Below are 110,934 nucleotides of genomic sequence, written 5' to 3'. Positions count from 1 at the left end.
CGAAGGAGCGGATGCCGGCGCGCGGAACGAGCCCCAGCGACGCGGCGCGCTCCGCGCTCATGAGCAACGCGGCGGAGGCGCCGTCGGTCAGCGGCGAGGAGTTTCCCGGCGTGATGCGCCAGTCCAGGTCGGGGAAGCGGTCGGCGAGGGCGTCCGTCCGGAACACCGGAGACAGCGCCGCCAGGCCCTCGGCGGAGGTGCCCGGTCGCACCGTCTCGTCGGTCACGGCATCCGGAGCCTCCTCGACCCCGATCACGGTGCGATCGAAGAAGCCCGACGCCCAGGCGTCCGCCGCCCGACGATGCGATTCCGCGGCGTAGGCGTCGAGCACCTCCCGTCCGAGGTTCCAGCGGTGCGCGATCAGCTCGGCGGAGACCCCCTGGTTCACGAGCCCCTCGGGGTAGCGGGCGCGCAGCCGAGGCGACATCGGCGATCCGCCGGCGGCCGACGAGCCGAGTGGCACCCGGCTCATCGACTCGACGCCGCCGGCGATGACGATGTCGTAGGCGCCCGCCATGATGCCCTGCGCCCCCAGGTGCACGGCCTGCTGGCTGGACCCGCACTGCCGGTCGATCGTGGCGCCGGGGACGCTCTCGTCGAACCCGGCCGCGAGCACCGCCTGCCGCGCGATGTTCGAGGACTGGTCGCCCACCTGGCTCACGCATCCGAGGAGCACGTCGTCGAGCTGCTGCGACTCGAGTCCGGAGCGGTCGAGCAGCGCCGTCAGCACGCCGGCGGCGAGGTCGACCGGGTGCACGCCCGACAGCGCACCGCCCGGCTTGCCGCGTCCGACCGGCGTGCGGACGAGGTCGATCAGAACCGCTTCGCTGCGTGCGCTCATGTCCCCATTCTGCGCCCGCCGCCGTAACCTGCCCGACATCCGCCGCGAATAGAATCGACGACGCGCCCGAACCCCGGCGCGTCCGTCTCGCCCGGCGGGCCCGCGACCCGGGCCGCCCGCTCTCCGAGGACCGACCATGTCCAGCGATCCCATCACCGTGTCCATCCGCCGCGAGGTCGACCCCGCGCGCATCGCCGAGGCGACCGCCTGGGTGCAGACCGGGGTGAACCTCGCGAACAAGTACCCCGGCTTCCTCGGATCGGGCTGGGTCCGCTCCGGCGATGAGACGAACGTGTGGCACATGCTGTACCGCTTCACGGACGAGTCGACCCTGACCGCATGGGAGCAGTCGGGCGAACGCGGCTGGTGGCTGTCGATGGGCGAGGGCTTCGTGCGCAGCGAGCGTTCCCGCCGCCGCACCGGCATCGAGGGCTGGTTCGACGAACCCACCACCGGCACCGTCACGCTCCCCACCTCCACGGGCACGGCCGAGGTCACGGTGGTGAAGTCCCCTCCGCGCTGGAAGCAGGCGGTGTCGATCTGGCTCGGCTTCTTCCCGGTGAACCTGGTCTTCAGCTACGCGGTCTCGCCCGTTCCCGGATGGGATGCCGTGCCGATCTGGCTGCGCGTGCTCGTGACCACCCTGGTGCTGACCCCGATCATGACGTACACGGTGCTCCCGTGGGTGACGCGGATGCTGCGCCCCTGGCTCTCGCGCTGACCGACCGAGCCGGCGCCCCGACCGTCTCGCTCCGGGTCGAGGTCCCACGGCCGGATCGCGCCTTCACGCCGGAGGGCCCGGCGTCCGAGACGGACACCGGGCCCTTCGGTCGCAAGCCGCTCATTCCCAGACGACCGTGGGCTCCTCGGCAGCGAAGTCGACCTTCGGCGTGAGGAGACCCGCCCCGAACAGCACCGTGAAGTTCGCCTGATCACCGGCGGCGTTCTGCGCGACCAGGACGATCTCGGTGTGGATGGCGTCGAAGCTGCTGACGACCGCCCGCTCGCTGATGTCGCCCTTCAGCGCCGCCAGAGTGGACTCGCCCTCCGCCGTCAGCGCCCGCGTGATGCTGCCGTCGACCGGGGTGAACCCGTCCTGCTCATGCTGCGACACGTCCATGCCGCAGGGCGTGCTGAGCGTCTTCATGGCCAGGCACTCCCGCAACGACGCCGAGACGAGCTCGCGGTAGGTCGCCGCCCCCTCCTCGCTCAACACCGGTCGCGCGTCGTACAGGGCGTCGGCGTCGTCGTCGGTGGCGATGACGAAGGTCGGCCCCTTGTCGATCGTGAACCCCTCGACGTCGAGAGCCAGCTCATACGTTCCGGGGAAGACGGCGAGGCTCTCGTCACTGACCTCGACGCCGTTCATCGTCAGCCCCAGTCCTTCGAAGCCATACGTGCCGATGGTGACGAGCCCGTCGTACATGCTCATCTCCCCGTCGTAGCTGCTCTGATAGACCTTGAACTCCGTGGACACCTCCTCGCCGCCCACCGTGAAGGTCACCGGAACCGTGACCGGGTCGTACTCGTCCTTCGGCTCGGAGGGCTCACCGGTCTCGATATCGTCGATCGCCCCGAGTTCGCGCGAGGCCTTCAGGACCTCGTCGGTCAGCAGCACGTCGCTGTAGCTCGACGAATCGACATACTCCAGCGCTGCCTCGGCATCGCCGTCTGCGACGGCCTGCAGATACCCCTCGACGTACTCGGCCGGTGTCGACGCACCCTGGGGCGGGGAACCGCCGTCCCCGGCGCCCGCGCCGTCCGACCCCGCGCTCCCCCGAGCCAGCAGGGGCACCACGATGATCGCCGCGACCACGAGGAGCACGATCAGCGCGCCGGCGATGATCCCGATCCACGCACCCTTGCTGAGCTTCTGATTCGGGCCGAAGTCCTCGGGAGCGCCGGGGCTTCCCGGCACCGCGATGTGGGGAGCCTCCCCCTGCGCCGCGTAGCCGCCGGCAGGAACGTGGGGTCCGGATGCATGCGGCTCGCCCAGGACGGCTTCGCCCGGCGCCATCAACGGGATGCCGGGTGTCGGTGGTGTCGACTCGGACGCGGGACCCGGTGGTGTCGACTCGGACGCGGGAGCCGCCGTCGACTGGGGCGCGGGCTCGGGAGCCGGTGGCGTCGACTCGGACGCGGAACCTGGTGGTGTCGACTCGGACGCGGAACCCGGTGGTGTCGATTCGGACTCGGGAGCCGGCGTCGACTCGGACTGGGGAGCCGGCGGGGTCGACTCGTACTGGGGAGCCGGCGGGGTCGGCTCGGACTGGGGAGCCGGCGGAGCAGGCTCCGCGGGCTCGATGGGCTGCGGGTTCTCCGGGCTCTCGCTGGCGTTCACGCAGAACATCATACTGTAGTCATTCGTGGGCATATCGATATACCGATAGCCCGTATCTGAGGCATCCACCCCGGCCTGCGGTCACTCGAACCGGGCGACCTGCACCAGGGTCGGCGCGCCGCCGCGGCGCACGAGCCGGGCGCGTCCGGGGATCAGCGGCTCGGCGTAGAGACGCGGCGCCAACGCGCCCTCGGACCGGTCCCCGCTCATGAGGAGCAGGGACCCGCCGGTGTCGCGCACCGCCTGGAGCGAGGCGTCGAACAGCGCCCGGGACGCGCCGAGCACCGGGCGGGTGGCGATCACGTTGAGCCGCAGGTCGCGCGCGGACGCGAGATAGGGCAGCAGCGGTCGCAGCGGCTCGATCCCTCCGGCCGCCAGCACGTCGAAGTCGTCGACGACGACCAGGATACGCGGTCCGCCGCCCCGAGCCGCCTGACGCTTCTCCAGCTCGACGGCGATCGACGCGGCGAGCTGCCGGGCGAGCGGAGCCGAGGCCGCGTGCCCGCCCAGATACTCCTCGGGGATGTCGTCGGCCAAGCCGCCGCGCACGTCCATCAGTGCGATCACGAGCTCTTCGGGGGTGTGACGGGCGACGGCGCCGCGGATGATCCCGCGGAGGGTCGTCGTCTTGCCGCATCCTGTGTCACCGAGCAGCAGGAGATGAGGGTCGGCGTGGGCGAGGTCGAGCGCCGCGGTCTTCATCGTGTCCTGCCGGAGCCCGAGCGGGATCACCGCCGGGCCGCCTCCGGGATCCGCGAGAGAGGCGGGATCGAGGTCCTCGGGAAGGAGGCGGATGGGCGCAGCCTCGGGCCCGGCCCACGCCTCGGCCGAGCTCTGCGCGAGCGCTTCGAGCGCCTCCCCCACGGCCGACGCCTCGCTCTCCTCGCGCACGGGCAGCGCCACCTGGGCGAACAGGAGGCCGTCGGTCAGTGCCCGTCCGGGCTCGTCGACACGCAGCGAGGAGGAGAGCTTGCGTGCGAGCTGCGACTCGCCCGCGTCGTTCAGACGCAGCTCCAGGCGGGTACCGATGAGGCTCTGATGGTTGCCGCGCACGTCGTTCCATCGGGTGATCGTGGCCACCACGTGCATGCCGTAGCTCCCGCCGCGTTCGAGCAGTCCCGCCACCGGCTGCTCGAACTCCTCGAACTCACCGCGCAGCGCGCCGAAGCCGTCCACGAGCAGCACGACGTCGGCGGAGGGGAGCTGCGGAAGGCGTCCCGCCGCATGCCGACGGCGCATGTCCTCCACGGAGTCGAGCCCCTCCGTCCGGAACACCTCCTCGCGGACGCGCAGCATCACCGTCAGCTCTTCCAGCATCCGTCCGATGCGCTCCCGATGCCCCCGCGTCGCGACCCCGCCGACGTGCGGGAACCCCTCGATGCGGCCGAGGCCGCCGCCCGTCAGGTCGAGGCCGTACACGCTGACCTCCCTGGGCGTGCGGGTCAGCGCGAGCGACGCCGCCAGGGTGCGGAGGAACGTCGACCGGCCCGACAGCGGCGCGCCCATGACCGTCACGTGCCCTCCGGACCGCGCGAGGTCCAGCATCCAGGCGCCCTGGCGTTGCTGGGCGGGTTCGTCGAGCAGCCCGATCGGCAGACGCAGCCCGGGCATCGCCGGCGCGGGGAGGACCGCCGCGGAGGCGAGGACGGCCGTCGGAGGCGACTCCGATCCCGCCTCCGCCGCCACCGCCCCCAGTGCGAGGACGGTCGGCAACGGCGGCAGCCAGACGGGAGCGGTGCGAGGGGCGGCGGCGGCGAGCTGCTCCACGACCGCCTCCATGAGCGTGCGCCCCGAGCGCGTCGCGGCGACCGGGACCACCGGCTCGCCCTCGGCGACGGTCGGAGGCTGCACCGCGTCGTACGGCGGGATCACCCGCACCCGCGGTTCGTCGTCGGCATCCGTCTCGGGCAGGTCGCTCTCGGGAGCCGGCCCCGAGACGTACCCCGCGCGCAGGCGGGTGTAGACCGAGGTGTCGACCTTCAGATAGGCGTAGCCCGGAATGGCCGGAAGGTGGAAGGCGTCCGCCGTGTCGAGCACCATAGCGCTCTCGGCCGTCGAGAACGTGCGCAGACCGAGGCGGTACGACAGGTAGGTGTCCAGTCCGCGCAGCCGGCCCGCGTCGATGCGCTGACTCGACAGCAGCAGGTGCACGCCGATCGAGCGTCCGATGCGCCCGATGGTCAGCAGCAGGTCGACGAAGTCGGGCTCCGCCGTCAACAGCTCCCCGAACTCGTCGATCACGAGGAAGAGGTGCGGCAGCACCGGCAGGTCGGGACGCTCCTCCCGGCGCTGGCGGTACTCGGTGATGGATGCCGCATCGCCGGCGCTCTTGAGGAGCTGCTGCCGCCGCACGACCTCGCCGTTGATACTCGCCCGGGCGCGTTCGATCAGCTGCGGATCATCGGCCAGGTTGTCGATGAGTCCCGCGATGTGGGGCAGGCGCGCGAACGGCGCGAACGCCGCTCCGCCCTTGTAGTCGACGAGGATCATGCTGAGGTCGTCGGGCCCGTGCGTGGTCGCGAGACCGAGGACGAGCGTGCGCAGCAGCTCGCTCTTGCCCGACCCCGTCGCGCCGATGCAGATGCCGTGCGGTCCCATGCCCAGCTGGGCGGACTCCTTGAGGTCGAGCAGCACGGGATCGCCCCGGTCGTCGACGCCGAGCGGCACCCGGAGGAAGTCCGCCCCGGTGCGCGGGGCCCAGGAGCGCCGCGTGTCGAGCTCGAGGAGATCGCCGACGCCGAGCATCCCTCCGAGATCCGGGATCGCGGTCTCGGAGGCCTCGGACGCGGACGCCCGGGTGAGCCGCAGCGGGGCGAGCGGACGGGCGATGGTGTCGAGCAGGGCGGCTTCGACGGCATCCCCGACGACTCCGTCCACGGGCTCGCGTCCCGCGCCGGCGATCGTCATGCGACCGGCGTCGTCGATCACGATCCGCGCCGAGACCTCGCCCGGCTCCTTGAGCCGGTCGTCCAGGAGGTGGATGACCGTGATGCCCAGGTCGGCGAGCCGGAGAATCGGGTCCCACCGGGGGATCGGCGTCGCGACTCCGTCCCCCTCGTCCAGGAAGAGCACCAGCCGCACCGGTCGGGACGTCCGCCCCGCGCGTCGTGCAGCGGTCGCCGCGGCCACACGATCCCGGATCTCGCCGCCGATCGTCGACATCAGGTCGTCCAACGTCGGCGCCACCCGTCGCGAGAGCACCCGGTTGGGGTCGGCCTGCGGAGCCTGGGCGTGGGGCAGCAGATCGAAGCCGCGCCACTCCGGGAGGGCGGACGCCGGGATCACCGCGGCGAGATGCACCTCCTCCGGGGAGTGGAACGTCGCGATCTGCGCCGCCAGGGCGCGCGCCGTGCCGAGCACCTCCGCCCGTCCGCCGATGATCGCGACCTGTCCGCCCACCGCGAGATCGATCGTCGCCGGCATCCGCTGCACGATGCGGCCCGCGTCGACGAGGCGGCTCGCCGCCGCCCGCATGATCGGATCGGAGGGCGCCACCGGGTTCGTCTCCTCGGGCAGGGACAGCGGCAGCAGAGGGAGATCGGCCACTCCCACCCGGACGTCGAGGAAATCGGCGTCGCCGGGCCGGCGCTCCCACCGTCGCGCCGGGTCGTGTCCGGCGTCGATCAACGCCCCGGGCGCGGGATGCCGTCGGAGCGCCTCCGCGCGGACATCCCCCGCTCGCTCGCGGAGGTCGGAGCGCACGCGCTCGAGATGGTCGAGGTAGCGCTCGCGCTGGAGCCGCCGTTGCCGCACCGCCGTACCCCGCGCGGTGAACGCCAGGCCGATGCCGCCGACCAGGGCGACCACCAGGATCACGGCGCCGATGACGACGAACATCGGGTTCCCTCGCAGCAGCACCATCATGGTGATCGACGACAGGCTGCCCACGATGGGCAGCACCGCCTGCAGCGGGAACCCGGCCGCGCTGTCGTCGGCGGCGGGCGGGGGCGCCAGCACCAGGGGCTGGGGATCGGCCGGCGGCGCGGTCGATCGTGCCGGACGGTGCACCACCTCGCGCGTCATGCCGCGTCCTCCTCGGTCGACGGCGCCGCGATCAGCAGTGCCGCGAGCTGCAGCATCGCCTGACGTGCCGCCAGGCTCCGTGCGACGCCTCCGTGCGCCAGCCCGGCATCCCGGGGCACCTGCACCAGGGGGAGCCCGGTGTGCGCGCGGATGGTGCGCGGCACTCCTCGAGCGGTCCCCTCGCGATCCACGAGAGCGAGCACCGTCGAGGGATGCTCGGGCATCGCCGCCACTGCCTCGGCGACGACCCGGGCGGCCTCGGCCGCTCGCCGCTCCGCCGGGGCGACGACGCACACGCCGTCGCACAGCGCCGCGGCCGCCTCGAGATCGCGTTCCGGATCGCGCCGGCCGAGATCCACCATCGCGATCTCGTGGAACCGCATCACGGGCGCGATGTGACGGCTCCAGGCGTCCGCGACCCCTCCCCCGGGATGGGGCCGTGCGCCCCACACCCTCGGCCCGATGCGCTGCAGCGCCGCTTCCGCTTCGGCACTCGTCCGGATCAGCCGCCTCCCGCGCACCTCGGTGGTCCCGACAACGCCCAGCCGTCCCGCGAGCCGTCCGGTCTCGGAGAGGTCCACCGCCAGCACGGGTCCCTGCCGTCGGCGTACCGCAGCGCGCACCAGCTCGTGCGTCAGCATGGTGGCTCCCGCCTCGCCGACGAGGTGGACGACCCCGATGCGCCGGACGGACGCGACCGGCGTGCGGATCGCCCGGTCCCAGTCGAGGTGCCGGCGGAAGGCCGCCGTGCCGCCCAGGAGCGCGCGCGGGATCCCCGGGAGGTCGAGCACCCTCACGCCCCTGCCCCGAACATGCCGAGCAGATCGGGGTAGACGCCGAAGACGCCGACGGCGAGGGGCAGCAGCGACACCACGACCGCGGTCTCGACGGCGTCTCCGACGGCCCGCAGACGCGCCCGTCGATGCGGACGAGGGCGGACCAGAGCCCCCACGCTCGCGGAGGCCGCCAGGACGAGGCAGCCCAGGACCAGCGCCCCGCTCGGCACGGTGCCCAGTGCGGATGCCGCGGCGATGCCGGCCACGGAGAGGCCCGCCGCCCACAGCAGCAGGCCCTGGGACCGCACGGGGAACGCGCGTGATCGCATCACGGCGGCACCGGCGAGGGCGACCGCGAGGAGACGGCTCCACGTCTCTCCCGTTCCCCACAGCATCCCCCCGCAGACGGCGAGCGCAACCGCCAGCGCGGCGACGGTCCAGGTGAGCGCCGAGTACGCGTGACCGATCGACGTCACCGTCTCGAGGCGGCCGACCTCCGCGCCCTCTGCGGCGCGGTGGTCCAGATCGGTCAGCCCGGAGACCGAGAGAGCCGCCCAGGGCACCGCACCCGCGAACGCGGCGGCCAGCACTCCGACGACCGCGGCCGCCTGTCCGGCCGGCGCGCCCGCGAGGAGCCCCAGGAGGAGCGCGCCGAACAGCACCACCCCGACCGCGCCTCCGAGCACGGCCCCGCGGCATCGGGAACCGAGACCTCGGCCGACGAGCAGCACCACGGACGCGGCGAGCGCGGCCCCGGTCACCGGTACCGCTCCCCGCGTCGGCTCCAGGGAGATCTCGGCGAGGTGCAGCGCCAGAGCGGGCACCGTTCCGAGAGCGCCGGCGCAGAGGAGCGTCGCGAGTCCCCGGGCGCCGGCGAGACCGCAACCCAGGGCGCCGGCCACGAGAAGCGCGAGCAGGGCGAGCGTCACCGGTACGTCGAGGGGCGGCGGCGAGGGCAGAGCCGACGCTGCCACGGCCGTCGACATCGCGACCAGCACCGCACCGACCGCCCGCCGCGCACGGTCGTCCCATCGGTCGCGGCGCTCGGCGAGTTCCTCGGCGACGACGTCGACCACGTCGATCACGAGCGGCGGCGGGGGCGCGGCATCGAAGGGGAGGAGCTGGAGGAGCGTGCCGTCACGGAGCTCCTGGTCCCGAGGGGAACGGTCCGGATCGAGCGGGCGTCCCAGGGCGTCGACCAGCACGAGCGGGCGCCCGCCGGTGCCGGTCGGCTCGGAGAGCAGGTCGATGAGCTGCGGCAGCACGGCGCCGAGCGGCTCGGCGCTCGCGAGGGCGACCTCCGTCCGCCGCGCGGAGCCGCTGACCGTGATCCGCGTGTATCCGCTCATGGTCGGGCCCCCGAGCCGTCGTCGCCGCCGTCCGCCTCGGCATCCGTCCCGGTCGTTGCGACCATGCCGCTCGCCGCCTTCTCGGCCGCCTGCGTCGCGAGCAGATCCGACACGAACGAGATTCCCACGCACACGGCGCACGCGAGCGCGGCCACCACCAGCGAGCCGACGAGCCGACGGAGATTGTCGTTCACCGAGCGGCGTTCGTCGACGCGACCGTACAGCAGCGCAGACCCCAGTCTCATGCGCTGCGTCCGGGCCTCCTCGATCAACGTCCGGTCGCGGAGGTCAGGCATCGGCTGCTCCCGTCGCCGCCACTCGGGCTGCCCTCCGCGTCCCGGCGATGGTCAGACTGCGCTCGCCCAGCCACAGCACCGCGTCCGTCGGCATCCGCACGGCGAGGAACGGCTCGAGCCGGGTGCGCTCCGCACCCGTCTGGAGGATCGAGCCGTTCACGGACCCGAGATCCGACACCCAGACGTGCTCTCCGTCCCACTCGAGACGGGCGTGGGTGCGAGCGAGCGTGCGCGAGAGGTCGGGCCAGGAGAAGCGCTGATCGCTGCGGGTGCCCGGGGTCGGATGCCGCCCGATCACGAGGCCGCGGGCGAAGGGCACCCGCTGCCCGGAATCGAGTAGGGCGATCGCGTTCGTGACCGCACGCGCGCTCGGGGTGGGCTCAGAGGTGCGTTCGGGGAACCGGAACCCGGCGACCGCCGGGGCGAGAGGATCGCGCCCACGCCGCAGGTCGCAGGCGACCATCGCTCGCGCACGGACATCGGGGAGCAGCCGCCGCCCGGACGGGGTCGCGCTCGAGCGCTCGACGACGCGGATGCGCGTGAGGAGGCACCCGGCGGAGCGTCCTGCCCGGGCCAGGACCACGCCCGTCCCCGTCGCGATGCCCGCGCCGACCAGCATCCACAGCAGGGCGCTCGCAGGATCGCCCGTGACGGCGCAGACGGTCGCGGCGACGAAGGGCGTCAGCGCGATCACAGCGTCGAGAGCGAGGGCGAGCATCCGGCTCCGGGCGGAGGCGCGGATGCTGAACACGAAGGGGTCCACACCCGTCGATGCCCGGGCTGAAGCGTCCATGGAACCCCCTCTGCGCGGCTGCCGCGCGGTCACGATCGGGGAGTCTATACACGTCCTCGGACATGCGGTCCGCGCATATCGATATTCCGTTTGCATGCGAGGACACTCGTGCGACACCTCCCGGACGGAGTCGTTCCGCCAGCCGTCCTTCACCTGTCGGCGGGACCGTCACCGGCCGAGCGGCCGAGCGATGAGCGTCGCGGGATGTCCGCGTCCGTCGACGATCAGCAGTCGAACCGAGTACATCGGTGTACTTGCGGAGCATGTGGAGAACGCACCCGAGAACCGTTCGGGACTGTTACGCTTCCGTCTCAGTCCGGGGGGGACGACACCGCCGCACACGCGGCGGAGCGTGAACGAAGAAAGGGACGACCTGTATGAAGTTCGATATGGGATCGGAGACGCTCAGCGTCCTGACCACGCAGACGACGGGTTCGAGCGACGCGCTCGGCGCGCTCGTGAAGCAGCTCGTGGTGGCGGCCGATCCGCTCATGAAGGTCCACGCGGGCGCGGCGAAGGCCGCCTTCGACGGGTTCAAGGGGCGGGTCGACGAGGTGGCGGCCGAGCTCGACGGCTCGCTCGCCGCCGTCCTCGGGGGCATCTCCGGGATGGATCGGGCGTTCCGCGAGGGCGAGTCCGAGATGACCGAGCAGACCCGCGGGGCCGAGGGCGGCGTCGCCTTCGATGCCGCCCGATTCAGCGGATCGCGCTGAGAGACGAGGAGACGGACATGGCATACGACGATCGCCGCGCCTACAGCGTGGCCGCCTCGCAGGAGGTCCAGGGGGAGTTCGACCGCGTGGCGAGCCAGCTCGAATCCCTCATCGCCGACCGGGACCGGGCGGTGAAGTCCGCCCTGACCGACTACTCCGCCGACGGCGTCTCGGAGGAGTATCAGGCGAAGGAGGCCCGGTGGACGCGAGCCGCGGATGAGGTCCGCAGCATCATCACCGTGCTGCGGCGCACCATGGAGTCCAACGACGGGACGGCCGCTCAGACCGGTGCCCGGGCGCGCGCCGCCGTGGAGAACATCGGCTGACGGCATCCGCCGCTCGAGACGGCAGGAGGCCCGGCATCCGTGGGGATGGCGGACCTCCTGCCGCTCGCGGATCAGGCCTGCACGTGCCGCTCGTCCGGTCCGATGTACTCGGACAGCGGGCGGATGAGGGCGTTCGCCCCCGCCTGCTCGATCACATGGGCGGTCCATCCCGTCACCCGGGCGGCGACGAACAGCGGCGTGAACGTGAGGGTGTCGAAGCCGATGAGGTTGTAGGCCGGCCCCGAGGGGTAGTCGAGGTTCGGGTAGATGCCCTTGCGCGCGACGAATTCCGACTCGAGCGTCTCGTACAGGGCGGCCACATCCGCCCGGCCGTAGTGCTCGACGAGCGTGTCGAGGGCCGCCTTCATGGTGGGCACCCGCGAGTCGCCCTTCTTGTACACCCGGTGGCCGAAGCCCATGATCTTGCGCTTCTCGGCGAGCGCCGTGTCGAGCCACGCCGACACGTTCTCGGCCGTGCCGATCTCGTCGAAGATGTGCAGCACCGCCTCGTTGGCGCCGCCGTGCAGCGGCCCCTTGAGCGCGCCGATCGCGCCGACGACCGCCGAGTACAGGTCGCTCAGCGTCGAGGTGATCACCCGGGCCGTGAACGTCGAGGCGTTGAACGAGTGCTCCGCGTAGAGGATCATCGAACGGTTGAACGCGTCGACCACGACCGGGTCGGGCATCTCGCCGAAGGTCATCCAGAGGAAGTTGGCGGAGTAGTCGAGGTCGTCCCGCGGCGGGATGAGCTCCTGCCCGCGGCGGCGACGCTGACCGTAGGCGACGATCGCGGGGAGGGCCGCGAACAGGCGGATGCTGCGCTCGAGGTTCTGCTCGGGCGTCCCGCCCGCGTGGAGCACCGAACCGCCGGCGTCGGGGTCGGTCGCCCCCAGGAGGCTGACGGCCGTGCGGACCTCGTCCATGGGGTGCGCCGCAGTCGGCACCAGATCGATCGCCGCCCGCACGTCGTCGCGGAGCGCGCGGTGGCCGCGCTCGGTCGCACGGAACTCGGCCAGCTGCGCGGCATCCGGGAGCTCGCCGTGCCACAGCAGGTAGGCGACCGCCTCGAACGGCTGGGTGGCTGCGAGCTCCTGCACCGGGTAGCCGCGGTAGAGGAGGCTGTTCGTCTCGGGGTTGACCTTCGAGATCGCGGTGGTGTCGACCACCACGCCGGCCAGGCCCTTCTTGATGTCGGACTCGGTCATGCTCACTCCTTCGTGTGCTTCGTCTCGTCGAGGGTGAAGTTGTAGACGCCCGAGTCGAAGCGGTTGTAGGACTCGTAGTCGATCAGCTCGTAGAGGTCGGCGCGGTGCTGCATCTCGCCGAGGGCGGAGGTCAGATGCCCCTCCTCGTTCAGGGTATCGAGCGCACGGCCCGCCGCGCCCATCGCGGTGCGAAGAAGCGAGACCGGCCAGATGACGATGCTCACCCCGGCGCTCTGCAGCTGCGTGGTCGTGAAGAGCTCGCTCTTGCCGAACTCGGTCATGTTGGCGAGGATCGGCACGTCGAGCGCCGCGGCCATCGCCTCGAACTCGGCGAGGGTGCGCATCGCCTCGGGGAAGACGGCATCCGCCCCGGCATCCACCAGCGCCTTCGCTCGGTCGATCGCGGCATCCAGTCCCTCGATCGCGCGGATGTCGGTGCGCGCCATGATGAGGAAGTTCTCATCGCGGCGCGCGTCGGCGGCGGCCCGGATGCGCTGGACGGCGGTGCCCTCGTCGACGACGCTCTTGCCGTCGAGGTGGCCGCAGCGCTTGGGGTTCACCTGATCCTCGATGTGGGTGCCCGCGAGACCGGCGTCCTCGAGCTCCTGGATCGTGCGGGCGACGTTCATCGGCTCGCCGAAGCCCGTGTCGGCGTCGACGATCGCGGGCAGGTCGGTCATGCGGGCGATCTGCTTCGCGCGTCCGGCGACCTCGGTGAGGGTGGTCAGGCCGATGTCGGGGAGACCGAGGTCGGCCGAGAGCACCGCGCCCGAGATGTAGACCCCGTCGAACCCCTTCTCGGCGATCAGCCGGGCGCTCAGCGGATTGAACGCGCCGGGGAAGCGCAGCAGCTCTCCGCGCGCGAGCCGCTCCCGGAAGAGCCGCCGCTTCTCGGCCGGAGTGACGGTCGAGTACAGCATCAGAAGAGGCCCTTCGGCGCGGCGGACTCGTCGATCGCACCGGGCTTCGCCACGATCGACAGCGCGGCGACCTCGGCGGCGGTGAGCTCGGGCAGGCGCTGCACGAGCGCGAGGAACCGCTCGATCTCGGCGGCCTCGAGCACGGGCTCGGCCAGCAGCCGGAGCTTCGCGATGTAGTCCGCGCGGGCGAACGGGCGGGCGCCGAGCGGATGCGCGTCGGCGACGGCGATCTCGTCGACGACCGCGGTGCCGTCGGTGAGGCGGATCTCGACGCGACCGCCGAACGCCTTCTCGTCGGGGTCCTCGGAGTGGTAGCGGCGCGTCCACTCGGCATCCTCCGCCGTGGTGATCTTGTGCCACAGCGCGACGGTGTCGGCGCGGGAGGCGCGCTCGGGCGTGTAGGAGTCGACGTGGTGCCAGCCGCCGTCCTGCAGGGCCACCGCGAAGATGTACGGGATGGAGTGGTCGAGCGTCTCGCGGGATGCCGTCGGGTCGTACTTCTGCGGATCGTTCGCCCCCGAGCCGATCACGTAGTGCGTGTGGTGGCTCGTGTGCAGGATGATCGCCTGGATGTTGTCCGGGTCGCGGAGCGCCGGGTTCGCGGTGCCGAGCTTGCGGGCCAGGTCGATCCACGCCTGGGCCTGGTACTCGGCCGAGTGCTCCTTCGTGTACGAGTCGAGGATCGCGCGCTTCGGCTCCCCCGCGGCGGGCAGCGGCACCTCGTACGCGGCATCCTTGCCGTCGAGCATCCAGGCGATCACGCCGTCCTCGCCCTCGTAGATCGGGGCGGGGCTGGTCTGCCCGCGCATCGCCCGGTCGACCGCCTCGACGGCCATCTTGCCCGCGAAGGCGGGGGCGTGCGCCTTCCACGTCGAGATCTCGCCCTTTCGGCTCTGGCGCGTGGCGGTCGTCGTGTGCAGGCCCTGGCCGACCGCCTGGTAGATCGTCTCGACGTCGAGGTCGAGGAGGGTGCCGATGCCCGCCGCGGCCGACGGGCCGAGGTGCGCGACGTGATCGATCTTGTGCTTGTGCAGGCAGATCGCGCGCACCAGGTCCATCTGGATCTCGTAGCCGGTCGCGATGCCCCGCACGAGGGCCCGGCCGTCGGCGCCGGTGTGCTGGGCGACCGCAAGGATCGGCGGGATGTTGTCGCCCGGGTGGGAGTACTCCGCCGCGAGGAACGTGTCGTGGTAGTCGAGCTCGCGCACCGCGACGCCGTTCGCCCACGCGGCCCACTCGGGGCTCGTGCGGCGGTCGAGCGCGGTGCCGAAGAGGTTCGCGCCCGCGCCTCCGGTCGAGACCGGGTGGCTGAACGCCTGCGCGCGGGCGGCGACGATCGGGGCACGGGTGAGGGATGCTGCGGCGACCGAGGCGTTGTCGATGAGGCGGTTGATGATCATGTCGACGACGGCGGGCTCGACCTCGACCGGGTCGGCGGCGACCTCGGCGATCTTCCAGGCGAGCTGGTCCTCGCGGGCGAGGTTCTCGTCGCTGCGGTGCACGCGGACGTGATGGGTGACGGTCATGAGGGTCCTTCGCTGTCGGGGAGGGAGTCGAGGATGCCGGCCAGCGCGTTGTGCAGGTGCACATGGGTCGCGTGGGCGGCGAGGTCGCCGTCGCGGGCGGCGAGCGCCTCGGCGATCGTGCGGTGCTCGGCGGCGGATGCGGCGAGCCGGGCGGGCTTGTCGCGGGCCATCCGCCGGACCCGCACGAGGTGGGTGCGCACGGTACGCAGCGCCGAGGCGATGTAGTCGTTCGCGACGGCCGCGTCGAGGGCGGCGTCGAACCGGGCGATCAGCGCGTAGTAGGCGTCGCGTCCCTCGGATGCCGTGAGGTCGACGTGCGCGAACTCCGCAGCGAGCGCGGCGAACACGCCGGAGTCCCCCCGAGCGGCGGCGAGGCGGGCGGACGTCTCCTCCAGGGCGCGGCGGATCTCGAACAACTCGCGGATGTCGCCCGCGTCGAGGTCGGCCACGACCGTCACCCGGGGCGACTGCTGCACCACGAGTCCGTCGGAGGCGAGGCGGCGCAGGGCTTCGCGCAGGGGCGTGCGGCTGACGCCGAGGCGGGCGGCCTGCTCGACCTCGCCGAGCACCGACCCGGCGGCGAGCGCGCCGGACTGGATCTCCTCGAGCAGCGCCGCGTACGCACGGTCACCGGCCGTGGTGCGCTCGACGGAGAGAGTCATGCATCGAGTGTATACATACGGTGGGGTTTTCGGCCCGCGTTCTCGTCGGCCCGCCCGTTTCGTATGCACACGGGAACCGTGAAGCGAGACGAAGGGCCCTCAGCCGGTCCCTGAGCGAGCGGAGCGAGACGAAGGGTCTTTTTCGGAAGAGACCTCGGGCGACGGCTCGATGAACTCCCGCGGAGCGGGCTCGCCGAGCTTCACGACCACGACGCCGGCGAGCACGAGGGCGGCGCCGAGAGCCTGCAGCAGGTCGGGCAGCTGGCCCAGCAGCAACCACCCGAAGAGCAGGGCGGCGACGACCTCGGCGAGCGCGACGAAGGAGGCGAGCCGCGATCCCAGCATCCGCGTCGAGGCGATGCCGAGCAGGTAGGCGACGGCCGTCGCCAGCACGCCCATCGCGAGCACGGGCACGAACCAGGGCAGGGTGCCGAAGCGGTAGGCGATGTCGCCCGTCGTCCAGGCGATCGGCAGCACCCCGACCGCTCCCGCGATCGTCAGGCCGACGGCACCGAGCAGGAGTCCGCCGCCGGCGAGGGCGAGCGGCGGGAGTCCGGTGTCGGCCTTCGCGGACAGCACGAAGTAGGTCGCGGCGCCCACCATCGCCCCGAGCGCCCAGAGGATGCCGGGTACGTTGACGGCTGCGCCCGAGAGGATGTCGAGCATCAGCACGAGTCCGACGAACGCGATGGCAGCCCCCACGATGCTGCGGCGGCTGGGTCGCTCACCGCGGCGGACCCAGAGCCAGAGGATGACGGCGACCGGAGCCGTGTACTCGATCAGCAGGGCGAGGCCGACGTCCATGACGGCGACGGCCTGGAAGTAGAACAACTGCGTCGCGGTGACCGCGAGCAGGCCGTAGGCCGCGATCATCCCCGCGTTGCGGCGGAGCAGGCCCCAGCGCCCGCGGAGCGACAGCACGGCCGGCACCAGCAGCACGAGGGCCGCCACCCAGACGCGCGCGGTGACCGCCGCCCCGGGCGTCCACCCGGCGTCGATCAGTCCGCGGGCCCATGCTCCCGACATGCCGAACGACACGGCGGCGGCGAGCGCCAGCGGAAGGCCGAGGCGGATGCCGCGCACCCTCGCGCTGTCATTGGTCATGGTGCTCATGGGATGTGACGCTACTCGGCTCGCATGTAAGATGTCAACATGATCTTCACCGATGACACAGCGGACGCCCTCCGCGCGGCCGTGTGGCTCGTGAACTCCGCGGAGGATCCGCAGACGCTCGAGACGCTCGCCGACGAGGACGCCTTCCTCGAGGAGTTCCCGTACACCGGCCGCCTGGACCGCGACGACCGGGAGCTGCAGGAGCTGCGCGCCCTCCGGCCCCGCCTGCGCGCGATGCTCCTCGCCCCCCGCGACGAGACGGTCGCGCACGTGAACGATGCGCTCGCCGAGACCCACCTCGCCCCGCGCCTGGTGAGGCACGGCGGCACCGACTGGCACCTGCACGCCGTGGGCGATGAGCGCCCCCTCGCCGAGCGCGTGCTGATCGAGACCGCCATGGCGATGATCGACGTGATCCGAGCAGACGAGGGGTCCCGCCTGATGATCTGCGACGACGACACCTGCCTCGCGATCGCCCTCGACCTGAGCCGCAACCGCTCCAAGCGCTACTGCTCCGCGACCTGCGCCAACCGCAACGCCGTCGCCGCGTATCGCGCCCGCCGGGCGGAGGCGTAGCTCCGGCATCCTCCCCGGCGCGGGTCGCGGCCGCTCACGCGCGCGCACCCCGACCCACGGATGAGCGCCCTGCTGTAGACGCCAACCTGTAGTAACAGGTATGCTCACCTGTAATGACAGGTTGCGGTCGACGCAGCCGCGCAACGACGCACGCACGCCGCACCGAGGAGCACCGATGCCCGAGTACCACACGCCGCCGATCGCCCCGATGGCCATCGCCTTCGACGCCGAGAAGCTGACGCTCTCCCCCGAGGGGCCCACACTCACCCGGCGGATGTCGGACCTCGAGGGGCTCTTCCTCGACCACGACGCCTGGAAGACCGCGGCCGAGGGCGAGAACCCGGTCGTCTACACCGTCGTCAGTTCGCCAGTGCCCGAGGTCGAGCGCGAACTCCCCCAGTCGATCACCACGATCATGCCCGGCGACACGTCCGGCGAGCTGTGGATGACCAAGGGTCACCAGCACCCCGACCACCAGGGCGAGATCTACCTCGCGCTGAAGGGCCGCGGCGGGCTGCTCATGTTCGACGGCGAGCGGACGGAGTGGCTCGACATGCTGCCCGGCACCATCGGCTACATCCCGCCGGGCTGGGCTCACCGCTCGGTCAACACCGGTGACGAGCCCTACTCCTTCCTCGCGGTCTACCCCGGCGGAGCCGGCCACGACTACGGCTGGGTGCTCGAGCACGGCATGGGGTCGCGCGCCTACCGCGACGCCGAGGGCTCCGTCGACCTCCGCCCCTACTCCGCCTGAGCCGAGGTCGCCATGATCATCGCCCACGACCTCGGGACCACGGGGAACAAGGCCTCTCTCCACCACGACGACGGCCGGCTGGTCTCCTCGGTGACGGTGCCGTACCCGGCGCACTTCGCCGCCGGGGGCGTCGCCGAGCAGGATCCGAATCACTGGTGGGATGCCGTCGTCCGGGCGACCCGCGGACTGATCGAGAAGACGGGCACCGCGGCGTCCGACGTCGCCGGTCTCGTCGTGGGCGGCCAGATGATGGGCGCCGTGCTGCTCGACGCCGACGGCGAGCCCGCCCGCCCGGCGATCATCTGGGCCGACACCCGCGCGGGGGCGCAGCAGCGCGAGCTCGAGGAGGCACTGGGCGCCGAGCATGCCTACGGCATCCTGGGCCACCGCCTCAACCCGACGTACTCGGTCGAGAAGATCATGTGGGTGCGCGACAACGAGCCCGACGTGTGGGCGCGCGTGCGCCGCTTCTGCATCGCGAAGGACTTCATCGTGCTGCGGCTGACCGGGCGCCTCGCGACCGACCGCTCCGACGCCTCGGGCACCAACGCCTACGACCAGCGGACGGGCACGTGGTCCGACGAGGTGCTGCGAGCCGCACGCCTCGACCCGTCGCTGTTCCCCGAGATCCTCGACTCGACCGCCGTCGCCGGGCCCCTGACGGATGCCGCGGCCGAGGCCCTCGGCCTGCACGCGGGTGTGCAGGTGGTCATGGGCGGCGGAGACGGCCCCCTCGCGGCGGTCGGCTCCGGCGTCGTGGCGCCGGAGGACGGCGCCTACGTCTGCCTGGGCACGTCGTCGTGGATCTCGTTCGCCGCGGACGCCCCGCTGCACGACCCCGCGATGCGCACCTTCACGTTCGACAACGTCGTGCCCGGATCGTTCGTGCCGACCGCGACGATGCAGGCGGGGGGCGCGTCGGTCCAGTGGATCTCGGAGGCGCTCTCGGCCGACCCCGCGCATCCCGAGACCGGCCGGCTCACCGCCGAGGCCTCGGCCGACGTCGACACAGACGACCTCTACTTCCTCCCCTACCTGCTCGGAGAGCGCTCGCCGCTGTGGGACCCGGACGCCCGCGGCGCGTTCGTCGGCCTGGCGCGCCACCACACCCGCGCACACCTCGTGCGCGCGGTGCTCGAGGGCACGGCATTCAACCTGCTCACGTGCATCCAGGCCTTCCGCGACTCGGGAGCGACCATCGACCGGATCGACGCGGTCGGCGGCGGCGCGCAGAGCGACGTGTACCTCTCGGTGCTCGCCGACGTCTGGGGCGTGCCGGTGCGACGGCGCACGATCGTCGAGGAGGCGAACAGCCTCGGCGCGGCCGTCACGGGCGCGGTCGGACTGGGCCTGGCCGAGTTCTCGGCCGCCCGCGCCCTGAGCGAGGTCACCGCCGAGTTCATCCCCGACGCCGCCCGCCACGCGGTCTACGCCGAGCGGCACGCGCGCTTCACCGACGCGTACAGCGCGCTCGCCCCCTGGTTCGCGGGGAGACCGCGCTGATGGCCGTGATCCTCGTCACCAGCCGCTCGTTCTCCGACGGCGACCTCGACCTCGTCGAGCGCGCCGCCATCGCGGGCCACCGCATCCTCCGCGGTCCCGCCCACCACGATCTCGACGAGCTGCGCGTGCTGCTGCACGGTGCCGACGCGTGGATCGCCGGCACCGGACCGATCACCGCGGAGCACCTCGACGCCGGACCGCGGCTCAAGATCATCGCCCGCTACGGCGTCGGCACCGAGTCGGTCGACCTCGACGCGGCCCGACGCCGCGGCATCCCCGTCTCGAACACCCCCGGTGCGAACGCGGACGCCGTCGCCGACCACGCCGTCGGCCTGATGCTCGCCGCCCTGCGCTTCGTCCCCGACGGCGACCGCCGGGTGCGCGACGGCGACTGGGGCGTGCGCCGCGGGCGGGAGCTCGGCGCCGCGACGGTCGGCATCGTCGGCTTCGGCCGCATCGGACAGGGCGTCGCGAAGCGGCTGAGCGGATTCGGATGCCGGATCCTCGCCGCCGACCCGTTCCTCCCCGCCGACCTCGTGCGGCAGAACGGCGCCGAGCCGGTCGAGCTCGACGAGCTGTTCCGCCGCGCCGACCTCGTGTCGCTGCACGCCCCGGGCGGGCAGCTGCTCGTCGACCGCGCCCGGCTCGCGGGCATGCCCCGCGGAAGCATCATCGTCAACACGGCGCGCGGCGACCTGATCGACGAGCGCGCCGTCGCCGACGCTCTGCACGACGGCATCCTCGCCGGCTACGCCGCCGACACCCTCGACGGCGACACCGCCGCGAAGGACAGCCCCCTGCTGTCGCCCGCCCTCGCCGACCGGGTGATCGTCACCCCGCACCTCGGGGCGCAGACCACCCAGGCCGTCGACAACATGGGATCGCTCTCGCTCGACGACGTGATCGCCGTGCTGAGGGGCGACGAGCCCCGCCACCCCGTGAAAGCCCCGTAGGAGACATCCATGACCGCCACCCCTTCCGCCGGATACATGGGCTTCGTCGGCGTGAGCACCGGATCGTCGTCGATCATGCAGGTGTTCCCCCGCTGGGCCGACGTGCTCGGGCTGCCGACCCGCGAGCTCGTCGGGCACGACCTCCCGATGGACGCGACGCCGGAGCAGTACGTCGCGATGGTCGAGCAGATCCGCGACGATCCGAACCACCGCGGCGCCCTCGTGACCACGCACAAGATGAACGTGTTCGCCGCGGCATCCGACCTCTTCGACGAGCTCGATCCGTTCGCCGTCTCGTGCAGCGAGATCTCCAGCATCTCGAAGCGCGGCGACCGCCTGATCGGCCGGGCGAAGGATCCGCTCACGGTCGACCTCGCGCTGAACGACTTCCTCCCCGCCGACCACTTCGCCCGCACGGGCGCCGAGGTCGTGATCCTCGGGGCCGGCGGCTCGGGGACGTCCCTCAGCTGGGCGCTCGCGGAGCGGGCGGACGCCCCGGCCCGCGTCACCGTCACCGCCCGTGACGACGCGTCGCTCGAGCACCTCGAGGCCGTGCACCGCGAGCACGGCACGGCCGAGGGGCTGCTCCGGTACGTGCGCACGGACACGCCGGCCGAAGCGGCCGCGCTGGTCGCCGCCGCCCCGGCGGGCTCCGTCATCGTCAACGCCACCGGGCTCGGCAAGGACCGGCCCGGGTCGCCGCTGCCCGACGACGTGGTCTTCCCCGAAGACGCGTACGTCTGGGAGTTCAACTACCGGGGCACGCTGGAGTTCCTGCACCAGGCCCGGGCCCGGGAGCAGGCGCGCTCGCTGCACGTGGTCGACGGCTGGCGCTACTTCATCCACGGGTGGTCGCAGGTGGTCGCCGACGTGTTCGAGCTCGACCTGACCCCCGACATGGTCGAGCGGCTCGCCGACGCCGCGGAGTTCGCGCGGCGATGATCCGCACGGTCCTCGGCGACATCGCCCCGGCGCTGCTCGGGGCGACGGACTGCCACGAGCACCTGTTCCAGGTGTCGCCGTTGCTGCCGGGCGACGAGCTCGACGACGAGGCGCTGTCGACCGAGGAGGCCGGACTGCTGCGCGACAGCGGCTTCGCCGCCATGATCGACGCGACCCCGTTCGGCATCGGCCGGGACCCCGAGGCGGTGGCGCGCATCAGTGCCGCGACCGGCCTGCGCGTGGTCGCCACGACCGGACGCCACCGCGAGGCGCACTACGACGCCGACCACCCGATCCGGTCCTGGGACGCGGAGCGACTGACCGCGCTGTTCGTGCGCGACATCGAGGTCGGGATGCCGGTCGCGGATGCCGCGGTGCCGGCCCCCGCCCCGGCGCCGCTCGCCGCCGCGCCCGACGGCGCCCCGGTGCGCGCCGGCATCCTCAAGGGCGGCACCGACTACTGGCGCATCAGCGCCTTCGAACGCACCACCCTCGACGCCCTCGCGGCCGCCCATCGCGAGACGGGCGCCGCGATCATGGTGCACCTCGAGTTCTGCACGGCCGCCCACGAGGTGCTCGATCTGCTCGCGGAGCAGGGCGTGGCATCCGATCGGGTGGTCCTGGCCCACGCCGACCGTGACCCCGACCCCGGCCTGCACCTCTCGCTCGCCGAGCGCGGCGCCTACCTCGGCTACGACGGCATGGCCCGTGCGCGCACCCGCTCCGACGCCGAGCTCCTCGCCCTGACCGCCGCGGTGGTCGAGGGCGGCGCCGGCGACCGCGTGCTCCTCGGAGGCGACGTCGCGCGCCGCACGCGGTACATCGCCTACGGCGGGATGCCGGGGCTCGCGTATCTCGGCGACCGCTACGTGCCGCGGCTGCGCACCCTGCTCGGCGGAGCCGCCGTTGACCGCCTGCTGCACGACAACCCCGCGCGCCTGCTCGACCTGGCGCGCTGACCCCGAGGAGGGCCCGATGGCCGAACCCACCATCCTGCACGCCACGTTCACCGCCCGGCCCGGTCAGGGCGACCGGGTCGCCGAGCTGCTGCGCGGCTTCGCCGAGGGTGTGCGCGCCGAGGAGGGAAACGTCGTCTTCGACGCCACCCGGCTCGTCGACGACCCCGACCGCTTCTTCGTGTACGAGGTCTATCGCGACGAGGCGGCGTTCCAGGCGCACCTCTCGGCGCCCGCGGGCGTGCCCTTCAACGCCGCGCTCCAGGAGCTGATCGTGGAGCCCTCGTCGCAGCTCACGTTCCTCCGCCGCATCTGACGCTCTCTCCCCCTACGCCGAACCACCCCTTTTCGTGCGAACCACCCCTCTGCGCACCGCCCGAAACGGGGTGGCTCGCACGTAGAGGGGTGGCTCGACCCGGCGGGAGGGGGCATGAAGAAGCCCCCCGCCGTGAGGCGGGGGGCTTCTTCGGGACGGATCAGATCACTGGTAGAGAACCGCAGCGATGTCCTCGTCCTCGAGGTTGTTCTTGTCGTACCAGTACGAACCGGTGTCGTAGAACTCGTCGACCGAGTCGCCGTTGGCGGCGTCGTACGCGGCCTGCACGACCTGCGCGCCGATGCCGATCGGGTCCTGCGTGATGGCACCGGCCATCGTGCCGTCCTTGATCGCGTTGATCTGGGCCGCGCCGGAGTCGAAGCCGATGATGGTCAGCTCGCCCTTCTCGAGGCCGAGCTCGTTGACCGCGTTCACGACGCCGATCGCCGAGCCCTCGTTGGTGCCGTAGATGCCCTTGAGGTCGGGGTGCGCCGCGATCATGGCCTTGGCGATGTCAGCCGACTTCAGGTGGTCGCCGTCACCGTACTGGATGTCGACGATCTCGATGTCGGGGTAGTCCGACTCGATCTTCTCGACGAAGCCGTCGCGACGCTCGACACCGGTCGAGTTGATCTGCGAGTGGCCGACGATCGCGACCTCGCCCTCGCCGCCGATGAGCTCCGCCATGTGCTCGGCCGCCAGCGCGCCGGCGACCTTGCTGTCGGTGGCCGCGAGGCTCAGGCCCACGTCGCCGTCGCACGGTGCGTCGAAGTAGACGACCGGGATCTCGGCCGACTTGGCCTTGTCGAGGTACGGGACGCAGGCCTCGGGGTCGAGGGCGGCGTACGCGATGGCAGCCGGCTTCTTGTCGATGGCCGTCTGCAGCATCTGCAGCTGCGCGTCGACCTCGGTCTCGGCGGCCGGGCCTTCGAAGGTGATGCGGACGCCGAGCTCGGCGGCCTTCTCCTCCGCGCCCTTCTTGACGGCCTGCCAGAACTGGTGCTGGAAGCCCTTCGAGACGAGGGCGATGTACATCTCGTCGCCGCTGCCAGCATCTCCGCTGCCCGCGTCGCCGCCGTTGCTCGAGCACCCGGCGACGGCGATCGCCGCCGTGGCGATCAGTGCCGCGAATGCGGTCTTCTTGCCGAACTTCATGGAAACTCCGTTGTTTGTGGTGGGCGTCGACCCGGGAGCCGACGGTGAGGGACTTTCTTGGTGCGTGTGCCGGTGCGGATCGCTCCGCGGGTGCATCGGCCGGGTTCGCCGATCGGAGGCGGCGGGCACGGTGCCGCCCCCGGGGTCAGGTGCGTGCGCGGTTGCGCAGCGAGTCGAAGAAGACCGCGATCAGGATCACGATTCCGACGACGATGTTCTGCCACTCGGACTGGATCGACATGATCCGGAGGCCGTTGACCAGGAGGCTCATGATGAGCGCGCCGATCACGGTTCCGAGGATCGAGCCGCGCCCGCCGAGGAGCGAGGTGCCGCCGATGATGACCGCGGCGATCGCCTGCAGCTCGTAGCCGGTGCCGATCTGCGGCTGGGCCGAGTCGAGGCGCGAGGCGATGATGACGCCCGCGATGCCGGTGAAGGCGCCCGCGAACATGTAGACGAAGATCGTCCAGCGACGGGTGTTGACGCCCGAGAGGCGCGTGGCCTCCTCGTTCGAGCCGATCGCGAACGTGTAGCGGCCGAGCAGCGTCTTCGACAGCACGAGGTACGCGACGACGGCGAGCACGATCGTGATGAGCACGGCGTTCGGAAGGCCCGGGATGAGGGTGCCGAGGGCGATCTGCTTGAAGTCGGGAGCGGAGCCCGAGAAGTAGATCGGGGCGACGCCCGAGATGACCAGGGCGAGACCGCCGGCGATCATCATCATCGCGAGGGTGGCGATGAACGGGGGCAGACGCAGGAACGCGATGTTCACGCCGTTCACGAGGCCCATCAGGATGCCGGTGACGATGCCTCCGAGCACACCCACGACGATGGGCAGTCCCATGTTCGTGATGAACACGCCGGTCATGACCGCGCAGAGCGCCATGCCGGTACCGAGCGAGAGGTCGATGCCGCCCGTGATGATCACGAAGGTCGTCCCGAGTGCCAGGATGCCGATGACGGCCGTCGAGAGCAGGACGCCGGAGATGTTGCTCCACGTCAGGAAGTTCGGGCTCGCGAGCGAGAAGAAGATGAAGAGCACGACCAGCGTGCCGAACGCGAGGGACTGCTGGACCTGGCGCTTGAGGAAGCCGCTGACATCGCGCTTCCTCGTGTCTTCGTTCACCGCGGTCTGGATGATCGTCGTCGTCGACGATCCGGGCTGCTGTGGGGTGCTCATCAGTCTTCCTCCCCGTGGGCTGCAAGTTGCATGATCTTCTCCTGGCTGGCTTCCTCGTTGCGCAGCGTCCCGGTGATCCGGCCGTTCGCGAAGACCGCGATGCGGTTCGCGACACGGAGGATCTCGGGGAGCTCCGACGAGATGACGATGATGGACTTGCCCTGTTCAGCGAGCTGCTGCATGAGGCGGTAGATCTCTTCCTTCGCTCCGACGTCGATGCCTCGGGTCGGCTCGTCGAAGATGAGGATGTCGCAGTCGCGCATCAGCCACCGGGCGATGACGACCTTCTGCTGGTTGCCGCCCGAGAGCAGCTTCACGACCTGGTTGACCGAGGGCGTCTTGACCCGCAGCTGCTGAACGTACTCCTTGGTGCGGTTCTTGGCCTTGCCGTCGCCCATCCAGCCGAGGGCGTTGGCGTACGAGCCGAGCGACGCGAGCACCGTGTTGAAGGTCACGTCCTGCTCGAGCATCAGCCCGAGGAGCTTGCGGTCCTCGGAGAGGTATCCGACGCCGTGCTTGACGGCATCCGCGGGCTGGCTGATCTTGGTCGAGCGGCCTCCGATCGTGATCGTGCCGCCGTCGCTGGGGTCCGCGCCGATGATCGCCCGCGCGGTCTCGGTGCGTCCCGCGCCCATGAGGCCGGCGAAGCCGAGGATCTCGCCCTTGTGCAGCTGGAACGAGACGTCCTTGAGCAGGCTCTTGGTCGACAGGTCCTGCACCTCGAGCACGACCGGGTCGTTGAGGTGCTCGCGAGCGGAGGGGCGCGTGCCCTCGTCGATCGGGCGTCCGACCATCATCTCGATGATCTTGGGGATGCTGATCTCAGACTTCTCGAGTGATCCGATGTATGCCCCATCGCGGAGCACGGTCACGCGGTCGGCGAGGCGGCGCAGCTCGTCCATGCGGTGCGAGATGTAGACGATGCCGGTGCCCCGGGCCTTGAGCTGCTCGATGAGCACGAAGAGCGTCTCGACCTCGGAGTCGGTCAGCGCCGAGGTGGGCTCGTCCATGATGAGCACCTTGGCGTTGAACGACAGTGCCTTGGCGATCTCGACCATCTGCTGCTCGGCGACCGTGAGGTCACCGACGCGCTGGCGCGGGTTGAGCTGAATGTCGAGGCGCTGGAGCAGCTCCGCGGTCTGCGCGTTGAGCTTGCGCTCCGACAGGAACGGGCCGATCTTCGGCTCGCGGCCGACGAAGATGTTCTGCGCGACGGTCAGATCGGGCATCAGGTTGAGCTCCTGATGGATGATCGTGATGCCGAGCTCCTGCGCCTGGAGCGGACCGGTGAGCTCGACCTCCTGGCCCTCGAACGAGATCGTGCCCTCGTCCTTGGTGTAGATGCCCGAGAGGATCTTCATCAGCGTCGACTTGCCGGCGCCGTTCTCCCCCACCAGCACGAGCACCTCGCCGGAGCGCACCTCGAGGTGGACGTCCTTGAGGGCCTGGACACCGGGGAATCCCTTGCTGATGCCCTCCACTTTGAGGATGGGATCACTCACGTGCCTCACCTGCTTCCTTGAAGGTCCTGATCACTGCTGTCGACCCGATCGGTCGAAACATCGGATCAATTGTGTCTTTTCGCGGTCGCCCGCGCAAGTTGTATCTAAATGTATCTAAGGACGGCGCGGAGGGGAAGACCTGTAATAACATCTTGGTCACAGCTTCCCCTCCGCACTCCGTCAGTGCAGGCGGATGCTGTCGACCGCAACGAGCTTGTCGCGGATGTAGGCGTTCGCGTGCGCGCCGAGCTCGACGTTGTCGGTCCACAGGTTGCGCCAGATCCCCAGCATCCGGCTCAGGTCGGGCGCGACGACCGCCGAGGAGAACGACTCGAACACGATGGGGCCGTCGTAGCCGATCCGCCCGAGCGCCTTGAAGAACGTATCGAAGTCGACCGAGCCGGTGCCGAGGTAGCCGCGGTGGCTCTCGCCGATGTGCACGTACTCCAGGTGCGGCGCCGCATCCAGGACCGGCGCGAACATGTCCGACTCCTCGATGTTCATGTGGTACGTGTCGAGGTGCACGCCGAGGTTGGGGCGGTCGATCTCGCCGATGTACGCGAGCGCCTGCCGCGCGGTGTTCAGCACGTTCGTCTCGTACCGGTTCACGACCTCCAGTGCCACCGAGACGCCGCGTTCCGCCGCGTGGTCGGCGACCTTCGCGATCGTACGGCGGCTGGACTCGAGACCCTCGGGCGTGACCGGCTCCATGTACTTCTTCATGGCGCTGTAGATCACACCGCAGAAGTGGGTGCCGCCGAGCTCGGCCAGCACGTCGACGGCGCGGAGCAGCAGCGCCTCGCCCGCGGCGACGATCTCGGGGTCCGCGCTCGTGACGTCGGTGGCCTCGGAGAGTCCGAGAGAGGCGCTCACGGCCAGCCCGTGCTCGTCGAGCGCCTCCTTGGCGACCGCGACGTCGAACGCGAACGGGTCCATGAGGGGGAACTCGATCAGGTCGAAGCCGGCCTCCTTGGTCTTCTCCACGGAGAGGCGGATGCCGTCGGCATCGAAGTTCCCCGTCCAGACGAGCCCGTGACAGCCGATGTTCATGTCGCCCCTCGCGAGGCGGGTGTGCGGCACCGTCGCCTCGATCAAATTGGCACGTGCCAACTGATATGTTGGCCACGCTATGCCGACGGTCTACGGCCTGTCAAGACGATTCTTGTAACGTGCCAATGACCTCGGCTACGCTGTTTCCACCTCCCGGCCTCCCGCGCCGGGCACGACACGGAGGATCCATGCCCGCGAGCGTCAAAGACGTCGCCGCCCTGGCCGGAGTCTCGTCGTCGACGGTGTCGAACTACCTGAACCACCCGCACGTGCTGCGCGAAGCCAGCCGGGAACGCGTGCGCGCGGCCATCGAGCAGCTCGGCTACGTGCCCAACGAGTCGGCCCGCCAGCTGCGCGCCGGGTCGAGCAAGACGCTCGCGCTCATCCTGCTCGACGCCTGGCTGCCGTACTTCCACGAGCTGTCCCGCGGCGTCGAAGACGTGGCGCGCGAGGGCGGCTGGTCGCTCTTCTTCAGCAACAGCAACCGCGACGACGCGCAGGAGCGCCGCAACCTCGACATGTTCGAGGCGCACCGCGTGCAGGGCCTCATCATCTACCCGCTCGGCGACGTCGTGCCGCGTCTCGAGCAGCTGGCCGACCGCGGCATCCGCTCGGTCGTCGTCGGCCCGATCCGGGACTCGCACAAGGTCGCCTCCGTCCTCTTCGACGACGTCGGGGGCGGCCGGCTCGCCGGCGAGCACCTCCTGTCGCTCGGGCGCCGTCGGGTGCTGTTCCTGGGCAGCGACACGGTCAGTCAGTCGAACGACCGGCTCGCGGGTCTGCGTCAGGCGGCGGACGGGACGGATGCCGTCGTCGACGTCGTCACCGTCGCCGCCCTGACGACCGAGGAGGGCCTGACCGCCGGGGCAGACATCGTCGCCCTGCCCCCAAACGAGCGCCCGGATGCGATCTTCGCGGCCAACGACATGGTGGCGCTCGGGGTGCTCACGCAGCTGCTGCGGCACGGCATCCGCGTGCCCGACGACATCGCGCTCGTGGGCTTCGACGACGTCGCCCAGGCCCACCAGAGCGTCGTGCCCCTCACCAGCATCCGCCAGCCCGGCTATGAGATCGGCCGCGCCGCGGGCGCCGTCCTGCTGCAGCAGCTCGCCGACCCCGGCGCACCGCCGCCCGCCATGACGCCGTTCGCCGCCGAGCTCGTCGTGCGCGAATCGACCGCCGGACGCTGACCCCGCCTGACCGGATGGGCAGTTCTCCCCCTTCGGCGATGCCGCGCCCCGCGCTATCTTCGAGCGAGTGAACGGGCGACAGAACGCCCGTACCGACACACGCACCACAGGGGGTTGCCGCATGACTGACGTACTCATCGACGACGTGGGGATGGGATTCGGGAAGTACCTGAAGACCCGCCCCGACCTGTTCCGGCCGGAGCGTTCGCCGATCCGCACGGGGATCTGGATCGTCGTGATCCTGATCGGCATCGGCATCGGCATCCTCGCGATCGTCAATCCGGAGGCCTTCATCCGCGGCGGCCGCGAGAGCGTCGGCGTGCGGGGCGGGCTCGGCATGATCGTCGCTCCCATCCTCATCACCGCCCTGGGCGTCATCGGGCTCATCTGGTGGTCGCGTCGTTGGCGCACACCGGGCGGCGGCAAGATGAGCACGGCGGTGTCGAGCCCGTTCTCGCACGTCGACCCCGCCGAGGCCTGGGCGGCCCTTGAGCGCACGACGTCGGCCGACGACCCCGCGCTCATCGACCTGCTCACCCGCATCCACCGCGAGCCGCCGACCGGCGGGGCGTGGTCGTTCGACGTCGTGCACTCCCCCCAGGACCGCATCATGGTCGGGATGGTGACCCGGCTGGTGCCCAAGAAGCCGAACGATCCGCAGAGCGGCGTGCGCAACCAGCTCGAGCGGGAGCCCGTCGTGCGCGTCGGCGACGCGTACATCGACCTCAAGGCCGCGTCCGTCGCCGCCACCAAGCGGGTCTGAGCGCGAGTCGGGCCTACGCCGGGGTGATCCCGACGCAGGCCCGACGCGTGTCCTCAGGCCGAGGCGTGCCCCACGACGCCCTTGCGGAGCAGCGCGTTGCCGTACTTGCGCGTCTCGCCCGTGCGCACCATCAGGTACGCGGACTTGGCGACCTCGTAATAGGCGAAGCGCTCGACGAAGCGCGTCGTCTCGACCGTGGTGCCGGCTGCCGCCATGAGCGCGTGCTGCACGTCGAGCACCTCGCCGTCGGCGGAGGTCATGAGGTCGATCCCGGGAGCGTCGTCCAGGGGCAGCACCGTGCGGATCGCCGCGACGATCTCGGGGGTCGTCGTGCCGGGGAGATCGATCACGCGGTCTCCCAGCGCCCAGGCTGGGAAGTGCGCATCGGCGACGACGACCGCGTCGGAGTGCCCCATCCGGTCGAGGTGCAGCAGGAGCTCGCCGGTGAGCAGGGGGTGGATGCCTTCGAGCACGGATGCTCCCTTCGATCGGTTCGGCGTGGTGCGGGGCCGCGTGACTCGGGTCCACACGGCCCCGGGTTCACGCGGCGGGGATGAGCCCCTCCGCCGCCAGGTTCTCCCAGAGGGCCGCAGGGATGCCGAGCGCGGCGTACTCCGCATTCTGCCGCAGCTGCGCGGGACGACTGCCGCCCACGACCACCGACCGCACCTCCGCCGCCTGCAGCGGGAACTGGATCGCGGCGGCGGGCAGGGGCACATCGTGGTCGGCGCACACCGCGGCGATGCGCACGAGGCGGTCCCACAGCTCGTCGGGGAGCTGGCCGTACTCGTAGCGGCCGTCGCGCCGCGGCTCGCTCGCGGCGAGCAGACCGGAGTTGAAGACGGATGCCGCGACGATCCCGGTGCCGTGCTCGCGGCACGCCGGGAGGACCTCGGCCGCGGCGGGCTGCTCGAGCAGCGTGTACCGCCCGGCGACCATCACGAGATCGAGGTCGGCCGACCGCACGGCCGCGGCGAGAGCATCCGACACCATCGAGCCGATGCCGATCGCGGTCACCTCGCCGTCAGCGCGCAGCTGCTCCATCGCCGGCAGCGCCTCGGCGAGCGCGAGGTCGAGGTCGTGCCGCTCCGGGTCGTGCAGGTACAGCAGGTCGATGCGCTCGATGCCGAGCCGCTCGCGCGACTCGTCGAGGCTGGTGCGGATGCCGTCGGCCGAGAAGTCCCACTCGCGTCGCAGGTCGTCGGGCACGTGGAAGTCGTTCGCGGTGTCGAGACCGCCGGCGTGCTCGGGGTTCGGGCGGAGCAGTCGCCCGGCCTTGGTCGAGAGCACGAACTCGTCGCGCGGCTTCGTCTGCAGGAAGGCGCCGAGGCGGCGCTCCGACAGGCCGAGGCCGTAGTGCGGGGCGGTGTCGTAGTAGCGGATGCCGCTCTCCCACGCGGCATCCAGCACGGCCCAGGCGTCGTCGTCGCTCAGCTCGCGGAACAGGTTGCCGACGTTCGCGGCTCCGTATCCGAGGGAGGGGATGCCGGGGAGCGCGTGCGTGGGCTCAGGCGACGACATGCTCGCCCGTCCACGTGTAGGTGCGGATGCTGTCGGCCTTCATCTCCATGCCGGAGCCCGGCGCGGTCGGGGCCATGTACGACCCGCCCTGGATGTCGGTCGGCACGATGAAGTGCTCGTGCAGGTGGTCGACGAACTCGATCATGCGGCCCTCGCGGGTGCCGGTGACGGCGACGAAGTCGAACATCGACAGGTGCTGCACGGCCTCGCACAGGCCGACGCCGCCCGCGTGCGGGCAGACCGGCACGCCGAACTTCGCGGCGAGCAGCAGGTTCGCGATGTTCTCGTTGACCCCGGCGACGCGCACAGCATCGATCTGCATCACGGAGATCGCGTCGGCCTGCAGCAGCTGCTTGAAGATCATGCGGTTCTGCGCGTGCTCGCCGGTGGCCACGCGGATGGGGGCGACGCCCCGGGCGATCTCGGCATGGCCGAGGATGTCATCGGGGCTGGTGGGCTCCTCGATCCAGGCGGGGTCGAACTCGGCGAGCGCGTTCACCCACTCGATCGCCTCGGAGACCTCCCAGCGCTGGTTCGCGTCGATCGCGATGGGGAAGTCCGGGCCGCACACCTCGCGCGCCTTGCGGAAGCGGCGGATGTCGTCGTCGAGGTCGGCACCCACCTTGAGCTTGATCTGCGTGAAGCCGTCGGCCATGGCCTCCCGGGCGAGCCGCTCCAGCTTCTCGTCGGAGTAGCCGAGCCAGCCGGGGCTGGTGGTGTATCCGGGGTACCCGGTCGCGAGCAGTTCGCGCTCGCGCTCGAGGCGTCCGGGCTCGGCCGCGCGGAGGATCTCGAGCGCCTCCTCGCGCGTGAGGGCGTTCGTGAGGTAGCGGAAGTCGACGAGGTCGACCAGCTCTTCCGGAGTCATGCGGGCGAGCAGCTGCCACAGCGGCAGGCCCGCGCGCTTCGCCTTGATGTCCCACAGCGCGTTGACGACCGCGCCGATCGCCATGTGCATGACGCCCTTCTCGGGGCCGAGCCAGCGCAGCTGGGAGTCGCCGATGATCTCGCGGAACGTGCCGCCCATGTCGTCGAGCAGCGGTTCGATCTCGCGGCCGACGAGGTGCCCGGCGAGGGCGTCGATCGCCGCGACCTGCACGTCGTTCCCACGGCCGATCGTGAACACGAAGGCGTGCCCCTCGATCTCGTCCTCGGCATCCGTCCGCACGATGACGTAGGCCGCCGAGTAGTCGGGGTCGGGGTTCATCGCGTCCGAGCCGTCGAGGCTCAACGAGGTGGGGAATCGGATGTCGGTGGTGTCGAGGGCGACGATACGGCTCACGGTTCGGTTCCTTCCGGGGCACGGGCGAAGAACCCGTACAGATCTCTTGGAGTGTAAACATCCGATGTCTATACTGTCAACGACAGCGGTCGCCTCGCAGCGGCCATTCGACGGATCAGGAGAATCATGAAGTTCGCGCGGCTCGGCACCCCAGGGGCAGAGATCCCCGTCCTCGTGGAAGGCGACCGTCACCTCGACCTCCGCCCCCTGACATCCGATGTGGATGGTGACTTCCTCTCCAGCGATTTCGTCGCGCGGGTCGCTGCCGCGCGGGATGCCGGTGAGCTGCCCGAACTCGAGGGTGCGGAGTCGCTGCGCATCGGCGCCCCCGTCGCGCGACCCAGCGCCGTCATCTGCATCGGCATGAACTACGCGGCGCACGCGGCGGAGTCCGGCTCCGAGCCGCCGACGATCCCGATCCTCTTCCTCAAGACCCCGAACACGGTCGTGGGTCCGAACGACACGGTCACCATCCCCCGCGGCAGCGTCAAGACCGACTGGGAGGTCGAGCTCGGCATCGTGATCGGCACTCGCGCCGCCTACCTCGACTCCCCCGAGGAGTCGATGGCGCACGTCGCCGGCTTCGTGCTCGCGAACGACGTCTCGGAACGCGACTTCCAGATGGCCGTCTCGGGCGGGCAGTGGTCGAAGGGCAAGATCGCCTTCGGCTTCAACCCGACCGGGCCGTGGCTCGTCACCCCTGACGAGGTCGACCACCACGCCCTGGGCCTGCGGAGCTTCGTCAACGGCGAGCCGCGTCAGGACTCGAACACGAGCGACATGATCTTCTCGGTCGAGCACATCGTGCACCACCTCTCGCAGTACGTGACGCTCGAGCCGGGCGACCTCATCCTCACCGGCACCCCGCAGGGCGTCGCGCTCTCGGGCAAGTACCCCTACATCGCCCCCGGCGACGTCGTCGAGGTCGAGATCGACGGACTCGGACGCCAGCGACAGGAGTTCGTGGCATGGGAGGCCCAGAAGTGACCGACAACGCAACCCCGGTTCCTGAGCGAGCGCAGCGAGACGAGGGGCCCCTCCACGGGCTCGTCGCGATCGTCACCGGTGGCGCCTCGGGCATCGGCGCGGCGATCGCCGACCGGCTGCACACGGACGGCGCGCAGATCGCGGTGCTCGACCGCGACACGTCAGGGGCGGATGCCCGCTTCGCGGCGTTCACGGCGGATGTCTCCGACCGGGCGAGCGTCGACGCGGCGGTCGCGGCGGTGGGCGAGCGCTTCGGCCGCATCGACATCGTCATCAACAACGCCGGTATCGGCGCCCAGGGCGACATCAGCGCGAACGACGACGACGAGTGGGCTCGTGTCCTCTCGATCAATGTCACCGGCATCGCCCGCGTGAGCTCGGCGGCACTCCCTTGGCTGCGGAAGTCGCCGTCGGCGGCGATCTGCAACACGGCATCCATCGCCTCGACCACCGGTCTCCCGCAGCGCGCCCTGTACAGCGCGTCGAAGGGCGCTGTCTCGGCGCTGACCCGGGCGATGGCCGCGGATCACCTGCGTGAAGGCATCCGCGTCAACGCCGTCAACCCGGGCACCGCCGACACCCCGTGGGTCGGGCGACTGCTCGACTCGGCATCCGACCCCGCCGCCGAGCGCGCCGCGCTGGCTGCCCGCCAGCCTCACGGCCGCCTCGTGAGCCCCGCCGAGGTGGCGGGCGCGGTGGCCTACCTCGTGTCGCCCGCCTCCGGTTCGACCACCGGGACGTTCATCGAGGTCGACGGCGGGATGGCGCAGCTGCGGCTGCGCGCCGAGTAGGCGCGCGCTCGCGGCGCACCCGGCGCTTCCGGCACTCGAAACGAAGGAGATCTCGCGTTTCGAAGGAGCATCCGAGTCATCGGCTCCTTCAGATCGCGAGATCTCCTTCGTTCGGGGGGGGCGGTTCCGGACTTGCGCCGCACTCAGCCGTCCTCATCCGGCCACTCCTCGAGGGGGAAGCAATCGCTGCCGACATGTAAATACAGCGGCCCGCCCTCGATCGGATACGCGAAATCCAATCCGAATCCATCACCAGTCTGGGACGCAACGGTCGGCGTCGTGGAGTCAGGACCGAGGATGCGAGTCGAGAATCCCACGTCCTCCAGGGCTTCCCGAACCGCCGTGTACGCCGCATCCCTATCAACCGTCGCCGTGCCCTCCCACGACGCTGCCAACTGCTCCAGCCCGGGCGAACAGCCGATCGGCCCACCCTCGGTCACCGGCACCCAATCCGCACCCGTCGCCGACTGCACCGCCTCCACCGCCACCTCCAGCTGCTCCCGCGCCTTGTGCGAGTCCATCGCTGCCCCCTCGTCGTGACCGCACCCGGAAATTCCGAGCACTAGAGCCAGAGCCGCGATTGCCGCCGGCCACCACACAGCGCGTACGAGGAGCGGAACGCGCTTCATTCCTTCGGTCGAACTCACCGCATCACTTCCCACCGTCATTCTTCTTAGAGGAGGCAACCGCTGTTGGCTCTGAATCCTCACCCGTCGAAGGTCCCGCCCTTGTCGGCCAGGCGCCTGTGAATGCGACAGCCGGAGGCCTTCCCGCTGCTTGCGGACGCTCAGTTCGGTTCCTCGCGGAAGCAGTCGCTGTTGACGCTGAACCTGATCGGACCGCCCTCGACCGGGATGGAGAACGCCAATCCGAATCCGTCACCGGTTCGAGCGAGAACTGCTGGGCTCTGCGAACGCGGGGCATGGATCTGCGTCGTGAATCCCGCCTCATCCAGCAAGTCCTGCACAAGTCGATACGAGGCGTCACGATCCGCAGTCGCCGTCGCGTCTCATGCCGTATGCCACTGACCATGCGTAGCGGAGCAACCAATCACTCCTGGTTCGACGTCGACCTCCCAGTTCTTCCCGGTAGTGGTCTGCACGGCCTCCACGACTTCATCTAGCTGCTCGCGCGCTTCGTCGGCGCGCAGGCCGTCGGTTGCCTGAGGGCGACACCCCGCGAAGCCGAGCAATGCAACGATCGCCATGACGATCATCATCGAGCGGACAAGCGGCCTGGAGGTCACGGATCGACTCACTCGACCTCATCCGCTCCGCTATGAGGCGCTACCCCCGGACTCGCGCTCCGTTCAGCCCTCATCCGGCCACTCCTCAAGGGGGAAGCAATCGCTGGCGACATGCAGATACAACGGCCCGCCCTCGATCGGATACGCGAATGTGAGGCCGAATCCGTCTCCGGTCCGTGCCCCCACGTACGGAGTGCTCGAATGCTCTGCAAGCATCTACGTCGAGAATCCCACCTCTTCCAAGGCTTCACGCACCGCCGTGTACACCACGTCCCGATCGACCGTCGCCGTACCCTCCCACGACGCTGCCAACTGCTCGAGACTCGGCGAACAATCCATCGGCCCGCCCTCGGTCACCGGCTCCCAATCCGTGCCGGTCGCCGAATGCACCGCCTCCAGCGCAACCTCCAGCTGCTCGCGCGCCTTGTTCGAGTCCATCCCGTTTCCGCGCTCGGCGCTGCATCCCGTCATCACGAGAGAGAACCCGAGGACCAGCAGCCCGAGCACACGACGCCGCCGCCCTTGACATCGCATCTCCGTCGTCACCTCTCCCCCTCGGGAAAGCATTCACTGCCCACGTTCAAACCGATCGGACCACCCTCCACCGGCTGCGAGAACGCCAAATCAAACCCGTCGCCCGTGTGCGCAAGAAGCACAGGGCTAGTGGTCTTTGGACCATTGACCGAAGTGACGAAGCCTTCTGCACGCAGAGCGGCTTCCACGTCTCGGAAAGCCACATCACGACTTGCGGTCGGCGTCCCCTCCCACGTCGTCGCCCATCGACCATGAGTCTTGGAACACCCGAGCACACCGGGATCAACGACCGTTTCCCAGTCTTCGCCCGTCGCCGACCGGACTGCCTCCACCGCCTTCTCCAGCTGCTCGCGCGCCTCGTCGGTATTCACCCCCTCCCCTCTCCACAACCCGCAACTGGTGAGAGCGAGAGCCGCACCCACGAGCGCGGCCCCAAGAAGCCCGGTCTTCTTACCTGATCTCATCCCACCCTCTCAGCGCACCCGCTGCGTCCTCGCACCGTCATTCCTCTTCACGGAAGCAATCACTGCTCGCGTTGAACCCCACCGGTCCACCCTCGACGGGCTGAGAGAAATCCACACCGAATCCGCCAGTTGTCTGGGCGGACAGCACCGGTGTCGTCGTGTCCTCACCGTTCACGTACGTCGTGAATCCGGCCCGCTCAAGCGCTTCGCGAACAGACTCGTACGCGGCATCCCGATCCGCTGTCGGCGCTCCGCTCCAGCTCGTGGTCCACTGGCCGTGGGTCCGGGAGCATCCGAGGATGCCCGCTTCGACGGTGACAACCCACTCCTCTCCGGTCGCACCTTGAACCGCTTCCACCGCCGTCATCAACTGTTCACGCGCCTCTTCGCTGTTCAGCTCGTTTTCCTCCGCGATCCCGCAACTCGCCGATCCGAGCAGGGCACCAAGCACCACTGCCGCACCCACAGCCCGACGGATTCTCCCGGTCGGATTCACCTGACCTCATTCCCTCGTCCGGCCGTGATTCGCGCACCGTCCTTTATCGAGTCCGAACCTCGACTCCAGTACCCGTCGGAACCCTTGGTCCTATCTGCCGAGTGACCCAGGACGCCGTCCGACTCGAACACATTCGGCTCGCGGCCGGCCCAGAACGAAGCGTCGTTCGGGTCCACGTTGTCCTCACCCCTGACGTCTGACCATTGCTCCCCTACCTCCGCCAACCCGGCCTGTCCTTCGTCCCCTGTGCTCGACATATCGTCGACATATCCGGGAACCCCGGACACGTCGTCAAGAGGAATTTCCAATTGGTCACCGACCGATTTCGTGGAGTACACCTCATCGGGCGGCACTCCGACGAGATCGTCCACCGTCCGCACCGACTCCGCGATGCCGGGTGACCCGTACATGACCAGATGATCGACCTCGGCACCGCCGAACTGGCTGGACCCCAGCGCGTACGTCGCGAGTCGAGTCGTATAGGAATGCGCATGCACCGTCGTCTCCGCTGCCGGATTCGCGACGTCCACGCCGTTCAAGAAGCGCACCAGCAACGGCGCCCCCTTCTTGGCGAGGTGCTCCTCCGCGAAGAACTCCTGCGAGAGGGGGTCCGCTCCTGGCGATTCGAAGCCCATCCAGACCACCGTCGCCGTCGCCTCCGCATTGCCGATGCGAACATGCGCGTCCTGCATGTTGACCGCATTGCCGACGAGACCATCCATCGACACGGCGACACTGCTATCCATCCCGGGGATCATCACGCCCACGTGCCGAGCAGTATCGAGGTCACCCACCGAGATCGCGGCGCGCATGTCGCGCTCACCGCCGTCGTCCGGTAGCTCGAGCGCGACGAGCTGCACGACCGTCCCGTCAGGCGAGCTCTCTTGGGCTCGCTCCAAACCCTTCTGGGTCTGCTCCGCGGCCGTGCGCTGTTCCTCCGTGCTGGTCGAATCTGCGAGCACACGCCGCAGTGTCTCGCGGTTGAATTCGTCGCGCGCCGTCGCGGGTGCTCCGTTCAGGGTGCCGATCGCGAAGGGCGCCACGGCGAAGAGCTGCGCCAGAGGGCCGGTCCCCCAGGCCTCCTCCTCACCGTCGACCACCGCCCGCGTGGACTCTGCCGCCATCCCCGCATACATCTTCGTCGCCGTCTGAGGATCGATCAGTCCGATCATGGTGGCGAACTCCGGGTGCGCATCGACCCAGTCCTGCGCGGCACTTCGATCGATCACACTCAGCCTGTTGACACGCGAGGCTATTGCTTCGGACAGTTCTTGCTCGAGGTCTCCCGCGAGAAAGGTGCTGGTTCGCGGACCGCCCGGATACGCCTGTTCCGCGAACCCCCAGAACGTCTGACCGACACGAACCTCGGTGCCCCAGGCGCCGCGGACCACATCGCCGCCGCTGATGCGGTTCAGGCTCATCGCGATCACATCCTCGGCTTCCTCTACGTCGCGGCGGAAAGCTGCGAGATCCGCAGCCAGCAGCACTTCGGCGTCAGTCGCGAGTTCCTGAGCCTGGTCCGCCTCTGCTTTCCTCTGTGAGCCGCCGTCGACGAGACCGACTCGGGATCCCTCTCGTAAGCGGCCCAGTAGGACGCCTGCGCCCGGTGAACGGCGTCAGCCGCATCGAGAACCTGTCGATCGACCTCCACGACCCGCGCGATCAGTTCCGTGCGGCGCCTCTCCAGCTCCGGAAGGGAGTTCATGGATGCTTCTGAGAGGGTCGTCCGCGCGGCAGCCAACGCTTCACCCCACTCGCCCGCTGCCCGAATCGACGCGTCCAGCATGTACTGAGCGCCCTCGGCGCCGTAGACCTGGAACACCTCCGGCACCCTCAGCCAATGCTGTTCCGCCGTGGACATCGCCGAACTCAGCGTGGACTGCGCACTGGAGAGCATCGTTTCGAGCGCATCGACGGTCTCCGCCGTGACGACCTGCGCAACGGATTCCTCGGAGAACGTCATCAGTAGCTCCATCCCGAGGGGTCGTACGCCGCGGACGACGGAATGCCCCATCCCTCGGCGGTGCGCTGCGCAGATTCCACGTCGGCCGTCATCTCGGCGTCTCCCGCGGTGACCGCTGCGGTGGCTTCGTTCAGCGCTCCTGCGGCTGACGCCACCGCATGCATGATCTTGCCCGGCACCAGCGACCGCTCCTGCAGGAAGGAATCCCAGGCTGCGGACAACGCCTTGCGCCCGTCGACCGATAAGCCCGAACCAGATTCCGCGGCGGTGGTCACCGCCTGGTGCGCTGTCTCGAAGTCGGGGCCGACCATATCGATCCCTGTGACGAGCCTGCGCACACCTTCGACGTCCACACTCCAGTTCACGGCCCCTCCTCCGGGTCACCACACGGCCCGGGGAGTATGGCATCCGCGGCAACACCGCCGCTCGCCGCTGATGTCCGCCTGTGGATAACTCCGGAAGGCGCCAGCGCCAGCATCCGCTCCCGTCGCACGAACGGCTGCTCTCAGCCTTCAGAACAGCCGTTCACGCGACGGGAACCGCCAACCGCCGTCGTTCGCGCGACCGGAACCGCCCACCCGCCATCAGAACAGCCGTCCGCACGACCGCGCCCGCGACCCCGCCTCAGCCCCGGAACAGCCTCCGGAACACCCCGCGTCGCCGCGGCGCCTCCTCCGAAGCCACCACTCGCGGCTCGTCGAGTCGATAGAAGGCGCGGGCGTTGCCCCACATGATCGCGTCGACGTCGTGGCCGCGGTCGGCGGCCCAGGTGGCGACGGCATCCGCCCATCGGGTCCGCGCCGTCGGCTGGTAGGTGTCCGACCCGTCGGCGGGGGCGTGCGGGTCGCCCTCCTCGGCCGGGCCGATCACCGACACCGGCCAGTCGCTCCCCCACATCAGCCGCTCCTCGCCGAAGGCATCCGCCGCGGCGTCCAGGAACGGCACGAGCTGCTCCGCGCTCCAGCGACCGCGCGCCTCGCCGGGCAGTCCCGAGAGCTTGCCGTAGGTGTTCGGATGCCGGGCGAACTCGCCGAGATCGCGCAGCCATTCGGCGGACGGCGTGAGCGGCGCATCCGCCGTCCCCACCTCGGGCTTGGCGAGGTGGTCGAGCACGATCTGCAGCTCGGGGATCGCGCCGGCCAGGCGGGCGACGTCGGTGAGCTGCGACGCCCGGACGCACGCGTCGAACGCCCAGCCTCGTTGCGCCACCTCGCGCGCGCCCATCACGAACGCCGTCGACACGGCCGTGCCGTCGGGCTCGCCCTGGAGGTTGTGGCGCACGCCGACGACGAGCGGGTGCGCGGCGAGCTCTTCCAGGTGGGTCGTCGTGTCGACGCCGCGGTCGAGGCGCGCGCCGGCGACGATCCCGACCACCCCGAGACGATCGGCCATGCCCTCGACCCACTGCACCTCACCGAGGAAGTCGTCGTCCACGGTCTCGGCCTGCACGAACACGCACTCCTCGACGGATGCGTCCGGGATGCGGGCGTGCTCCAGCTCGGTGTCGGCGAAACGGTACGCCAGCGGCCCCTCCAGCCAGGTGTAGGTCAGGACCGCGTCGTCCCACAGGTGCAGATGAGAATCGAGGACTCGCATGACCCCCATCCTGCCTCAGACATCGGATCACTGGCTAGGATGACGGCCATGGCTGTGACCGATGAGGCGATCGAGAAGATCAAGGCGATGATCGTGTCGGGGGAGCTGTCTCCCGGCGACCGGCTGCCTCCCGAGAAGGAGCTGTCCGAGCGGCTCGGCCTCTCGCGCAACTCGATGCGCGAAGCCGTCAAGGCGCTCGAGGTGATCCGCGTGCTCGATGTGCGCCGCGGCGACGGCACCTACGTCACGAGCCTGGAGCCGCACCTGCTTCTCGAGGCGATCTCCTTCGTCGTCGACATGCACGACGACGACTCGATGCTCGAGATCTTCGCGGTGCGGCGGATGCTGGAGTCGCAGGCGACCGGCCTGGCGGCGACCCTCGGGGCGGATGCCGAGATCGCGGCACTCGTGGAGGAGGTCGAGCGGGTGGACGCCTCGGTCACGATCGAGGAGCTCGTCGACCACGACATCCGGTTCCACCGCGAGATCGTCGGCATGGCCGGCAACGCCTACCTCGCCAGCCTGATCGAGCACCTGAGCAGCCAGACGGTGCGCGCCCGCGTGTGGCGCGGTCTCACCGAGGCGAACGCGGTCGAGCGCACGCTGTCGGAGCACCGGGCGATCGCCGACGCCATCGCCCAGCACGATCCCGCCCTGGCGACCTCGCTCGCGACGGCGCACATCGCGGGCGTGGAGCGCTGGCTCCGCCAGGCGGCCTCGGCCTGACGGCATCCTCTCCCCCGCTCGCGCTCTCACCGCCGGGGGGTCAGAAACCGCCGCCTCATCGGCCGCGATACGGCGTGTCTCGACCCTCACGCACGGACGACCGAGAGCTCAGGCGCCGAGGCGTCCCATCGCGGCGTCGAACTCCGCCGCGGAGCTGTCGCTGACCTCGTGGAACAGCGTCTGCTCGATCACGTCGGGCGCGGCCGTGAAGTAGGGGATCCCGGCGAGGCGCAGGCCGACGATGTCGTCCGCCGAGCGCAGCGATGCCGCGAGCACGTTCGTGCCGCTGCCGTCGCAGACCTGCTGCATGCGGGCGATGACCGCGTCGCCGTCGATGCCGGCATCCCGCATGCGGCCGAGGTAGGGAGCGATGTACTGGGCGCCGATGCTGGCGCACGCGAGCGCCTGCGCCACGGAGTACACGGCGGTGACCAGCACCGTGGCGCCGTCGCGCACGAGGGCGGATGCCGCGGCGAAGCCGTCGGCCGTGGCGGGGACCTTCACGGCCACCTTGTCCCCCAGCGCGCGGATCATCTCGGCGTTGCGCAGGAAGGCCGAGACGTCGCCGCCCCAGGTCTGGAAGAAGATCTCTCCGGCTCCCTCGGACTCCCAGCGGGCGTAGAGGTCGGCGATCTCGGCGGCGGTGCGTCCTCCGCGCTCGAGGATCGTGGGATTGGTCGTCACGCCGTGCACGACGCCGGCGGCGAGGAGCCGCGAGACCCGGTCGACGTCCGCACTGTCGACGTAGAGGCGGGGGGCGATCGCGGTCATCGGGACTCCTTGGGGATAACCTGTCGTTACAGGTCGAGTTTCGGCTAATGTAATGACAGCTGCCGAGGAATGTCAAAGACGCCCGGCACCCGATCATCGCCGTCGAAGACGACCAGGAGCGACATGGCCCCCGCACACCCCGCAGACCGTTCCGGCGTGGTCATCGTCGGCAGCGTGACCGCCGACGTGACCACCTTCTCCCAGCGGCTCCCCGCCCGCGGCGAGACGATCCTCGGCGACCAGTTCACGCTCATGCTCGGCGGGAAGGGCGCCAACCAGGCCGTGGCCGCCGGCCGCTCGGGAGCCCGCACGAGCTTCGTCGGATGCGTCGGCGACGACCTCTTCCACGATCTCGTGGTCGACGGCCTCAGCGAGGCGGGCGTCGACCTCGCGCACCTCCGCACCGTCCCCGGCCCCACGGGCATCGCCCACATCCGCGTCGACGCCTCGGCGCAGAACGACATCGTCATGGTGCCGCTCGCCAACACCGCGCTCAGCACGGCCCAGATCGACCAGGCGCTCGCGGCTCTCGCGCCCACCACCTCGGTGCTCCTCACCCAGCTCGAGACGCCGTCCGCACTCACCGCGCACATCACCGCCCGCGGCCGCGAGCACGGCATGACCGTGATCCTCGACCCGGCGCCCGCGGCCGTGCTCCCCACCGAGGTGTGGAGCAGCATCGACATCGTCACGCCGAACGAGACCGAGGCGACGCTCATCAGCGGCATCGAGGTGACGGATGCCGCATCCGCCGAGCTCGCCGGACGCTGGTTCCTCGCGCAGGGCGTGGGCGCAGCCGTCATCACCCTGGCGGGTCAGGGCTCGTGCGTGGTCACGGCGGACGGAGCATCCGTCATCCCGCCGTTCCCCGTCGAGGCCGTCGACACGACCGCCGCCGGCGACGCCTACGCGGGCTACCTCGGGGCGGCACTCGCGAACGGCCTCGCGCTGGCCGACGCGGTGCGCCTGGCCACCGCGGCCGGCGCCCTGACGGTCACCAAGCAGGGCGCGTCGCCGAGCCTGCCCCACCGCGCCGAGGTCGACGCCTTCCTCGCCCAGCGCGAGTCCGCCCCCGTGAGCTGAGAGACCGGAGACTCCATGCGCAAGACATCCACCACCATCAATCCCGCGCTGTCCCGGGTGATCAGCGAGACCGGGCACACCGATCTGCTCGTCGTGACGGATGCCGGCCTGCCGATCCCCCCGGGCTCGGAGCGCATCGATCTCGCCTACCGCCCTGGAGCCCCGGCCTTCCTCGACGTGCTCGACACCGTGCTCGCCGAGCTGGTCGTCGAGGGCGCGACCGTGTCGGCCGAGGTCGCCGAGAAGAGTCCCGAGGTGCTCGAGGCCCTTCGCGAGCGGTTCGCCGGGATGGGCTTCGAGATCGAGCTCGTGCCGCACGTCGAGTTCAAGGAGCGCACGCATGGGGCACGGGCCTTCGTCCGCTCGGGCGAGTTCACCCCGTACGCGAACGTGATCCTGCACGCCGGGGTGGCGTACTGACATGACCGACATCATCGCCGACGCCATCGACCGCCGCTCCGCGGCACCGATGTACGACCAGCTGCGGCGGCTGATCATCGACGGCATCGCCCGCGACGGTCTGCTGCCCGGCGACCCGCTGCCCGGCGAGCACGGACTCTGCGAGCGCTACGGCGTCTCGCGCACGGTGGTCCGGCAGGCGCTCGCCCAGCTGGAGCACGAAGGGCTCGTCGAGCGCGTCAAGGGCAAGGGCACCTTCGTCTCGCGCCCCCGCACGAGCGAGAGCCTGGTGCACAAGCTCATCGGCCTGTACGACGACGTCGAGAGCCGCGGCGGGCACGTGCACAGCGACGTCCTGCGCCACGAGCACACCTTCGCCGACGAGGAGATCGCCGCTGCGCTCGAGATCCCGGTGGGCTCCCGCGTCGTGGTGCTCGAGCGTCTGCGGCACGTCGACGACGAGCCCTGGTCGCTCTCCACGACCTGGATGCCGGATGCCGTCGGCCAGGTCACGCTCGGCGTCGATCTGTCGGAGGCCTCCCTGTACCGGCTGCTCGCCGAGCACGACATCGTCGCGACGCACGGCGTGCGCTCGGCGGAGGCGACGGTCGCGACGCACGAGCAGGCGCTGCACCTCGGCGTCAGCGCGGGGTCGGCGCTGCTCCGGCTGCGCAGCGTCAGCCGCACCGACGACGGCACCCCGATCGAGTACTTCATCGCGTACCACCGCGGTGACCGCTCGCGCTTCGAGTTCCAGCTGCAGCAGGAGCAGTCGCAGGCCTCACTGCTGCACGTCGACGGCCGGGGAGGCATGACGCTCGCCGGCAGCACCCGGGTGTCGTCGTGACGTCCGGCGCCGACGGCGGAGCGGATGCCGGGGAGCCGCCGGCCTGCGCGGACGGTCCGGACCTCGACGACCAGGCGGTGACCCCGCCGCCGCCCGTGGCTCCCGAGCCTCCGGTCCGGCCGGCCACCGCGCACGGGGCGCCGCACGGGTACCCCATCCCCCGGGAATGACGGCTCCGTCCGGCACGACCCTGCCGGGGTCGCCGCGACGACCGACCCCGGTACGCTCGATCTGTGGATTCCTGGACCAGCAACGCGATCGCCCTGCTGGAGGCCGACGCCAACCGCAGCGCCGACACCCACCTGCACGTCTTCCCGCTCCCGGCGGAGTGGGGCATCGACCTCTACCTGAAGGACGAGTCGGTGCACCCGACCGGATCCCTCAAGCACCGTCTCGCGCGGTCGCTGATCCTCTACGGCCTGGTCAACGGCCACATCCGCGAGGACACCACGCTCGTCGAGTCGTCGAGCGGGTCGACGGCGGTGTCCGAGGCGTACTTCGCCCGCATGCTGGGCCTGCCCTTCGTCACCGTCGTGCCCCGCTCGACGGTGCAGGAGAAGATCGACCTCATCGAGTTCTACGGCGGCACGTGCCACTTCGTCGATCGCGCCGAGGACATGTCGCCCGAGGCGCGGCGCCTCGCGGCCGGGTGCCACGGCCACTACCTCGACCAGTTCACCTTCGCCGAGCGCGCGACCGACTGGCGCGGCAACAACAACATCGCCGAGAGCGTGTTCAGCCAGCTCGCGCAGGAACGGCATCCCATCCCCCGCTGGATCGTCGTGGGAGCGGGCACCGGCGGCACCAGCGCCACCTTCGGCCGCTACGTGCGATACCGCCGTCATGACACCCGCATCGCGGTTGTCGACCCCGAGGGCTCGGCGTTCTACGACGGCTGGGCGGGCACGACGGATGCCCCGACCGGGCGCCCGAGCCGCATCGAGGGGATCGGCCGACCCCGCGTCGAGCCGTCGTTCGTGCCCAGCGTGATCGACGAGATGATCCGGGTGCCCGACGCCGGATCGATCGCCGCGATCCGCCTGCTGCGCGACCGGACCCTGCACTGGGCCGGCGGCTCGACGGGCACGAACCTCTACGGCGCGTTCGAGCTGATCGCGCGCATGCGGGAGGCGGGCGAGACCGGAAGCGTCGTGACGCTCATCTGCGACAGCGGCGTGCGCTACGCGGGCACCTACTACTCCGACGAGTGGGTCGCCCAGCAGGGCTGGGACCTCGCGCCGCACCGGGCCCGCCTCGACGCCTTCCTCGAGACCGGCGTCTGGGCCCCCGGTTCCTGAGCACCCACGGCTACGCTGGCGGCATGACTACTCTGATCCTCACCGTCGCGGGCGCGGACCGTCCGGGCCTGGTCGCCGCCGTCGCCGATGCCGTCGACGCCCACGGCGGGAACTGGGAGAACAGCCGCCTGGCAGAGCTGGCGGGAACCTTCGCCGGGGTCATCGAGGTGTCGGTCGCCCCCGACCGGGTCGACGAGCTGCAGTCCGCGCTGCGCGCCCTGACCGGGTTCCTCACCGTCACGATCCACACCGGATCGGATGCCGCGCCCCGCGCCGTCACCGACGCCCTCTCGCTCTCGGTGCTGGGCAACGACCGCGCGGGCATCGTGCACGAGATCTCCGCGATCCTGAACGCCCACGAGCTCAGCATCACCAGCATGACCACCGAGACGCGCGACGCGGCCATGGCCGGTGGCCGCCTGTTCGAGTCGACGGTCACGGCGACGCTCCCGGCATCCGCTGATCTCGATGCCCTGCGTCACGATCTCGAGAAGCTCGCGACCGAGATCCAGGTCGACATCACCCTCACCTGACCCCCGCCTCCCCCTCCCCCGGGCAGGCGGGGGCGGAGCGTCAGACCAGACGGGACTTCGGCGAGACCGAGTAGGTGGCCTCCGCGTCACGGTTGACCGTGTCGCCGAGCGCCTCGTCGATCGCGCTCAGGGTGTCGGCGTCGAGGGTCACGCCGGACGCCTTGACGGTGTCGGCGAGCTGCTCGGGGCGGGATGCTCCGACGAGGGCGGCGGCGACGTTCGGGTTCTGCAGCACCCACGCGATCGCGAGCTGCGGCATCGAGAGTCCGGCCTGCTCGGCGATCGGCTTCAGACGCTGCACCGCGGTGAGGATGTCGTCCTGCAGGAAGCTCTTGATGAACGTCGCACCGCTGCGCTGATCGGTCGCCCGGGAGCCCTCGGGGATCGGCTGACCGGGGAGGTACTTGCCGCTGAGCACGCCCTGCGCCATCGGCGACCACACGATCTGCGAGATGCCGAGCTCCTCGGACGCCGGAACGACCTTTCCCTCGATCACCCGCCACAGCATGGAGTACTGCGGCTGGTTCGAGATGAGCTGGACGCCGAGCTGCTTCGCGAGCGCGTGGCCCTCCTGCAGCTGCTCGGCCGTCCACTCCGAGACGCCGATGTAGAGCGCCTTGCCCTGGCGGACGACGTCGGCGAACGCCTGGAACGTCTCCTCGAGCGGCGTCTCGTAGTCGAAGCGGTGCGCCTGGTAGAGGTCGACGTAGTCGGTGCCGAGACGCTTCAGCGATCCGTTGATCGACTCAAGGATGTGCTTGCGGCTGAGCCCGGTGTCGTTCGGACCCTTGGGACCCGTCGGGAAGTACACCTTCGTGAAGATCTCGAGACCCTCGCGGCGCTGCCCCTCCAGAGCCTTGCCGAGCACGACCTCCGCCGCCGTGTTGGCGTAGGTGTCGGCCGTGTCGAACGTGGTGATGCCGGCGTCGAGCGCGGCGTGCACCGTCTTGACCGCGGCGTCGTCCTCGACCTGCGAGGCGTGGGTGACCCAGTTGCCGTACGTGATCTCCGAGACCTTGAGACCGCTGTTGCCGAGATAGCGATAGTTGACCATGGCTCCACGCTAGACCCGCTCCGCGCCCCCTCGGGCCGGATCCCCGATCCGCGGGGCGCGAGGGGTCAAGACACGCCGTGACGGATGCCGTGCTCACGGCGTGTCGTGACCCCTCGCGCAACCGGCAGCCCGGTCAGGTCGCCTGCGACACCGTGTGCGTCACGGCGGCGGACTCCGTCTGCACGATCCGGGCGCGGTCGCGGAAGCCCTCGGCGGTGACCTTGTCGAGCGCGACCTGCTTGCGGATCGCCGCGGCCTTCTCGTACAGGCTCGGCTCGCCGTAGCTCGTGAGCACCTTCACCAGCACGGGCAGCAGCTCGATCATGAAGAACAGCGCCGCGATGAGGATGTGCGCCCACAGGATGGTGGGCTCCTTCTCGCTCAGCCGGTTGAGGCCGCTGATCTGGCTGAGCAGGCCGACCGCTCCCGCGTTGCCCTGCGCCACGGCATCCGCCCGCTCGTTGTACGCGGCGAGCGCCTGGTCGTACGTGTCTCGGGCGGCGGGGAGCTGGTCCTGCGCCTGCTGGCGGTTCTGCGCCTCGGACGACGAGGTGTTCTCCTTGGCGGCCGTGCCGGCGGAGGCGAGCTCCTCGTTCGCGACGCGCAGCTGCTCGGCGAGGCCGTCGTACGTCTGCTGGGCCTGGGCGAGCTGGGCCTGGGCGGCGTCGGAGCTGGCGCCCTCGCCGTTGACCCCGGTGCAGCCGGGGACGGTGCCCGCGCCCTCGCCGGTGAGCTCGCACTGGTACAGCACGCGCGCCTGGTCGATCACGGCCTGCTGCTCGGCGAGCTTGGCGGTCAGGTCGTCGACCGTGGCCTGCGCGGCGGACTCGGATGCCGACGACGACTCGGTGCCCGCCACGATGCCGGTGGCCGCCTGGTTCTCGAGCTCGGCGACGCGCTCGGTCGCGGCGTCGAGCGCGATCTTCTCGGGTCCGGATTCCAGGGCCTCCTGGTCGGACTGCGACTGGGTGATGTTCGTGGAGGCGACCTCACGGGCGATGTCGTTGTGGAAGATCTGCAGCACGAGCGGCTCCGCGACCACGAATCCGATGATCGCGGCCATGATCACCCGAGGGATCGCGAGGCCGATGAGGCGCCACACGTTCTTCGTCGAGGTCATGGTCGAGGTGAGGAACCGGTCGAGGTTGAAGATGATGAGCGCCCAGACGATCGCGAGCGGCACGGCCAGCCAGATCGCCGCCTGCACGCCGGTGGTCAGCGCGAAGAGCATCGAGATCGCCGAGACAAGGGCGGTGCCGGCGAGCACGAAGAACATCTGCACGAACCGGGGCGTCTCGCCGGGCACGCGGTCGAGGATCTCGCCCTCGGCGCCGCCGAGGATGGCGAGGGTGCGCAGGCGCGAGCCCGGGGTGCGCACCCTCCGCGCACGGGGCGCGCGCTTCGGCCTCGCCGGGGCGGACGCAGCGGATGCCGCGACGGGCGCCTCGTCGGACGCATCCGCCCGCTCGGTGCGCTGCGGGGTCGTCGGGGCGTCGTCGGAGGTCGTCAGGAACGGCTCGTCGTCGGATCCCGCGGGCTCGTACTCGCGCAGGAAGTCGAGGTCGTCCGTCTCGGCGTTCGGGTCGCCGTCGAGGATGATCCGACCCTGCGAGTCGAAGCGACCCGGGCGGTGGGCGGAATAGGGCATCCCGACAATCTACGAAAGGTCGCCTGTGCATCCCGTGAACGAGTGCTCGGAACACCTCCCAGGTTCCGGCCCGCAGGACCTCAGGTGCGGGCGGCGGCCCGGGTCGCGGCGGTCGCCCACACGGCGCGGACGTCCTCCACATGACGCTCGGGCCGGAAGCGCCGCGACGCCTCGACCGTCTGCACCGATCGCTGGACCACGGTCTCGGGGTGCCGGGCGAGGTCGAGCAGCGTCGCCGCCATCCCCTCGACATCCGGGGAGGCGGTGAGGATGCCGGCCTCCGCCAGCCCCTCCTGCAGGCGCGGGTCGACGTAGACGACGCTGCGGGCGGCATGGAAGGCCTCGACGACCACGACCGGCTGATTGTCGAACCCGAAGGACGTCAGCGCGACGAGGTGCGAACGGCTCATGAGGCGGGCGACCTCGTCGCGGTCGACGCGTCCGGTGAAGCGGATGGTGCTGCCCCCGTGCAGGCTCGCCGCGCTCGCGACCCTCCGGGCCTCGGCCAGCAGGGGCCCCTCGCCGACGATCGTGACGTCGAGCGAGCGGGGTTCCAGCTCTGCGCCGGCGCGCACGACCGCGTCGAGGAACTCGAGGAGCCGCTTCTCGGGGGCCAGCCGTCCGACCCAGACGATCCGCAGCGGCCCGTCGATCGCTCGCAGGGGCTCGCCGGGCTCGGCGTGGGCCCGCATCGGGTTCGGGACGACCTCGACCTCGCCCAGCCCCTCGTCGCGCAGCGCCTCCGCCTGGTGTGCGGACGGCGAGATGACGGCATCCGCCTCCATGGCCGCGGCCAGCGTGATGCCGCGCAGTGCGGCGTCGAGCGCCCTCGGGGTGCGGACGGGCGCGCTGGAGGGGGTGCTCCGCAGGCGCCGCGCGAGCCCGCGGATGACCGCCGCCATCGGACGATCGAGCGGCCCGAGGTGCGGACCCTGCCAATAGAAGGTGTGGACGGTGTGCACCACGGGGATCCGCAGCTCGCGGGCGACCATGCCCGCCGCCGCCGTCAGGCCGAACTCCGAGTGCACGTGCACGACGTCGATCCCGCGGTCCTCGAACACGCGACGCAGTCGTCGGCGCAGCGCCCGGGTGTTGGGGATCACGGGCAGCCCCGCCCCCGGCACAGAGCCCGTGCCGTGCACCAGCAGGTCGTCGTCGCGGAGGCCCTCGGGGCGCGCGCGCGAGGATCCGGGGGCGACGACGAGCACGTCTTCACCGGCCGAGCGGAAGAGCTCGACCTCGTCGAGGAACACGGACTGGGCGCCCCCCATGTACTCGAGGGAGTAGTCGCACACCAGAGCGATACCCACCGCGCATCACCTCGATCGCCTGACCAACACAAACCCCCGGACAGTAACACACAGGGGTCGGCGGGCACGAGCGGGGACCGCCCCCGGCGCCGGCCTCAGACCCCCAGGTGCCGCGCCAGCTCCCTGTCGAAGACCTCGGGCTCGTCGAGGTGCGGGGCGTGGCCGGCATCCGGCAGGGAGACCTCGCGATACACCCCGCCTGCCGCGGCGTAGCGGTCGAGCACGGCACGGGTCTGGGTGACCATGGGCTGCGGCGGGGCGATGTCGGCGCCGGGCCATCCGGGCACGACGCCGAGGGCCCCGAGCTGATTGAGGTCGAAGAAGGACGCGTCGGAGACGATCGCGTCCTTCTCGCCGCGCACCCACAGGACTGGGGGCTTCACGGCGAGGTCGACGATGCCCGACAGGTCGAGGTGCTGCGGCGCCATCGTGTTGAGCACGCCGCGCGTTCCGGCCGCGAAGCCCGGCCAGTTCTCGGACGGGACGGAGTCGCCGGGGTAGTTGTCGGCGCCGGTGCGGGTCGTGAGCATCGAGGCGACCCAGGCGTCCTCGTGAGCCTGCTGCCGCTCGGGACGGGCGACGTAGGCGGTGCGGTAGACGGTCCGCGGCGAGGTCGGCGCCTCGTCGCCCGTATCCCCCGCCTGCAGGCGCGCGACGAAATCGGGGTTCGCCCCGCCCCCGCCCGTCCCCGCGCCGTCGGCGTCGTTGCGCGTGCCCTCCGGGCCGTGCGTCCCGCCGAAGCCGTACGGCGACACGGGCGACTCCAGCGTGAGGGACAGCACGCGCTCGGGCGCGTCGAGGGCGATCTGCAGCACGACGCCCGAGCCCATGCTCCACCCGACGAGATGCACGGCATCGAGCCCGAGCACGTCGAGCACCGATCTCACGTCGTCAGCGAAGTCGCGGAGCCCGCGCGTCGCGTCGACGGGCTTGGTCTCGCTGTCGCCGAAGCCGCGCAGGTCGACCGCCAGCGCCCGCACTCCGGCGGGCAGCGCGCACATGGTGGGCTGATAGAAGTGCGACGACGACACGTTGCCGTGCACGAAGACCACCGTCGTGATCGGAGAGGCCTCGTCGGCGGCGGGGCGTTCGAGCACGTTCGCGGCGTAGCGCGGCGTCTCCACGCGGAAGGCGCGGATGCCGTCGAGAACGGTGGTGGTCATGTCGACTCCTTCGTCGGGTTCGGGGTTCGGGCTGCCGCCTGGGCCACGCGGGACGCGCCGCGTGGGGCGAACAGGATCGTGTAGTGGTTCACGTCGGGGACCTCGACGATCTCCAGCTGCGGCACGAGGTCGCGGAAGCCGTCGAGGACTCCGGCCGGGTACAGCGGCTCCTCGTCGGTGAGACCCCGCGGGGCGCGCAGCACCGTCACCGGCATCCGCAGTCCGCGCAGCGCGTCGAGGTACCAGCCGGGGCCGTAGAGCTCGGCGCCGTCGGCCAGCATCGCCGCGGCGATCGTGGACGCCCGTCGCCGCGGCGCCTCCCCGTCGAGGTCGTAGAGCGCATAGGCGGCGACGGCGGGCGACCAGTCGCGCGCGAAGGCGGGATGCGCACGCCAGAAGTCCAGATACGCCTCGTCGTCGGCGAAGACCATCGAGAGCCGTTGCGCGGCGGGACCGAGGAGGGACGCAATGTCGACATCGTCGGCGCTCTCGGCCTCCGCGGGAAGGGCGAGCGGCAGACCGCCGTCGACGAGCACCAGACGATCGACGAGGTCCGGGCGGGCGGCGGCGAGCGCGACGACCGCGAAGGCGCCCAGGGAATGACCCAGCACGGTGCGCGCACCCCCGCCGTCGGCGTCGAGGAGTGCGGCGAGATCGTCGGCGTGGCGACGGAGGCCGTAGGGTCCACCGAGGTGGTTGCTGCGCGCGCGCCCGCGCAGGTCCGGCGCGAGGACGCGGCGCTCGGGGAGGAGGGACGCCACCGTGTCCCACGCCCTGCCGTTCGCGGTGATGCCGTGCACCGCCAGGATCGCGCGAGGATCGTCGGCGGGTCCGTGGGAGGTGACGGCGAGGTGCTCGGCGGTCATCGGGCGCTCCACCCGCCATCCATCGCGTAGGACGCTCCGGTGACGGATGCCGCGGACTCGCCGCACAGCCACAGCGCGAGGTCGGCGACCTCGGCCGGCTCGAGCAGTCTCTTGATCGCCGACTCCACGAGCATGACCTTCTCGATCACCTCGGATTCCGGCACGGCGTGCACGCGCGCCTGATCGGCGATCTGCTTCTCCACGAGCGGCGTGCGCACGTATCCCGGATTGATGCAGTTGCTCGTGACGCCGTGCGCCGCGCCCTCCAGCGCCGTGACCTTCGAGAGCCCCTCCAGCCCGTGCTTGGCCGTGACGTAGGCCGACTTGAAGGCGCTGGCGCGGATGCCGTGCACCGAGCTGATGTTCACCACCCGCCCCCATCCGCGCTCGTACATGCCGGGCAGCACGGCGCGGACGAGCAGGAACGGGGCGGTGACCATGACGTCGATCATGCGGCGGAAGGCGGCGGGGTCGAAGTCGACGATCGGGGCGACCGTCTGGATGCCGGCGTTGTTCACGAGGACGTCGGCGTCGAACGACCGTGCGGCGAGCGCGTCGAGGTCGGCCAGGTCGATCGCGAGCGCCTCGCCGTGGATGCCGGCGGCGATGCGCTCCGCTCCGGCGGCGTCGCGGTCGGCGACCAGCACGTGCGCCCCCGCGGCGGCGAGCGCGGTGGCGCAGGCGGCGCCGATGCCGCTGGCCGCGCCGGTGACGAGTGCGGTGCGTCCGGTCAGGTCGGTGCTGCGGATGCCGTCTCGCGTCGTCGCCATGCCTGCACAGTAGTGGCGTTCGCAGCACAGGTACCAGCGCGTAGGATATGCGAAACTGCAGATGTGATGGCGCATTTCCCCGCACCCCCGCTCAGCGCCGACGACCTGATGGTCCTCCTCGCCGTCGCCCGCAGCGGCCGCTACACGACCGCCGGCCAGCAGCTCGGCCTCAACCACACCACGATCGCGCGGCGCATCGGCGCGCTGGAGGCGCAGCTCGGCGGCCGCGTGCTCTCGCGCTCCGACGGAGGGTGGGAGCTCACCCCCCTCGGCTCCCGCGCCCTCGCCGCGGCCGAGCACATCGAGCACGCCCTCTCGACCCTCGACACGGGAGACGGCGCGCACCTGGGCGGCCTCATCCGGCTCGCGGCGACCGACGGATTCAGCGGCTTCGTCGCGGCGCCGGCGATGGCGTCGCTGCAGGCGCAGCATCCCGACGTCCGGCTGGAGATCGTGACGGGCACCCGACAGCCCTCGCAGCAGCGCACGGGCGCCGACCTCGAGGTCGTGGTGGGTCGACCGCAGGTGCGCCGCGCCCGCGCCATCCACCTCGCCGACTACGCGCTGGGCCTGTACGCCAGCCGCGACTACCTGCGCAGCCACCCCGAGCCGCGGACGGTGGAGGACCTCGCCGGAGCACCGCTCGTGTACTTCATCGAGTCGCTGCTGCACGTGGACTCGTTGGACGACGCGCGCCGTGCCGTGCCCGGGATGACGGATGCCGTCGCCAGCACGAACGTGTACGTCCACGTCGACGCGACGCGCGGCGGCGCCGGGTTCGGGCTGCTCCCCGCCTTCCTCGCCGATCCGCACGACGACCTGGTGCGCGTGCTCCCCCACCGCATCGACGAGCGCCTCCCCTACTGGCTGATCGCGCGGCCGGACGCCCTGAACCAGCCGGTGGTGGCGGCCTTCCTCGACGCGCTGCACACCCGCCTCGGGGAGGTGCGTCCCCGGCTGCTGGGCCGGCGCTGAACTCAGGCCAGGGCGGCCGCAGCCACCTCGTCCTCCGTGGTGGCGACGAGCTGACCGCAGGCGCCATCGATCTCCTTGCCGCGGGTGTCGCGGAGGGTCGTCGGGATGCCGGCGTCATTGAGGCGACGGACGAACTCGTCGGTCACGTCCTTCTCCGACGAGGTCCAGATCGAGCCCGGCGTCGGGTTCAGCGGGATCGGGTTGACGTGCACCCATCCGCGACCGCGGGCGTTGAGCTTCTCGGCGAGGAGGTCGGCGCGCCAGGCGTGGTCGTTCATGTCCTTGATCAGCGCGTACTCGATCGAGACGCGGCGACCGGTCTTCTCGTAGTACTCGCGGGCGGCGTCGAGGGCCTCGTCGACCTTCCAGCGCGAGTTCACGGGGATGAGCTCGTCGCGCAGGTGATCGTCGGGAGCGTGCAGGGAGAGGGCGAAGGTGACGGGGATGTTCTCGTCGGCGAGCTTCTTGATCGCCGGCACGAGTCCCACGGTCGAGACCGTGATGCCGCGGGCGCTCATGCCCAGGCCCTCGGGCTGCGGCGCGACCATGATGCGCACGGCATCCATGACTCGCTTGTAGTTCGCGAGCGGCTCCCCCATGCCCATGAAGACGATGTTCGAGACGCGCTCCATGCTGTGGTCGTCGCGGCGCTTGCCACCCAGCTCGCCGTTCGCGATCGCGCGATTGGCGCGCACGATCTGCTCGACGATCTCGGCCGTCGACATGTTGCGGGTGAGTCCGGCCTGGCCGGTGGCGCAGAACGGGCAGTTCATGCCGCAGCCGGCCTGGCTCGACACGCACAGCGTGATGCGGCCGGGGTAGCGCATGAGCACCGACTCGACGAGCGCGCCGTCGTGCAGACGCCACAGGAACTTGATCGTGTCGCCCCGGTCGGTCTCGAGCCGACGCACCTCGGTCATGAGCGGCGGCAGCATGCCGGCGACCAGCTCGTCACGGATGCCGGCGGGCAGGTCGGTCATCGTCGAAGGGTCGGACGAGTAGTGCGTGAAGTAGTGGGTCGCGAGCTGCTTCGCACGGAAGCCGGGGAGCCCGAGCTCCTTCACCTTCTCGATGCGCTCGGCGGGCGTCAGGTCGGCCAGATGCACGGGCGGCTTGCCGCGCTTGGGGCTCGCGAACTGCAGGAGCGGGCGACCCTCGGCATCCTTCTGCTGGGTCCAGCCCTCGGTCGCCGGGCGGACCTGCGTGGTGCCCGTCGTGCGGACCTTGCCCGGGGCGGGCGCACCCAGCGGGGCGGACGCGGATGCTGCGGGGCGCGTCTCGCGCGTGCGGGGAGTCTCGGTCATACCTTCCAGGGTACCGGGGGCCGGATGGGAGACCGCTGGGCCGGTCGCCATGGGCGCTGTTGTAATTACAAGTTGACGTCAGCGACAATGGAACCACCCCCACCGCTAGGAGCATGATGTCCGACCGTCTCACCCGCGCCCGTGCCACCGGAGTCCTCGCCGTGCTCCGCGCCTCCTCGCCCGAGCTCGCGCTCGAGGCCTCCGAGGCCATCATCCGCGGCGGCGTGACCGGCATCGAGGTCACGTTCTCCACCCCCGACGCCCCCGCCGTGATCCGCGAGCTCATCTCCCGGCACGGCGACGCCGCCTACGTCGGCGCGGGCACCGTGACCACCGCCGAGCAGGCGGACCTCGCCGCCGACGCGGGCGCCGAGTTCCTCGTGAGCCCCGGCACGCTTCCCCACCTCACCCGCTCGATGCTCGACACCGGACGCGTCGTGATGACCGGTGCGATGACCCCCACCGAGGTCATGGGCGCCCTCGAACTGGGCGTCGACGTCGTCAAGATCTTCCCTGCGTCCCTCGGCGGCCCCTCGTACCTCGGCGCCCTGCGCGGTCCGTTCCCCGACGCCCCCCTCATGCCCACCGGCGGCGTGAACCCCGACAACGTCGCGGCGTGGTTCGCCGCCGGTGCGGTCGCGGTGGGTGCGGGCGGCGACCTCGCGAACGGCGCCTCGCTGAAGGCGCAGGACTGGGCCGACATCGAGCAGCGCTCCGCGCGCTTCGCGGCGGCCCTCGCCGCGGTCCGCGCCTGACGCCCCGGTGATCGCCCTCGACCCCTGGGCCTGGGCGGCCCTGGGGGTCGCCGCGGTCGTGATCGGCATCTCCAAGACCGCCCTCCCCGGGGCGAACATCCTGGCGATCGCGCTGTTCGCGACCGTGCTGCCTGCACGCCTGTCGACCGCCGCGATGCTGCTCCTGCTCATCGTGGGTGACGTGTTCGCCCTGATCGCCTATCGGCGGCATGCGCACTGGCCGACGATCCTCCGCCTCGCGCCGGCCGTGATCGCCGGGCTTCTCCTCGGCTTCGCGTTCCTCGCGCTGACGGGCGATGGGGCGGTGCGCCGAGCCATCGGCGTGATCCTCCTCGTGATGATCGCGGTCACCCTGTGGCGCCGCTGGCGTCAGTCCCGAGCGGATGCCGTGGCGCGCGAGCCCGGCCGCGGCATCCTGCTCGCCGGGGTCTACGGCAGCCTCGGCGGCTTCTCGACGATGGTGGCGAACGCCGGCGGACCGGTGATGTCGATGTACTTCCTCGCGACCCGCACGTCCGTGCAGGTGTTCCTCGGCACCGCGGCGTGGTTCTTCGCGATCATCAACCTGGTGAAGGTGCCGTTCCTGGCCGGGCTCGGGCTGTTCGAGCCGCCGATCCTGCTGCTCGACGCCGTGCTCGCGCCCCTGGTGGTGGTCGGGGCGCTCGGCGGCCTCGCCGTCGCCCGCCGGCTGGATCAGCGCCTCTTCGACCGGATCGTCATCGCGCTCACCGTCGTCGGCGCCGTGTATCTGCTGTTCTGACCCGCGGCACCTGCCGAATCTGGCAGATCTGCCGAATCTCGCAGACTCTGATGCCGTTCTGTGCGAGATGCTGCGTTTCTGCGAGGCGCAGCGAGATCAGTCCAAGAAGATGTCGGGGAACAGGGCGCTGTCCGGGGTCCCGGGGACCGCGGCATAGCGCGAGAAGTCGGTCACTCCCGCGGCCTCCAGGACCTCTTCCACGATGAGCGTCTGTCCGGTGCGCTCGCCCGCGGGGGTGGTGAGCACCTCGTAGGCGGCGTCCGCGTAGATGTCGGCCGTGCGGCTGGCAGCCATGACCTGATCGCCTCCGAGCAGGTTCTGCACCGCCGCGGTCGCGATGGTGGTGCGCGGCCACAGGGTGTTGGCCGCGATGCCGTCGCGGGCGAACTCGGCGGCGAGGCCGAGCGTGACCATCGTCATGCCGAACTTCGCGAGCGTGTAGCCGGTGTGCGCGCCGAGCCACCGGGGCGTGGGGTTGAGGGGCGGGGAGAGCGAGAGGATGTGCGGGTTCTCGGCATCCCGGAGGATGGGCACGGCCGCCCGCGAGAGCATGAAGGTGCCACGCACATTGACGTCCTGCATCAGGTCGTACTTCTTGACACCCAGGTCGAGCGAGCGCGAGAGGTCGATGACGCTCGCGTTGTTGAGCACGATGTCGATGCCCCCGAACTCGCCCTGCGTCTTCAGCACGGCCTCGGTGATGTCGTCGTCGTCGCGCACGTCGCCGACGATGGGCAGCGCCTGACCGCCCGCCGCGCGGATCTGCTCCGCGGCCGTGTGCACCGTTCCCTCGAGCTTCGGGTGCGGGGTGTCGGTCTTCGCGAGCATCGCGATGTTGGCCCCGTCGGCGGCGGCGCGCAGCGCGATCGCGAGCCCGATGCCGCGGCTGCCTCCGGACATGAGGATGGTCTTGCCGGCGAGAGTGCTCACGGGTCTCCTTCTCTGCTGATGCTCGGACGAGCGGGTCACTTCGGGGCCATGCGGATCGCGCCGTCGAGGCGGATGGTCTCGCCGTTGAGGTAGCCGTTCTCGACGATGTGCTGCACGAGGGCGGAGTACTCGTCGGGCCGACCGAGGCGCGAGGGGTGCGGCACCTGCTGGCCGAGCGAGTCCTGGGCGGCCTGCGGCAGGCCCATGAGCATGGGCGTCTCCATGATCCCCGGCGCGATGGTGCAGACGCGGATGCCGTGACGGGCGAGCTCGCGGGCGACCGGCAGGGTCATGGCGTGCACGCCGCCCTTCGAGGCGGAGTAGGCGGGTTGGCCGATCTGCCCGTCGAAGGCGGCGACGCTGGCGGTGTTGACGATGACGCCGCGGTCGTCGGAGCCGCCGACGGGCTCGTTCCGGGCGATGACGGCGGATGCCTGGGACAGCACGTTGAACGTGCCGATGAGATTGATCCGCACGATGCGCTCGAAGTCGGCGAGCACGGCGGGGTTGCCCTCGCGGTCGAGGACCTTGGCGGGGGGAGCGATGCCGGCGCAGTTCACCACGATGCGCAGAGGCGCGGCGGCCTGTGCCTGCGCGACGGCATCCCGGATCTCGTCGACGCTGGTGACGTCGGCGGCGACGAAGAGGCCGCCGAGCTCCGCCGCGATCTCGGCGCCGGCCGAGGAGGGCAGGTCGACGATCGTGACGTGGGCTCCTCCGGCGTGCAGACGCCGGGCGGTGGCGAGGCCGAGACCCGAAGCACCACCGGTGATGAGCGCGCCCTGTCCGCTGATCTGCATCGTGTTCTCCTTCGAACGTCGTGTGCGACTGAGTACCACCCTACGCGGTTCTGAGTTCCCCACCGACGGAGAGCGGCTTGCCCTGCGACACCGGCTCCGTGTTGGCTGGGGGCATGGAACTGCGTCGCAAGCGAGCCTACGACACCCCCGATGCGTCCGACGGGTTCCGCGTGCTCGTCGACCGCCTGTGGCCGCGCGGGCTCTCGAAGGAGCGCGCCGCCATCGACCTGTGGGCGAAGGAGACCGCGCCAACCCCCGAGCTCCGGCGCGACTGGCACGCCGCTCCCGCCAGCGAATGGGAGGAGTACGCCGACCGCTATCGCGCGCAGCTCGCCCGCGAGTCGTCGGATGCGCTGCGCGCGCTGGCCGACGTGCTCCGACTGCATCCGGTCGTGACCCTCGTCTTCGCGGCGCACGACGCCGACCACAACCACGCGGTCGTGCTCGAGCAGGCCCTGCGCGAGCTGCCCTGACCCGCCCGCGACAGCGAGGGAGGGCTACGAGCTCGGTCCGAGGATGAAGTTCCACGCTCCGGTCACGACGGCCGCGGCGATCGCGAGCGCCGAGATGCCGGCGCCGATCGCGAGCAGCATCCACTCCGCCCGGCCGAACCGCGACTTCCGCGCCCACGTGCGCCGCCCCGGTGCTCCGAAGCCGCGCGCCTCCATCGCCGTCGCCAGTTTCGCCCCGCGCCGGATCGACAGCACGAGCAGCGCGAACGCCATGCCCAGGAAGCGCCGGATGCGACCGCGGTCGGCGACGCCCCGCGCGCGACGGGCGAGCTCGAGGGCGCGCCAGTCGTCGAGGAACAGCCCGATCATGCGCAGCCCGGCGAGCGCGCCCAGCACGAAGCGGGCGGGAACGCGGAGCACCTGCGCGAGCCCGTCGGCGAGGTCCGTCGGGTCGACGGTGAGGAAGAGCACCACCGACGGCAGGGCGATCGCGAGCACGCGGAGGAACGTGGCGAGGGCGAGGGCGAGCGAGCCCTCGCTGATCCGCAGCACGAACCACTCGACGTACACCGTGCCGCTGGTCTCGCCGTAGAGCGCGATGGTCAGCGCGGTGAGGGGCGCGGCGAGCCACACCGGCCAGGTGCGCACCCAGAACTCCCGCCAGCCGATCCCGGCGAAGAAGAACAGCACGCATTCGAGCGCGAGGGCGACGGATGCCGACACCGGGTCGAGTGTGAGGATCAGCGGGATCGCGATCACCGCGCTCACCCCGAGCTTCGCGACCGGGTTGATCCGTGCCACCCGGCCCGTGCGTGCGGACGAGTCGAGGACGGTCACGTGATCCCGCCCATCTCGTACCGCTCCGCATGCAGCGCGCGCACGACGTCGAGGTCGTGCGTGATGGTGACGATCGCGGTGCCTTCATCGCGGAGGGCGGCGAGCATCGCGACGAGCTCGGCCCAGGTGCGGGCATCCTGGCCGAAGGTCGGCTCGTCCAGCACGAGCACCCGCGGCGCCGTGGCGAGAGCCGCGGCGACCGTGAGCCGGCGCTTCTCGCCGCCCGACAGCGTGTACGGGTTGGCCCGGGCCAGACGGTCGAGGCGCAGGCGACCCAGCAGCTCCTCGCTGCGGGCGGCGATCTCGTCTTCGGGCACGCCCAGGGCGCGGGGCCCCACGGCGAGCTCGTCCTGCACGGTGCGGCCGAGCAGCTGGTGCTCGGGCTCCTGGAACACCATGCCCATCCGCGTGAGCAGGTCACGCGAGGCCCAGCGGATCGGCGACGGCCCGAGTCCCGCCGCGAGAGCCGGGGATGCCGCGAGCTCCCCGCCCGCCGGGGGCAGCAGCCCGGCGAGGGTGAGCCCGAGCGTGGACTTGCCGGCCCCGTTCGCCCCGGTGAGGGCGAGGGCCTGCCCGGCGCGCACGTCGAGATGGATGCCGGTGGCGACCGGAACCCCCTTCACGCGGGACACCGCGAGATCCCTGGCCGAGAGGAGCACCTCCCCGGGGGTCGACGTCGGCGCCGGCGGAGCGTCGGGCGCGAAGCCCGGCACCCACACTCCGTCGCGCGCCAGCCGCTCCCCTTCGACCCCGAGCACCTGCGCGGGAGGCCCGTCGGCGACGACGCCGCCCGCGCCGACGACGATCACGCGGGTGATCAGCGGGAGCCACACCTCCAGCCGGTGCTCCACGACGATGAGCGTGGCCGGGTGCGCCCGCAGCATCCGCTCCACCGCATCGCGCACCTCGATCACCCCGGCCGGGTCGAGGTTGGCGGTCGGCTCGTCGAGCAGCACCAGGCCCGGCCGCATCGCGAGGATGCCGGCGAGCGCCAGCCGCTGCTTCTGACCGCCCGACAGCGCCTTGGTGGGGCGGTCGAGGGGCACGTCGAGCCCGACCGCGTCGAGCGCCGCCTCGACGCGGGGCCAGATCTGATCCCGCGGGACGCCGAGGTTCTCGCATCCGAACGCGACGTCGTCGCCGACGCGGGCCAGGATGACCTGGGAATCCGGGTCCTGGAGCAGCAGCCCCGCCCGCTCCCGCGTCCCGGTCGCCGGGACGCCGTCGATGAGCAGATCACCCGACGACTCCCCCTCTTCGGCACCCCCGAGCACGCCCGCGAGACCCTGCAGCAGCGTCGACTTGCCCGCCCCCGACGCCCCCAGGACGAGCACGCGCTCCCCCGGATCGACGGAGAACGAGACGTCCTGCAGCGCCCAGGCCAGCCGGCTGGCGTGACGCCACCCCCATCCGACCGCCTCGACGGCGGCGGGGGTGGCGCGGCCGGTCGGACCCGATGTCATCAGACGCGGACGCGCGCCTCGCGGCCCGACCCGAAGCGGTCGAGGGCTCCGGTCGCCGCGAGACCGCGCGCCAGGACCCACGACAGGATGCCGGCGATCACCGCCCCCGAGACGACGGTGCTCACGAGGTAGATGACGGTGAACTCCGGGCCGGATCCGGCGTACCAGAGGATCAGGTTGTTGATGCCGCCCGCGAGCGCGGCACCGGCACCGGCGAGCGCCGCCACCGGGAGCGACCAGCGGCGGTAGAAGAAGAGCAGGAAGATCAGCTCGGCCCCGAGGCCCTGCACCAGGCCGGCCTCGATCGTGAGGAAGCCGCCCCAGGTGTTGCCGACGAGGGCCGACACGACCGCCGCCAGTGTCTCGACGTAGATCGCGGCGCCGGCCTTGCGGATGATCAGGCCGCCGAGCACGCCGGCGAAGAGCCAGGGCCCGTCGAGGAGACCCTGCAGACCCGGGAGCAGCGGCTCGAGCAGCGTCTTCGGGCCGAGGTAGCCGATGTTCCAGGCCAGGAAGATCAGGCCGGCCGCGACGCCGATCACGCTGGCGACGACGATGTCGACGACGCGCCAGCGCCAGATGTCGGGGCGACCGCCCGTCTTCTGCGCGGACTTCGCGGCCGTGGATGCGGACGTGGACGTACTCATGTGAACTCCTCCCTGCGCTGGCATGACCCAGATCAGGTTCGACGGTCGAAGCGCGATTCGCTCCCTCTCAGCCCGGCTCGCCGGACTCCCGTGGTTGTGCTGCCAGCATACTCGGACGCCGACACCCGAAGACGCTTGCGTCGCGGCGATACGGTTCTCGCCGCCGATTCGGTACCGTAAACGAGTGACCGCTCCCGACGCCGCCGAGGCCACCGCTTCCGACGAGCCCGTGGCCGCCGCGCGTGACCCCCGCTTCTCGGCGGAGTCCGAGACGCCCGAGACGGATGCCGAGCCCGCCGCCGCACCCGCCGAAGGGGCGCTCCGGAGGGAGGCGATCGCCCGCGCCGCCGCCTCGGACGCGAGGGCCGATGCCGAGCCCGAAGGGCTGGACGCTCTGGCTGCCGAGGTCGAGGCGTCGGCGCAGTGGGCGGACGAGACCCGGCCCGCCACCGCCCTGACGTGGGTGGATCCGACGACCGTGGCCGCGGGCTCCGCCGACCGGGGCTTCGATCAGCCCCTCGTCGACGCGTCCGGCGCAGCCCTGCTGCGCGGCGCCCGGCTGCGCCCCGCGATCAGCCGCCCGAGCGTGTGGGGTCCGTTCGCGCTGCTGATCCTCCTCGCCGGCTCGTATACCGGCACAACCCTGCTGTGGCCGCTCCACGAGGTCGCACCGACGGTCGAGCCGGTCGAGTTCTCGGCGGCCGCCGCGCCCGCCGCCGCGCCGGTCTGGCCGGGACAGGGAAGCGCCGCCATCGGCGTGGGCGGCATGAGCACGGCCGCATCGAGCCCCGACGCCGCCAGCATCGCGAGCATCACCAAGGTCGTGAGCGCCCTGATGGTGTTGGACCGGATGCCGTTGGCGCCGGGCGAGCAGGGGCCGTCGTTCTCGTTCACCCGCGCCGACAGCCAGTCCTACTGGTCGTATCGTCGGGCGGATCAGTCCGCACTCGACGTTCCCGTGGGCGGAACGCTGACCGAGTACCAGCTGCTGCAGGGCACACTCCTCGGCTCGGCGAACAACTACATCGACCGGCTGGCGACCGAGATCTGGGGTTCGCGGGCCGCGTTCGCCGACGCCGCCGCGGTGTGGCTGCGGGAGCGGGGCCTTCAGGACATCACGATCGTCACGCCATCCGGATTCGACGAAGCCAACACCGCCTCGCCCGAGGCGCTGGTGCGTCTGGGCGAGCTGGCGATGAAGAACCCCGTCTTCGCGGAGATCGTCGGCACCCCCTCGGTGGAGCTCCCCGGTGCGGGCGTCGTGACGAACACGAACGGGATGCTCGCGGACCCGGGTGTCGTCGGCATCAAGACCGGCACGCTCGTCGGCTGGAACCTGCTCACCGCGAAGGACGTCACGATCGACGACACCACGGTGCGGCTGTACGCGGCCGTGCTCAACCAGGACGACGACGATCAGCGCCTCGCGGCGACCCGCTCGCTGTTCGCCGAGGTCGAGGCGGCCCTGGCTGCGCAGGACGCGGCGGTGCCGGAGGGCACGGTCGTCGGCCAGGTGCAGACCGAGTGGGGCGAGGAGGTCGACATCGTGACGGATGCCGACGCCGACGTCGTGCTCTGGAACGGCGCCGTGGCGACGACTTCGGTGGACTTCTCCCTCGGCGACGAGCGGCAGAAGGGCGACGCGGTCGGGTCGCTCAGCACGGCCGGTCCGCTGAATTCCGCGGCGACGCAGCTCTCGCTGGCCTCGGACGTCGAGGGCCCCAGCCCCTGGTGGCGACTGACGCACCCCTTCGAGCTGTTCGGCATCGACGAGGACTGACCCCTTCCCTCCGCCTCCCCGGCCGAGCTCCACTGCGGGATCGATCTGTCGTGCCCCGGCCCCTCTGGAGGCGACATATCGATCCCTCACCGATCCGGTACGCGGGGACGCGGGGGACGCGGGGGGGCCGGTGCCCGGGGACCCAAAAACGCCCCTCCCGGAGGAGGGGCGTTCTTGTGGTGTCAGTCGCGGGTGTCGGTGTCGGGATGCTCGACGGCCGCCTGCGCTGCAGCCGCTTCGGCCGTGGGCACCTGCGCGCCGACCGCAGCTCCGGCTGTGACGGTCGCAGCCACCTTCTCGGCCGCCGTGTCGTCGGCGTCGCCGGTGATGACGGTCGTCGATCCGGTGAGGGCGTCTTCGGCATCCAGGTCGGTCGCCGCCTGCTCGAACTGCGACTGGTACAGCCGCCAGTACGCCCCCTGCGCGGCGATGAGCTCGTCGTGTGTGCCCTTTTCGACGATCGAGCCGTGCTCCATCACGAGGATCAGGTCGGCATCGCGGATCGTCGAGAGCCGGTGGGCGATGACGAACGAGGTCCGACCCTGCCGCAGGGCGGCCATGGCGTGCTGCAGCAGCAGCTCGGTGCGGGTGTCGACCGCGGAGGTGGCCTCGTCGAGGATGAGGATCGACGGCTGGGCGACGAACGCACGAGCGATCGTGATCAGCTGACGCTCCCCGGCCGAGACGTTCGAGGCGTCCTCGTCGAGCACGGTGTCGTAGCCCTCGGGGAGGGCGTGCACGAAGCGGTCGACGTACGTCGCCTTCGCGGCCTCGATCACCTCGTCGTCGCTCGCGGTCGAGCGGCCGTAGCGGATGTTCTCTCGGATGCTCCCCGCGAACAGCCACGGATCCTGCAGCACCATGCCGGTGCGCGAGCGCAGGTCGTCGCGGGTGATCTCCGCGATGTTCTGCCCGTCGAGCGTGATGCGTCCGCCGCTGAGCTCGTAGAACCGCATGATGAGGTTGACCAAAGTGGTCTTGCCCGCACCGGTCGGCCCGACGATCGCGACGGTCTGCCCGGGCTCGACCCGGAACGAGAGGTCGGTGATCAGCGGACGGTCCGGCGAGTAGGAGAACGCGACGTTCTCGAACTCGATGACGCCCTTGCCGTCGGCCAGCTCGGGTGCATCGGCGTCGTCGGCCTCCTGCTCGTCGGCGTCCAGGAAGTCGAATACGCGTTCGGCCGAGGCCGTGCCCGACTGCACCACGGCCGCCATGCCACCCAGCTCGGACAGCGGCTGCGTGAACTGCTGCGAGTACTGGATGAAGGCCTGCACGTCGCCGATGCGCAACTGCCCGCTTGCCACCATGAGACCGCCGAGCACCGCGATGCCGACGTAGGTGAGGCTGCCGACGAAGGTCATCGCGGGCATGATGATGCCCGAGAGGAACTGCGCCTTGAAGCTGGCCTCGAAGAGCTCCTCGTTCTCGACCTGGAACTTGTCGAGCGCGTCCTTCTCGCGCCCGAAGACCTTCACGAGCGCGTGCCCCGAGAAGGCCTCCTCGACGCGGGCGTTGAGTCGACCGACCTTGCGCCACTGCGTGCCGAACGCCTTCTGCGACCTCGGGCCGATGATGCCGAAGATCACGCCCATGAGCGGCAGGGCGACGAGGGCCACGAGGGCCAGCTGCCAGGAGATCGAGAACATCATCACGAGCACGCCGACGACCGTCAGCACGGCGGTGAGCGCGCCGGACAGCGACTGCTGCATCGTCTGGGTGATGTTGTCGATGTCGTTCGTGACGCGCGAGATCAGCTCGCCGCGCTGCACCTTGTCGAAGTACGACAGCGGCAGACGGTTGATCTTCGCCTCGACCTGCTCGCGCAGACGCCACATGGCACGCACCATGACGACGTTGATCACGTAGCCCTGGATCCAGCTCAGGAAGGCGGCGGCGATGTAGATCGCGAGCACGGCCGCCACGATCCAGCGGAGGGCGTCGAAGTTCACGCCGTCGCCCACCTGGAAGTCGGCGAGCGCCGAGATCTGGTTGGCGAAGTCGGTCTGGCCGAACGCGCGCAGCTGCTCGACGACCTCGGCCTTCGGCGTTCCGGCCGGGAACCCGGGGAAGTCGCCCTGGGCCTGCCCGAGCTGGCGAGAGAGGAACCCGGTGTAGATGAGGTTCGTCGCCTCGGCGAGGACCTTCGGCGCGGCCACGGTCAGCACCACTCCGAGCGCGCCGAGGATCGACACGATCACGAGGGCGACCGCCGAGGGCTTCAGCAGCCCGAGCATGCGGGCGAAGCTCTTGCCGAAGTTGTCGGCCTTACCGGGCGCGACGCTGTCCCAGCCACCCCCGTCGAGACGCGCCTTCTCGGCGAGCTCGGCCTCGTACTTCTCCTCGTCGGTCATCTCGGCCTCGACCACCTCGGTGGCGGCGGACGGAGCGGCGGCACCCCGGCCGCGACGGTTCTTGGGCGTGCTCTGCTCGCTCATGCGTCGACCCCCAGCTGCGACTCGACGATCTCCCGGTAGGTGTCGTTCGTCTCGAGGAGCTCCTCGTGCGTGCCGACGCCGACCATCGTGCCGCCCTCGAGCACCACGATGCGATCCGCATCGGTGATCGTCGAGACGCGCTGCGCGACCACGATCTTGGTCACGTGCGGGAGCTCTCGCCAGAGCGCCTGCCTCAGTCGGGCATCGGTCGTGAGGTCGAGCGCCGAGAACGAGTCGTCGAAGACGAGGATCTGCGGCTGGTGCACGATCGCGCGGGCGATCGCGAGACGCTGCCGCTGGCCGCCCGACACGTTGGTGCCGCCCTGCGCGATCCGCGACTCGAGCTTCTGCGGCATCTCCTCGACGAAGTCGCGGCCCTGCGCGATCTCCAGCGCGTGCCAGAGCTCCTCGTCGGTGGCGTCCTCGCGACCGTACCTCAGGTTCGACGCGACGGTGCCGGTGAAGAGGAACGGGCGCTGGGGCACGAGGCCGATCGTCTTCCAGAGCGCCTCGACGTCGGCATCCCTCACATCCGTGCCGCCGACGAACACGGCCCCCGACGACACGTCGAAGAGTCGCGGGATCAGGGAGACCAGCGTGGTCTTGCCCGCTCCCGTCGATCCGACGATGGCCACGGTCTCGCCGGGCTGTGCGGCGAAGCTGATGCCGGAGACGACCGGGGCGTCGGCGCCCGGGTAGGTGAACGAGACGTCGTCGAAGGCGACGGCGCCCGGAGCGGGGAACGCGGTGACGCCGTTCTCGGGGCGGACCATCGTGGACGTCGTTCCGAGCACCTCGCCGATGCGCTCGGCCGAGACGGCGGCGCGGGGGATCATGATCGCCATGAAGCTCGACATGATGACGCCGCCCATGATCTGGCCGACGTACTGCATGAAGGCGAAGAGCGTGCCGACCTGGACGGTGCCCGCGTCGACCTCGATGCCGCCGAACCAGATCACACCGACGACCGTCACGTTGAGGATCAGCATGAACAGGGGGAACAGCAGCACGAAGAGCGACCCGACGTTGCGGCCGACGACCATGATGTCGGTGTTGGCGCCGCGGAAGCGCTCCTCCTCGATGCGCTCGCGCACGAACGCGCGCACGACGCGGACGCCCGTGAGCTGCTCGCGCATGACGCGGTTCACGGCGTCGAGCTTGCTCTGGTAGCTGCGGAAGAGCGGCACCATGCGGCCGACGACGATCCCGGCGACGATGAGGAGCAGCGGCACGGAGACCGCGATGATCCAGCTCAGGCCCACATTGGTCTGCACCGCGAAGATGATGCCGCCGATCGCGAGCAGGGGCGCCGTGACGAGCATGGTCGCGCCCATCATCGCGAGCATCTGCACCTGCTGCACGTCGTTGGTGTTGCGGGTGATGAGCGAGCCGGCCCCGAAGCGGGAGACCTCGCGCTCGGAGAAGCCGCTCACCTTCGCGAACACGTCGGCGCGGATGTCGCGCCCGGCGCCCATCGCGGCGCGCGCGGCGAAGTAGGTGGCGATGATCGCGGCGATGATCTGCCCCAGCGACACCGCGAGCATGAAGAGGCCCGTGCTCCAGATGTAGCCGGTGTCGGAGAGGGCGACGCCCTTGTTGATGATGTCTTCGTTGAGACGGGGCAGGAACAGCGTCGCCATCGCGCTCGCGAACTGGAACACCAGCACCGCGAGGAGGAGCCATCGATATCGAGACAGATAGCGGAGGAGGATTTTACCCAGCACGAGCGAACTTTCTGAGAGAGGAGACTGCGGACTCTTGTGTGGGGGAGATGCCGAACGAAATCGGCCACACCACAGGGTGGCACGAAGCACGGACATTCGTACCTGCGAGTTCGCGACCTTCGCTGACAGCGAACCACTTCCCCCTCCCGCTCCGAGAACGGAATGGGCCCGCCTCAGAAGAGCGGCGTCGCCGGCACGTAGGCCCGGGCGGGCGCCCCGGCGTCATCCGACAGCTCCGCGATCGTCGCCGGCTGCCATCGCGGCGTGCGGTCCTTGTCGATCAGCTGCGCCCGGATGCCCTCCACGAGGTCGGGGTGCTCGTTCACGAACCAGAGCACCCGGCGGTACTCCCCCTCGAGGGCGGCGCGGAGATCGGGCGCCCGCCGGGCTTCGCGAACCGCGTCGAGCGTGACGGCCAGCCCCGTGGGCGCGAGCCCCTCGAGCAGATCCGCCGCCGCGGCGGCATCCGGCTCCTCCCGGCCGCGCAGCCGACCCACGATCGCACTCACCGTCTCGGCGCTGAAGGCGTCGTCGACCCAGGCTCGGCGCAGCGGGAGCTCGGAGGGATCGGGCGTCTCGTCGAACAGCAGCACGATCTCGCTCGGCCCGGTCGGGTCGGCGCGGTGGGCGAGGGCGTCGCGCAGCGCGTCGAGCCGGTCGGAGGGCACGAAGTGGTCGGCGAAGCCGAGGTGCACGGCATCCGCGCCGTCCATCGTGGCGCCCGTGAGGCCGAAGTACTCGCCGAAGCGCCCCGGCGCGCGCCCCAGGAGCCACGTGCCGCCGACGTCCGGCGTGAAGCCGATGCGGGTCTCGGGCATGGCCAGCTTCGACCGCTCCGTCACGATGCGGATGGCCGCGTGCCCCGCGAGCCCGATGCCGCCGCCCATCGTGATGCCGTCTGCGAGGGCGACGACGGGCTTGGGGTACTCCGCGATCATCGCGTTCAGGCGGTACTCCGCCCGGAAGAACTCGGCGGTCCGCGCCGCCTCGCCGCTCACGATCTGTGCGTGCAGCGCCCGCACGTCTCCCCCGGCGCAGAACCCGCGGTCGCCGGCGCCGTCGAGCAGCACGATCTGCACGTCCGTGTCGGTCCGCCAGGCGTCGAGCGCGGCGGTGATGCCCTGGATCATGCCGAGGTCGAGCGCGTTGATGGCCTCGGGACGGTTCAGCGTGATGCGGCCGAGGGCTCCTTCCGTGCGGACGAGGACACGGTCTGCGGGAGAGGAATCGGCCACGCAAGCCAGGCTACTCCGCCGTCCGGCAGGCCCGTCATCCACAGGAAATACGCGATCCGACGGCTTTTCCGGCAGGATAGGGAGGTATTGACCAAGCAAGGAGAGGTCGCGGATGACCGACGGACAGGTTCTCGAGTTCACGAGCGTGACGAAGCGCTTCAATGAGGTGACCGCCGTCTCCGACTTCTCCGCACGCATCGAACCGGGCGCCGTCACCGCCTTCCTGGGCCCGAACGGCGCGGGCAAGACCACGTCGCTGCGGATGCTGCTGGGCCAGGTCCGCCCGACCTCGGGTACGGCCACGATCGGCGGGGCGGCCTACGCCGACCTGCGTCAGCCGCTGCGCGTCATCGGATCGGTGCTCGAGGAGACGGTGTACCGTCCCCGCCGCACCGCGAACCGTCAGCTCACGATCGCCGCCAAGGCCAATGACATCCCGCTGTCCCGCGTGGCCGAGGTGCTCTCGCTCGTCGGTCTCGAGGACGAAGGCGACTCCCGCATCGGCGGCTTCTCGCTGGGCATGCGCCAGCGGCTCAGCGTCGCCCACGCCCTCCTCGGCGACCCGGGCGCTCTCGTGTTCGACGAGCCGGCCAACGGCCTCGACCCCGAGGGCATCCGCTGGATGCGCCTCCTCATGCGCCGCCTCGCCGACGAGGGCCGCACGGTCCTCGTCTCCTCGCACGTGCTCAGCGAGGTCGAGCAGGTCGCCGACAACGTGCTCGTGCTCTCGAAGGGCCGCCTGGTGCTGTCGAGCGGCATCGAGACCCTCGCCGATCCGTCGTCTGCCGCGGTGACGGTGGATGCCGTCGACCGCGCCGCCCTCACCGCGGCTCTCGCGGCGTCGGGCTTCGACATCGAGGTCCTCCGCTCGGGCCTCACGGTCCGCGGCACGGACGCCGGACACGTCGGAGCGGTCGCGGCCGAGGCCGGGATCGCCCTCACCACGCTCGTGCAGCGCGGCCCGACGCTCGAGGACATCTTCATCCAGCTCACTCGCGGGGGTCGGCTCGAACCGCGCGCCGCCTCGGAGCGGGTGCCGGCGCCTGCCGAGGACACCGCCTCGACGGAGGCGGACGCCACGGCATCCGCCATCGCCGCCGACGTCTCGGCCGCGGTCCCGGGTGGACCCGTCGCCGCCGCGGTCGTCGCGGCGGGTGCGGGCGTCGCGAGCGCCCCGACCGACGCCTCGGCGCAGCCCTCCGACGCTCCGACGAGCGACCTGCCGGACGACACGGATGCCGGGGCCGACGATTCCCCCGGCGACGACTCCCCCGATTCCGCACCGGTCGACTCGACGGACACGGATGCCGCCGCCGAGACGTCGACCGGCGCCGAGGTCACCGCGGAGCCGGAGGTCACGGCAGAGTCCGAAGCGCCGGCAGAGTCCGTCGTCGCCCCGGAGCCGGTCGTCGCGCCGGAGCCGGCGGACGAGCAGCCCGAAGCCGCGAAGGCCCCGTCGTTCGACGACATCCTGTTCGGCACGGGCCCGGTCGACGGATCGGACGCGTCGCAGAGCGCCGGCGCCGGATCGGCCGCGGCCGACGAGCAGCCGCGCGGCATCGAGGTCTTCGACGACCTCGGCCCCGCCGACGCCGAGGCGGCGGACGACGACGCGGAGGACCCGCGGGCCGCCGCCGTCAGCTCGATGCTCGCCGCCGCAGCGCGGGCCTATTACGAGGACGAGCCCCGCGACTACCCGCTCGGCGACGCCGCGCCCGACGCCGGGACGTCCGCCGACGAGACGCCGTCGGACGACGACCGGGACGACGACCGCACCCGCGTGATCGAGGTCATCGCCCCCACGCCGGACGCGGACGGGAGCGAGCACCACGAGGGCGAGCATCACGAGCACCACGAGGGCGAGCATCACGAGCACCACGAGGGCGAGCACCACGAGCACCACGACGGCGAGCACCACGAGCACCACGACGGCGAGCACCACGAACACGACCGGTCCTGAACGCCGTCGCACGAACGCCCTCCCGACCGTCCGGTCGCGGAGGGCGTTCTGCTGTGCGGAGCGGCATGCTCGGCACGGGCGGCGAACCGCCGGAGGTCAGGCCGGTCGCGGCCGGATCACCGGGCGGCGGCGTCCGTGGGCGATCGGGACCGAGCCGGTCGCGACGATCTCCTCGACGTCCGCCGGCTCCTCCGACACGTCGAGACGCAGAGCCTGCGTGAGCGCGAGCCCATGGCGCGTGCTGAGGATCAGGCGCCGGTACTGCTCGTCGCCGGTCAGATCGATCACGACACCGGGGCGACGGCGGCGGATCAGCACGAAGTCGGTGCTGCCCGCGGCCTTCCAGGTGCCGGCGGCGAGGACGCCGGGGATGTGCGTGCCGGGATTGGGGACGCCGCGGAGCCAGGTCCACGCGTCATCGGTGAGCTGCACCTTGGTGATCGTCTCGCGCACGAGGCGGACGTTGTCGCGGTGGAAGCTCGCGGCACGTTCCAGCGGCGAGAGCACGACCTCGAGTTGCGTCTGGTCCAAGAGCAACGTCACCATGCCCCCAGTCTGCCAGCGGCAGGCTCCGCGTTGTCTGGATCTTGCTCACAGGAAAGCAACGATCCGTTGTGGGGACCCGCGCTTCCGGTCGCCCGGAGCCGTCAGGGACGAGCGGATGCCGCGGCTGCGGCCGCCAGGGGCAGCGCGGCCTCGATGCGGGAGAGCTCCTCCTCGCCGTGCGCGGCCGTGAGGAACCAGGCCTCGAACACGCTCGGAGGCAGTGCGACGCCCTGCTCGCGCATCGCGTGGAAGAACGGCGCGTACCGGAACGACTCCTGCGCCTGCGCCTCGACGTAGTCGCGCGGAGCGGAGTCCCGGAACGACGGGTTGAACAGGTTGCCGGCGATCGCGACCGAGTGCGTGACACCCGCCTCGGCGAGGGCGGCGTGCAGCGCCGCGGTGAGCCGGTCGGCCGCGGCGTCGATGCGGGCGTACACGTCGGGGGTGGCCAGCCGGAGCGTCGCGAGCCCGGCGGCGACGGAGAGCGGGTTCCCCGACAGCGTGCCGGCCTGGTACACCGGGCCGATCGGGGCGAGGAGGTCCATGATCTCGGCGCGTCCGCCGAGCGCGGCCAACGGCATCCCTCCGCCGACGACCTTGCCGAACGTGAGGATGTCGGGCAGGTAGTCCTCGCCCGCCGTGGCCTGCAGCCCCCAGTATCCCGCCGGGTGCACCCGGAAGCCGGTCAGCACCTCGTCGAGGATCATGAGGGCGCCGTGCGCATGCGCGGTCTCGGCGATGAGGCGGTTGAATCCGGGGAGCGGGGCGACGACGCCCATGTTCGCGGCGGACGCCTCGACGATGACCGCCGCGATCCGGGGGCCGTGCTCGGCGAACACCGTCGCGAGGGCCTCGGGGTCGTTGTACCGGATGACGAGCGTCTGGGCGGCGATCGCCGCAGGGACGCCGGCGGAGCCCGGCAGTGCGAGCGTCGCGATGCCCGACCCGGCCTCCGCGAGCAGCCCGTCGGAGTGGCCGTGGTAATGCCCCGAGAACTTCACCAGCAGGTCGCGCCCGGTCGCTCCGCGCGCGAGCCGGATCGCCGTCATGGTCGCCTCGGTGCCGGTCGACACCAGCCGCACACGCTCGACCGGGCGCGCGTCGCCGACGCGGACGCGGTCGGAGATCAGCGCGGCCAGCTCCACCTCCCCCTCCGTCGGAGCGCCGAACGACAGACCGCGGGTCGCGGCCTCCTGCACGGCCGCCACGATCTCGGGATGCGCGTGCCCCAGCAGGGCGGGGCCCCACGACGCGACGAGGTCGACGTACTGCGTGCCTGCGGCATCCGTCACCGTGGCGCCGGAGGCGGATGCCAGGAAGCGCGGGGTCCCGCCCACCGACCCGTAGGCGCGCACCGGGGAGTTGACTCCGCCGGGGATCACCTCTCGGGCGGCGGTGAACAGGTCGTCATTGCGGTCGTTCATGCGACTCCTCAGTCGTCGAGCCACCGGGCGACCTCGGGCGCCCAGTAGGTGAGCACGGCGTCGGCGCCGGCGCGGCGGATCGACAGCAGCGACTCGAGCACGGCGGCGCGACGGTCGATCCAGCCGTTCGCGGCGGCGGCCTCGATCATCGCGTACTCGCCCGACACCTGGTACGCCCAGACCGGCACGTGCACGGTGTCGCGCACCTCGCGCAGCACGTCGAGGAAGGCCATCGCGGGCTTCACCATCACGATGTCGGCCCCCTCGGCCTCGTCCACGACCGCCTCGCGCACGCCCTCGCGGCGGTTGCCGGGGTCGAGCTGATAGGTGCGGCGGTCGCCCTTCAGCTGCGAGTCGACCGCCTCGCGGAACGGTCCGTAGAACGCGCTCGCGTACTTGGCGGCGTAGGCGAGCAGGAGCGTGTCGGTGAAGCCCTCGGCGTCGAGCGCCTGGCGAATGACGGCGACCTGGCCGTCCATCATGCCGGAGAGCCCCAGTAGGTGTGATCCGGCCCGCGCCTGCGCGAGAGCCATCGACGTGTAGCGCTCCAGCGTCGCGTCGTTGTCGACCGAGCCGTCCGGGGCCAGCACACCGCAGTGGCCGTGATCGGTGAACTCGTCGAGGCAGAGGTCGGTCTGCACCACGAGCGCGTCGCCGACCTCGGCGACCAGGGCCTCGGTCGCGAGGTTCAGGATGCCGTGGGGCGCGTCGGCCGCCGAGCCACGCGCGTCGCGCTCGGCCGGGATGCCGAACAGCATGACGCCGCCGACACCGGCCTCGGCGGCCTCGACCGCCGCGGCACGCAGCGAATCCATCGAGTGCTGCGCGACTCCGGGCATGGAGCCGATCGGCGAGGCCTCGGTGAGGCCCTCGCGCACGAACATCGGCAGCACGAGCTGCTCCGGACGGAGGGTCGTCTCGCGCACGAGCTGGCGGACGGCGGGCGTCTGGCGCAGCCGGCGCAGGCGGGTCTGCGGGAAGCGGCTCATGGTGCGAACTCGTCTGCCGCGTGCGGGAGGGTGAAGTGCGAGACGGCGTCGATCAGCGCGTCGACCGTCTGGCGGTCGGCGACCACCGAGATCGGCAGGCCGGCCTGACGTGCGTCCCGTGCGGTGCGCGGACCGATCGCGGCGAGGAGCGTGTCGTCGGGGATCTCCGGGAACTGCTCGCGCACCTGCTCGGCCACCGAGCCGCTGGTGATGAGGATCGCATTGATGCGGCCGTTCTCGACGTCGCGCTTGATCCGCTCCGTCACGGGCACACCGACCGTGCGGTAGGCCACGACGCTATCGACGTCGTGCCCGGCCTCGGTCAGCAGCACGCTCAGCACCGGCTTCGCGATCTCGCTGCGCAGCGCGAGGATGCGGCGCGGCTCGGTCTCGAGGCCGATGAGCTGCTCGGCCATGCCCTCGGCGGAGTTGTCCTTCTCGGGCACCAGGGCCACGTCGTAGCCCACGGCCTGCAGCGCCGCCGCCGTGGTCTCCCCGACCGCGGCGATCCGGGTGCGGGAGGGCACGACCGCGCGGTGCGCGAACAGCACGTCGACCGTGGTCGCGCTCGTGACGGTGAGCCAGTCGTAGGCGCCGTCGGCCAGCTGCGCGAGCGCCTCGTCGAGGGTCGCCTGGTCGGTGGTGGGCGCGAAGTTGATCAGCGGTGCGACGACGGGCACGGCGCCCTGCAGCCGCAGGCTCGCGGCGACGCCGTCGCCCCAGGGCCCGCCGCGGGGCACCAGGATGCGCCAGCCGTCGAGGGGCTTTTCGTGCTTCGATTCGGGTGTGGGGGTCATGAGGAATGCTCTCGGGGGACGAGGTCGGCCGCCCCTTGATCGAGCAGCCGACGGGCGACGGCCAACCCCAGCGAATGGATCGCCGGGATCGGGAGTGCACCATCGGCAGCATCCGCTCCATTGCCACTGCCGTTCCGTTGAATATACCCCTCGTTCAGGGGTTCGGTGACGTCGAGGGCGATCCGGCGGTCGCCCTCCGGGGCGTACACCGCCGTCCTGACGCGGATCGCGGACCCCTCGACCACGGCATGCGCGGCCATCGGCGCCTGACATCCGGCGTCGAGTCCCTCGAGGATCGCACGCTCCAGCGTGATCGCCAGCCGCGTGGGTGCATCGTCGAGGGCGGCGAGTGCGGCCCGCAGCTCCTCCGGCGCATCCGTCCGGGCCTCGATCGCGAGCGCACCCTGTCCCGGGGCGGTCGGCCACTCGGCCAGCCCCAGCTCCTCGCGACGCAGCGGCGAGTCGGTGCCGAGGCGCGAGAGCCCCGCGGCCGCGAGGATCACGGCATCCAGCTCTCCCGAGGCGACGCGCGCGAGGCGCGAGTCGACGTTGCCGCGCAGGTCGACCACCGCGGCATGCGGAGCGCGCCGGCGCACCTGGGCGATGCGGCGCGGAGACCCGGTGCCGACCGTGCTCCCCGAGCGCAGCTCGTGCAGCGGGGTGCCGCCGCGGGTGATGACGACGTCGCGGGCGTCTTCGCGCACTGGCGTCGCCGCGATCGTGAGGCCCTCGGGGACGGCGGTCGGGAGGTCCTTCAGCGAGTGCACGAGGAAATCGCACTCCCCGGCGAGCAGCGCCTCGCGCAGGCGCGTCGCGAAGATCCCCAGACCGCCGATCTCGGACAGCGACGCGCGGTTGGTGTCGCCCTCGGACGTGATCGGCACGAGGACGACCGGCCGCCCGGTGACCTTCTCGAGGGCGGCGGCGACATGACCCGACTGCGCCTGCGCGAGTGCGCTGCGCCGGGTGCCCAGACGGATGGGAGTGCTCATCGGATCTACTGCAGCACGTCCGCGATCTCGTCGAAGCGGAGTCGACGCCCCGTGTAGAAGGGCACCTCCTCCTTCACGTACAGACGAGCATCGGTGTAGCGGAGGTCGCGCATCATGTCGACCAGGTCGGTGAGCTTGTCGGCCTCCATCGGCAGGATCCACTCGTAGTCGCCGAGCGCGAAGGCGGCGACCGTGTTCGCGATCACCCCGGTGAACGCGGCGCCCTTGCGGCCGTGGTCGGCCAGCATCGCGCGACGCTCCCCCTCGGGTGCGAGGTACCACTCGGGCGTGCGCACGAACGGGTACAGGCACAGCCACTGCTTCGGCTCCACCCCGCGGAGGAATCCGGGGACGTGCGCGCGGTTGAACTCGGCGTCGCGGTGCACGCCCATGACGTTCCAGACCGGGAGGAGCGAGCGCAGCAGCTCGGTGCGGCGCAGGCGGCGCAGCGCCCGCTGCAGGTCTTCGGCGGTGTCGCCGTGCAGCCAGACCATGAGGTCGGCGTCGGCCTTCAGGCCCGAGACGTCGTAGAACCCGCGGACCGCGATGCCGGAGTCCTCGATGTAGCCGACGATCGTCTCCAGCTCCGTGGAGTCGGTCTCCGTGACCGCGACGTCGGGGTTGCGTCGCCACACGGCCCAGAGGGTGAAGCCGGACGGGTTCTCTGCGCTCACTTCGGACATGGTCCCAGTCTGCCCCTTTTATCGGACGGCGGCGAACGCGCCCCGGGGCCCCGGACCGGTCGCCGAACGGGACGGCCCGCGGTGCGCGGTCCGTCCCGAGATCCGCTGGGTCAGCGCGAGAGTCCGCGCGCGATGACCCAGACCGCGCTGCCGACGACGGCCGCGGCCGAGACCGCGACGGCGATCGCCCCGACCGGGTTCCGGTCGGCCATGGCACGCAGCCGCACGGCCGCACGCTTCGAGGCCTTGTCGAGACGGCGGGGCACGTTGCCCTTGATCTCGATCGCCGCGAGCGCCGCCTTCAGCTCGGCGCGGGCCGAGGCCACGGGGTCGACGATGCCTGCGGGCACCGCGGTGCGCGGCAGCGGCGAGCTCAGCTCAGCGTTCGTCATCGCCGGCCTCCTTCACGATGCGGATGTCGGTCGCGACGGCCTGCGCGGGGTTCTCCCGGCGCAGCACCTTGCGGAACTTGAGGATGCCCAGCAGCGCGAAGAACAGCACCGCGAAGATCAGGATGCCGAACACGGCGAGCGCGGACAGCCACACGGGCCACCACGACGAGATGCCGGCGATGGCGAAGACGAGCAGCACCGGGATCGCCCAGAACAGGAAGAACAGGGCGACCAGGAACCACACGGAACCGATCCCCGCGTCCTTGGCGGTGCGCGAGATCCACGCCTTGGCGGCGTTGATCTCGGCCTTCACCAGGTTCGAGACGAGTTCGGGGAGGTCCCCGACAAGCGACAGGAAGCTGTCGTCGGCTCGGTCACGGTATCCGCGGGGCATCTCAGTCACCGGACTTCGGCGCGGTGCTTCCCGCTGCAGGCTTCTTCGCCGTCGAGGGGGCGGAGGTCTTGTTCGAGACCTTGTCCTTCACCTCGTCCACGGCGTCCTCGACGTCATCCGCCACGTCCTTGCCGGCGTCGATGACGGAGTCGAGCTTCTGCCCGGGGGTGCCGTTGCCGCCGACGGTCTTGACGATCTTGACCGAGGCGTTCCAGAGCGCGCCGGGAACCGCGGCGGCCTTGTCGCCGACGAACTCCTTGACCTGCTCGACCTTCTCCTGCACGGGCTGCTGGTTCCAGACCTTGAGCCACTGCGTCTTGATCTGCTCGTAGCGCTCCTGTCCGGCGCGCGTTCCGAGCACGTAGCCCACTCCGAGTCCGACGACGAGTCCGATCTTCCCCTTCATGGGGTCTCCTCACGTTGTTCCGGTTGAGCCGCAGGCGTACGATCCCCGTCGGCCAGGTAACCCAGAGTAGCCCCATATGCCGAGATCGGCATCTACTGCGGAGGGGGTTGACAGGCGGCGCCCGATCACTCCCAGAGCAGCGTCCGGCGCAGGCGGTCGGTCTCCTCGGTCGCGTCCGGAATGACCTGCGCGAGCCCGGTGCCGGCCAGCCACGCGCCGACCGCCGCGAGACCGGGCGCCGCGTGCACCGCGGCCCGCGCCGCCGCGCGCCGGTCACCGGAGCCGATGATCGATGCGGGCTGCGACTGCACGTGCCGCGCACGGTGCGCCGCCACCAGATCGTGGGAGAACAAGGGCACGCCCAGCAGAGCGGACGCCTCGCGCAGAGCCAGTGCGAACGCCTCGTCGTCGTCCATCCCCGCGGTGGCCGCTGCCTCCCCCTGCGCGCCGAACGACACCCGGACGATGTGGCGCTCCCCCGCGGCGGCGCGCAGCCAGGTCCACTTCGCGGTCGAGTGCGTCAGCGCCTTGGCCACGAACGCTCCCGGCACCGTCAGCACGCCCGTGCCCCGCGGCGCCGCGTCGAGCGCGGGGGCGTCGAGCATCAGCGTGACGATCTCGATCTCCGGCGCGGCGACATCGGCCGACGCGGCGAGCTCCGGCGCCACGGGGGCGAGGAGGGCGCGGGCGGCGCGTTCGTCGACGGCGACGACGACGGCATCCGCCTGCCACTCCTGCGCGACGTCCGCCGGCTCCGACGACTCGCCCTCGGGGGCGTCGCCCGGCAGGGCAGCGGCCGCGACGTGCCAGCGGCCCCCGGTGCGGCGGACCGCCTCGACCGGCGTGCCGGTGCGCACCTCGACGTCGAAGGTCGCGAGGTCGGCAAGGAGCGCGTCGACCAGCACGCTCATGCCGCCGTCGAGGCCCTCGACGGCGGAGCCGGGGGCCGTGGCCGCCGCGCGGGCGGCCTGCGCACGGGCCGCGCTCTCGTCGCGCAGTGCCTGGACCGCTCCCGCCAGCGACCCCACGCGCGTGAGCGCCGAGTTGAGCCCGGGAGCCGCGACGTCCACGTCGACGTCGGCGGGGGATGCCGAGTAGACGCCGGTCGTCACCGGGGCGACCAGCCGGTCGCGCACCTTGGCGCCCATGCGGGAGGCGACCAGCTTGCCGAGGCTGTGCTCGTGGCCGATCGTGAGCGGCGGGCGGACCCGGTCGAGATAGGCGCGCCAGGCGCCCGACCAGCCGATGATGCGGCGCACGTCGGGCTGGAACGGGTTCGCCGGGATGCCGAGGATGCCGCCGACCGGCAGCGGTGCCGCCCCGATGCCGGGGATGCCCGCGAGCCAGGCGCCTCCCGGCGCGGGCGCGACGATGCGGTCCGCGAGGCCGAGCTCGGTCAGGAGTGCCCGCACGTGGCCGCCGCGCGTGGCGAAGCTCTCGGCACCGGCGTCGACGGCGACCCCGTCGAGCTCGGCCCGACGGATGGCTCCGCCGACGGCATCCGAAGCCTCCAGCACCGTCACGCGCATGCCGACCTTCGCGCACTCCCGAGCGGCGATGAGTCCGCCTACTCCGCCCCCGACCACGACGATGTGCGTGTCGGCGGCGCGGGCGGCGAGTTCGGCGGGATCCATCATGCCCCCATCCTCCCACCCGCCCTGCCCTCACCCTCGGGCCCGTTCGCTGCGGGATCGATATGTCGCCTCCGGAGGGCCGGGAACACGACATATCGATCCCGCACGCAAGGATGGGGGGTGGGGGGTCAGCGCTGCGAGTGGACCAGTTCCACGATGCGGGTCAGCTGGTCGGGATCGGTCTCGGGCGGCACGCCGTGGCCGAGGTTGACGATGTGGGCCCGGGCCGCGCGGCCGCGATCGAGCACATCGAGCACGTGGGCCTCGAGCACGGGCCACGGAGCCGAGAGCAGCGCCGGGTCGATGTTGCCCTGCACGGTGACGTCGGGGCCGAGGATCGCGGCGGCCTCGTCGAGCGGCTGGCGCCAGTCCACGCCCACTCCGTCGGCGGCTCCGTCGAGGCGCATGTCGGCCAGGAACGGTCCGGTCCCGACGCCGAAGTGGATGGTCGGGATGCCGATCCCCTGCAGTGCCGCGAGCGAGTGCGGCTGCACGAAGGCGCGGTAGTCGGCGGGGCTCAGACCCCCCGCCCACGAGTCGAACAGCTGGACCACGGATGCTCCGGCATCCCGCTGCGCCGAGAGGAAGACGCGCGAGATCTGCGCCAGCCAGCCCGCCAGACGGTGCCACGAGTCGGGGTCGGCGTGCATCATGGCCCGCGCGCGCAGGTGCTCCTTGGAGGGTCCGCCCTCGACGAGATACGCCGCCAGGGTGAAGGGAGCGCCCGCGAAGCCGACGAGCGGGGTGTCGCCGAGCTCGGCCACGGTCACCCGCACCGCCTCCGCGATCGCCGTGGCATCGAGGGATGCCGGATCGATCGCCGTGATGCGCTTGACGTCCGCCGCCGTGCGCACCGGGTTCGCGAACACCGGGCCCCGCCCGGGCTCGATCTCGACGTCGACCCCCGCCAGGCGCAGCGGGATGACGATGTCGCTGAAGAACACCGCCGCATCGACGCCGTGACGGCGCACCGGCTGCAGCGTGATCTTGGCGGCGAGGTCGGGGGTCAGGCAGGCGTCCAGCATCCGCGTGCCGACCCGCAGCTCGCGGTACTCGGGCAGCGAGCGCCCGGCCTGGCGCATGAACCACACGGGGGTGCGATCGGGGCGTTCGCCGGCGAGGGCGCGCAGGAGCGGGGCGTCGGAGAGGGGCATGCCTCCATCCTCGCATCCGCCGCGTGTGGGGATGCTGCGCCCGCACGACCGCCGTGCGGAAACGCTCCGGTACAATCGAAGGGTGCTGCTGTGCGTTACGGCGAGTCACAAGACCGCCTCCTTCGATCTGCTCGAGCGCCTGAGCCGCACCCCCGACGACGTCGCCCCCACTCTCGTGGAGATGGCTCCGTGCGTCCAGGGTGCGGTCGTTCTCGCGACGTGCAATCGGTTCGAGGCGTACCTCGAGATGGACGAGCCCGTCACCGCCGCCGGAGCGATCGGCGTCGAAGCGGTGCTCGAGGCGGTCGAGTCCGCCACCGGCGTCTCCGCCTCCGACCTCGACGGCGCCTACGACGTGCACGCGGGCCGCCACGTGGCCGAGCACCTCTTCTCGGTCGCCTCCGGCCTCGAGTCCGTCGTCTCGGGCGAGGGCGAGATCGCCGGGCAGGTGCGCCGCGCCCTGAAGTCGGCACGCAAGGTCGGCACCACATCGCCCGAGCTGGAGCGTCTGTTCCAGCGCGCGAGCCAGGCCCAGCGCAAGGTCAAGAACGTCACGGCCCTCGGCCGCGCGGGGCGCTCGCTCGTGCGCCTCGCCCTCGAGCTCGCCGACAGCCGCATCGCGGACTGGTCCGCCGAGCGCGTGCTGCTGGTCGGCACGGGCGCCTACGCCGCCGTCACCCTCGCCACGCTCCGCGAGCGCGGAGCCGTCGACATCTCCGTCTACTCGCCTTCGGGCCGCGCCGAGATCTTCGCCGCGAAGCACGGCATCCGTCCCGTCGCCGAGGCAGACTACGCCCGCACCGCGGCGCACTCGAGCCTGCTGATCACCTGCACGTCGGCCACCGAGCCCGTGCTCGGACCGCAGCACCTGCAGGCGCCCGCCGGCCTCGCTCCCGCCGGGTGCCCGGTGGGTCACGGCAACCAGCTGGTCGTCGACCTCGGCATGCCCCGCAACGTCGACCCGGCCGTCGCGACCCTCGAGGGTGTCGCGCTGCTCGACCTCGAGACCATCCGCCTGCACGCCCCGCTCGAAGAGCTGCAGGCGACGGATGCCGCACGCAGCGTTGTCCGCGAGGCCGCGGAGACCTTCCACGTCGTGGGCTCCCGCCAGAGCGTCACGCCGTCGGTGGTGGCCCTGCGGTCGCACATCTTCTCGCTGCTGGAGACCGAGATCGACCGGGCCCGCTCCCGGGGCGACGAGGACGGCAGGGTCGAGCAGGCTCTGCGCCACCTCGCGGGAGTGCTGCTGCACACCCCGACGACCCGTGCGCACGAGCTGGCCGCCGAAGGCCGTGCCGACGAGTTCGCGCAGGCTCTCGCCACGCTGTACGGCCTCGCCCCCGAGGCTCCCGCGGTGCAGGCCCTCGACGACGCCGCCAGCGCCTGAGGTGCCGACAGCCGTGCGGTGAGACACTGGACGCATGGCCCTTCACATCACCGGAGACACCGCCGCCGACGCGCTCCTGACCGACAATCCCCTCGCACTCCTGATCGGGATGCTGCTCGATCAGCAGGTGCCCATGGAGACCGCGTTCGCCGGGCCGCTCAAGATCGCCGAGCGGACCGGGGCGACGGATGCCGGCGCCATCGCGGGCATGGACCCCGACGCGTTCCTCGAGGCGTTCCGCCAGTCCCCCGCGGTGCACCGCTTCCCGGGCTCGATGGCGACGCGCGTGCAGACGCTGTGCCAGACCATCGTCGACGAATGGGGCGGCGACGCCTCCGCGATCTGGACGCAGGGCGACCCCTCAGGTGGCGAGGTGCTGGCGCGGCTGAAGGAGCTGCCGGGCTTCGGCGAGCAGAAGGCGCGGATCTTCCTCGCGCTGCTGGGCAAGCAGTACGGATTCACGGGTGAGGGATGGCGCGAGGCCGCCGGCGCGTACGGCGAAGACGGCTCGTTCCGCAGCGTCGCCGATATCGTCTCGCCCGAGTCGTTGACGAAGGTCCGCGAGCACAAGAAGGCGATGAAGGCCGCCGCGAAGGCGGAGAAGGGCTGATTATGGAACCCACCGGAACCGATGTCGCAGGTCTGATCGCGCGCTCCGAGCCGGCGAAGCGCCGACGGGATGCCGAGACGCTGACCGCCCTCATGCAGGAGATCTCGGGGCGGGAGCCGGTGACGTGGGGCACGATCATCGGGTTCGGCGCCTGCCACTACCGCTACCCCACGGGGACGGAGGGCGACACCGGGCTGCTGGGCTTCGCCCCGCGCAAGGCCGCGACGACGGTGTACCTGCTCGACGGCACCGACGCCCACGCCGAGGCGCTCGCGTCGCTCGGGCCGCACACGACCGGCGCCTCCTGCCTCTACATCAAGGATCTGGAGGAGATCGACCTCGACGTGCTCCGCGGCATCCTCGAGCGGTCCCTCGCCTGGGCCGAGGCGGGCGGCTCACCCGGGATGGAGCTCACCGTCACGGGCTGACCCGGCGACGGCATCCGCCTGTCCGGTCAGCGCAGCACCTCCACGAGCGCGACCCACGAGATCACGATCGCCGCGACGATCGCGAGCAGGCACCCGGCAGCGGTGAGGTAGAGGCCGGACGGGTGCCCCGCCCACACGAGCACGCCCGCCACGAGGTATGCGGAGAGCGGCAGGAACCCGAGCAGGTACCTCAGCGGACGCGCGCGGTCGGCCCTGTCGGGATCGCGGGCGAGGAGGCGGGCGACGTTGACCTGGAACAGGCCGAGCAGCACCGTCGCGACGACGATGAGCGCCCCGTACCAGGTCGGGTCGAGGTCGGGCATGAGCCCCAGGCCCGAGACGATGAGCGCCAGCACGAGCGTCGAGATCCCGGCGAGCAGCCGTGCGGTGAGCGTCTCGGACTTCACGACCTCGCCGATGTTCACGCTCGCGGCGACGATCACGAGACCGGCCAGCGCCGCCGTCGCGCCCGCCATCGCGACGTTGAAGTCAGTCCACTGCTCGATCATGCGGTCAGCCTAGACCCGGCGCTACAGGTGCCCGTCGAGCCACCCCCTTCACAGCGAACCACCCCCCTGCGCGCGAAGCACAGAGGGGTGGGTCGGCCGAGAAGGGGTGGCGCGGCCTTCGCGGATGCCGCGGCTCAGGCGCCGTTCAGGCGCTCCGCCAGGTACTCGGGCAGACGGTCGATCGCGACGCGCTCCTGCGCCATCGTGTCGCGGTCGCGGACGGTGACGGCGTGGTCGTCGAGCGAGTCGAAGTCGACCGTGACGCAGAACGGCGTGCCGATCTCGTCCTGGCGGCGGTAGCGGCGGCCGATGGCGCCCGCGTCGTCGAAGTCGACGGCCCACGAGCCGCGGAGCGTGTCGGCGACCTCGCGGGCGAGGGGCGACAGGCGCTCGTTGCGCGACAGCGGGAGCACCGCGGCCTTGACCGGCGCGAGGCGCGGGTCGAGCTTCAGCACCGTGCGCACGTCGGTACCGCCCTTGGCGTTGGGCACCTCCTCCTCGCGGTACGCGTCGACCAGGAACGCCATCATCGAGCGCGTGAGGCCGAACGAGGGCTCGATCACGTACGGCGTGTAGCGCTCGCCCGTGGCCTGGTCGAAGTAGGTCAGGCTCTGGCCCGACGCCTCGCTGTGGCTGGAGAGGTCGTAGTCGGTGCGGTTGGCGACGCCCATCAGCTCCCCCCACTCCTTGCCCGGGAAGCCGAAGCGGTACTCGACGTCGATCGTGCCGGCCGAGTAGTGCGCGCGGTCGTCTTCGGGCACGTCGAACCGGCGCATGTTCCCCGGGTCGATGCCCAGGTCGACGAACCAGTTCCAGCACGCCTCGACCCAGTGCTCGAACCACTCCTGCGCGTCGGCGGGCGGCGTGAAGAACTCGATCTCCATCTGCTCGAACTCGCGCGTGCGGAAGATGAAGTTGCCGGGCGTGATCTCGTTGCGGAACGCCTTGCCGACCTGGCCGATGCCGAACGGCGGCTTCTTGCGGCTGGAGGTCAGCACGTTCGAGAAGTTCACGAAGATGCCCTGCGCGGTCTCGGGGCGCAGGTAGTGCAGGCCCGACTCGTCGTCGACCACGCCGAGGTAGGTCTTCACGAGGCCCGAGAACGACTTGGGCTCGGTGTACTGGCCCTTGGTGCCGCAGTTCGGGCACGGCACGTCGGCCAGGCCGTTCTCGGCCTTGCGGCCCTTGCGCGCCTCGAAGTCCTCGATGAGGTTGTCGGCGCGGAAGCGCTTGTGGCAGCTCAGGCACTCGACCAGCGGGTCGGTGAAGGTGGCGACGTGACCCGAGGCCTCCCACACGCGCTTCGGCAGGATGATGCTCGAGTCGAGGCCCACCATGTCGCCGCGACCGCGGACGAAGGTCTGCCACCACTGACGGCGGATGTTCTCCTTGAGCTCCGTGCCGAGGGGGCCGTAGTCCCAGGCCGACCGCGAGCCGCCGTAGATCTCACCCGCTTGGAACACGAACCCGCGGTGGCGGGCGAGGGCGATGACCTTGTCGAGGCGGGACTGTTCGGCCATGGTGGCTCCAATGGTCGGGAGATGGTGAGGATGCGGGCGCGCGGATGCCGCGGCACCCTCCAGTCTATCCGCGCGCTCCGCGTCAACCCCTCGTCGCGCCGACGCCGGAGGACTACCGTCGAGGGATGAGCACGACAGCGGGAACCACGCACGACCACGCCCACGACACCCGCTTCTTCGGGCAGCCCTGGGCGCTGGTGCACGTCTTCGGCGTGGAGATGTGGGAGCGGTTCAGCTTCTACGGCATGCAGGGCATCCTGCTCATCTACCTGTACTTCTCGGTGACCGAGGGCGGCCTCGGCATCCCGAAGACCGTCGCGGCCGGCATCGTGGGGGCCTACGGCGGATCCGTGTACCTCGCGACCGTGCTCGGCGCCTGGCTGGCCGACCGCCTGTTCGGGTCGGAGCGGGTGCTGTACGTCAGCGCGATGGTGATCGTCGCGGGCCACCTGGCGCTCGCACTGCTTCCCGGTCTCGTGGGGGTCGGCGTCGGCCTCATCCTCGTCGCCCTCGGTTCGGGCGGGCTCAAGGCGAACGCGACGGCGGTGGTCGGCACGCTCTACGGGCCCGACGACATCCGCCGCGACGCGGGCTTCTCGCTCTTCTACCTCGGCATCAACCTCGGTGCCTTCGCGGGACCGATCCTCACCGGCATCCTGCAGTCGACCGTCGGCTTCCACTGGGGCTTCGGGCTCGCCGCGCTGGGGATGACCCTCGGTCTCGTGCAGTACGCGTTCGGCCGGCGCGCACTCCCCGACGCCGCACGGCACGTGCCCAACCCCCTGCCGTCCGCCCGCTACCCGCTCGTCGTGGCCGTCGCCGTGGAGGCGGTGGTCGTCATCGCGGCGCTCGTGCTGCTCGGCGTCATCCGCGCCGACAACCTGTCGACCATCGTGATCCTCGGCACGGCCGTCGCCGCGATCGCCTACTTCGCGGTGATCCTCACGAGCCGGCGCATCGACAGCACCGAGCGGTCCCGCGTGTGGGGCTTCCTCCCGCTGTTCATCACGAGCGTCGCGTTCTGGTCGCTGTACCAGCAGCAGTTCACCGTGCTCACGATCTACTCCGACGAGCGCCTCGACCGGAACCTCTTCGGCTGGGAGATGCCGGTCTCGTGGGTCCAGTCGATCAACCCGGTGTTCATCATCATCCTGTCCGGAGTGTTCGCGGCGATCTGGACCCGCCTGGGCACGAGGCAGCCGTCGACCCCGGTCAAGTTCGGGCTGAGCGCGATCATCATGGGCGCCGCGTTCCTGCTCTTCCTGCCGTTCGCGGGCGGAGGGCCGAACTCCACGCCGCTGCTCGCGATCGTCGGCATCCTCTTCGTCTTCACCATCGCCGAGCTGCTGCTCTCGCCGGTCGGGCTCTCGGTCACCACGAAGCTCGCGCCGAAGGTGTTCCACACCCAGATGGTGGCGCTGTTCTTCCTGTCGGTGGCGCTCGGCACGGCGATCTCGGGGTGGCTGGCCCGGTTCTACAACCCGAACGACGAGGTGCCCTACTTCTCGATCCTCGGCGGCATCGCGATCGTCGTCGGCATCGCCCTGCTGCTGTCGGTGAAGCCGGTGCTCCGGATGATGAAGGACGTGCGCTGACCGCACCCCGGAAGCTTCCGGGTGTCGGGCCGGTCGTCAGATCGGGGGCCGACACGCCAGATGTCGGATCGATCGGCCGGAACGGTCCGACATCCGTCGGTACGGCCCCCGCTCGGCGGGAGGATGCGGGATGTCGGATGCCGGTGCGAGACTCGCGGGCATGGAACAACGTGTCAGCTTCCTCACGCTCGCCGTCGCCGACCTCGCCCGGAGCCGCGCGTTCTACGTCGACGGGCTCGGGTGGGAGCCGATCTTCGCCGGGGACGACGTGCTCATGTTCCCGATCGCCGACCGGATGATCCTGTCGCTGTGGTCGGTCGAGGGCTTCACGGCCGAGATCGGCGAGGCCCCGGCATCCGGCGTCGCCCCGGTGACCCTGGCGCACAACCTGGCCACCCCCGCCGAGGTCGACGACGTGCTCGCCGAAGCCGCGCTGCTCGGTGCGCCGGTGACTTCGGGGCGCCGGCGCGAGTGGGGCGGGTACTCGGGGTACTTCGCCGATCCGGACGGGTTCCGCTGGGAGATCGCGGTCAACCCGGGCGAGACCGGGGACTTCGTCCTCCCGCCGCGCTGACCCGCTCGCGCCCGGCCGAGGCGACCCCTGCCCTCCCAGACGCCGATAACCTGAGTCGGTGGGAGCGAACGACGACAAGGCCAGGAAACGACTCTCCCGAACCCCGCCGCGGTGGGCGATCGTCGCAGTCCTCGCCTTCGCCGGGCTCTGCTCGTCGTTCATGTTCACGCTCGTCGTGCCGCTCCAGGCGGAGCTTCCGGAGCTGCTGAACTCGTCCCGCGAAGACACGACCTGGGTCGTCACCATCACGCTGCTCGTCGCGGCCGTTGCGACGCCGATCTCCGGACGCCTGGGCGACATGTACGGCAAGCGCCGCGTCGCCGTGGTGCTGCTGGCGCTGCTCATCCTCGGCTCCGTCATCGCCGCCGTCTCGGGGTCGATCGTCGGCGTCATCATCGGCCGGGCGCTGCAGGGCGCGGTAACCGGCGTCGTGCCCCTCGGCATCGCGATCATGCGCGACGTGCTGCCTCCCGAGCGGCTGGGCACCGCCGTCGCACTGATGAGCGCGACCATGGGCGTGGGCGGGGCGATCGGGATGCCGATCGCCGCCCTGCTCGCGGTGAACGCCGACTGGCACACGCTGTTCTGGCTCGCGGCCGGCCTGGGCGTCGTGGGCCTGCTGCTGGTGCTCCTCATCGTGCCGGAGGACGTGCTGCGCTCCCCCGGGCGCCTGGACGTCGTCGGAGCCATCGGCCTGGCGATCGGCCTCACCGGCATCCTTCTCTTCGTGTCGCGCGGCGCGGAGTGGGGCTGGACGTCGCCCGCCAGCCTCGCGTGCATCCTCGGTGGAGTACTGGTGCTCCTGGTGTGGGGCCGCTATCAGCTGCGAACCACCGACCCGCTGCTCGACCTGCGCGTCGCCGCCCGCCCGGCGGTGCTGTTCACCAACATCGCGGCGATCGGCATGGGGTTCGCGCTCTTCGCCTCGAACGTCACCTTCCCGCAGATGCTCGAGATGCCGGCCGTCGGCGGTGCCGGCTTCGGGCTCGACATGATCTCGGCGGCACTGGTCGTGATGCCCGCGGGCCTGGTGATGATGGTCATCTCACCGCTGTCCGGCTGGCTCGAGCGCACCGTCGGGCCGAGGCCGCTCTTCACCGTCGGAGCCGTCGCGATCGTGCTCGCCTACGTCTTCGTGCTGCTGCTGTCGACCGAGGTCTGGCACATCCTCGTCGCGAACCTGCTCATCGGCGTGGGCATCGGATTCACCTTCGCCGCGATGCCGATGATCATCATGCGCTCGGTGCCCGCGAACGAGACCGGCGCCTCGAACGGACTCAACGCGCTCTTCCGCTCGGTCGGCACCTCGAGCGCCTCTGCGGTCATGGGCGGAGTGCTCGCCGCCATGAGCGTGCAGGTCGACGGGGTGGCCGTGCCCACGCGCGACGCGTTCCAGGTGTGCTTCTGGCTCGCGATCGCCGCCGGCATCATCGCCGTGGTGCTCTCGCTCTTCATCCCGAAGCACCGCGGCGCCGAGCAGCATCCGTCCTTCCCCGGCTGACTCTGCGTCGCCCCCGATCCCCGGAGCCGCAGGACCCCCGGATCCCCGGAGCCGCGGGATCATTATGTCGTGTTCCCACGGCTGCGGGGCCGACATATCGATCCCGCACGTGTCCGGGTCAGCCGGGGAACGTGTGGGAATCCGGGTCGCCGGCACGCGGCGGCCTCAGCCGCGCGGGGAGCGGCCAGGGCAGCACGAAGCGCTGTGTCGGCGGTCGCGTGACGTCGCCGAAGTCGTCGACCTTGACCACGATGCGGCCGGGCGCGCCCTGCTCATCGGGGCTCACCTCGACGATGCGGACCCGGAGGGGACGGTCACCCTCCCCCTCCAGCATCCAGGGGTCGGCGAGCCACGAGATGCCGTGCGCCTCGAGGGCCGCCTCGGCGTCGAGCCACTCGATCGGAGCGGATGCCGGGCGCCCCAGCACATCGATCGCGACCCAGGCGTCACCCTCCGGGAGGATCCAGCCGAGCAGCTCGCCGTCGTCGCGGCGGTGCGGGGTCCAGTCGGCTCGGGTCACCCCTCGACCCTAGTCGCGCCGTGAGCGCCAGCCCCTGCGCGCCGCCTCAGCGCCCGCCCCTGCGCGCCGCAGCAGGCGAACGCGCGAGATCGGGCGCTTCCCTCTACACATTGCCTGACGCGGAACGGACGCCTCAGTGGGTGTACTCCATGAGCTCCACGCCGAGCACCCGGAACGCGTCGTGCGCACGGAGGCGGTGCGTGATGGAGAGGTCGTCGAAGCAGACGATGAGCGAGTACCCGACTCCCGCGCGTGGTCCTGCCAGCACGCCGGCCTCGGCGCGCACGCCTCGGTCACGGCCGGTCTTGTTCACGAACAGGAGGCCGTGGGCGTCGTGGTCGTGGGCGAAGGGATCGAGTCCGGTGGATGCCGCGACGAGACTCAGGTCTTGATTCAGGCTGAGCCACTCGGACACCTGGGCGCTCACCGCCGCGTCGACGACGGCGGAGTTCACGAGCGCCGAGAAGAGCCCCGCGAACTCGCGCGATGAGCCGACGGCCACCTGCGGCGCGTCGTCGGGCCCGCGTTGATCGCGGAAGCGATCGAGCAGTGCGGTGCGGCGGAGTCCGAGCGCGTCGATGCGCGCGCGGACCTTCTCGTGGCCGACCTTCTGCAGCAGGGCGTTGACGGCGATGGGGTCGCCGGCGGTGGCGGCGAGCACGGCCAGGTCTTCGAGCGGCAGCGCAGGAGCGCGCATGTGCCGCCAGACTCCCGCGTTCGAGACGGCATCGACGCTCGAGCGATCGATGATCTCGAGCGGGTCGAGCGCGCCGCTCTCGAATCCGGCGGCGACCTCGATGAGCAGCGGGACCACGCCGAGTCCGGCCACCGGCATCGTCACATGATCGTCGCCCGCGAGGACGTGCTCATGGCTGTCGAGATCGACGACGTGCACCGACACCTGGGCGCCGGAGTTCGCGAGGTTCTCCAGCGCGCGCAACGTCGCGGTGAACGACCGACGCCCCGAGGCGGCTCGCCGCGGAGCGCGCCTGCTGGGCACCTGCGAGCGGCGCAAGAGGGCGTTCGAGCCGTCGAGAGGCTCGGGGTTCGAGGGTTGCGGGGAGCCCACGCGAAATCCTTTACCGGGGGATGAAGGGGCGGGATGCCGTGGGGCTCGTCCCCCGCGGCAGGGATATCGTAACCCCGCCGCGGGAGGAGGCCTCACAGACTGCGGCGATTGGTCACCAGATCGTCACGCGCTGGTCTTCGGGAAGCCACAGAGCGTCTTCCGCCGTGACGTCGAAGGCCTCGTAGAACGCGTCGATGTTGCGCACGATCTGGTTGCAGCGGAACTCGTTGGGCGAGTGCGGGTCGATCGTCAGCAGCCGCAGCGTCTCGGCGTCGCGGCTCTTCTGCTGCCACACCTGAGCCCACGACAGCAGAAGTCGCTGCACCCCGGTGAGCCCGTCGATGACCGGCGCCTCCGCCCCGCCCAGCGACAGCTCGTACGCCTGGAGCGCGATACCCAGGCCGCCCAGGTCGCCGATGTTCTCGCCGATGGTGAGCGCGCCGTTGACATGGTGCTCGGCGTCGAGCCCCTCGGGCACGAGCTCGTCGTACTGCGCGATGAGCGCCTTGGTGCGCTCCTCGAACGCCGTGCGGTCGGCATCCGTCCACCAGTCCTCGAGCTTGCCCGACCCGTCGTAACGGCTGCCCTGGTCGTCGAAGCCGTGCCCGATCTCGTGCCCGATCACCGCGCCGATGCCGCCGTAGTTCGCCGCCGCGTCACGGCCGGCGTCGAAGAACGGGTACTGCAGGATCGCCGCGGGGAAGACGATCTCGTTCATCGAGGGGTTGTAGTACGCGTTGACCATCTGCGGCGGCATGTGCCACTCGTCGCGGTCGATCGGCTTGCCGACCTTGTCGACGTGGCGATCGTGCTCGAACCTCGCCGCCCGGCGCACGTTGCCGAAGAGGTCGTCGCGGTCGATCTCGAGGGTCGAGTAGTCGCGCCAGACCTCGGGGTGGCCGATCTTGGGCGTGAACGCGTCGAGCTTGGCCAGGGCGCGCTCGCGCGTCTCGGCGGTCATCCAGTCCAGCTGCTCGATGCTGCGGCGGTACGCCTCGACGAGGTTCGCCACGAGCTCGTCCATCGCCGCCTTGGCCGTCGGCGGGTAGTGGCGCTCGACGTAGACCCTGCCGATCGCCTCGCCCAGCGCCCCCTCGGTGAGGGAGACGCCGCGCTTCCACCGCTCGCGGATCGTCGGGACGCCCGTGAGCTGCGTGCCGTAGAAGGAGAAGTTCTCCTGCACGATCTCGTCGGTGAGGTACGGCGCGGCGGCGTGGACGACCTGCGCGCGCAGCCAGGCCTTCCAGTCCTCGAGGCGCTCGGCCGTGAGCAGGGTTCCGAGTCCTTCGAGGAAGCTCGGCTGCGACACGACGACCTCGGCGAACGCGCCGGAGTTGGTCGGGGCGACCGCGTCACGCCAGGGGGTCAGGTCGACCCCGGCGAGCTGCTGGACCTCGTCCCACGTCTTGAGGTTGTAGGTCGCGACCGCGTCGCGGCTGCGCACGTTGTCCCAGTGATGGCCCGCCAGCTCGGTCTCGAGCGCGATCGCGCGCTCGGTGTTCTCCGCGGCATCCGCCACCCCGGCGAGGGCGAGCAGGCGCTCGAGGTGCGCGCGGTAGGCGGTGCGGGTCTCGTCGAAAGCCTCGAGGCGGAAGTAGCTCTCGTCGGGCAGCGAGAGACCCGACTGCAGCAGCACCGGCACGTACCGCTCGGGGTCGCCCGGGTCGCCGTCGACGTAGAAGCCGATCAGGTGCGCGCGCCCGTCTCGGTCGTACGCGCCGACCGTGCGCAGGAACGCGGGGATGCCGTCGATCGCGTCGATCTCGGCGAGCGTGTCGGCGAGCGGGGCGTTGCCGGCGGCGGCGATGCGCTCGGTGTCCATGAAGCTCGCGAAGAGGTCGCCGATCTTGCGCGCGAGGGTGCCGGCCTCGGCATCCTGCGACTCCTCGATGATCGCGCGCACGTCGGCCTCGGCCTGCTCGGCGAGCAGGTGGAAGGACCCCCACCGCGCCTTGTCGCCGGGGATCTCGGTGCGCGCGAGCCACGCCCCGTTGACGTGCCGGTACAGGTCGTCCTGCGGGCGGATGTCGGAGCTGAACTCATCAAGGGCGAGGCCCGCGGGAAGCACATCAGTCATGCGGTCCAGCCTAGGACGGACCCCCGACACCGTGTCCAGGGAGAGGTGCCGGGACGCCATGTCGGCGCCAGCCCATAGGCTCGGAGGATGACCGCGCGCACGTCCCTCAACCGAGAGATCCTGCGCCTCGCCGTCCCCGCGCTCGGCGCCCTGATCGCCGAGCCGGCGTTCCTCATCGTCGACGCCGCGCTCGTCGGGCACCTCGGCACCGAGCCGCTCGCCGGCCTGGGCATCGCCGGAGCCGTGCTGCAGACGATCGTGGGGCTGATGGTCTTCCTCGCGTACTCGACCACTCCCGCCGTCGCGCGCCGCTTCGGCGCGGGCAGACCCGGCGAGGCGGTGTCGGTGGGTGTGAACGGCATGTGGCTCGCCCTCGCCCTGGGCGCCGTGCTGGCCGTGGTGGGCGCGGTCTCCTCGCCCTGGCTCGTGTCCCTGTTCGGGGCGGGCGATGCGGTCGCGGCGCGGGCCGACGAGTACCTGATGATCTCGATGTGGGGCCTGCCCGCGATGCTCATCGTCTTCGCGGCGACCGGTCTGCTGCGCGGCATGCAGGACACCGTGACGCCGCTGTGGATCGCCGGCCTCGGATTCGGCGCCAACGCGCTGCTCAACGTGCTCTTCATCTACGGGTTCGGCTGGGGCATCGCCGGCTCGGCGGCCGGCACGGTCACGGCGCAGTGGGGCATGGTGGCCGCCTACGTGCTCGTGGTGCGCCGCCTGGCCACCCGCCACAGCGCCTCCCTGCGCGCACAGCGCGACGGCATGGGCTCGACCGCGCGGTCCGGCGGGTGGCTCTTCCTGCGCACGGTCAGCCTGCGCGTCGCCCTGCTCGCCACCGTCGGCGTGGCGACCGGGGTCGGCACCGACGAGCTCGCCGGCTGGCAGATCGTCTTCACGATCTTCTCGGCCGCCGCTTTCGCCCTCGACGCGCTGGCGATCGCCGCTCAGGCGCTCATCGGCAAGGAGCTGGGGGCGGGCGACGAACGGCAGGTGCACCGCGTGCTGGGGCGCACCGTGGCCTGGGGCGTGTGGTTCGGTGTGATCGTCGGAGCCGTCATCGGCGGGCTCTCCGGTGTGCTGGGCATCGTGTTCACCGGCGATCCGGCCGTGGCCGCGCTGGTGCAGCCGGCCCTGATCGTGCTCGCGGTCGCGCAGCCGGTCGCCGGTGTCGTCTTCGTGCTCGACGGGGTGCTCATGGGCGCGAACGACGCCCGCTACCTCGCGGTCGCCGGTGGCCTGAACCTCCTGCCGTTCCTGCCGACGCTGTGGGTCATCGCCGCGCTCGGGCTCGGTGGCAGCGCCGGCCTCATCTGGCTGTCGGTGGCGTTCTTCGGGGTGTACCTGCTCGCGCGCCTCGCCACGCTCGGCTGGCGCGTGCGCTCGGGGCGGTGGATGCGGGCGGACGCCTGATCCTCCACAGCTCGGTACAGTCCCACTTGTCCACAGCTTCCATCCCCGCGTCGATCGACCTCTCTTCCGCCCTGGCATTCTCATCAGCGAGTAACCACAATGGGGGAGTGCTGAGCATGAACGAACCGCAGGTCTGGGTCCTGATCGGAGTCTTCGCCGCCGGGACGATCGGAATGGTCACGGTGGTGTCGACGCTGTTCGTCCAGGTGCTGAAGAGTGAGATCCGTACCGTTCACGCCGGCATCGACCACCTCGGCGATCGCATCGATCACCTGGATCGCGACATCAGCGCGGTGTTCCGACACGTCTTCGGCATCGATCGTTCCTGAGAGCAATCCGCTCAGTGCGCGTGGCGGCGGCACCACTCGTACATGATCACGGCTGCCGCGGCGCTGGCGTTGATCGAGCGCGTCGATCCGTATTGCGTGATCTCTATGTGGGCGGATGCCGCGGCGAGCGCCTCGGGCGTCAGGCCGGGACCCTCCTGACCGAACAGCAGCACGCATCGCTCGGGGAGCTCCGCCCTGTCGACCGGCACCGATCCCTCGACGTTGTCGACGGCGACGATCGGGATCCGCTGCTCGTCGGCCCAGGTGGCGAAGGCCGCGATGTCGTCGTGATGGACCACGTGCTGATACCGGTCGGTGACCATCGCACCGCGCTTGTTCCAGCGGCGCCGGCCGATGATGTGCACGGTGTCGGCGAGGAAGGCGTTGGCGCTGCGCACGATCGATCCGATGTTCATGTCGTGCTGCCAGTTCTCGATGGCGACGTGGAACGGATGCCGGCGCGTGTCGAGGTCCGCGACGATCGCCTCCATGCGCCAGTAGCGGTAGCGGTCGCTCACGTTGCGGGTGTCGCCGTGGGCGAGCAGGTCGGGGTCGTACTGCGGATCCTCGGGCCACGCGTCGCGACCGCCGGACCACGGGCCGACACCGTGGGTCGTGCGCTCGGGGGTCTCCGCGAGCGGGTGATCCGGGGTCTGCTCATCCATCCCGTCAGGCTATCCGTCAACCCCCTGCACGAAGATTTCGGTGCACCTAAATCTTCGCTACGATTTCGGCATGCCGAAAGACGACCGGGTGATCGAAACGCCGCCGCGCACCACTCCCCCGCGCAGCCTGTGGCTGCTCGGCCCGGCACTCGTCGCGGGGGTCGCCTACCTCGATCCGGGAAACGTGGCGAGCAACATGACCGCGGGCGCCCAGTACGGCTACCTGTTGGTGTGGGTGGTGCTGGCCGGGAACGTCATGGCCTGGCTCATCCAGTACCTGTCGGCGAAGCTCGGCGTCGTGACGGGACAGAGCCTTCCCGAGGCGCTCGGGGCTCGACTGCGGCGTCCCTGGGCACGACGCGCGTACTGGCTGCAGGCCGAGCTCGTCGCGATGGCCACCGACCTGGCCGAGATCATCGGCGGCGCGGTCGCCCTCCACCTGCTCTTCGACATCCCCCTGCTCCTCGGCGGGCTGCTCACCGGCGCCGTGTCGATGGTGCTCCTCGCCGTGCAGAGCCGGCGCGGGGCGCGCCCCTTCGAATTCGTCATCATCGGCCTCATGGTGATCATCACGGTCGGCTTCGTCGCCGGGGTGTTCATCGCCCCTCCCGACCCGGCCGAGGTCGTCGGCGGCATCGTGCCGCGGTTCGAGGGCACGGGGTCGGTGCTGCTCGCGGCCTCCATCCTGGGCGCCACGATCATGCCCCACGCCATCTACGCCCACTCGGCGCTCAGCCGTGACCGCTTCGGCGCGAACCCCCGTCGAGAGCAGACGGACGCCGCGGTCGAGTCCGCCCGCACCGACGCCTCGCGCATCCGCCGCCTGCTGACCGCGACCCGGTGGGACGTCACGATCGCCATGGTCATCGCGGGCTCGGTCAACCTCGGCATCCTGCTGCTCGCCGCGGCGAACCTCGCCGGCGTCGAGGGCACCGATTCCCTGGAGGGAGCCCACGCGGCCCTGGCCGCGGGACTCGGTCCCGTGGTCGCGACCTTCTTCGCGGTCGGGCTGCTCGCCTCGGGTCTGGCGTCGACGTCGGTGGGCGCGTACGCCGGGGCGGAGATCATGCACGGGCTGCTGAACGTCCGCATCCCACTCCTCGCCCGTCGCGTGATCACGCTGATCCCGGCGCTCGCGATCCTCGGCCTGGGCGTCGATCCGACGCTCGCGCTCGTGCTCAGCCAGGTCGTGCTGTCGTTCGGCATCCCCTTCGCGCTCGTCCCCCTGGTCGCGCTGACGGCCCAGCGCCGCACCCTCGGCGCCTGGGCCAACCGGGCCTGGACGACCGCCGCGGGCGTGGTCGCCTCGGTGCTGCTGATCGCGCTGAACGGCGCCCTGCTGTGGCTCGTGCTGACCGGCTCCTGACGTCGGGTTAGGCTCGATCCATGTCTGCCGAGTCCGCCGATCACCGCGTCCGCCTGCTGAGCTGGTTCGGTCTCGCCACCGGGCTCCTCGGCGGCGTCCTCGTGGCGTTCCCCGGCGTGCTGCCGATCGGCGGGCCCTGGGTGCAGCTGGTGCTGGGCATCATGACGCTGATCCTGTCGTTCCGGGCCCGCCGGATCGGCATCGCCGAGGTCGCCGACTACGACGGACGACTGTCGCTCGGCGCCGCGATCCTCGGATTCATCGTCACGTTCTTCGCCGGGCAGGCCGCTTTCGGCGTGCTCGTGTCCCTCGCGAACTGACCACCCGCGGCGGTCGCGGCGCGCTCGCCTAGACTTGGGCGGGTGGCATCCCCGGCGGCAGACGACTACCTGAAGACGGTGTACGCGCACACCGAGTGGCAGGATGCGCCCATCACCCCGTCACAGCTGGCGGCGAAGCTGGGGATCGCGCCGTCGTCGGTGACCGAGATGGTCAAGAAGCTCGCGGCCGCGGGCTACGTCTCGCACGTCCCCTACGGCGCGGTGCGGCTGACGGATGCCGGAACGCGGCGCGCCCTCGCGATGGTGCGCCGTCACCGGCTGATCGAGACGTGGCTGGTGCAGGAGTTCGGGTACGGCTGGCACGAGGTGCACGACGAGGCCGAGGTGCTGGAGCACACCATCAGCGATCGACTGCTCGAGGGCATCGACGAGCGACTCGGGCGCCCGCGGTTCGACCCGCACGGCGACGCGATCCCGGACGCCGACGGCCGCGTCGAGCGTGACCCGTTCGTCTTGCTCGCCGACGCGCCGGTCGGACACCGCGGGCGCGTGCTGCGCGTCGACGACGGGGACCCCGAGCTGCTGCGCGCGCTCGAGGCGCTCGGCCTCGCCGTCTCATCGACCGTGCAGGTGACGGCATCCGGCGTGCACATCGACGATCAGGAGCTCGCGCTGCCGACGGGAGCCGCCGAGGTCGTCTGGGTGACCGCCTGACCGGTGGCGATCGATCCCCGACGCGTGTCGTCGGCGGCCTCTAGGCTGTGCACATGGCACATCGCGATGACATCGAATGCTGGCTGACCGATATGGACGGCGTGCTGGTGCACGAGAACACGGCCATCCCGGGGGCATCCGAACTGCTCGCGGGCTGGGAGCAGAACGGCATCCCCTACCTCGTGCTGACGAACAACTCGATCTTCACCGCGCGCGACCTCTCGGCGCGCCTGCGCACGAGCGGGCTGATCGTGCCCGAGGAGCGCATCTGGACATCCGCCCTCGCGACCGCCGACTTCCTCGCCCAGCAGCTCCCCGGCGGCTCCGCGTTCGTGATCGGCGAGGCCGGCATCCTCACCGCCCTGCACGAGGCGGGCTTCATCATGACCGAGACGGATCCCGACTTCGTCGTGGTCGGCGAGACGCGCAACTACTCCTTCGAGGCCATCACGAAGGCCATCCGTCACATCAACCGGGGATCGCGGTTCATCGTCACGAACCCCGACGCGACCGGTCCGAGCGTCGACGGCGTCCTCCCGGCGACCGGTGCGATCGCGGCCCTCATCACGAAGGCGACCGGCCGGGAGCCGTACGTCGTCGGCAAGCCGAACCCGATGATGTTCCGTTCGGCGCTCAACAAGATCGGCGCGCACTCGAAGAAGACCGGCATGATCGGCGACCGCATGGACACCGACATCGTCGCGGGCATCGAGGCGGGGCTCCACACGGTGCTGGTTCTCACGGGCATCAGCGACGACGCCGAGATCCGCAAGTACCCGTTCCGCCCCGACGAGGTCGTCGACTCGGTGGCCGATCTGCTGCCGACGGTCACCGAGTCCATCCCGAAGCTCGACGAAGACTGACATGGGCGTTCTCGACGAGGGCGAGCGGATCACGGCAGCGGATGCCGCGGCCTGGCGCGCCTGGCTCGAGCAGAACCACGGCCGATCCTCCGGGGTGTGGCTGCTGAGCGTGCGCGGCAACCGTGCGACCGGGGTCGGCTACGACGACGCCGTGCGCCAGGCGCTGTGCTTCGGGTGGATCGACGGCCCCGTGCGCACCTTCGACGACACGACCACCGGGCAGTGGTTCTCGCCCCGGCGCCCGGGCAGCGGATGGGCCGCGACCAACAAGGCACGCATCGCCGAGCTCGCGGCCGCGGGGCTGCTCGCGCCGGCCGGCATCCGGGTGCTGGATGCCGCGAAGGCGAACGGCTCCTGGACGATGCTCGACGGGCCCGAGGCCGGAATCGAACCGCCCGAGCTCACCGCGGCGCTCGATGCCGTCCCCGCAGCGCGCGTCACCTGGGACGCGTTCCCGAAGTCGGTGAAGAAGTTCGGCCTCACGCACATCGCGACGGCGAAGCGCGCCGAGACGAGGGCCGCCCGCATCGCGAAGATCGTGGCGGATGCCGCGGAAGGGAAGCGACCATGACGCAGAGCGATCTGCTGTTCCTCGTGCTCATCGTCATCGGGGTGAGCTCGCTCACCGTGTTCGTGGTGCAGTTCTTCCGGTCTCGGCGTCGTGGCGGCTCCGACCCGGACGACGGTCGCGCCGGGTGGTGGGAGGGCCCCTGGGACGAGGACCGCCGCTAGCGGGAGGACGTCAGCGTCAGATCCTTCAGCACGGCGACCGGCTCCGGCATCCGCAGCGGCCCCGCACCGGGCGTGATGGTGCCGAGGATGCGGGGAGCGTTCGCGCCGGTGCCCCCGGGGACGATCGCGGGCACGCCGTGCAGGGTGCACCATCCGATGAGGGCGAACAGGATGGCCTCTTTGCTGTCGACCGGCGCCCCCAGCTCGTCGGCGAGCACGATCTCGACATCGGGGAGCGCGGCGCGGAGCCCGTCCATGAGGAGCGGGTTGTGGCATCCTCCCCCGGACACGGCGAGGTAGCGGATGCCGGTCCGTTCGACGTCCTGCGCGACCGTGCGGACAGTGAGCTCGGTGAGGGTGCGGACGAGGTCGGCGTCGGACAGGTCCCGACTCGCCCGGTGCTGCCGCACGTAGTCGAGGTGGAAGCGCTCCTTGCCGGTGCTCTTCGGGGCGGGCAGGGCGTAGTACGGATCCGCCAGCAGCTCCTCGAGCAGGGCCTCGTCGACGCATCCGGCTCGCGCGATCGCCGCATCCTCGTCGTAGCCGAGCGCATTCAGGGACCGATCGACGACGACCGCGTCCACCAGCGCGTTGGCGGGACCGATGTCGTACGCGGAGAGGCGTCCTCCCGTGACGACGGTCATGTTCGCGATGCCACCGAGGTTGAGCGCGGCCGCGACCTCGGCCCGCCCGCGCAGCAGCAGCTCGTCGAGGAAGGACACGAGGGGCGCCCCGTGTCCCCCCGCGGTGATGTCGCGGATGCGCACGTCGGAGACGACCGGCGCACCCACCTTCTCGGCGATCCAGGCCGGCTGACCGATCTGCAGTGTGCCCCTCGCATGGTCGCCCTCGACCCAGTGGAAGACCGTCTGGCCGTGGCTGCAGACGGCGTCGACGCCTCCGACCGCCACCGCGGCCCCGGCTGCCGCGTCGGCGAAGGCCTGACCGATGAGGGTGTCGAGCTCGCAGACCTCGGCGAAGGTCGTCGCCGCGGGCGGCAGCGCGGCGACCAGACGGGCGCGCACATCCGGGGCGTACGGCACCGTGTCGTCGTGCAGCAGGGTGCCGCTCAGCGATCCGCCGGTCTCGGCGAAGTCGACCACGGCGACGTCGATCCCGTCGTGAGAGGTGCCGGATATGAGTCCGAGTACGCGCATGGGTCGTCCTTTCGTCGTGCTCCGAGCGTACGCGGCTTTTGTTAGGACTATGTACGGATGTCCTGACTCCTCCTCCACGACACGGCCGCACATCCCAAGTTTCCACAGTCCAGCGCCCTGCTCCTGCACGCCGACCGTCGACCGAAGACGCCCCCTATCGTGGCTGGCGCAGCGGCCGATCGAGCCGCAGAATAGGGACGTGTTCGTGTCCGTGGAGACCCTCGCGATCGTGATCAGCGCGATCGGCATCGTGCTGACGCTGGGCACTTCGATGCTGGCCGGCTTCGCCTGGTGCGTCCGACGCATCGACGCCGTCGACACGAAGCTCACCGACCGCATCGACGCCGTCGAGACCATGCTCACCGACCGCATCGACGCCGTCGAGACCAAGCTCACCGACCGCATCGACGCCGTCGAGACGCGGCTCGACGCCCGTATCGACGCTCTCGACACGAAGCTCACCGACCGCATCGACGCCGTCGAAGCAAGACTCAGCGATCGCATCGACGCACTCGACCTGAAGCTGAGCACCCGCATCGACGCGGTCGTCGAGGACACGACGGCGATCAAGATCTCGATCGCCCGCATCGAGGGTCCCGTGCGGCACCTTGTCGTCCCGGGGCGCTGACCGCCCCCGGATCGCCGCATCTCTAGCGCAGCACGAGCGCCGCCGCGCCGATCAGGGGACCCTCGTCACCGAGGCCCGACCGCACGACCCGCGCACGGCGGGAGTACTCGTGCACCGCACTGGCGGTGAGCGCCTGCTGCACGAGTTCGATGTAGTCGTCGGAGACCCGGGAGAATCCTCCGCCGATCGCGACCATGTCGAGGTCGACGAGCGTCGCGGCATCCGCCAGCGCCTCGCCGACCGCCGTGGCGGAGCGTTCGATCGCGGCCCGGGCGAGCGGATCGCCGGCCGCCGCATCCTTCGCCAGGTCTTCGCCGGTGGCGCCGTGCCAGCCCTGCGCCTGCGCCCAGGCGGCACTGGCCGGTCCCGACGCGATCTCCTCGAGGGTCAGTCCGCCCTCACGGCGGACCTGGCCGAGGTGGCCGGCGTTGCCGGACGCACCGGGGATGTACGCGCCGCCGACCACGAACCCCCCGCCCACGCCGGTCGAGACGACGATCGAGAGAGAGGCTCGGGCATCCTGCGTCGCGCCGCGCCACGACTCGGCAAGCGCGAGCGCTCCTCCGTCGTGTCCGAGAACGGTCGGGACATCGCGTCCGAGCACGGCGGACGCCTCGCGGCGGACCGCCTCGGCCAGGCCGTACCCGCGGGCGGACGGCATGTTCACGGGGACGATGGCTCCGGCCGCACGGTCGATGGGTCCGGCGCTGCCGGCACCGGCGCCGACGATCTCGCCGTCCGCAGGGAGCGCGGCGAGCGCATGACGGACGATGGCCGCGACGGCGGCATTCAGCGAGGCGAACGTCGCCTCGCGCCCGGTCGCCTGGCGGCTGCGGCTGCCGACGACGAGGGTGCCGTCCTCGGAGACGAGCGCCGCCTCCATCTTCGTGCCGCCGACGTCGACGGCGAGGGCGTACCTCGTCACTGGGGGTCGAGTCCGAGGTCGTCGAGGTCGAAGGCGGCGCGCCACTCGAGGCCCTCGGCTTCGATGGCGGCCTGCGCGCCGGTCTTGCGGTCGACGATCACGGCGACGGCGACGACCTCGGCGCCCTCGCGGCGGAGGGCCTCGACGGCCTTCAGCGCCGACTGCCCGGTGGTCGACGTGTCCTCGAGCACGACGACGCGCTTGCCCGCGACGTCGGCGCCCTCGATCTGGCGTCCCCGGCCGTGATCCTTCGGCTCCTTGCGCACGACGAAGGCGTCGAGCGGGCGGTCGGTCGCGACGGAGGCGTGCATAACCGCGTTGGCGATGGGGTCGGCGCCCAGCGTGAGGCCGCCGACGGCGACGATGGCGAGATCGGAGACGAGGTCGAGCATGATGCGGCCGATCGCCGGAGCGGCGCGGTGGTCGAGGGTCAGCTTGCGCATGTCGACGTAGTACGTCGCCTTCTTGCCGCTGGAGAGGGTGAAGTCGCCGTGGAACACGGCCTCGTCCCGGATGAGGTCGAGGAGGCGGGGGCGGTCTGCGTCGAGTGCGGTCACGGCGTCCAGTGTAGAGCGCACCGTCGATGACTGCGCTGTCAGGGCGCGCAGCGGGGTGTCGTCGCCGTCGGTCGGGCTCTGCGGGCCGGCGGTGCGGGAGGCTCGGCCGCCCGGCGTCGCGTGTCCGACCCCGCAACTAGGCTGGTCGCATGCGCTTGGCCACCTGGAACGTCAACTCCATCCGCACCCGCGTCGCCCGCACGGTCGAGTTCGCCGTGCGGGAAGACATCGACGTGCTGGCGATGCAGGAGATCAAGTGCAAGCCCGAGCAGTTCCCGTACGCGGCGTTCGAAGAGGCCGGCTATCAGGTCGAGGTCCACGGACTCAACCAGTGGAACGGCGTGGCGATCGCGAGCCGCCTGCCGATGAGCGATGTGCGCACGGCCTTCGACGGCATGCCCGGGTTCGCGAAGGGTCACGAGGGGCCCGACGCTCCGCTCGAGGCGCGCGCGCTCGGCGTGATGGTCGACGGCGTGCGGGTGTGGAGCCTGTACGTGCCGAACGGCCGCTCGCTCCACGATCCGCACTACCTCTACAAGCTGCACTGGCTCGAGGCGCTGAAGAACTCGACGGCGTCCGAGCTGTCGGCGAACCCCGACCTTCCGCTCGCGCTCGTGGGCGACTTCAACATCATCCCCTTCGACTCCGACAACGGCGACCCCGACATCGTCGAGGGCGTCTCGACCCACGTGTCACCTCCCGAGCGCGCCGCGTTCTTCGCGCTGGCCGACGCCGGGGTGACCGACGTCGTGCGACCGCTGCTCCCCGAGGGCTACACGTACTGGGACTACCAGCGGCTGAAGTTCCCGCGCAACGAGGGCATCCGCATCGATTTCATCCTCGGGTCGCGCGCGTTCTCCGACGCCGTGACCGGCGCGTCCATCCACCGCGAGGAGCGCAAGGGCGAGCAGCCCAGCGACCACGTGCCGGTCGTGGCCGAACTCGACCTGGGCGGAGGCGCCGACGACGACGACGACCTGCCCATGATCTTCTCCTGAGCAGCAGCGCGTGGCCCTGCGACTGATCGCGACCGATCTCGACGGCACGCTGCTCGACTCGTCGACCTCGGTCACGCCGCGCGCCCGCGCGGCTCTCGACGCCGCTCGGGCCCACGGCATCCACGTGGTGCCCGTCACCGCCCGCCAGCCCATCGGCCTCCGGGCGATCGCGGGCGACGCCGGGTTCCGGGGCTGGGCGCTGTGCAGCAACGGCGCCTACGCGACGCACCTCACGGACGGGCGGATGCTGTTCGCCGAAGAACTGCCCGCCGAAACCATCCGCACGCTGGCCGAGGCTCTGCGCGCGAGCATCCCGGGGCTCCTCTTCGCCAGCGTCCGCGACGGCGGGGAGGCGTTCGTGGCGCAGGAGGGGTACGCCGCGATCGCCGCGCACTCCGACCACAAGCGCGACCCCGACACGATGGGCGGCGTCCCCCTCGACCAGGTGCTCGCGGCGCCGAGCCTGAAGTTCGTGATCCGGCATCCGGAGCTCGCCCCCACGGTGCTCTTCGACACCCTGCGATCCCTCGGCCTCTCGGGCTTCGAGGCCACGCTCTCGGGGGCGCCGTTCGTCGAGGTCATGGCCGAAGGGGTGACCAAGGCGACCGGGCTCGCGCGCCTCAGTGAGCATCTCGGCATCCACCGGGAAGAAGTGGTCGCGTTCGGCGATGCTCTGAACGACGTCGAGATGCTGCGGTGGGCGGGGCACGGTGTGGCGATGGCCGGGGCATCCGACGTCGTGCGCGACGCGGCCGACGAGGTGGCGCGCTCGAACGACGACGACGGTGTCGCCCGCGTCATCGAGAGGGTGCTGCGCGAGGGGCTCCCGCCGCAGGGCTAGGCGAACGATCCGATCTCCGGCGTGCGGTCGGTCCTGCCGTACCGGAGCAGGATCACGCCCGCGTCGTCGGTGATCGGCGGTTCGAGCAGCCGCAGCACGGCCGGCATCGCGCCGTCGTCGAAGACCTTCTTGCCGGTGCCGAGCAGGAGCGGGTAGACCCAGAGATTCAGCTCGTCGAACAGTCCGGCGGCGAGCAGGGAGTGCGCGAGGTCGATGCTGCCGATCACGTGCACCTCACGGTGCGCCTCCCGAAGGCCGACGATCTCGGCGGCGAGGTCGTCGCCGACCCGCGTGCTGCCCTGCCAGTCGAGGGCGATGTCGGAGTCTCGCGACGCGACGTACTTCGGCACCCGGTCGAACAGTCGGCCGATCCACCCCTCGTCGCCGTCCGTGTGGTGCGGCCAGTACGAAGCGAAGATGTCGTAGGTGCGGCGTCCGAGCAGGAGGGCGTCGAGCCCGCGCATCCCCTTCTCGATCTCGGGTCCAACTCCGGGACTCGGGTAGCCGGCCTGCCAGCCGCTGTAGCGGAAGCCTCCCGAGGTGTCCTCCCCCGGGCCGCCCGGACCCTGGGCGACGCCGTCGAGCGTCAGGAAGAGGTCGATCAGGATGCGACCCGGGGAGGGGATGCTGCTGCTCATGTCGTGCTCCTTCGCGCGGTGACCGCGGGCGGGCGCACGGCGCGCTCGCCTCGATGCAGGGACCCTCGCAGAACACGTGCCTTGCGTCAATCCTTCGTCTCGTCGCTGCGTGGGAGATCTCCTTCGCTGCGTGAGGTGCTCTGGGGTGCGCGTTCCCCGCGAGAACCGTGGGTATCCGCCGCGCGGGGGATGCCCGGGCCCCGGTGTCGTCCTACGGTGGAACCATGCCCGCCGAGTTCACCCGCACCGCGACTCCGCGCGATCACCGCAGCGACCTCCTGCTGGCGGGCGTGCTCTTCGTCGGCGCGATCCTCAGCGCGGCCCTGTCGTCGATCTCGCAGATCTACGGCGACGAGCAGGCGGAGCTCTGGACGGCCCTGCTCTACGCGGTCGTCGTGACGGCGCCCCTCGCCGTGCGGCGACGCTGGCCCGCGACGGTCTCGATCGTCGTCTCGGTGGCGTACTTCGTGGCGGTCACCGTGCGGGTGCCCGAGATCTACGTCGGCAACATCGCTATGTTCATCGCCATCTACACGGTCGGCGCCTGGATGAACGACCGCCGTCGAGCCATGATCGTGCGGGTCGCGATCATCGTCGGGATGTTCGCCTGGCTGCTGATCACCATGTACCGCGAGGCCATCAGCGAAGCCGCCGCCGCCGACGTGGTGGCGGGGGCGATGTCGCCCTACGTCGCGTTCATGCTCATCCAGATCCTGCTGAACATGCTGTACTTCGGCGGCGCATACTACTTCGGCGAGCGGTCGTGGTCGGCGGCGGCGCAGCGCGCGGTGCTCGAGGAGCGCACGCGCGAGCTGGAGCGGGAGCGCGAGGTCACCGCGGCGCAGGCCGTGGCGCTCGACCGGGTGCGCATCGCGCGCGAGCTGCACGACGTGGTCGCCCATCATGTGTCGGTCATGGGCGTGCAGGCCGGTGCGGCGCGGCTGGTGGTCGATCAGGATGCCGCGAAGGCGAAGAGCATCCTCACCGGCATCGAGGCGTCCGCGCGCGACGCGATCGGCGAGCTGCGTCAGCTGCTGGAGACGCTGCGCGCCCCGGGCGGCGAGACGACGGAGACCGCGTCGACCCTCGGTCTGGCCGACATCCCGGAGCTCGTCGACGCTTCGGACGAAGCCGGGCTGCCGACCGACTACACCGTGATCGGGGAGCCGGTGCCGGTGCCCTCGGTCGTCGCGGTGAACCTGTACCGGATCGTGCAGGAGGCACTCACCAACGCCCGCCGGCACGCGGGTCCCGACGCCACGGCGGACGTCCGCGTGCGCTACGACGACGACGGCGTCGAGGTCGAGGTCGTCAACACCGGCCGCGTGGTGGGCCAGCTGCGGCCCGGGCTCGGCCAGCTCGGCATGCGCGAGCGCGCCATCGCCTCGGGCGGGACGATCGAGGTGTCCCCGCGTCCGCGCGGGGGGCTCCGGGTGCGGGCCCGGGTGCCTCTGCCCGGAGCGAGCGGGTCACCCCGACCGACATCGATCCCGTCGAAGGCGAGCACCGTCGAATGACCGACTCCCCCATCCGCGTCCTCCTCGTGGACGATCACGCCCTGCTGCGCGCGGGGTTCCGCACGATCCTCGACACGCAGCCCGACATCGAGGTCGTCGGCGAGGCGGCGACGGGCGCGGACGCCATCGCCCAGGCCGCGGCCCTGCAGCCCGACGTGATCTCGATGGACGTGCAGATGCCCGACATGGACGGCATCGAGGCCACCCGGCGGATCGTGGCGGATGCCCGCATCACCGCGGCGATCGCGATCGTCACGACCTTCGACCGCGACGACTACCTCTACCAGGCTCTCGACGCCGGGGCCAGCGGTTTCCTGCTCAAGAACGCGGGAGCGGAAGACCTCATCGCCGCCGTCCGCGCCCTGGCCGCCGGCGACGGGATGCTGGCGCCCCAGGTAACCCGTCGCGTGCTCGCACGATTCGCCGGAGCCGTCCCCGGGTCGCCGGACGCCAGGCCCTCGACGTCTGCCGCGCCCCACCCGGCCGCGCACGACGCCTCGCTCCCGCGCTCGGGACGCCCCGCGGCCGGGCCCGCGTCTGCGACGGCGGCCGGCCTGCCGCCCCTCGCCGAGCCGTTCACGGAGCGCGAGGCCGAGGTCCTCACCCTGCTCGCCGATGCCCGCAGCAACGCCGAGATCGCCGCCGCGCTCTTCATCGGCGAGGCGACGGTGAAGACGCACGTGTCGCGCATCCTGCAGAAGCTGGGCGCCCGCGACCGGGTACAGGCGGTGGTTCTCGCGCACCGTCGGGGGCTCGCCTGAGCCGCCGACGCCGCCGCACCGCGCGCGACGGTCGCGCCCGCTAGCCTCGGATCCATGTCCGCCTCCGCCGCTCCCACCCCCGCACCGCGGGCGCCGCTGTCGCGTCCGATCCTCGCGGGTGTCGTCACGGCGCTGGTCGGATTCACGAGCTCGTTCGCCGTCGTGCTCACGGGTCTCACCGCCGTCGGGGCTTCTGCGGCGCAGGCGTCCAGCGGACTCCTCGCCGCCAGCCTCACGATGGGCCTCGCGTGCGTGGTGCTCGCGTGGCGCTACCGCATGCCGATCACGTGCGCCTGGTCCACCCCCGGCGCGGCCCTCCTCGTCGCGACCGGCGCGGTCGAGGGCGGCTGGCCGGCGGCGGTGGGGGCGTTCCTCGTCACGGCGGCGCTCATCCTGCTGACGGCGCTCTGGCCCGCTCTCGGCGGTCTGATCGCCCGCATCCCGCCCTCGATCGCCCAGGCGATGCTCGCGGGCGTGCTCCTCCCCCTGTGTCTCGCGCCGCTGACCGGCATCGTCGCGAACCCCTGGGGTGTCGTCCCGGTCGTGCTGACCTGGCTGGTCATGATCCGCCTCGCGCCGCGCTGGGCGGTGCCGCTGGCCTTCGTCGCCGCGGCGATCGTCGTGGCGGTCGACCTGGTGCGAAAGGGGGCCGCGGTCGACCCCGGCATCCTGATCCCCCGCATCGAGATCACCGTCCCGACGTTCACCACGGGCGCGCTCGTGGGTCTGGCCCTGCCGCTGTTCATCGTCACGATGGCCTCGCAGAACGTGCCCGGCATCGCCATCATGCGCAGCTTCGGCTACGAGGTGCCGTGGCGACCCGCGATGCTCGTCACCGGGCTCGGCACCGCGCTGGGCGCCCCGGCGGGCGGGCACGCGATCAACCTCGCCGCCATCAGCGCCGCCCTCGCTGCCGCCCCCGACGCCGACCCCGATCCGAGGCGGCGGTGGGTCGCGGGGGTCTCGACCGGGGGCTCGTACCTGGTCCTCGGCGCGTTCTCGGCCGCGTTCGCCGCGCTCGTGGTGCTGGCTCCCGACGCGGTGATCCCGGCCGTCGCGGGGCTCGCGCTGTTCGCCGCCTTCGGCTCGGCCGTGCAGCAGGCGATCGACGACCCCGGCGAGCGCCTCCCGGCCGTCGTGACCTTCCTGGTCGCGGCCTCGGGCATCTCCGTTCTCGGCGTGAGCGCCGCCTTCTGGGCGCTGGTCGCGGGCCTCCTCGTCCGCACGGTGCTGCACATCGGCCGCCGGGTGCCGCCGCACGGCTGACCCCTCCGCCGCACGGCGGACGCGCCGCAATCCACCGCGCGGGGGATGCCGCGGCATCCGCTCCATCCCTAGCGTGGAGGCATGACAGGAAAGCTCGAACTCCACGGCATCACCAAGAGCTACGGCTCCCGCCGCGTGCTCGACGACGTCTCCTTCGAGGTGGCCCCCGGCCGCCTCACGGGCTTCGTCGGCGGCAACGGCGCCGGCAAGACCACGACCATGCGGATCATCCTCGGTCTGCTGAACTCCGACGCGGGGACCGTGCAGTTCGGGACGGCGCCCCTGACCGCGGAGGACCGCCGCGGCTTCGGCTACATGCCCGAGGAGCGCGGCCTCTATCCCAAGATGAAGGTGCTGGAGCAGATCGTCTACCTCGCCCGCCTGCACGGCTTCGGCAAGGCGGATGCCACGACGCGGGCGACCGCGATCCTCGAGGACCTCGGGCTCGGCGAGCGCCTGAACGACACGATCGAGTCGCTGTCGCTCGGCAACCAGCAGCGCGCCCAGATCGCCGCCGCGCTCGTCCACGACCCGAAGGTGCTCATCCTCGACGAGCCGTTCTCGGGTCTCGACCCGCTCGCGGTCGACGTCGTGGCGAGCACGCTCCAGGCGACCGCCGCGCGGGGCGCCAGCATCCTGTTCTCCTCACACCAGCTCGACGTCGTCGAGCGCCTCTGCGACGACCTGGTCATCCTCGCGGGCGGCACCATCCGGGCCGCGGGGTCGCGCGACGGCCTCCGCGCCGAGCACGCGGGCAGCCGGTACGAGCTCGTCTCCTCCGGCGACGCGGGGTGGCTGCGCACCGAGCCGGGGGTCACGGTCGTCGACTTCGAGGGCGGCTACGCGCTCTTCGACACCGACGGCGCCGAGACCGCCCAGCGAGTGCTCCGCACGGCGGTCGAGCGCGGCGACGTCGCGAGCTTCGCCCCCAAGCATCCCTCCCTCGCCCAGATCTTCAAGGAGGTCATCCAGTGAACGCTTCGACCGACTCCGGCCCCCAGGACCCCGGGTCGCGGCGCAGCTCCGCGGCTCCGACCGGCGGCACCACGGCGCTGCGCAGCTCGAGCGGCATCTGGCTGGTCGCCGAGCGCGAGATCGGCTCGCGCCTGCGCAGCAAGGCCTTCGTCATCTCGACCGTGATCCTCATGCTCATCGCGCTCGCCGGCATCCTGATCGGAGGCTTCGCGAGCAAGAACACCGAGGCCATGCCCGTGGCCGTCACCAGCGAGACGTCGGCCGCCGTGTCGGCCCTGCCCGGCGTCGAGGTGACCGAGGTCGCCGACCAGGCCGCGGCGGAAGAGCTCGTGCGCGATGACCAGGTCGACGCGGCGGTCGTCCCGTCGAGTGGTCCCACCGGCTTCACGGTGATCGCGTTGACGGACGCCCCGGGCTCGCTCGTATCGGGGCTCTCGCAGGCGCCCCAGATCGAGATCCTCGAACCGGTGACCACCAACCCGCTGCTGCGGTACTTCATCGCGCTGGCCTTCGGCATCGTGTTCCTCATGGCCGCGTCGACCTTCGGCGGCACGATCGCGCAGAGCGTGGTGGAGGAGAAGCAGACCCGCGTGGTCGAGCTGCTGCTGTCGGCGATCCCCGCACGGGTGCTGCTCGCCGGCAAGGTGATCGGCAACACCATCCTCGCGATGGCCCAGATCGTGCTGCTCGCCGCGATCGCGACGGTGGGGCTGATCGTGACCGGCCAGCGCGACGTGCTGACGATGCTCGGCGCCCCGATTATCTGGTTCGCGGTGTTCTTCCTCTTCGGGTTCGTGCTGCTGGCGTCGCTGTTCGCCGCCGCGGCATCGATGGTCTCGCGTCAGGAGGACATCGGCGCGACCACCACCCCGATCACGATGCTCATCATGGCCCCGTACATCCTGGTCATCATCTTCAACGACAACCAGCTGGTGCTGACGATCATGTCGTACGTGCCGTTCTCCGCCCCGGTGGGGATGCCGATGCGGCTGTTCGTCGGCGAGGCGCAGTGGTGGGAGCCGCTCGTGTCGCTGGTGATCCTGCTGGCCAGCTGCGTCGCCGCGATCGTGATCGGCGCGAAGATCTACGAGAACTCGCTGCTGCGCATGGGCTCGCGGGTCAAGCTGGGCGAGGCTCTCCGGGGCTAGTCGCCACGGCATCCACCGTCCGAGACCCACCGCTGCGCCGTCTGCAGCGGTGGGTCTCGCCGTCGGGTGCGACGGATGCCGTCCATCGGGGAATATCCATGCGTGCACATACGTTTCGGGAGGGGTACGCGGACGACGGAGTCCGATCGGCTCCCGTCTGAAAGGCACCACCATGAGCATCCCCACCGCTCTCGTCCGCACCGCTCCCACCGAGCACCCCGTCCTCGACGTCCTCGCCGAGCGCTGGAGCCCGCGCGCCTACGACCCCACCACGCCGATCGACGAGGGCAAGCTCGCCGCCGCGCTGGAGGCCGCCCGGTGGACCCCGTCGGCCAACAACACGCAGCCCTGGCGGTTCATCGTCGCCCGCCGCGGCACCGCCCTGCACGCGCAGGTCGTCGACTCGCTCATGGGCTTCAACCAGACCTGGGCCCCCGACGCCGCCGCCCTCGTGGTCGCCGTCGCCGAGACCGCCACCGCAGACGGCACCCCGATCACGCACGCCCTCTACGACCTCGGCCAGGCCGTCGCCCACTTCTCGGTGCAGGCCCACCACGACGGCCTGCACGTGCACCAGATGAGCGGGTTCGACCCCGAGGTCGTCCGCGAGTTCGCCGACCTCGAGCCCCGCTTCACCGCCGTGACCGTCATCGCCGTCGGCGAGTTCGGCGACGTGGAGTCGCTTCCCGAGGTGCTGCAGCAGCGCGAGACCGCTCCCCGGGTGCGCCGCCCGATCGCGGAGACCGTGATCCTCAGCGCCTGAGCCGCGCTCCGGACGCTCCCGCTCCCGTCGCACTTCCCGTCGTGATCCGACAGGGGTGCGACGGGAG

General features: G+C 71.1%; 116 protein-coding genes and 1 riboswitch (1 of these 117 running past the window's edge). Of the genes, 51 read left to right on the top strand and 65 right to left on the bottom strand.

Translation table 11 applies throughout. From position 1 onward, the window contains the following. Positions 1-841 carry the 5' portion of a thiolase family protein gene (locus AB3M82_RS09655; RefSeq protein ID WP_412957433.1) on the bottom strand. 344 nt of this gene lie to the left of the window's left edge, so only the first 841 of its 1,185 coding nucleotides appear in the window; it begins with the start codon at positions 839-841; its stop codon lies off the left edge, out of view. 136 nt (positions 842-977) lie between these two features. Between AB3M82_RS09655 and AB3M82_RS09650 the strand changes: the two genes are divergently transcribed. Further along, positions 978-1,562 (top strand): antibiotic biosynthesis monooxygenase, encoded by a 585-nt coding sequence (locus AB3M82_RS09650; RefSeq protein WP_412957431.1) that lies wholly within the window; start codon positions 978-980, stop codon positions 1,560-1,562. Between the two features lie 120 nt (positions 1,563-1,682). Here AB3M82_RS09650 and AB3M82_RS09645 read toward each other — a convergent pair whose 3' ends face one another. Continuing rightward, complete coding sequence (locus tag AB3M82_RS09645) at positions 1,683-2,858, bottom strand: hypothetical protein (RefSeq protein ID WP_412957429.1); 1,176 nt, start codon at positions 2,856-2,858, stop codon at positions 1,683-1,685. A 7-nt stretch (positions 2,859-2,865) separates the two neighbouring features. On the opposite strand from AB3M82_RS09645, the gene AB3M82_RS09640 reads away from it, so the two are divergent. Beyond that, a complete protein-coding gene (locus AB3M82_RS09640) occupies positions 2,866-3,201 on the top strand; it encodes a hypothetical protein (protein ID WP_412957428.1) in 336 nt (111 codons plus the stop codon). Between the two features lie 62 nt (positions 3,202-3,263). Here AB3M82_RS09640 and eccCa read toward each other — a convergent pair whose 3' ends face one another. From eccCa to AB3M82_RS09615, 5 genes are read right to left on the bottom strand one after another with little or no spacing between them, the layout of a single operon-like run. After that, positions 3,264-7,205, bottom strand: a complete 3,942-nt coding sequence (gene eccCa / locus AB3M82_RS09635; protein WP_412957426.1) for a type VII secretion protein EccCa — start codon at positions 7,203-7,205, stop codon at positions 3,264-3,266. Next, positions 7,202-7,996: a hypothetical protein gene (locus AB3M82_RS09630; RefSeq protein WP_412957424.1), complete on the bottom strand. Its 795-nt coding sequence runs from the start codon at positions 7,994-7,996 to the stop codon at positions 7,202-7,204. Before AB3M82_RS09630 ends, eccCa begins: the two co-directional genes overlap by 4 nt. Before the next feature lie 2 nt (positions 7,997-7,998). After that, positions 7,999-9,330, bottom strand: coding sequence for an EsaB/YukD family protein (locus AB3M82_RS09625; RefSeq protein ID WP_412957422.1), 1,332 nt, complete (start codon positions 9,328-9,330; stop codon positions 7,999-8,001). After that, positions 9,327-9,626, bottom strand: coding sequence for a hypothetical protein (locus tag AB3M82_RS09620; protein WP_412957421.1), 300 nt, complete (start codon positions 9,624-9,626; stop codon positions 9,327-9,329). The genes AB3M82_RS09625 and AB3M82_RS09620 overlap by 4 nt, the downstream gene beginning before the upstream one ends. Beyond that, positions 9,619-10,419, bottom strand: a complete 801-nt coding sequence (locus tag AB3M82_RS09615) for an FHA domain-containing protein (RefSeq protein ID WP_412957419.1) — start codon at positions 10,417-10,419, stop codon at positions 9,619-9,621. The genes AB3M82_RS09620 and AB3M82_RS09615 overlap by 8 nt, the downstream gene beginning before the upstream one ends. Before the next feature lie 377 nt (positions 10,420-10,796). Between AB3M82_RS09615 and AB3M82_RS09610 the strand changes: the two genes are divergently transcribed. Both AB3M82_RS09610 and AB3M82_RS09605 read left to right on the top strand, forming a co-directional pair. Beyond that, on the top strand, positions 10,797-11,132 hold the full coding sequence (locus tag AB3M82_RS09610) for a hypothetical protein (RefSeq protein WP_412957418.1): 336 nt from the start codon (positions 10,797-10,799) through the stop codon (positions 11,130-11,132). Positions 11,133-11,149: 17 nt separating this feature from the next. Continuing rightward, positions 11,150-11,458, top strand: a complete 309-nt coding sequence (locus tag AB3M82_RS09605) for a pore-forming ESAT-6 family protein (RefSeq protein WP_412957416.1) — start codon at positions 11,150-11,152, stop codon at positions 11,456-11,458. Positions 11,459-11,529: 71 nt separating this feature from the next. On the opposite strand, the gene AB3M82_RS09600 is transcribed toward AB3M82_RS09605, so the two are convergent. The 5 genes from AB3M82_RS09600 to AB3M82_RS09580 form a co-directional block, all read right to left on the bottom strand. Next, complete coding sequence (locus tag AB3M82_RS09600; protein ID WP_412957414.1) at positions 11,530-12,663, bottom strand: bifunctional 2-methylcitrate synthase/citrate synthase; 1,134 nt, start codon at positions 12,661-12,663, stop codon at positions 11,530-11,532. 2 nt (positions 12,664-12,665) lie between these two features. Next, the gene (gene prpB / locus AB3M82_RS09595) at positions 12,666-13,583 is read right to left on the bottom strand and encodes a methylisocitrate lyase (protein WP_412957412.1); all 918 of its coding nucleotides are present in this window, start codon (positions 13,581-13,583) and stop codon (positions 12,666-12,668) included. Next, the gene (locus AB3M82_RS09590; RefSeq protein WP_412957410.1) at positions 13,583-15,109 is read right to left on the bottom strand and encodes an MmgE/PrpD family protein; all 1,527 of its coding nucleotides are present in this window, start codon (positions 15,107-15,109) and stop codon (positions 13,583-13,585) included. Before AB3M82_RS09590 ends, prpB begins: the two co-directional genes overlap by 1 nt. After that, positions 15,106-15,771 carry a GntR family transcriptional regulator gene (locus tag AB3M82_RS09585; RefSeq protein WP_412957407.1) on the bottom strand — a complete coding sequence of 222 codons (666 nt, stop codon included), beginning with the start codon at positions 15,769-15,771 and terminating at the stop codon, positions 15,106-15,108. Before AB3M82_RS09585 ends, AB3M82_RS09590 begins: the two co-directional genes overlap by 4 nt. A 99-nt stretch (positions 15,772-15,870) precedes the next feature. Continuing rightward, positions 15,871-16,884: an EamA family transporter gene (locus AB3M82_RS09580; RefSeq protein ID WP_412957405.1), complete on the bottom strand. Its 1,014-nt coding sequence runs from the start codon at positions 16,882-16,884 to the stop codon at positions 15,871-15,873. 39 nt (positions 16,885-16,923) lie between these two features. Here AB3M82_RS09580 and AB3M82_RS09575 point away from each other — a divergent pair, with 39 nt between their 5' ends. The 7 genes from AB3M82_RS09575 to AB3M82_RS09545 all read left to right on the top strand — a co-directional run bounded on the left by AB3M82_RS09575 (position 16,924) and on the right by AB3M82_RS09545 (position 22,884). After that, on the top strand, positions 16,924-17,460 hold the full coding sequence (locus tag AB3M82_RS09575) for a CGNR zinc finger domain-containing protein (RefSeq protein ID WP_412957403.1): 537 nt from the start codon (positions 16,924-16,926) through the stop codon (positions 17,458-17,460). 175 nt (positions 17,461-17,635) lie between these two features. Then, complete coding sequence (locus tag AB3M82_RS09570) at positions 17,636-18,214, top strand: glucose-6-phosphate isomerase family protein (RefSeq protein ID WP_412957402.1); 579 nt, start codon at positions 17,636-17,638, stop codon at positions 18,212-18,214. Between the two features lie 12 nt (positions 18,215-18,226). Continuing rightward, positions 18,227-19,717 carry a xylulokinase gene (gene xylB, locus AB3M82_RS09565; protein ID WP_412957400.1) on the top strand — a complete coding sequence of 497 codons (1,491 nt, stop codon included), beginning with the start codon at positions 18,227-18,229 and terminating at the stop codon, positions 19,715-19,717. After that, complete coding sequence (locus AB3M82_RS09560; RefSeq protein ID WP_412957397.1) at positions 19,717-20,670, top strand: phosphoglycerate dehydrogenase; 954 nt, start codon at positions 19,717-19,719, stop codon at positions 20,668-20,670. The genes xylB and AB3M82_RS09560 overlap by 1 nt, the downstream gene beginning before the upstream one ends. A gap of 9 nt (positions 20,671-20,679) precedes the next feature. Further along, on the top strand, positions 20,680-21,612 hold the full coding sequence (locus AB3M82_RS09555) for a shikimate dehydrogenase family protein (RefSeq protein ID WP_412957394.1): 933 nt from the start codon (positions 20,680-20,682) through the stop codon (positions 21,610-21,612). Then, positions 21,609-22,571 carry a phosphotriesterase family protein gene (locus AB3M82_RS09550; RefSeq protein ID WP_412957391.1) on the top strand — a complete coding sequence of 321 codons (963 nt, stop codon included), beginning with the start codon at positions 21,609-21,611 and terminating at the stop codon, positions 22,569-22,571. Before AB3M82_RS09555 ends, AB3M82_RS09550 begins: the two co-directional genes overlap by 4 nt. 16 nt (positions 22,572-22,587) lie before the next feature. After that, positions 22,588-22,884, top strand: a complete 297-nt coding sequence (locus AB3M82_RS09545; protein ID WP_412957389.1) for a putative quinol monooxygenase — start codon at positions 22,588-22,590, stop codon at positions 22,882-22,884. 165 nt (positions 22,885-23,049) lie between these two features. Here AB3M82_RS09545 and AB3M82_RS09540 read toward each other — a convergent pair whose 3' ends face one another. From AB3M82_RS09540 to AB3M82_RS09525, 4 genes are all read right to left on the bottom strand, one after another. Continuing rightward, positions 23,050-24,039: an ABC transporter substrate-binding protein gene (locus AB3M82_RS09540; protein ID WP_412957387.1), complete on the bottom strand. Its 990-nt coding sequence runs from the start codon at positions 24,037-24,039 to the stop codon at positions 23,050-23,052. A gap of 145 nt (positions 24,040-24,184) precedes the next feature. Beyond that, positions 24,185-25,219, bottom strand: a complete 1,035-nt coding sequence (locus AB3M82_RS09535) for an ABC transporter permease (protein WP_412957385.1) — start codon at positions 25,217-25,219, stop codon at positions 24,185-24,187. Further along, positions 25,219-26,721 (bottom strand): sugar ABC transporter ATP-binding protein, encoded by a 1,503-nt coding sequence (locus AB3M82_RS09530; protein ID WP_412957382.1) that lies wholly within the window; start codon positions 26,719-26,721, stop codon positions 25,219-25,221. The genes AB3M82_RS09535 and AB3M82_RS09530 overlap by 1 nt, the downstream gene beginning before the upstream one ends. Before the next feature lie 180 nt (positions 26,722-26,901). Next, positions 26,902-27,771 (bottom strand): sugar phosphate isomerase/epimerase family protein, encoded by an 870-nt coding sequence (locus AB3M82_RS09525; RefSeq protein WP_412957380.1) that lies wholly within the window; start codon positions 27,769-27,771, stop codon positions 26,902-26,904. A gap of 188 nt (positions 27,772-27,959) precedes the next feature. On the opposite strand from AB3M82_RS09525, the gene AB3M82_RS09520 reads away from it, so the two are divergent. Together AB3M82_RS09520 and AB3M82_RS09515 are read left to right on the top strand one after the other, a co-directional pair. Next, complete coding sequence (locus AB3M82_RS09520; RefSeq protein WP_412957378.1) at positions 27,960-28,961, top strand: LacI family DNA-binding transcriptional regulator; 1,002 nt, start codon at positions 27,960-27,962, stop codon at positions 28,959-28,961. A gap of 121 nt (positions 28,962-29,082) precedes the next feature. Continuing rightward, positions 29,083-29,724, top strand: coding sequence for a hypothetical protein (locus tag AB3M82_RS09515; protein WP_412957375.1), 642 nt, complete (start codon positions 29,083-29,085; stop codon positions 29,722-29,724). Between the two features lie 53 nt (positions 29,725-29,777). Here AB3M82_RS09515 and AB3M82_RS09510 read toward each other — a convergent pair whose 3' ends face one another. From AB3M82_RS09510 to AB3M82_RS09500, 3 genes are all read right to left on the bottom strand, one after another. After that, positions 29,778-30,197 (bottom strand): RbsD/FucU family protein, encoded by a 420-nt coding sequence (locus tag AB3M82_RS09510; protein ID WP_412957373.1) that lies wholly within the window; start codon positions 30,195-30,197, stop codon positions 29,778-29,780. A 67-nt stretch (positions 30,198-30,264) separates the two neighbouring features. Further along, the gene (locus AB3M82_RS09505) at positions 30,265-31,245 is read right to left on the bottom strand and encodes an aldo/keto reductase (protein WP_412957371.1); all 981 of its coding nucleotides are present in this window, start codon (positions 31,243-31,245) and stop codon (positions 30,265-30,267) included. Then, positions 31,232-32,527: an L-fuconate dehydratase gene (locus tag AB3M82_RS09500; protein WP_412957369.1), complete on the bottom strand. Its 1,296-nt coding sequence runs from the start codon at positions 32,525-32,527 to the stop codon at positions 31,232-31,234. The genes AB3M82_RS09505 and AB3M82_RS09500 overlap by 14 nt, the downstream gene beginning before the upstream one ends. Positions 32,528-32,653: 126 nt before the next feature. Here AB3M82_RS09500 and AB3M82_RS09495 point away from each other — a divergent pair, with 126 nt between their 5' ends. Both AB3M82_RS09495 and AB3M82_RS09490 read left to right on the top strand, forming a co-directional pair. Next, entirely contained in the window at positions 32,654-33,514 is an 861-nt protein-coding gene (locus AB3M82_RS09495) for a fumarylacetoacetate hydrolase family protein (RefSeq protein ID WP_412957366.1), read from the top strand. Next, the gene (locus AB3M82_RS09490) at positions 33,511-34,305 is read left to right on the top strand and encodes an SDR family NAD(P)-dependent oxidoreductase (protein WP_412957364.1); all 795 of its coding nucleotides are present in this window, start codon (positions 33,511-33,513) and stop codon (positions 34,303-34,305) included. Before AB3M82_RS09495 ends, AB3M82_RS09490 begins: the two co-directional genes overlap by 4 nt. 143 nt (positions 34,306-34,448) lie before the next feature. Here the strand turns inward: AB3M82_RS09490 and AB3M82_RS09485 are convergent, their stop codons facing one another. The 9 genes from AB3M82_RS09485 to AB3M82_RS09445 all read right to left on the bottom strand — a co-directional run bounded on the left by AB3M82_RS09485 (position 34,449) and on the right by AB3M82_RS09445 (position 40,604). Further along, complete coding sequence (locus AB3M82_RS09485; protein ID WP_412957362.1) at positions 34,449-34,826, bottom strand: hypothetical protein; 378 nt, start codon at positions 34,824-34,826, stop codon at positions 34,449-34,451. Between the two features lie 488 nt (positions 34,827-35,314). Continuing rightward, positions 35,315-35,512, bottom strand: coding sequence for a hypothetical protein (locus AB3M82_RS09480; RefSeq protein WP_412957360.1), 198 nt, complete (start codon positions 35,510-35,512; stop codon positions 35,315-35,317). Between the two features lie 255 nt (positions 35,513-35,767). Beyond that, positions 35,768-35,989: a hypothetical protein gene (locus AB3M82_RS09475; RefSeq protein WP_412957357.1), complete on the bottom strand. Its 222-nt coding sequence runs from the start codon at positions 35,987-35,989 to the stop codon at positions 35,768-35,770. A 104-nt stretch (positions 35,990-36,093) separates the two neighbouring features. Next, positions 36,094-36,456: a hypothetical protein gene (locus AB3M82_RS09470; protein ID WP_412957354.1), complete on the bottom strand. Its 363-nt coding sequence runs from the start codon at positions 36,454-36,456 to the stop codon at positions 36,094-36,096. A 130-nt stretch (positions 36,457-36,586) separates the two neighbouring features. After that, positions 36,587-37,015: a hypothetical protein gene (locus AB3M82_RS09465; RefSeq protein WP_412957351.1), complete on the bottom strand. Its 429-nt coding sequence runs from the start codon at positions 37,013-37,015 to the stop codon at positions 36,587-36,589. A gap of 26 nt (positions 37,016-37,041) precedes the next feature. Beyond that, positions 37,042-38,532, bottom strand: coding sequence for an alpha/beta hydrolase (locus AB3M82_RS09460; RefSeq protein ID WP_412957350.1), 1,491 nt, complete (start codon positions 38,530-38,532; stop codon positions 37,042-37,044). After that, positions 38,490-39,008: a hypothetical protein gene (locus tag AB3M82_RS09455; protein ID WP_412957347.1), complete on the bottom strand. Its 519-nt coding sequence runs from the start codon at positions 39,006-39,008 to the stop codon at positions 38,490-38,492. Before AB3M82_RS09455 ends, AB3M82_RS09460 begins: the two co-directional genes overlap by 43 nt. Beyond that, positions 39,008-39,373 carry a DUF6507 family protein gene (locus AB3M82_RS09450; RefSeq protein WP_412957345.1) on the bottom strand — a complete coding sequence of 122 codons (366 nt, stop codon included), beginning with the start codon at positions 39,371-39,373 and terminating at the stop codon, positions 39,008-39,010. The genes AB3M82_RS09455 and AB3M82_RS09450 overlap by 1 nt, the downstream gene beginning before the upstream one ends. A gap of 259 nt (positions 39,374-39,632) precedes the next feature. Then, positions 39,633-40,604 carry an amidohydrolase family protein gene (locus AB3M82_RS09445; RefSeq protein WP_412957343.1) on the bottom strand — a complete coding sequence of 324 codons (972 nt, stop codon included), beginning with the start codon at positions 40,602-40,604 and terminating at the stop codon, positions 39,633-39,635. A gap of 48 nt (positions 40,605-40,652) precedes the next feature. On the opposite strand from AB3M82_RS09445, the gene AB3M82_RS09440 reads away from it, so the two are divergent. Next, positions 40,653-41,330, top strand: coding sequence for a FadR/GntR family transcriptional regulator (locus tag AB3M82_RS09440; RefSeq protein WP_412957341.1), 678 nt, complete (start codon positions 40,653-40,655; stop codon positions 41,328-41,330). Between the two features lie 108 nt (positions 41,331-41,438). Here the strand turns inward: AB3M82_RS09440 and AB3M82_RS09435 are convergent, their stop codons facing one another. After that, positions 41,439-42,101, bottom strand: a complete 663-nt coding sequence (locus AB3M82_RS09435; RefSeq protein ID WP_412957339.1) for a transaldolase family protein — start codon at positions 42,099-42,101, stop codon at positions 41,439-41,441. Positions 42,102-42,224: 123 nt separating this feature from the next. Between AB3M82_RS09435 and AB3M82_RS09430 the strand changes: the two genes are divergently transcribed. From AB3M82_RS09430 to AB3M82_RS09405, 6 genes are all read left to right on the top strand, one after another. Further along, the gene (locus AB3M82_RS09430) at positions 42,225-43,184 is read left to right on the top strand and encodes a ribokinase (protein ID WP_412957337.1); all 960 of its coding nucleotides are present in this window, start codon (positions 42,225-42,227) and stop codon (positions 43,182-43,184) included. Positions 43,185-43,199: 15 nt separating this feature from the next. Beyond that, entirely contained in the window at positions 43,200-43,604 is a 405-nt protein-coding gene (rbsD, locus tag AB3M82_RS09425; protein WP_412957335.1) for a D-ribose pyranase, read from the top strand. Between the two features lies 1 nt (position 43,605). Continuing rightward, on the top strand, positions 43,606-44,430 hold the full coding sequence (locus AB3M82_RS09420) for a GntR family transcriptional regulator (RefSeq protein WP_412957332.1): 825 nt from the start codon (positions 43,606-43,608) through the stop codon (positions 44,428-44,430). After that, positions 44,427-44,600 (top strand): hypothetical protein, encoded by a 174-nt coding sequence (locus AB3M82_RS09415; RefSeq protein ID WP_412957330.1) that lies wholly within the window; start codon positions 44,427-44,429, stop codon positions 44,598-44,600. The genes AB3M82_RS09420 and AB3M82_RS09415 overlap by 4 nt, the downstream gene beginning before the upstream one ends. 63 nt (positions 44,601-44,663) lie before the next feature. Beyond that, positions 44,664-45,728: a PLP-dependent cysteine synthase family protein gene (locus AB3M82_RS09410; RefSeq protein ID WP_412957328.1), complete on the top strand. Its 1,065-nt coding sequence runs from the start codon at positions 44,664-44,666 to the stop codon at positions 45,726-45,728. 23 nt (positions 45,729-45,751) lie between these two features. Beyond that, positions 45,752-46,261 (top strand): glycine cleavage system transcriptional repressor, encoded by a 510-nt coding sequence (locus tag AB3M82_RS09405; protein WP_412957325.1) that lies wholly within the window; start codon positions 45,752-45,754, stop codon positions 46,259-46,261. 40 nt (positions 46,262-46,301) lie between these two features. Here AB3M82_RS09405 and AB3M82_RS09400 read toward each other — a convergent pair whose 3' ends face one another. The 6 genes from AB3M82_RS09400 to AB3M82_RS09375 all read right to left on the bottom strand — a co-directional run bounded on the left by AB3M82_RS09400 (position 46,302) and on the right by AB3M82_RS09375 (position 53,072). Then, the gene (locus tag AB3M82_RS09400) at positions 46,302-47,315 is read right to left on the bottom strand and encodes an aldo/keto reductase family protein (protein ID WP_412957323.1); all 1,014 of its coding nucleotides are present in this window, start codon (positions 47,313-47,315) and stop codon (positions 46,302-46,304) included. A gap of 133 nt (positions 47,316-47,448) precedes the next feature. After that, the gene (locus AB3M82_RS09395) at positions 47,449-48,963 is read right to left on the bottom strand and encodes a DUF4407 domain-containing protein (RefSeq protein ID WP_412957321.1); all 1,515 of its coding nucleotides are present in this window, start codon (positions 48,961-48,963) and stop codon (positions 47,449-47,451) included. Positions 48,964-49,043: 80 nt separating this feature from the next. Further along, positions 49,044-50,273 carry a glycosyltransferase gene (locus AB3M82_RS09390; RefSeq protein WP_412957318.1) on the bottom strand — a complete coding sequence of 410 codons (1,230 nt, stop codon included), beginning with the start codon at positions 50,271-50,273 and terminating at the stop codon, positions 49,044-49,046. A gap of 95 nt (positions 50,274-50,368) precedes the next feature. Continuing rightward, complete coding sequence (locus AB3M82_RS09385; RefSeq protein ID WP_412957316.1) at positions 50,369-51,436, bottom strand: alpha/beta fold hydrolase; 1,068 nt, start codon at positions 51,434-51,436, stop codon at positions 50,369-50,371. Continuing rightward, positions 51,433-52,302 (bottom strand): alpha/beta fold hydrolase, encoded by an 870-nt coding sequence (locus tag AB3M82_RS09380; protein WP_412957314.1) that lies wholly within the window; start codon positions 52,300-52,302, stop codon positions 51,433-51,435. Before AB3M82_RS09380 ends, AB3M82_RS09385 begins: the two co-directional genes overlap by 4 nt. Continuing rightward, entirely contained in the window at positions 52,299-53,072 is a 774-nt protein-coding gene (locus AB3M82_RS09375; RefSeq protein WP_412957311.1) for a 3-hydroxybutyrate dehydrogenase, read from the bottom strand. The genes AB3M82_RS09380 and AB3M82_RS09375 overlap by 4 nt, the downstream gene beginning before the upstream one ends. A 66-nt stretch (positions 53,073-53,138) precedes the next feature. Between AB3M82_RS09375 and AB3M82_RS09370 the strand changes: the two genes are divergently transcribed. After that, entirely contained in the window at positions 53,139-54,047 is a 909-nt protein-coding gene (locus AB3M82_RS09370) for a LysR family transcriptional regulator (protein WP_412957309.1), read from the top strand. A gap of 2 nt (positions 54,048-54,049) precedes the next feature. Here the strand turns inward: AB3M82_RS09370 and rlmN are convergent, their stop codons facing one another. Beyond that, complete coding sequence (gene rlmN / locus AB3M82_RS09365; protein WP_412957308.1) at positions 54,050-55,351, bottom strand: dual-specificity RNA methyltransferase RlmN; 1,302 nt, start codon at positions 55,349-55,351, stop codon at positions 54,050-54,052. 116 nt (positions 55,352-55,467) lie between these two features. Between rlmN and AB3M82_RS09360 the strand changes: the two genes are divergently transcribed. Then, positions 55,468-56,106, top strand: coding sequence for a bifunctional 4-hydroxy-2-oxoglutarate aldolase/2-dehydro-3-deoxy-phosphogluconate aldolase (locus AB3M82_RS09360; RefSeq protein ID WP_412957305.1), 639 nt, complete (start codon positions 55,468-55,470; stop codon positions 56,104-56,106). Positions 56,107-56,113: 7 nt separating this feature from the next. Beyond that, a complete protein-coding gene (locus AB3M82_RS09355) occupies positions 56,114-56,866 on the top strand; it encodes a sulfite exporter TauE/SafE family protein (RefSeq protein ID WP_412957304.1) in 753 nt (250 codons plus the stop codon). A gap of 96 nt (positions 56,867-56,962) precedes the next feature. Here the strand turns inward: AB3M82_RS09355 and AB3M82_RS09350 are convergent, their stop codons facing one another. Next, positions 56,963-57,796: an SDR family oxidoreductase gene (locus AB3M82_RS09350; RefSeq protein WP_412957302.1), complete on the bottom strand. Its 834-nt coding sequence runs from the start codon at positions 57,794-57,796 to the stop codon at positions 56,963-56,965. Between the two features lie 35 nt (positions 57,797-57,831). Further along, positions 57,832-58,596 carry an SDR family NAD(P)-dependent oxidoreductase gene (locus tag AB3M82_RS09345; protein WP_412957299.1) on the bottom strand — a complete coding sequence of 255 codons (765 nt, stop codon included), beginning with the start codon at positions 58,594-58,596 and terminating at the stop codon, positions 57,832-57,834. Between the two features lie 113 nt (positions 58,597-58,709). On the opposite strand from AB3M82_RS09345, the gene AB3M82_RS09340 reads away from it, so the two are divergent. Continuing rightward, entirely contained in the window at positions 58,710-59,069 is a 360-nt protein-coding gene (locus AB3M82_RS09340) for a DUF488 domain-containing protein (RefSeq protein WP_412957298.1), read from the top strand. 24 nt (positions 59,070-59,093) lie between these two features. On the opposite strand, the gene AB3M82_RS09335 is transcribed toward AB3M82_RS09340, so the two are convergent. The 3 genes from AB3M82_RS09335 to AB3M82_RS09325 all read right to left on the bottom strand — a co-directional run bounded on the left by AB3M82_RS09335 (position 59,094) and on the right by AB3M82_RS09325 (position 61,995). Further along, entirely contained in the window at positions 59,094-59,885 is a 792-nt protein-coding gene (locus AB3M82_RS09335) for an energy-coupling factor transporter transmembrane component T family protein (protein WP_412957296.1), read from the bottom strand. Next, positions 59,882-61,348 (bottom strand): ABC transporter ATP-binding protein, encoded by a 1,467-nt coding sequence (locus AB3M82_RS09330; protein ID WP_412957294.1) that lies wholly within the window; start codon positions 61,346-61,348, stop codon positions 59,882-59,884. Before AB3M82_RS09330 ends, AB3M82_RS09335 begins: the two co-directional genes overlap by 4 nt. Further along, a complete protein-coding gene (locus AB3M82_RS09325) occupies positions 61,348-61,995 on the bottom strand; it encodes an ECF transporter S component (RefSeq protein WP_412957292.1) in 648 nt (215 codons plus the stop codon). Before AB3M82_RS09325 ends, AB3M82_RS09330 begins: the two co-directional genes overlap by 1 nt. After that, a riboswitch (TPP riboswitch) is annotated at positions 61,986-62,097 on the bottom strand. Its footprint overlaps the gene before it by 10 nt. Positions 62,098-62,179: 82 nt before the next feature. On the opposite strand from AB3M82_RS09325, the gene AB3M82_RS09320 reads away from it, so the two are divergent. After that, positions 62,180-63,775 carry a D-alanyl-D-alanine carboxypeptidase family protein gene (locus AB3M82_RS09320; protein WP_412957290.1) on the top strand — a complete coding sequence of 532 codons (1,596 nt, stop codon included), beginning with the start codon at positions 62,180-62,182 and terminating at the stop codon, positions 63,773-63,775. 182 nt (positions 63,776-63,957) lie between these two features. Here AB3M82_RS09320 and AB3M82_RS09315 read toward each other — a convergent pair whose 3' ends face one another. From AB3M82_RS09315 to AB3M82_RS09305, 3 genes are all read right to left on the bottom strand, one after another. Next, entirely contained in the window at positions 63,958-66,129 is a 2,172-nt protein-coding gene (locus AB3M82_RS09315; RefSeq protein WP_412958032.1) for an ABC transporter ATP-binding protein, read from the bottom strand. Positions 66,130-66,209: 80 nt separating this feature from the next. Further along, complete coding sequence (locus AB3M82_RS09310; protein ID WP_412957288.1) at positions 66,210-67,937, bottom strand: ABC transporter ATP-binding protein; 1,728 nt, start codon at positions 67,935-67,937, stop codon at positions 66,210-66,212. Positions 67,938-68,110: 173 nt separating this feature from the next. After that, on the bottom strand, positions 68,111-69,172 hold the full coding sequence (locus AB3M82_RS09305) for an enoyl-CoA hydratase/isomerase family protein (protein ID WP_412957287.1): 1,062 nt from the start codon (positions 69,170-69,172) through the stop codon (positions 68,111-68,113). A 112-nt stretch (positions 69,173-69,284) separates the two neighbouring features. On the opposite strand from AB3M82_RS09305, the gene AB3M82_RS09300 reads away from it, so the two are divergent. After that, positions 69,285-71,132, top strand: coding sequence for an ATP-binding cassette domain-containing protein (locus AB3M82_RS09300; protein ID WP_412957285.1), 1,848 nt, complete (start codon positions 69,285-69,287; stop codon positions 71,130-71,132). Positions 71,133-71,228: 96 nt separating this feature from the next. Here the strand turns inward: AB3M82_RS09300 and AB3M82_RS09295 are convergent, their stop codons facing one another. The 11 genes from AB3M82_RS09295 to hemE all read right to left on the bottom strand — a co-directional run bounded on the left by AB3M82_RS09295 (position 71,229) and on the right by hemE (position 80,543). Then, a complete protein-coding gene (locus AB3M82_RS09295; protein WP_412957284.1) occupies positions 71,229-71,678 on the bottom strand; it encodes a hypothetical protein in 450 nt (149 codons plus the stop codon). A gap of 101 nt (positions 71,679-71,779) precedes the next feature. After that, positions 71,780-73,102, bottom strand: coding sequence for a glutamate-1-semialdehyde 2,1-aminomutase (gene hemL, locus AB3M82_RS09290; RefSeq protein ID WP_412957283.1), 1,323 nt, complete (start codon positions 73,100-73,102; stop codon positions 71,780-71,782). Positions 73,103-73,110: 8 nt separating this feature from the next. Beyond that, the gene (gene hemB, locus AB3M82_RS09285) at positions 73,111-74,091 is read right to left on the bottom strand and encodes a porphobilinogen synthase (RefSeq protein ID WP_412957282.1); all 981 of its coding nucleotides are present in this window, start codon (positions 74,089-74,091) and stop codon (positions 73,111-73,113) included. Next, positions 74,088-74,888, bottom strand: a complete 801-nt coding sequence (locus AB3M82_RS09280; RefSeq protein WP_412957280.1) for a uroporphyrinogen-III synthase — start codon at positions 74,886-74,888, stop codon at positions 74,088-74,090. Before AB3M82_RS09280 ends, hemB begins: the two co-directional genes overlap by 4 nt. Beyond that, positions 74,885-75,880 (bottom strand): hydroxymethylbilane synthase, encoded by a 996-nt coding sequence (hemC, locus tag AB3M82_RS09275; RefSeq protein WP_412957278.1) that lies wholly within the window; start codon positions 75,878-75,880, stop codon positions 74,885-74,887. The genes AB3M82_RS09280 and hemC overlap by 4 nt, the downstream gene beginning before the upstream one ends. 5 nt (positions 75,881-75,885) lie before the next feature. Beyond that, complete coding sequence (hemQ, locus tag AB3M82_RS09270) at positions 75,886-76,563, bottom strand: hydrogen peroxide-dependent heme synthase (protein WP_412957275.1); 678 nt, start codon at positions 76,561-76,563, stop codon at positions 75,886-75,888. Between the two features lie 110 nt (positions 76,564-76,673). Next, positions 76,674-76,955 (bottom strand): hypothetical protein, encoded by a 282-nt coding sequence (locus AB3M82_RS09265; protein WP_412957273.1) that lies wholly within the window; start codon positions 76,953-76,955, stop codon positions 76,674-76,676. Further along, positions 76,942-77,349, bottom strand: a complete 408-nt coding sequence (locus tag AB3M82_RS09260; RefSeq protein ID WP_412958031.1) for a phage holin family protein — start codon at positions 77,347-77,349, stop codon at positions 76,942-76,944. The genes AB3M82_RS09265 and AB3M82_RS09260 overlap by 14 nt, the downstream gene beginning before the upstream one ends. 1 nt (position 77,350) lies before the next feature. Further along, positions 77,351-77,755 carry a hypothetical protein gene (locus tag AB3M82_RS09255; RefSeq protein WP_412957272.1) on the bottom strand — a complete coding sequence of 135 codons (405 nt, stop codon included), beginning with the start codon at positions 77,753-77,755 and terminating at the stop codon, positions 77,351-77,353. A gap of 125 nt (positions 77,756-77,880) precedes the next feature. Continuing rightward, the gene (gene hemG, locus AB3M82_RS09250) at positions 77,881-79,392 is read right to left on the bottom strand and encodes a protoporphyrinogen oxidase (RefSeq protein WP_412957270.1); all 1,512 of its coding nucleotides are present in this window, start codon (positions 79,390-79,392) and stop codon (positions 77,881-77,883) included. Positions 79,393-79,517: 125 nt separating this feature from the next. Further along, positions 79,518-80,543 carry a uroporphyrinogen decarboxylase gene (hemE, locus tag AB3M82_RS09245; protein WP_412957268.1) on the bottom strand — a complete coding sequence of 342 codons (1,026 nt, stop codon included), beginning with the start codon at positions 80,541-80,543 and terminating at the stop codon, positions 79,518-79,520. Positions 80,544-80,625: 82 nt separating this feature from the next. Between hemE and AB3M82_RS09240 the strand changes: the two genes are divergently transcribed. Genes AB3M82_RS09240 through AB3M82_RS09230 form a run of 3 tightly spaced genes read left to right on the top strand, consistent with a single transcriptional unit; the run spans position 80,626 to position 82,968 of the window. Then, positions 80,626-81,930, top strand: coding sequence for a glutamyl-tRNA reductase (locus tag AB3M82_RS09240; protein WP_412957267.1), 1,305 nt, complete (start codon positions 80,626-80,628; stop codon positions 81,928-81,930). A gap of 34 nt (positions 81,931-81,964) precedes the next feature. Then, a complete protein-coding gene (locus tag AB3M82_RS09235) occupies positions 81,965-82,540 on the top strand; it encodes an HhH-GPD-type base excision DNA repair protein (protein ID WP_412957265.1) in 576 nt (191 codons plus the stop codon). Between the two features lie 2 nt (positions 82,541-82,542). Continuing rightward, positions 82,543-82,968, top strand: coding sequence for a DUF1801 domain-containing protein (locus AB3M82_RS09230; protein WP_412957263.1), 426 nt, complete (start codon positions 82,543-82,545; stop codon positions 82,966-82,968). A gap of 26 nt (positions 82,969-82,994) precedes the next feature. On the opposite strand, the gene AB3M82_RS09225 is transcribed toward AB3M82_RS09230, so the two are convergent. Both AB3M82_RS09225 and AB3M82_RS09220 read right to left on the bottom strand, forming a co-directional pair. Further along, on the bottom strand, positions 82,995-83,477 hold the full coding sequence (locus tag AB3M82_RS09225; RefSeq protein WP_412957261.1) for a hypothetical protein: 483 nt from the start codon (positions 83,475-83,477) through the stop codon (positions 82,995-82,997). A 134-nt stretch (positions 83,478-83,611) separates the two neighbouring features. Further along, positions 83,612-84,997 (bottom strand): glycine--tRNA ligase, encoded by a 1,386-nt coding sequence (locus tag AB3M82_RS09220; RefSeq protein WP_412957260.1) that lies wholly within the window; start codon positions 84,995-84,997, stop codon positions 83,612-83,614. Positions 84,998-85,122: 125 nt separating this feature from the next. Between AB3M82_RS09220 and AB3M82_RS09215 the strand changes: the two genes are divergently transcribed. From AB3M82_RS09215 to AB3M82_RS09205, 3 genes are all read left to right on the top strand, one after another. Next, a complete protein-coding gene (locus AB3M82_RS09215; protein ID WP_412957259.1) occupies positions 85,123-86,592 on the top strand; it encodes a peptide MFS transporter in 1,470 nt (489 codons plus the stop codon). A gap of 160 nt (positions 86,593-86,752) precedes the next feature. Continuing rightward, a complete protein-coding gene (locus tag AB3M82_RS09210) occupies positions 86,753-87,166 on the top strand; it encodes a VOC family protein (RefSeq protein WP_412957257.1) in 414 nt (137 codons plus the stop codon). 58 nt (positions 87,167-87,224) lie between these two features. Beyond that, positions 87,225-88,667, top strand: coding sequence for an MFS transporter (locus AB3M82_RS09205; RefSeq protein WP_412957256.1), 1,443 nt, complete (start codon positions 87,225-87,227; stop codon positions 88,665-88,667). Between the two features lie 118 nt (positions 88,668-88,785). Here the strand turns inward: AB3M82_RS09205 and AB3M82_RS09200 are convergent, their stop codons facing one another. From AB3M82_RS09200 to AB3M82_RS09190, 3 genes are all read right to left on the bottom strand, one after another. Beyond that, positions 88,786-89,187, bottom strand: coding sequence for a hypothetical protein (locus AB3M82_RS09200; protein WP_412957254.1), 402 nt, complete (start codon positions 89,185-89,187; stop codon positions 88,786-88,788). A 133-nt stretch (positions 89,188-89,320) separates the two neighbouring features. Continuing rightward, positions 89,321-90,256, bottom strand: a complete 936-nt coding sequence (locus AB3M82_RS09195; protein WP_412957253.1) for a serine hydrolase — start codon at positions 90,254-90,256, stop codon at positions 89,321-89,323. A gap of 112 nt (positions 90,257-90,368) precedes the next feature. After that, complete coding sequence (locus AB3M82_RS09190) at positions 90,369-92,333, bottom strand: M13 family metallopeptidase (RefSeq protein WP_412957252.1); 1,965 nt, start codon at positions 92,331-92,333, stop codon at positions 90,369-90,371. 87 nt (positions 92,334-92,420) lie between these two features. On the opposite strand from AB3M82_RS09190, the gene AB3M82_RS09185 reads away from it, so the two are divergent. Together AB3M82_RS09185 and AB3M82_RS09180 are read left to right on the top strand one after the other, a co-directional pair. Then, on the top strand, positions 92,421-93,743 hold the full coding sequence (locus tag AB3M82_RS09185) for an MATE family efflux transporter (protein WP_412957249.1): 1,323 nt from the start codon (positions 92,421-92,423) through the stop codon (positions 93,741-93,743). A 116-nt stretch (positions 93,744-93,859) separates the two neighbouring features. Next, positions 93,860-94,072, top strand: a complete 213-nt coding sequence (locus tag AB3M82_RS09180; RefSeq protein ID WP_412958030.1) for a hypothetical protein — start codon at positions 93,860-93,862, stop codon at positions 94,070-94,072. Positions 94,073-94,083: 11 nt separating this feature from the next. Here the strand turns inward: AB3M82_RS09180 and AB3M82_RS09175 are convergent, their stop codons facing one another. Then, on the bottom strand, positions 94,084-94,737 hold the full coding sequence (locus tag AB3M82_RS09175) for a TrmH family RNA methyltransferase (protein WP_412957246.1): 654 nt from the start codon (positions 94,735-94,737) through the stop codon (positions 94,084-94,086). Positions 94,738-94,807: 70 nt separating this feature from the next. Here AB3M82_RS09175 and AB3M82_RS09170 point away from each other — a divergent pair, with 70 nt between their 5' ends. Genes AB3M82_RS09170 through AB3M82_RS09145 form a run of 6 tightly spaced genes read left to right on the top strand, consistent with a single transcriptional unit; the run spans position 94,808 to position 98,693 of the window. Continuing rightward, positions 94,808-96,103 (top strand): Nramp family divalent metal transporter, encoded by a 1,296-nt coding sequence (locus tag AB3M82_RS09170; protein WP_412957245.1) that lies wholly within the window; start codon positions 94,808-94,810, stop codon positions 96,101-96,103. 20 nt (positions 96,104-96,123) lie between these two features. Beyond that, positions 96,124-96,423 (top strand): hypothetical protein, encoded by a 300-nt coding sequence (locus AB3M82_RS09165; RefSeq protein WP_412957243.1) that lies wholly within the window; start codon positions 96,124-96,126, stop codon positions 96,421-96,423. Positions 96,424-96,465: 42 nt separating this feature from the next. Beyond that, complete coding sequence (locus AB3M82_RS09160; protein WP_412957242.1) at positions 96,466-97,098, top strand: metal-dependent transcriptional regulator; 633 nt, start codon at positions 96,466-96,468, stop codon at positions 97,096-97,098. A 53-nt stretch (positions 97,099-97,151) separates the two neighbouring features. Then, a complete protein-coding gene (locus AB3M82_RS09155; RefSeq protein WP_412957240.1) occupies positions 97,152-97,961 on the top strand; it encodes an HAD-IIA family hydrolase in 810 nt (269 codons plus the stop codon). 1 nt (position 97,962) lies between these two features. Continuing rightward, complete coding sequence (locus tag AB3M82_RS09150) at positions 97,963-98,532, top strand: YdeI/OmpD-associated family protein (protein WP_412957239.1); 570 nt, start codon at positions 97,963-97,965, stop codon at positions 98,530-98,532. Continuing rightward, positions 98,529-98,693, top strand: a complete 165-nt coding sequence (locus AB3M82_RS09145; RefSeq protein ID WP_412957238.1) for a hypothetical protein — start codon at positions 98,529-98,531, stop codon at positions 98,691-98,693. Before AB3M82_RS09150 ends, AB3M82_RS09145 begins: the two co-directional genes overlap by 4 nt. Here the strand turns inward: AB3M82_RS09145 and AB3M82_RS09140 are convergent. Continuing rightward, positions 98,690-99,850, bottom strand: a complete 1,161-nt coding sequence (locus AB3M82_RS09140; protein ID WP_412957237.1) for an anhydro-N-acetylmuramic acid kinase — start codon at positions 99,848-99,850, stop codon at positions 98,690-98,692. The genes AB3M82_RS09145 and AB3M82_RS09140 overlap by 4 nt on opposite strands. A 199-nt stretch (positions 99,851-100,049) precedes the next feature. On the opposite strand from AB3M82_RS09140, the gene AB3M82_RS09135 reads away from it, so the two are divergent. Beyond that, the gene (locus AB3M82_RS09135; protein WP_412957236.1) at positions 100,050-100,478 is read left to right on the top strand and encodes a hypothetical protein; all 429 of its coding nucleotides are present in this window, start codon (positions 100,050-100,052) and stop codon (positions 100,476-100,478) included. Between the two features lie 22 nt (positions 100,479-100,500). On the opposite strand, the gene AB3M82_RS09130 is transcribed toward AB3M82_RS09135, so the two are convergent. Next, on the bottom strand, positions 100,501-101,403 hold the full coding sequence (locus tag AB3M82_RS09130) for an ROK family protein (RefSeq protein WP_412957234.1): 903 nt from the start codon (positions 101,401-101,403) through the stop codon (positions 100,501-100,503). After that, on the bottom strand, positions 101,400-101,960 hold the full coding sequence (gene pyrE, locus AB3M82_RS09125) for an orotate phosphoribosyltransferase (protein WP_412957233.1): 561 nt from the start codon (positions 101,958-101,960) through the stop codon (positions 101,400-101,402). The genes AB3M82_RS09130 and pyrE overlap by 4 nt, the downstream gene beginning before the upstream one ends. A 149-nt stretch (positions 101,961-102,109) precedes the next feature. Here pyrE and AB3M82_RS09120 point away from each other — a divergent pair, with 149 nt between their 5' ends. Next, a complete protein-coding gene (locus tag AB3M82_RS09120; protein ID WP_412957231.1) occupies positions 102,110-102,958 on the top strand; it encodes an exodeoxyribonuclease III in 849 nt (282 codons plus the stop codon). A 10-nt stretch (positions 102,959-102,968) separates the two neighbouring features. Beyond that, a complete protein-coding gene (locus tag AB3M82_RS09115; protein ID WP_412957229.1) occupies positions 102,969-103,799 on the top strand; it encodes an HAD family hydrolase in 831 nt (276 codons plus the stop codon). Here the strand turns inward: AB3M82_RS09115 and AB3M82_RS09110 are convergent. Further along, positions 103,796-104,437 carry a dihydrofolate reductase family protein gene (locus tag AB3M82_RS09110; RefSeq protein WP_412957228.1) on the bottom strand — a complete coding sequence of 214 codons (642 nt, stop codon included), beginning with the start codon at positions 104,435-104,437 and terminating at the stop codon, positions 103,796-103,798. The two genes, AB3M82_RS09115 and AB3M82_RS09110, sit on opposite strands and share 4 nt — an antisense overlap. Before the next feature lie 224 nt (positions 104,438-104,661). Here AB3M82_RS09110 and AB3M82_RS09105 point away from each other — a divergent pair, with 224 nt between their 5' ends. From AB3M82_RS09105 to AB3M82_RS09080, 6 genes are all read left to right on the top strand, one after another. After that, positions 104,662-105,954 carry a sensor histidine kinase gene (locus AB3M82_RS09105; protein WP_412957227.1) on the top strand — a complete coding sequence of 431 codons (1,293 nt, stop codon included), beginning with the start codon at positions 104,662-104,664 and terminating at the stop codon, positions 105,952-105,954. Continuing rightward, positions 105,951-106,715 carry a response regulator gene (locus tag AB3M82_RS09100; RefSeq protein WP_412957226.1) on the top strand — a complete coding sequence of 255 codons (765 nt, stop codon included), beginning with the start codon at positions 105,951-105,953 and terminating at the stop codon, positions 106,713-106,715. The genes AB3M82_RS09105 and AB3M82_RS09100 overlap by 4 nt, the downstream gene beginning before the upstream one ends. Before the next feature lie 54 nt (positions 106,716-106,769). Next, a complete protein-coding gene (locus AB3M82_RS09095) occupies positions 106,770-107,981 on the top strand; it encodes a benzoate/H(+) symporter BenE family transporter (RefSeq protein ID WP_412957225.1) in 1,212 nt (403 codons plus the stop codon). 81 nt (positions 107,982-108,062) lie between these two features. Further along, positions 108,063-108,956, top strand: coding sequence for an ABC transporter ATP-binding protein (locus AB3M82_RS09090; protein WP_412957223.1), 894 nt, complete (start codon positions 108,063-108,065; stop codon positions 108,954-108,956). Then, the gene (locus AB3M82_RS09085) at positions 108,953-110,104 is read left to right on the top strand and encodes an ABC transporter permease (RefSeq protein WP_412957221.1); all 1,152 of its coding nucleotides are present in this window, start codon (positions 108,953-108,955) and stop codon (positions 110,102-110,104) included. The genes AB3M82_RS09090 and AB3M82_RS09085 overlap by 4 nt, the downstream gene beginning before the upstream one ends. A 172-nt stretch (positions 110,105-110,276) precedes the next feature. Beyond that, positions 110,277-110,867: a nitroreductase family protein gene (locus tag AB3M82_RS09080; protein ID WP_412957220.1), complete on the top strand. Its 591-nt coding sequence runs from the start codon at positions 110,277-110,279 to the stop codon at positions 110,865-110,867. Positions 110,868-110,934 lie beyond the last annotated feature (67 nt).

The organism is Microbacterium californiense (assembly GCF_047246625.1).
In the GTDB taxonomy this organism is placed as follows: domain Bacteria; phylum Actinomycetota; class Actinomycetes; order Actinomycetales; family Microbacteriaceae; genus Microbacterium.
The sequence above is the reverse complement of the archived record's forward strand: the minus strand, read 5'-3'. Positions and strand labels throughout refer to the sequence as shown.

Coding starts and splice junctions, on each gene's coding strand:
- AB3M82_RS09165 (WP_412957243.1), top strand. CDS start 96,124: ATGTCTGCCGAGTCCGCCGATCACCGCGTCCGCCTGCTGAGCTGGTTC.
- AB3M82_RS09495 (WP_412957366.1), top strand. CDS start 32,654: ATGAAGTTCGCGCGGCTCGGCACCCCAGGGGCAGAGATCCCCGTCCTC.
- AB3M82_RS09340 (WP_412957298.1), top strand. CDS start 58,710: ATGGAACTGCGTCGCAAGCGAGCCTACGACACCCCCGATGCGTCCGAC.
- AB3M82_RS09420 (WP_412957332.1), top strand. CDS start 43,606: ATGACCGACATCATCGCCGACGCCATCGACCGCCGCTCCGCGGCACCG.
- AB3M82_RS09445 (WP_412957343.1), bottom strand. CDS start 40,604: ATGCGAGTCCTCGATTCTCATCTGCACCTGTGGGACGACGCGGTCCTG.
- AB3M82_RS09325 (WP_412957292.1), bottom strand. CDS start 61,995: ATGAGTACGTCCACGTCCGCATCCACGGCCGCGAAGTCCGCGCAGAAG.
- AB3M82_RS09180 (WP_412958030.1), top strand. CDS start 93,860: ATGAACGAACCGCAGGTCTGGGTCCTGATCGGAGTCTTCGCCGCCGGG.
- AB3M82_RS09505 (WP_412957371.1), bottom strand. CDS start 31,245: ATGTCGTCGCCTGAGCCCACGCACGCGCTCCCCGGCATCCCCTCCCTC.
- AB3M82_RS09080 (WP_412957220.1), top strand. CDS start 110,277: ATGAGCATCCCCACCGCTCTCGTCCGCACCGCTCCCACCGAGCACCCC.
- AB3M82_RS09235 (WP_412957265.1), top strand. CDS start 81,965: ATGGCCCTTCACATCACCGGAGACACCGCCGCCGACGCGCTCCTGACC.
- AB3M82_RS09480 (WP_412957360.1), bottom strand. CDS start 35,512: ATGGCGATCGTTGCATTGCTCGGCTTCGCGGGGTGTCGCCCTCAGGCA.
- rbsD (WP_412957335.1), top strand. CDS start 43,200: ATGCGCAAGACATCCACCACCATCAATCCCGCGCTGTCCCGGGTGATC.
- AB3M82_RS09210 (WP_412957257.1), top strand. CDS start 86,753: ATGGAACAACGTGTCAGCTTCCTCACGCTCGCCGTCGCCGACCTCGCC.
- hemQ (WP_412957275.1), bottom strand. CDS start 76,563: ATGTCCGAAGTGAGCGCAGAGAACCCGTCCGGCTTCACCCTCTGGGCC.
- AB3M82_RS09590 (WP_412957410.1), bottom strand. CDS start 15,109: ATGACCGTCACCCATCACGTCCGCGTGCACCGCAGCGACGAGAACCTC.
- AB3M82_RS09260 (WP_412958031.1), bottom strand. CDS start 77,349: ATGCCCCGCGGATACCGTGACCGAGCCGACGACAGCTTCCTGTCGCTT.
- hemL (WP_412957283.1), bottom strand. CDS start 73,102: ATGAACGACCGCAATGACGACCTGTTCACCGCCGCCCGAGAGGTGATC.
- AB3M82_RS09170 (WP_412957245.1), top strand. CDS start 94,808: ATGCCGAAAGACGACCGGGTGATCGAAACGCCGCCGCGCACCACTCCC.
- AB3M82_RS09175 (WP_412957246.1), bottom strand. CDS start 94,737: ATGGATGAGCAGACCCCGGATCACCCGCTCGCGGAGACCCCCGAGCGC.
- AB3M82_RS09140 (WP_412957237.1), bottom strand. CDS start 99,850: ATGCGCGTACTCGGACTCATATCCGGCACCTCTCACGACGGGATCGAC.
- AB3M82_RS09400 (WP_412957323.1), bottom strand. CDS start 47,315: ATGGTCAACTATCGCTATCTCGGCAACAGCGGTCTCAAGGTCTCGGAG.
- AB3M82_RS09145 (WP_412957238.1), top strand. CDS start 98,529: ATGACGCAGAGCGATCTGCTGTTCCTCGTGCTCATCGTCATCGGGGTG.
- AB3M82_RS09385 (WP_412957316.1), bottom strand. CDS start 51,436: ATGACCACCACCGTTCTCGACGGCATCCGCGCCTTCCGCGTGGAGACG.
- AB3M82_RS09625 (WP_412957422.1), bottom strand. CDS start 9,330: ATGAGCGGATACACGCGGATCACGGTCAGCGGCTCCGCGCGGCGGACG.
- AB3M82_RS09360 (WP_412957305.1), top strand. CDS start 55,468: ATGTCCGACCGTCTCACCCGCGCCCGTGCCACCGGAGTCCTCGCCGTG.
- AB3M82_RS09315 (WP_412958032.1), bottom strand. CDS start 66,129: ATGACCGACGAGGAGAAGTACGAGGCCGAGCTCGCCGAGAAGGCGCGT.
- AB3M82_RS09430 (WP_412957337.1), top strand. CDS start 42,225: ATGGCCCCCGCACACCCCGCAGACCGTTCCGGCGTGGTCATCGTCGGC.
- AB3M82_RS09155 (WP_412957240.1), top strand. CDS start 97,152: ATGGCACATCGCGATGACATCGAATGCTGGCTGACCGATATGGACGGC.
- eccCa (WP_412957426.1), bottom strand. CDS start 7,205: ATGACGCGCGAGGTGGTGCACCGTCCGGCACGATCGACCGCGCCGCCG.
- AB3M82_RS09650 (WP_412957431.1), top strand. CDS start 978: ATGTCCAGCGATCCCATCACCGTGTCCATCCGCCGCGAGGTCGACCCC.
- AB3M82_RS09105 (WP_412957227.1), top strand. CDS start 104,662: ATGCCCGCCGAGTTCACCCGCACCGCGACTCCGCGCGATCACCGCAGC.
- AB3M82_RS09375 (WP_412957311.1), bottom strand. CDS start 53,072: ATGGCGACGACGCGAGACGGCATCCGCAGCACCGACCTGACCGGACGC.
- AB3M82_RS09455 (WP_412957347.1), bottom strand. CDS start 39,008: ATGACGTTCTCCGAGGAATCCGTTGCGCAGGTCGTCACGGCGGAGACC.
- AB3M82_RS09120 (WP_412957231.1), top strand. CDS start 102,110: ATGCGCTTGGCCACCTGGAACGTCAACTCCATCCGCACCCGCGTCGCC.
- AB3M82_RS09560 (WP_412957397.1), top strand. CDS start 19,717: ATGGCCGTGATCCTCGTCACCAGCCGCTCGTTCTCCGACGGCGACCTC.
- AB3M82_RS09535 (WP_412957385.1), bottom strand. CDS start 25,219: ATGAGCACCCCACAGCAGCCCGGATCGTCGACGACGACGATCATCCAG.
- hemC (WP_412957278.1), bottom strand. CDS start 75,880: ATGAGCACTCCCATCCGTCTGGGCACCCGGCGCAGCGCACTCGCGCAG.
- AB3M82_RS09215 (WP_412957259.1), top strand. CDS start 85,123: ATGAGCACGACAGCGGGAACCACGCACGACCACGCCCACGACACCCGC.
- AB3M82_RS09295 (WP_412957284.1), bottom strand. CDS start 71,678: ATGGTGACGTTGCTCTTGGACCAGACGCAACTCGAGGTCGTGCTCTCG.
- AB3M82_RS09095 (WP_412957225.1), top strand. CDS start 106,770: ATGTCCGCCTCCGCCGCTCCCACCCCCGCACCGCGGGCGCCGCTGTCG.
- AB3M82_RS09100 (WP_412957226.1), top strand. CDS start 105,951: ATGACCGACTCCCCCATCCGCGTCCTCCTCGTGGACGATCACGCCCTG.
- AB3M82_RS09580 (WP_412957405.1), bottom strand. CDS start 16,884: ATGAGCACCATGACCAATGACAGCGCGAGGGTGCGCGGCATCCGCCTC.
- AB3M82_RS09230 (WP_412957263.1), top strand. CDS start 82,543: ATGGAACCCACCGGAACCGATGTCGCAGGTCTGATCGCGCGCTCCGAG.
- AB3M82_RS09370 (WP_412957309.1), top strand. CDS start 53,139: ATGGCGCATTTCCCCGCACCCCCGCTCAGCGCCGACGACCTGATGGTC.
- AB3M82_RS09255 (WP_412957272.1), bottom strand. CDS start 77,755: ATGAAGGGGAAGATCGGACTCGTCGTCGGACTCGGAGTGGGCTACGTG.
- AB3M82_RS09540 (WP_412957387.1), bottom strand. CDS start 24,039: ATGAAGTTCGGCAAGAAGACCGCATTCGCGGCACTGATCGCCACGGCG.
- AB3M82_RS09550 (WP_412957391.1), top strand. CDS start 21,609: ATGATCCGCACGGTCCTCGGCGACATCGCCCCGGCGCTGCTCGGGGCG.
- AB3M82_RS09280 (WP_412957280.1), bottom strand. CDS start 74,888: ATGACCCCCACACCCGAATCGAAGCACGAAAAGCCCCTCGACGGCTGG.
- AB3M82_RS09600 (WP_412957414.1), bottom strand. CDS start 12,663: ATGACCGAGTCCGACATCAAGAAGGGCCTGGCCGGCGTGGTGGTCGAC.
- AB3M82_RS09435 (WP_412957339.1), bottom strand. CDS start 42,101: ATGACCGCGATCGCCCCCCGCCTCTACGTCGACAGTGCGGACGTCGAC.
- xylB (WP_412957400.1), top strand. CDS start 18,227: ATGATCATCGCCCACGACCTCGGGACCACGGGGAACAAGGCCTCTCTC.
- AB3M82_RS09150 (WP_412957239.1), top strand. CDS start 97,963: ATGGGCGTTCTCGACGAGGGCGAGCGGATCACGGCAGCGGATGCCGCG.
- AB3M82_RS09220 (WP_412957260.1), bottom strand. CDS start 84,997: ATGGCCGAACAGTCCCGCCTCGACAAGGTCATCGCCCTCGCCCGCCAC.
- hemG (WP_412957270.1), bottom strand. CDS start 79,392: ATGATGGATCCCGCCGAACTCGCCGCCCGCGCCGCCGACACGCACATC.
- AB3M82_RS09515 (WP_412957375.1), top strand. CDS start 29,083: ATGACTGACGTACTCATCGACGACGTGGGGATGGGATTCGGGAAGTAC.
- AB3M82_RS09330 (WP_412957294.1), bottom strand. CDS start 61,348: ATGACATCGGGTCCGACCGGCCGCGCCACCCCCGCCGCCGTCGAGGCG.
- AB3M82_RS09190 (WP_412957252.1), bottom strand. CDS start 92,333: ATGACTGATGTGCTTCCCGCGGGCCTCGCCCTTGATGAGTTCAGCTCC.
- AB3M82_RS09525 (WP_412957380.1), bottom strand. CDS start 27,771: ATGAACATCGGCTGTCACGGGCTCGTCTGGACGGGGAACTTCGATGCC.
- AB3M82_RS09440 (WP_412957341.1), top strand. CDS start 40,653: ATGGCTGTGACCGATGAGGCGATCGAGAAGATCAAGGCGATGATCGTG.
- AB3M82_RS09185 (WP_412957249.1), top strand. CDS start 92,421: ATGACCGCGCGCACGTCCCTCAACCGAGAGATCCTGCGCCTCGCCGTC.
- AB3M82_RS09570 (WP_412957402.1), top strand. CDS start 17,636: ATGCCCGAGTACCACACGCCGCCGATCGCCCCGATGGCCATCGCCTTC.
- AB3M82_RS09520 (WP_412957378.1), top strand. CDS start 27,960: ATGCCCGCGAGCGTCAAAGACGTCGCCGCCCTGGCCGGAGTCTCGTCG.
- AB3M82_RS09475 (WP_412957357.1), bottom strand. CDS start 35,989: ATGGACTCGAACAAGGCGCGCGAGCAGCTGGAGGTTGCGCTGGAGGCG.
- AB3M82_RS09605 (WP_412957416.1), top strand. CDS start 11,150: ATGGCATACGACGATCGCCGCGCCTACAGCGTGGCCGCCTCGCAGGAG.
- AB3M82_RS09640 (WP_412957428.1), top strand. CDS start 2,866: ATGCCGGGTGTCGGTGGTGTCGACTCGGACGCGGGACCCGGTGGTGTC.
- AB3M82_RS09395 (WP_412957321.1), bottom strand. CDS start 48,963: ATGCCCTATTCCGCCCACCGCCCGGGTCGCTTCGACTCGCAGGGTCGG.
- AB3M82_RS09585 (WP_412957407.1), bottom strand. CDS start 15,771: ATGACTCTCTCCGTCGAGCGCACCACGGCCGGTGACCGTGCGTACGCG.
- AB3M82_RS09545 (WP_412957389.1), top strand. CDS start 22,588: ATGGCCGAACCCACCATCCTGCACGCCACGTTCACCGCCCGGCCCGGT.
- AB3M82_RS09405 (WP_412957325.1), top strand. CDS start 45,752: ATGACTACTCTGATCCTCACCGTCGCGGGCGCGGACCGTCCGGGCCTG.
- AB3M82_RS09620 (WP_412957421.1), bottom strand. CDS start 9,626: ATGCCTGACCTCCGCGACCGGACGTTGATCGAGGAGGCCCGGACGCAG.
- hemB (WP_412957282.1), bottom strand. CDS start 74,091: ATGAGCCGCTTCCCGCAGACCCGCCTGCGCCGGCTGCGCCAGACGCCC.
- prpB (WP_412957412.1), bottom strand. CDS start 13,583: ATGCTGTACTCGACCGTCACTCCGGCCGAGAAGCGGCGGCTCTTCCGG.
- AB3M82_RS09485 (WP_412957362.1), bottom strand. CDS start 34,826: ATGGACTCGCACAAGGCGCGGGAGCAGCTGGAGGTGGCGGTGGAGGCG.
- AB3M82_RS09090 (WP_412957223.1), top strand. CDS start 108,063: ATGACAGGAAAGCTCGAACTCCACGGCATCACCAAGAGCTACGGCTCC.
- AB3M82_RS09645 (WP_412957429.1), bottom strand. CDS start 2,858: ATGGCGCCGGGCGAAGCCGTCCTGGGCGAGCCGCATGCATCCGGACCC.
- AB3M82_RS09300 (WP_412957285.1), top strand. CDS start 69,285: ATGACCGACGGACAGGTTCTCGAGTTCACGAGCGTGACGAAGCGCTTC.
- AB3M82_RS09575 (WP_412957403.1), top strand. CDS start 16,924: ATGATCTTCACCGATGACACAGCGGACGCCCTCCGCGCGGCCGTGTGG.
- AB3M82_RS09225 (WP_412957261.1), bottom strand. CDS start 83,477: ATGATCGAGCAGTGGACTGACTTCAACGTCGCGATGGCGGGCGCGACG.
- AB3M82_RS09345 (WP_412957299.1), bottom strand. CDS start 58,596: ATGCAGATCAGCGGACAGGGCGCGCTCATCACCGGTGGTGCTTCGGGT.
- AB3M82_RS09610 (WP_412957418.1), top strand. CDS start 10,797: ATGAAGTTCGATATGGGATCGGAGACGCTCAGCGTCCTGACCACGCAG.
- AB3M82_RS09555 (WP_412957394.1), top strand. CDS start 20,680: ATGACCGCCACCCCTTCCGCCGGATACATGGGCTTCGTCGGCGTGAGC.
- AB3M82_RS09110 (WP_412957228.1), bottom strand. CDS start 104,437: ATGAGCAGCAGCATCCCCTCCCCGGGTCGCATCCTGATCGACCTCTTC.
- AB3M82_RS09615 (WP_412957419.1), bottom strand. CDS start 10,419: ATGGACGCTTCAGCCCGGGCATCGACGGGTGTGGACCCCTTCGTGTTC.
- AB3M82_RS09265 (WP_412957273.1), bottom strand. CDS start 76,955: ATGACGAACGCTGAGCTGAGCTCGCCGCTGCCGCGCACCGCGGTGCCC.
- AB3M82_RS09380 (WP_412957314.1), bottom strand. CDS start 52,302: ATGACCGCCGAGCACCTCGCCGTCACCTCCCACGGACCCGCCGACGAT.
- rlmN (WP_412957308.1), bottom strand. CDS start 55,351: ATGACCGAGACTCCCCGCACGCGCGAGACGCGCCCCGCAGCATCCGCG.
- hemE (WP_412957268.1), bottom strand. CDS start 80,543: ATGCCCCTCTCCGACGCCCCGCTCCTGCGCGCCCTCGCCGGCGAACGC.